Below are 115,343 nucleotides of genomic sequence, written 5' to 3'. Positions count from 1 at the left end.
GACATTGGTGCCGGTCCAAGGTGTTCGACCTCGATGGACTGTGGTTTGGCTTTTACAGCGGCGTACATGGATTATCCCCGTTCGATGTGGGGACAGATTGCCAACTCGCGTGATTTGGAGAAATTGGGTTAGATCACTAAGGGGAACTACTTAGCTGCCACGACCAGGCTGTTGATCACGCCGAGCAGGTCGGCACCGGTGAACGGCTTCGTCAATGTCGCGTAGTCCACACGTCGCTGAAGGGCCGACAGGCCATCAACCAGCAGTATGGCCCGGCCCCCCCGATTGCTAAGGAATTGCGCGGCGGCCTGAGGCTCGGATCTTAGTATGTCATCGTCAACAATCGCGCAGAGCGCTTCCCGGCAAGAGGCTTCAGCCTTTTGCACGGAGTCGTAGGATTCCGTGTAATATCCTTCGACTTCGAGGGCGAATGCCACGGACCGCCGGAGGCCCTGGTCCGCTGCAACGACGATGATGGTTTTCGCATCCAACAATTTCAGTCCCGCGCAATGTGACGTGCATCTCCCCGCAATGAGCCGGTATTAGACCGCTTGCGGCAACGCACTGCATTGCGCGAGATCAAATCAGCAGAAAATCAGAATGGACCGAAACCTGCAGCGAGAGCCATGCGAACGAGATGGGGGAGGCTCTTCGCCTTCATCTTGGCCATTACATTGGCGCGGTGCACCTCGACGGTACGCGGACTGATGTCCAGATCATAGGCGATCGACTTGTTGGGAAGGCCCGCGACGACTGCCGAGAGCACCTGGCGTTCTCTCTCGCTCAGCGTCTGGAGCCTGGCTCGGATATCGTTGGCATCGTCCACATCGGCTTCCGCAGCCACCAGATGTTCAGACGCCCTCTCGATTGCCTCGATGATCACGGTATCCTCGAAAGGCTTCTCTATGAAGTCCACCGCCCCCGCCTTCATCGCCTCCACCGCCATGGGCACGTCGCCGTGCCCGGTAATCACGATCGACGGTATATTGATCTTGCGATCGCCGAGATTGCGCAGAAGCTCTACGCCGGACATGTCCGGCATTCTCAGGTCCGTCACGAGAACCCCGTTTCTGACGTCCGGCGCGAAAGCCAGAAAGGCCTCGGCCGATTGATGCATTTTCACGGCGAAACCGTTCATTGTCAGCATGAATGCCAGCGACTTCCTGACCGGCTCTTCGTCATCAACAATGTGCACCGTATAATCAGTCATTTGCAACGATCCGTTCATCTAGATAGGCGGGAAGCGTGAACCGGAAAGTGGCTCCGCCGGCCTCATTTTTCGAAACAGTCATCTCTCCGCCGTGCGCCTCGACGATCCGCTTAGAAATGGACAGCCCGATGCCCATTCCGCTTGCCTTGGTCGTGACGAACGGCTTGAAGAGCTGACCGGCGACTTCTTCCGGAATGCCTCCGCCGGTGTCTTCAACGACGACTGCTACCTCGCCCGGATCGGCCGGCATCGTGCGGATCGTCAGTTCCCGGCGGTCGACGTGGCGCATCGCCTCGATCGCGTTGCGCATCAGATTGATGAGGACCTGCTGCACCTGGATACGGTCCACCAATACCATTTCGGCACCGGGCAGATACTCGAATACGGTGCGGACGCCCTGCTCGCGCGAACCGACCAGAGCCAAGGCCGCGGCCTCCTCCACCAGCTTGCGTATATCTTCCGGAGCCTTTTCCGTCTCGCCCTTGGTGACGAACTCCCTCAGGTGTTTGATGATCTGGCCGGCCCGCAGCGACTGGCTCGCCACCTCTTCGAGCGCCTCGCGTATTCGCGTAGCGACGGCGTCGTCCATGTCACGCAACAGCCTCGTACAGCCATGCGAATAGTTGGCGATCGCCGACAACGGCTGGTTCAGTTCGTGGGCAAGCGTCGAAGCCATTTCGCCCATCTCATTTAGGCGGGCAAGGCGCGCCAGTTCAGCCTGTATCTGCTCGAGCCTTGCGGCAGACTCCTCCCGCTCCGTCAGGTCTCTTATGAAGCCCGTGAAGAACCTCTCGCCGCCCGACCGCATCTCCCCCACGGCGAGCTTCATCGGAAACGTCGATCCATCCTTCCGCTGCCCCGAGACAACGCGATCGATACCGATGATGCGCTTTTCCCCGGTTGCCATGTAGCGCTGCAGATATCCGTCGTGTTCGTGGCGGTAGGGTTCCGGCATCAATATGCGCAGGTTCTGGCCGATGACCTCCTCCTCCGCGTATCCGAACTGCCGGACGGCCGCGGCGTTGAAGGACACGATTGTGCCGTCGGTAGCGCTGACCACTGTAGCGTCCGGAACAGTATCCAGTATGGATCTCAGATGAGCGTCGCGGGCCCTTACGACGTCCTCGGTCCGGTCGATGGCGCGTCTTGCCGCCTCAAGCACTTCTCCCAGTGCCACGATCAGAAGCACTGCCGACCCGAAGACCAGCAGTTCCACGACACTCGGACCGTCGGCGCTCGTGATCTGCTGATGAGACACCGCTACAACGAGCGACAGCCCGGCTGCAAAGAGGATCGGATTGCGGCCGCCGATCAGCGCCACAACGAGGATGGCCGGGATAAACGAGAAGAGAAGGCCCTCGCCGATTGGTTCGGCCCGTATCATTCTGATCGCAAGAACGCTCGACGTGACGATCGCGGCGACAATATAGGCTGCGACGCCGTCGCCTCTCCACCTGACGACCCGTCGTCCCCACTGAGTCCACTCAATACCGCTTTTTGAAAGCATCCAGTTATCCGCCGAAGGACTGTTTACCGCTGCAATGCCCAACGTCTTGGCTGTACTTGCACCATACGTACTCTTCCATAGCCCATGCTGGCGTAAACAGCCAACCCGCCGCTTGCTGCAAATCGCCCCACGACGAGAGCCCGTCGCGACAGTATTGACCGTGATCAATGTAGCCGCCGCGACGCAGAGTAAGATCGCTTCTGCATTCAAATCGCGTTCGGGAGATCAGGCCAATGACGTACAAGACGATCCTTCTGGTGGTTGGTATCGGCCAACTCGAAGATGACCTGAGGGCAGCGGCAGATCTTTGCGCGTCGGAGGGTGCGCACCTCTCGGTTCTAGTCAGCAAGATAGCCACTCTCCCTGCGATGGGAGACCTCGCAGCCATCTCCGCCGCGTGGATTGACAGCCGCGACGGTGATATGGAGCAACTGCGTCAATCGGTCAGAGAAGCCAGGGAGATCCTCGGAAGTGCCGGGATTTCATACGATGTGGTTGGGCGATACTCAGAGACGATGCGGCTCGGGCAAGACGTCGGAGAGCGTGCGCGGTATGCTGATGTCACCTTGGTCGGCACAAGTCTAAGGGTAGATGACCTCCTCCGGCGGGGAGTCATAGAGGGTGCTCTCTTCTATTCGGCACGGCCGGTCCTGCTCGCTGCGAATCTCCGATCAGTTACCTTGGAGCCGAAGAACGTCCTCCTTGCGTGGAACTCGACCATCGAGTCCGCAAGGGCCGCCCGCGAATCGCTGGACATGATGCAAAACGCCGAGGGGGTACACCTGGTGCTCGTCGATCCAAAGACCAAGAACGGCGAAGAACCCGGCGCTGACATCGCCACTTATCTCGCACGACACGGCGTCAAAGTTGCAGTCGACCAGCTTGCGAGTGCCGGCCGCCGGGTCGAAGAGGTACTCGCCCAGCACGCACGCGACACATCGGCCGACCTGACCGTGATCGGCGCCTATGGGCACTCGCGCATCCGCGAGAGGGTATTCGGCGGCGTAACCAAGTCGATGATCGATGCACCGATGCTGCCCGTCTTGATGGTTAGATAGCCTTTCTTCTCCCCGTGCTGGGAGGCTACAGAAGCGCCGCTAAATGCCTCGGGGCAAGCGGTCCTAATTCGCGAGCGCCGCGCTGTGAGCCTTGTTCATGACGCGCTTTAGATCGTCGATCGCCGAGGCCGAGGGGAGCGTCTCTCCTTCGAGTTCGGGCGGCAGCTTCCAGCCGGGCTCAACCCCCTGCATGTTCGGCAGTTCGTGGGCAATGCCCTTATGGCAATCGATGCAGGTCGCCCTGCCCGGCAGCAGGTAGCGCGTATGGATTTCTGCTGCACGCTGCGTCTGCTTGGAAAGGTCCATCGCCGCTGAGGAGTGACAGTTGCGGCACTCGAGGCTGTCGTTGGCCTTGAGCCGCGCCCATTCGTGCTTGGCGAGTTCCAGGCGGTGGTCGAGGAACTTCTCGCGCGTGTTGATGGTCCCGAAGATCTTGCCCCACACTTCCTTTGAGGCCTGCATCTTGCGGGCGATCTTGTCCGTCCACTCATGCGGCACGTGGCAGTCGGGACAGGACGCCCGGACGCCCGAGCGGTTGGAGAAATGAACCGTGCGCGTAAGCTCCTCATATACGTTGGCCCGCATCTCATGACAGGAGACGCAAAACTCCTCGGTGTTGGTGAGCTCCAAGGCGGTGTTGAAAGCGCCCCAGAAGATCACGCCCCCGACGAAGCCGCCGAGTGTCAAAAAGGCGAGGCTGAGCGTTGCGGCCGGCGTAGTCAGGATCTTCCACACCCAGAGTAGGAGGCGCTTTATCCGAGCCATGGCCTACTCGCTCCCCGCCTGGCTGACGCCCATCTCGCTCATGTCCCGGAAGGTGTTGCCGACGAGCGGTCGCACGTCCGCCTGCGGCACGTGGCAGGCTGTGCAGAAATAGCGCCGCGGCGAAACGTCGGCGAGCATCTGCCCCTCCCGCGTCATGTAATGGGTGACGCTGATCATCGGCGCGCCGGACTCCTGTGTGAGTTCGCGCTTGTGGCAGGAAAGGCATCGGTTGGTGTTGACCGAAAGTTGGTAGCCCTCGATCGAATGCGGGATGACTGGGGGCTGGTCGGGATAGGCGCGCTCCTTGCGGACGATGACCTCGCCCCCTATGACCGCTACCACGAGGAGCGGGGGCTCCGCTGGCCTGTCGTCGACGGCAAGGAGACGCTCTGGCGTTCCCCGGTGCAGTCTGCTTCATGAATGCGGGCGACGCACGCGATCGCGGTATCAACCAGGGGGCCGAGGTCAGGATCGTTTCCCGCCGCGGCGAGATTCGCGCGCGCGTCGAGACGCGCGGCCGCAACCGCATGCCGCCGGGCGTCATCTTCGTACCCTGGTTCGACGCCAGCAGGCTGATCAACAAGGTGACACTCGACGCAACCGATCCCATCTCCAAACAGACGGACTTCAAAAAATGCGCGGTCAAAATCGTCTCTGTCGCATGATGAGAAGCCCTGGATCGATGCTGGGGGCGCCGTTGGCCATCCTGGTCGTCGCAACGGGAGCAATCGCGCAAATGGCTGACAAACGGGTGCCGGAGCTTTCCGGCCCGCCGCAGGAAATGGGCGAAGTAGAGGCGCACCCGATCCCGAAGTGGGTTGTTGACGACGGCCCGTGACCGCGCCCGAAGGAGGCATATTCCTCGAACAGGCCCTTCTGGATGTAGAAGCCGAAGGCCTCGGCCTCGCGGTTGGCGTATTCCCTGCTGATCTCGCTTGCCGGGAAGCGGTCGACGTTGCCGTTCTTGAAGAGCACGTCGTAGAGGGTCTTGCCCCGATAGCCGGGACTGGCGCCTTGTAGAGTTCCGGCACCCGCATCGTCATCGAGCCGGAATGCCAGTGCTCGAGGACGCGGCCCGTCACCAGCCAAACGTTGTATTCGTCGTCGGGAGATTCCGCCGGCGGCTCGTAGGGAACGGCGAGGATCACCGCCTTGCCGTCCGGACGACCATAGAACTTCACGCCCTCCCCCGGCTTCACGTAGGGATCGTAGCCTTCCCGGTAGCGTCGAGGATGTCGGTCGGCCACACCTCGTCGGTGGTGAAGCGCTTGGAAAACTCCACCATCTGCCAGAGATCGGAACGGGCCTCGCCGGGCGCATCGACGAGCTGGTGCCAGACATGGGTGCGCCGCTCCGCATTGCCATAGGCGCCTTCCTTCTCCACCCACATGGCGGCCGGAAGGATCAGGTCCGCGCTCATAGCGGTGATCGTTGGATAGACGTCGGACACGACGATAAAATTGTCCGGATTACGATAGCCCTGATAGGTCTCGTTCTGCGTATTGGGAGCCGCCTGGACGTTGTTGTTGACCTGCACCCAATAGAAATTGAGCTTGCCGTCTTTCAGCATCCGGTCCTGCTCAACCGCATGGTATCCGGGTTTCTCCGGAATGATGCCGTGGGGAATGCGCCAGATCTCCTCGGCATGCTTGCGGTGCTCCGGATTGGTCACGGTCATGTCGGCTGGCAGCCGGTGGGCGAAGGTGCCGACCTCGCGCGCCGTCCCGCAGGCCGAGGGTTGACCGGTCAGCGAGAACGGGCTGTTGCCCGGCTCGGAGATCTTCCCGGTCAGGAGATGCAGGTTGTACACCATCTGGTTGACCCAGACGCCGCGCACATGCTGGTTGAACCCCATGGTCCAGAGCGACATGACCTTGCGCTTGGGATCGGCATAAAGGTCGGCCAGTTGTTCGAGGAATCCGGCCTCGACCCCGGTGAGTTCGACCACCTTGTCGAGCGTGTATTCCGACACGAAAGTCTTGAAGCTCTCGAAGTCGCTCGGCGTCATTTTAGCCGCATCCTTGGCGTTCACGGCCTTGACCTCGAGCGGATTGTCGGGCCTCAGGCCATAGCCAATGTCGGTCGCGCCGAGCATGAACGTCGTATGCTTCCTGACGAAATCCTCATTCACTCTGCCGGTCTGGATGATGTGGTTGGCGATGTAGTTCAGGATCGCCAGATCGGTGCCCGGTTTGAAGACGATCGGGATGTCGGCCAGATCCATGCTGCGGTGGGTCCCGCTTCGAACCCGAACATTTCGCCTGGGAGATGAAAGGATACGACTTGTCGGCGTCCATCTGAAAGGAGGCGGTAGACACGCACGGCTCCGGTCGAAACCTGATAGCACCTGTCGTTCAGATCGCCCTGGGCATAGATCTCGCGACCTTGGCTTGAAAGTGCAGACAAGAGGGACCTGGAAATTGGGGCCGGTCCAAGGTGTTCGGCCTCGATGGACTGTGGTTTGGCTTGTGCAGCGGCGTACATGGATTATCCCCCGTTCGATGTGGGGACAGATTGGCAACTCGCGTGACTTGAAGAAATTCGGTAAGATCACTAAGCGTAACCACCTAGCTGCTTCAGAAACGGGGTTCTCGTCACGGACCTGAGAATGCCTGACATATCCGGCGTAGAGCTTCTGCGCAATCTCGGCGATCACAAGATCAATATACCCCTCGATCGTGGTTACCGGGCACGACGACGTGCCCATGGCGGTAGAGGCCATGAAAGCGGGAGCCGTGGATTTCATCGAGAAACCTTTCGAGGATACCGTGATCATCGAGGCAACGTGAGGGCATCTGAACATCTGGTGGCTGCGGAAGCCGATGCGGACGAAGCCAACGATATCCGAGCAAGGCTCCAGACGCTGAGCGAGAGAGAACGCCAGGTGCTCTCCGCAGTCGTCGCGGGCCTTCCCAATAAGTCGATCGCCTATGATCTGGACATCAGCCCGCGCACTGTCGAGGTGCACCGAGCCAATCTGGCGGCCAAGATGAAGCCGAAGAGCCTTCCCCATCTCGTGCGAATGGCTCTGGCCGCAGGTTTCGGTCCATCCTGATTTCTACTGAGTTGATCTCGCGCAATGCGCAGCACCGCCGCAAGCGCACTACTAGAGGCCTACGGCGGCACACATACGTCAGTTGAGCGGGATTCGAATTGGTGGCTAGAAGTATCATAGTCTTCGTTGCAGCGGACCAGGGCCTCCGGCGGTCCGTGGCATTCGCCCTTGAGGTCGAGGGATATGCCACCGAATCCTACGACAGTGCAAAAGGCTGAAGCCTCTTGCCGGCAAGCGCTCTGCAAGTTCTCCACGATGCCATACTAAGATCCGAGCCTCAGGCCGCCGCGCAATTCCTTAGCAATGGGGCGGCCGGGCCATACTGCTGGTGGATGGCCTGTCGGCCCTTCAGCAACGTGTGGACAACACGACATTGACGAAGCCGTTCACCGGTGCCGACCTGCTTGGCGTGATCAACAGCCTGACCGAAGCAGCTAAGTAGTTACGCTTAGTGATCTAATCGAATTTCTCCAAGTCACGCGAATTGCCAATCTGTCCCCACATCGAACGGGGGATAATCCATGTACGCCGCTGCACCAGCCAAACCACAGTCCATCGAGGCCGAACACCTTGGACCGAAATACGTCCACATCAATGCTTTGTGATGACGTCAGTGGTTGGCACGGTTGATGCTGGAAGAGACAGAAACGCTGGCACACATATGATTGGAGCCTGGAGCGATACCATGCACCTCGTAGTCTGTATCAAGCAGGTGCCGGATTTCTGCGCGAATTCACGTCGCTTCAGTGACGAGCACGATCATGCGCCTTGGGAAGGCGCCGCACGCGCCTTGCCTTCCGATCGCGCAGACAATCCCCGTGCGAGTTGACATGCGCCGCCCTCTCAAAAAATGCCCGCCATTGCAACTGCGGCATTCATCACCTCCGCGTCCTATACGCAAAGAAACCAGTCGAGCGGATGATTGCCGCAGCCATATGACATTGTCCGTCGCCTCTGTCGGCCCCTCGACACAGATTGTTCCTTCAAGCATGCGGCCAATTTCCCGATCTAACTATTTGAAAGAAAGCAATTAGCATTATTTCAGTCACGTCTGCGACCTGGCACGACTTTTGCACGATCATCCCCCTAGGAAGCGGTAAGAAGACACAATATCGCGCAAGACGGTCAGGACCATTCCGGTTGCTGCTTAACGCTTGCCAGCAACGCTGGCACACATGTGATTGGAGCCTGGAGAGACACCATGCACCTTGTAGTCTGCATCAAGCAGGTGCCGGATTCCGCGCAAATACGCGTCCATCCGGTGACCAACACGATCATGCACCAGGGCGTGCCGACCGCTATCAACCCCCACGCCTCGAGGGGCCTTCATCGCGCCCTCGCCGGCAGCTCGCGCATCAGCCGCCGGGCGAGTTGACATGCTCTGCCCTCTCCAAAGTACCCGCTATTGCCACTGCGGCATTCTCCGCTCCATCACTTCAGCGCCCTAAGCGAAGAAGCCCGGCGTCGTGCGGATGACTGCCGCGTCCATGCGACATTGTCCTTAGCCTTGTCGGCTTTACGACACAGATTGTTCCTCCAACCGTGCGGCCACTTTCCGATCTAACTCTCTGAAAAACAGCCATTAGCATTATTTTAGTAACTCCCATCGGCCTGGCACGCCTTTTGCACGATCAGCCCTGGGCGCGCATGCTGTTGCGCATTCATGTGTCCGAACAACCGAAATAGTTTAAACAACAAAGGAAGCAAGATGGCAGCTCCGCGTCAGATCGCGTTCTACGGCAAGGGGGGTACCGGCAAGCCCAAGCGAAAGCCTGAGCCGGTAACCGCATCCAAGGAAGATAGATGCCTCGGCTCCCCGTCAAAAAACGAGGCGCACTTCCACAGCCGCATGAACGTCATGGCTAGAATGCGCGGCGGCCACGGCTTCCGCGTTCCGTCCGCAGCTTCAAGGAAGGCAACGAAACATAAATCGAAAGGTCAACCAAGGCCGAAAGCGCTCGTTCTGCTTGAAGGCACTAGAATGGGTACTGGTCAGCGATACGTCCAAGCGGCCAAGCGTCTTGGAGTGCATCCAATTGTCCTGTCGGCTGATCCGGCCCGTCACAACTATCTGACAACGGAAAACATCGAGGCGATCCGTGTCGACACGGACGATCTCGACGCGCTGATCCGTGAATGCTCCCGGCTTCGGGAGACCTATGACATTGCTGGTATTACCGGCTTTCCATATCCCGGCGAGGCGGTCTATGCGACCGCTGCCAAGCTCTGTCGGCATTTCGGTCTACCGGGCCCAAACCCCGCATCGATTGATCAATGCTGCGACAAATTCAATCAACGTCAGCTGCTCGCCGAGGCTGGGGTTCCCGTGCCTGCTTACCGCATGGCCACGAATGCGGCGGAGGTAGAAAGGGCTGCCGCGGAGATCGGCCTGCCAGTGATCCTGAAACCGGCCGCTGGCGGCGGAAGCACCGGTGTCCGTTTGTGCCGCGATGCCGAGGAACTAGCCGAACATACGGTCTATCTGCTGGGCGGAACGTACCAATGGCAGACTTCGCCGAGGATACTGGTCGAAGAATTCGCACAGGGGCCCTATTTTATTGCTGATATAATGGGAAATAGGGTCATTGAGATAGGCGCCGGTAAGTTCGGACCGCCGCCACATTTCGTCTATCGTGAGTACACCTATCCGGCCCCGCTGACTGATGACCAGCGGGCGCGTATCACCGATGTTTCGCTGAGCTGCCTAGGCGCTCTCGACCTTAACTGGGGACCAACGAACATTGAATTCCGGTGGACAGAGCGTGGCCCGGTTGTCATTGAAGTCAATCCGCGTCTTGCTGGCTCGCCCGATCCTCAGCTGATTCAGCTGGCTTGCGGTGTCGATCTTATTACCGAGCACATCAAGCTTGTCATTGGCGACGAATGCGATTTGCGCAAAAGGCATTCGCAGACTGCGTCCGCACGGTTCCTGGTTCCGGATCGCGCTGGCACCCTCGACCTTATCGATGGCGCCGATCAGGCAGCTGGTGTACCGGGTGTCGCCGAGGTCACATGGTATACTAAGCCCCCGACGCCGATCATCATGAAAGGCGACTGCCGAGACTGTATCGGACATGTCATCGCCGCTTCTCCAACCCCTACTCAAACCTCGGCGATACTTCAGCGTGCAGTCGACTCAATCACCTGGTCGATTACACCGTTTCCGACCATTGACGAATAGGAACGATCCGTTACCTGCACCAACGCCGGTGGACTGGGCTCCGGAATTGGGAAAAGGGGGATAAGTGGGGTTCTGCGCGGCTGCGACCAGAATGGCTGCGAACAGGGGAAACGATGAGCAAGAAACCCAGCCCGAACCACTCCCGGGCTTTCAAGGTAGTTCAATCTCTACAACCGGACGCGTGGCGACGAGGCATACGACATTGTCCGTCACCTTTGTCGGGTTCAGCGACACAGATAGTTCCTTCAATCGTGTGCTCATTGCACATCTCAACAGCTGAACGGCAAATTCAGCTCACTCGAGCGACATGGCACCACTTGTGCGGGATTATCCCTGGGCGCCCATGCTGTTGGGCATTCATGTGTGTGCCTAACACCCGAAATGTTCAAACAAACGAGGGAAACAAGGTGGCAGCTCTGAAGCGGAGAACGTTCGTCGTCGAACGGGGCAGGGGTCGGCAAGTTCAAGCGGGAGCGTAAGCTGGTGGCATCGATCGAAGACGAACGCCCAGGCTTCCCGCCAAATAACGGCGAGCGCAAAGAGAAGGCGCCTTGCCGCTGAAAGCCAAAGTTTCGGAAGAGCGCCCACGTCTCCACATGCCTCGACGCTTGACGACCACCCATACGACATTGTCGCTTTTGTCGGCTTGGCGACGCAAGTTGCGCGTTCAACCGTGCAGTCAACGAGGCCGTTCACCGTCCCGTTCAAATAGCGACCACCTCTGAGACCGTCCTCAACATCAGTCGTGCGAGGTTGTTCCGCAGTCCCGACCGCACGGTGACGCTGCTCGTTGATCGTGAGGCCCAAGGCCGTCTCTGTACGCCCTTCGGGCGCCAGTGCTGACATCCCACTAAAGTTGCGCCTAAGCGGGCGTGCCAAAGCAGCATAAGACTGCAATTTCCAAAGCTGACCAGCGGCACTGTCCGATATCACCCTTGGCAGCATCATTGTGTCACCACACAGGGAACCCGGCCGACACGATTGCTCTCACCAGATTGGTTCAGAACCGCTGTCTCAGCCCTAACGCAGAACCCAAACCCCAAGCCCCAAGCCCTTTCGATCTGCTGAGTGCTTCACAATGCGCAAGGAGCTGCCTTTGCTACACCACCCCCCCGAGGCCGCGTCACGGCCGACCCACCGGACCGTTACGTAGGAGGAGATCACATCATGAACACCCACCACGCCAGGGTCCTGATCATCGGGGCCGGACCGGCGGGCTATACCGCTGCCATCTGCGCTGCCCTTGCCAACCTGAAGCCACTCCTCGTAACCGGCCGGCAGGCCGGCGGCCAGCTCACCACCATGGCTTATGTCGAGAACTTCCCAGGTTTCGCTGAGCCGGTCAAAGGTCCCTTGCTGCTGGAGCAGATGCGGCAGCAGGCAGAAAATGTCGGCACCAAGTTGATGTACGACATCATCACCTCTGTCGATCTCTGGAAGCGGCCATTCCGTCTCCAAGCTCACTCCGGCGACACGTATCTCGCCGACGCACTCATCATCGCGACGGGAGCCCAGCCCCGGTGGCTTGGCCTTCCCTCAGAGAAGATATTTGCTGGATTCGGCGTCTCCGCCTGCGCAACCTCTGATGGCTTTTTCTATCGAAACAAGGAAGTGGTCGTTGTCGGCGGCGGGAACACAGCCGTGGAGGAAGCGCTCTATCTGTCGAACCTTGCCTCCAAGGTCACAGTCGTCCATCGCCGAAATCGTTTTCGAGCGGAGCCGATCTTGCAGGACCGCCTTTTGGCCAGACCGAATGTTAACGTCATTTGGAACCACGTCATCGATGAAGTTATCGGCGAGCGCGAGCCGCGGAAGTCGGTGACGGGCGTTCGAATTCGTGACGTGAATACCGGCGACGCGAAGGAACTGCCCACGCACGGCCTCTTCATAGGTCATGATCCAGCAACCGCCTTGTTTCGCGGTCAGTTGGACATGGACCGGGCCGGCTACATCAAGGTTGGTCCCTGGTCGACGAAGACATCCGTTCCGGGGGTACTCGCGGCCGGTGATGTAATCGACCCGGTCTTCCGTCGGGCGATCAGCGCCGCCGGCATGGGAAGCATGGCGGCCCTGGAAGCCGAGAAATTCCTGGCCGAGCCGGTCGAGACGCCGGCCGAGATGCGTGAAATAGAAATAATCGGCGTATACGGCTGAGATTGGCGGCATTCATCGGCTGAGGTCCGCGCCTCGGAAATCTCAGGAAATCGGGAAGAGTAGCAATCAAACGGCCTTGCACCCCAACAGCAGCGCTTGTCGTTGCGCTTGTTTGGGCAACTCAAGGGACTGGCCTGAACAAGTTCTGGGCGCCGCGCCAGGGTCAGAGCCCCGCATGAACGCGAAACATGCTTCACAGCGTGAACGTTGACGGAAGCCTCGTGGATTACGCTTAGCGTGGACTTGTCGGCGGCACCCGCGCTTCGCTGGCAGAATCCGGCGAAGTCACTGCAATCACGGCTGCCTGCAATCACGTCTCAGGGAGCGCTGGATATCCTGCTGCGTCGCAGCAACGAGGCTCGAAGGCCTGCCTGAAAGTCAGAGAGACATGCAGCACGTCGACCCCCATCAATCCGGTTCAGCAATCCTCGCTCCCCTCAGAAACGGAGTTTTTCGTTCGATCTGGACGGCCTCACAAATTTTCAGTCTCGGGTGGCTCGTGCAAACGGTTGCCATCAGTTGGCTGATGGCAACCATTTCGGCGTCCGATCTGATGGTTGCACTGGTCCAGGCTGCGTCGACGTTGCCGGTATTCTTCCTGTCGATCCTCGCCGGCTGCACAGGTCAAAAAACTCCAACAATGCTTCACGGGATTCCTATACTGGCAACCTGCGCATGATCCGCGGGTGCGCGTAATCCCCGACATAATATTCGAGCTCGCATGAGATCCCTCAGTCGGGTGCGTAGCGGAAAAGAAGGGGCGGGCTGTGCCCATCGAGGTAATGGTTGTTGGGGAAGCAATCCGCGATCCTCGATTCAGCTACTGCGCGGGCGCTTTTAGTTCAGGAGCTTGGTGCACAGATCAGTGCGTTCCCGATCATTACACAGGTGAAAGCAAGTAAAACGATACCGGCGATGATCGGGCCGGCCGCGGGCGCGACGAGCTCCATGGCGCTGCCGGTTACCGACGAGCCAACGGCGCTGCCGCTGGCATAGGCAAGCGTAAAAGCAGCGCTGCCACCAACGAGGGCGCCGCCAGTGAACCGGTCGCCAAGCATCGTCACAGCGCAGGTATAGAGCGCGGAAATTGCCGCTCCCATCAGCGCAAACGCTGAAAGAACTCCAAGTTCCGAAGGGACGAACGGAATCGCGACAAAACTCACGCCGGCGATGAAGGCTGAGCAAATGGCAACGCTGTGGCGCGATGTGCGGTCGAGCAGCCAGCCGATTAGCGGCTGAACAATTGCCGACGGCAAAGAGAGCACTGTGACGCTGAGGGCGGCAAAGGTCGCCGAATGACCCATCCGGACGAAATAGACCGGCAATTCGGAGATCGCGGTTACATCTGCAAAGGCGAAGGCGCTGACCATGGCAATCAGCAGTGGCGCCTTGCGGAAAAATTTGAACAGTTCACCCGGCGCCCCCCGCTCGGGCTGGGTGCGGGCGTGACGGCCGAGAAGAAAGATCAGGAAGGCAGCAAGTGCGACAAAAATCGCCAGCCAGGCAAACGCAAGGCCGGCGTCGGTGCCGAAGAAGAGGATCGCCAGCGGCACAGCAGCGAATCCACCGCAGAGTCCCATGCCGTATACACCGGAGACTCGTCCGCGAAGGCGGTTTGGACAGGCGCTGTTCAGCCACGCTCCGCTCAGAACGGACGTTATGCTGGAGCAGAAGCCAAGCGCAGAGCGTGCAACGAACCAAACCCACGATGAGTCGAAAGCCGCGAAGATTGCGAGGCTGCAGGCACCGCCCATGAGGCCGAGAACGATCAGGTAATCGCCGCGTATCAGATGCGTAAGGCGGCCGACGGCGAGGGTTGCTACGGCAACACCCGCGGCATAGGCGCCGGAATTGAGCCCGGAGATGGTCGGCGAGACCCCACGCTGCTCCAGCACCAGTGAAATCAGCGGAAAGGTAAGCCCTTGGGCGATTGCAAAGGCAGTCACTCCGGCGATCGCCGTGGCAATGGCAGCGACATCGGGCGCGAAATCTGCACATTCAGTCTGATGACTGGCCGCAGCGGCGGTAATATCAGCGGTATCATACGGGCAAGGCGCGAGTTCTTCGAACAGTAGTCGCCGCGGCGCCTGCCACACGAGCGTCTGCCCCGTCACATTGCTTGTATGTTCGGCTATTTCGTCGACGATTCGATACATTCCGGCACCGCTGCCGCTGACCGGCTTTACGACCACCGGCAGGCAGATCTCCACGGCAGCGCTTTGCAGCTCTGTCGGATTCCCTACCAATGGATCGGCAAGCATCGGGAGGCCGGCCGGTGACAGCATCCCACGTTGACGTACTTCATCGCTGCCATCCTGAGTTGACTCGGAATCCGGTACTGTTAGGCCGAAATAGCGGCAGAGTTCAGCAACTGTCCCCTTGCGCCCCGAAAAACAAACGATGCCAGCAATATCATGGGTCGCTCGCAGCCGAGAACATGCGCGCTTCAGCGCATCAAGATCGTTGGTATCGACCTGGATTGCATCGACGCTTTTCGCCGCAAGATAGTCGTACCGAGACGGATCAACAGCCAAGCTAACTGGATAAAGTCCAAGACGCCGTGCTGCTTGAACGTATAGTAGGCCATTACCCGTTGATCCTTCGACCAACACAAGTGCTCGTCGTTTCATTGGTGTTGACCTTTCCTTGAGGTTCACCGCTTAGTCCTGTGGAAATGTCATGGGCGCCCCCGATTGGAAAATTCGGCGATCACCGCCGGCAAATGGATGAGAGTGGGGTCTCCATAACCGGGGAAAGTCAGCACTCAGTTACTGGAGAGCCGCGATGTCGAAGGACGGCAAAGCGTCTTCAGCAATTCGTCTCGCACCGTCCAAACGAGCCAGTCGTCGTCGTTGGTTCACCACGCCGGCAAACGCGGAACTGGGCCATGCCGCTCTCGACGCAGATAGGCGTATAACCCCGATGGCCCACCGGCGGCTGCGCTGCCTCGGAGTTGGGCCCTCCATTGGCCCATCCGGTTTGGATGCACATCAGACCGTTGGACCAGTTCGGCAAGAGTCTTCTTGCGCTTCACGGCGACCAAGGCCACTTCGGCCTTGAAAGCCCGGGAGTGGTTCGGGCCGGGTTTCTTGCTCATCGTTTCCCCTGTTTGCAGCCATTCTGATCGCAGCCGCGCAGAACCCCACTTATCCCCCTTTTCCCAATTCCGGAGCCCAGTCCACCGGCGTTGGTGCAGGTAACGGATCGTTCCTATTCGTCAATGGTCGGAAACGGTGTAATCGACCAGGTGATTGAGTCGACTGCACGCTGAAGTATCGCCGAGGTTTGAGTAGGGGTTGGAGAAGCGGCGATGACATGTCCGATACAGTCTCGGCAGTCGCCTTTCATGATGATCGGCGTCGGGGGCTTAGTATACCATGTGACCTCGGCGACACCCGGTACACCAGCTGCCTGATCGGCGCCATCGATACGGTCGAGGGTGCCAGCGCGATCCGGAACCAGGAACCGTGCGGACGCAGTCTGCGAATGCCTTTTGCGCAAATCGCATTCGTCGCCAATGACAAGCTTGATGTGCTCGGTAATAAGATCGACACCGCAAGCCAGCTGAATCAGCTGAGGATCGGGCGAGCCAGCAAGACGCGGATTGACTTCAATGACAACCGGGCCACGCTCTGTCCACCGGAATTCAATGTTCGTTGGTCCCCAGTTAAGGTCGAGAGCGCCTAGGCAGCTCAGCGAAACATCGGTGATACGCGTCCGCTGGTCATCAGTCAGCGAGGCCGGATAGGTGTACTCACGATAGACGAAATGTGGCGGCGGCCCGAAATTACCGGCGCCTATCTCAATGATAGTATTCCCCATTATATCAGCAAGAAAATAAGGCCCCTGTGCGAATTCTTCGACCAGTATCCTCGGCGAAGTCTGCCATTGGTACGTTCCGCCCAGCAGATAGACCGTATGTTCGGCTAGCTCCTCGGCATCGCGGCATAAACGGACACCGGTGCTTCCGTTGCCAGCGGCCGGTTTCAGGATCACTGGCAGGCCGATCTCCGCGGCAGCCCTTTCTACCTCCGCCGCATTCGTGGCCATGCGGTAAGCAGGTACGGGAACCCCAGCCCCTTCCAGCAGCTGCCGTTGGGTGAATTTGTCGCAGCATTGATCAATCGATGCGGGGTTTGGGCCCGGTAGACCGAAATGCCGACAGAGCTTGGCAGCGGTCGCATAGACCGCCTCGCCGGGGTTTGGAAGACCCGTAATACCAGCAATGTCATAGGTCTCCCGGAGGCGGGAGCATTCACGGATCAGCGCATCGAGATCGTCCGTGTCGACACGGATCGCATCGATGTTTTCCGTTGCAAGATAGTTGTAACGCGCCGGGTCAGCTGACAGGACAATTGGATGCACTCCAAGACGCTTGGCCGCTTGGACGTATAGCTGACCAGTACCCATTTTAGTGCCTTCAAGCAGAACGAGCGCTTTCGGCCTTGGTTGACCTTTCGATTTGTGTTTCGTTGCCTTCCTTGAAGCTGCGGACGGAACGCGGAAGCCGTGGCCGCCGCGCATTCTAGCCATGACGTTCATGCGGCTGTGGAAGTGCGCCTCGTTTTTTGACGGGGAGCCGAGGCATCTATCTTCCTTGGATGCGGTTACCGGCTCAGGCTTTCGCTTGGGCTTGCCGGTACCCCCCTTGCCGTAGAACGCGATCTGACGCGGAGCTGCCATCTTGCTTCCTTTGTTGTCTAAACTATTTCGGTTGTTCGGACACATGAATGCGCAACAGCATGCGCGCCCAGGGCTGATCGTGCAAAAGGCGTGCCAGGCCGATGGGAGTTACTAAAATAATGCTAATGGCTGTTTTTCAGAGAGTTAGATCGGAAAGTGGCCGCACGGTTGAAGGAACAATCTGTGTCGTAAAGCCGACAAAGCGACGGGCAGCGAGGCGGGTTGCTTGTTGGAAAAGACAGAGTTCCCCCGAGCATTCCTTCTGCCCGCGTTAAAGCTCTGGCTGAGGTTCTATCCCTTCCGGCAATTTGCGAATTTGGATACGGGACGTCTCGTTTGACTACAGCATTGCCAACCCCCTGCGATTTTCCGCGACGGGCTCTCGAAAGACTGAAGACGATCCCTCGTTGATGTCCGTGTTCAAACTAACATGCTGTCCGAGCCCATCGAATGGCTCACCGACAACGGCTCCTGCTTTGTTGCCAGGGACACCGCATCCTTGCTCCGCGACATCGGCATGGAACCTTGCACGACACCGGTGCGAAGCCCACAGTCGAACGGCATGGCCGAGGCGTTCGTCAAAACATTCAAGCGCGATTACGTCTCGGTGAACCCAACCCCCGACGCTGAAACCGTCATGGCGCAACTGCCGTTCTGGTTCGAGCATTACAACAATCTTCACCCGCACAGTGCTTTAGGATATCAATCGCCGCGCGAGTTCATCAGCTCGCAATCTCAAACCTGAGCATGTCCGGTCTTTTGGGGGCAACTCCAGCTGTTGCGCATTCATGTGTCCGAACAACCGCAATGTTCCAAACAATGAAGAACCAAGATGGAGTGCCAACCATTATCAATCCACTCCTCGTGGCGCCCTCGCCGCGCCCTCGCCGGCAGATCGCACTGCCAGCCGGCGAGCGCTTGACATGCCCTCCCCTCTCCAAGATGCCCGCCATTGCAGCCGCGGCATTCTCCGCCCGATCATCCCAGAGTCGGATAAGGCGAAGAAACCCGGCCTCGAAAGCGAATGACTGCCGCAGCCATTCGACGTTGTCCGTCGCCTTTGTCGGCTCCTCGACACAGATTGTTCCTTCAACCACGCGGCCAATTTACGACCTAACTATCTGAAAGGTCTTCATCATCTTTATTTTTGTCACTCCTGCGGCTTGGCACGACTTTTGCACGATCATCCCGTGGGAAAGCATCCCGAAGAACCGAAATGGTCCGAACGAGGAAGGAAACAACATGGCAGCTCGAAAAAAGAGAGCGGTCTCCGTCAATCCTAGAAATCGCTGCGCTCCACGGGAGAACTAAAATGGAGAGTCCTACTGTGCATTCACTAATACCTATTCTGTCTGGTCCACGCCGGCCGTTGCGTTTCGGGCACGACAAAATAGCCAGTGTTATCGCCGAGACTTTGGATAAATTTCCGTCGAACACCGCTGTGCGAACGTGCGAGGGCGGTGACGTAAGCTACCGCGAGCTGGGGAGATCCGCTTCCCATCTTATGGGCCGCTTAGAGGCCATCGGCGTCCGCCCTGGTGATGCTGTCATTGTCAAACTTCCCCGATCAATTGACCTGGTCACTATCATACTTGCTACTCAGATGCTGGGCGTTGCCTTCGTGCCGGTTGATCCGTCGGAATCCGATCAGCGTTTGCACCAAATACTCCGCAACACGAGCCCCCATGCCATAGTCAGCCAGGAACCAGATGGTTCTTTACGCTTTGAACGCCTTACAACACGCGCCGGCATCAACTCAGCTTTCCCAGACATCGCGTACATCATGCACACCTCTGGGAGCACCGGAATTCCAAAAGCGGTGCCGGTCTCCCAACCAGCTCTCCTGAATTTTGTCGACTGGTATATCGACGTGATCGATTTCTCGGCGGACGCCAGCATCGCGCAACTGTCGCGGCCATCATTCGATTTCTCGATCCCTGAGTTTTTCGTACCATTTTTGACCGGGGGGAAAATCGTCTTGCCTGGCACGCAATTTCAAACGCAGATTATTCCAACAATTGAGTTCCTGATTCAGAGCAACGCGAACGTCATTCAGCTGGTTCCAACACTGTTACGCCGCTTCCTTGGAACTCTTGAGCGTCTCCCCTCCATTGCAGAGCGATTGACCAACCTCAAGTATGTCGTTTCCAATGGTGAACCGCTGCCGGATGCGATGAGGCGCCGGTTTTACTCGCTTCTACCCCATGCGACACTCATCAACAGCTATGGTCCTACCGAATGCTGTGTTGCCGTTAGTTATCACTATTGCCGTCGGGTTGATGCAAAGCTCCCAATGTACATCGGCAAACCAGCGCGCAACATGGACTTCTTCGTTCTCGATGAGAGCCAATCCAGCGTTGGGCTTGGTGTCGAGGGCGAGCTTTGGGTGGGAGGGGTGCAAACGTCTCAAAGATATGTGGCTAACGAAATTCAATCAAAACTACGCTTTGTACGAAATATGACTGCCACCGGCGAGCAAACGCTCTACCGCACTGGTGATTATGTTGTGGCAACTGAAGAGCAAGGATTGCGGTTTCTCGGAAGGAAGGATGATCAGATCAAATTTCGGGGGCTGCGACTGGAGAAGGGCGAAATTACCAGCGCGATCGACCGAACGCGTCTATGCACGGGCTCAGCAGTAGTCGTGGTAGATAGAGATGACGATACCGGCCAGGAGTTGGTCTGCATGGTGACGCCGGAGAGCGTCGACGTGGATGAAGTTCATCGGCGATTGTCGGGTGCGCTACCAAATGATCGTGCGCCGAGGCTCGTTCTGTCTCTTGAAGAGCTTCCGTCTAATGCGAATGGAAAACTAGACCAGAGCGCCCTTGAGGGGATTGCCAAAGAGGCGCTGAGGGCGAAAGCACAAACTCCCACACATCAGACCATAAAGGCAACGGAGTCCTCTTTGGACTGTTTGCTGAAAACAGTACACGCCGTCACGGGTCGGCAGGTTCTTCCCTACCTTACAGCTCGTGAGTGCGGTATCGATTCACTGAACTTCCTCGAGATACAGCTCAAGTTGGCAGAAACCGGCCTCATGTTCGGCAAGGACGTATTTCAAGAGCAGGACTTGCGAATCGAGGATTGGTCGAGGCGACTTCAACCGGTCGACCACCCCGGATCTCAAGCGGGAACCACGAGTAAGTGCGGACGCGCGGATCAGTTGAGGGACGAGCTCGTGCAAATTGTCGAATATGTTGAAACACGGGATCCCAGCATGATTGTCCTCCATTCATCGCTTGTAGCATTAAGAGATGTACCTGCAGCTGACGTAGCTTCCCTTCTGATTGAAGCGATCCAGCGGATCTCCGCAAGGACTACGGTTCTTCTGCCAGCCTTCACACTGAGTTATTGTTCCACACAGCGTTACCATTGGACGGAGACCAAGTCCGAAACAGGTGTGTTGGCCGATCTGGTGATGCAAAAGCTGCCCTCTGCGCGCACCAAACATCCCGCTTATTCTATGGTCGCGACCGGCCCGAGAAGCCACGAACTGGGCGAGAGGGACTGGTGGAAATGCAGTCCATTTGGTGACGATTCGATTTTTGGTGAGGTAAGCCGCTCAAATGGTTTGATCATCGGCCTTGGCACGTCAAACTTCACTCATGTGCACAGGTGCGAACTGCTAGCGCATGTACCTTACAGAAAGACAATCAACTTCCGCGGGCGGGCCGACTTCGGACGCGGCGCGATTGATGTCTCCACGGCGGTCTATATTCGCGACGTCAAGGGCCAACCCGAGTACTCTTTTCTCGCGCACGACACTTCGCGTGACGTCAGCGAAATGAGGGATGTTCTCCGCGAGTTCGCCATAGCGGGGACTTACGCGAGGTTAGTCGACGCAAGAGACATGGAGTCCAAACTGGTTCCCGTCATGGAATCTGAACCATATGGGTTCTTAGATGAGGACGCCAGAGCCGAGGCGCGGAATGCGTATCCGGTCAAACACTGGGTGGAATGACCACCCTGGCTTTGGAGCTGAAATGCCGGCTTTGGGAGACAATGACATGTCCTGCAACAACGGCCTGAGGATTTGAAATGACATCTGGAAAAGGATTTATCCTACCTCCGCTGTTGGGTGAGGGTAGGCGTGACGCTTGGCAATCGGACCGCGATTTACCGGCAGCGGTGGTCCATGCGTTTGCGGATGCCCGCTTCGCCGGCAACCCGGCAGCAATCGTGCTCTATGATGAATTTCCGGTGTTCACCGATTGCCTTCAATTAGCGCAGCGGCTTCGCCAGCCGGTTACAGTGTTTCTTCGTCCGCTCGAAGAGACGGGTCATTTTGAAATCCGCTGGTTCACGCAAAATGCCGAACTAGATCTCTGTGGACATGGAACATTGGCGGCCGCATATTGGCTCTTTCGTTCTGGTTACTGCCCGTCCAACCGAGTGTCTTTTCGCTCCCCGAAAGGGCTTCTCCACGCTTCGCTGAACGGCGATACTGTGCGCGTCGCTTTGCCGGGCATCAACACGGTGGCGGCTGATCCACTGGAATATGAAGCGGTGCAACGATGCATGGAGGTCCCAGTTAAGGAGGTTCGGAAGGCATATGACGATTACGTTGTCGTCGTCGCCAGCGAACGTGTCGTTCTTGACTATGAGCCAAACTTTCAAAGGATCTCCCAAATTGATTGCCGCGGTGTAGTTCTCACTGCTCTTGTCGACCCCGGCGGGCCCCTCAGGGAGTTCGACATCGTATCGAGATTCTTTGCGCCCAGAATCGCAATTAACGAGGATCAGGTCTGCGTATCTGCGCACTGCAAGCTCTATCCGTACTGGGCGAGGATTCTGGGTCGGACGGACTTGCGCGCTTTACAGGCATCAGAGAGTGGAGGAGTCCTCGAACTCTCGTTCTCAGATGGGCGTGTCATTGTCGGAGGAAGAGCCAAGTTAGGCTCAATCGAGAGCCGGAACGAAGGCACGCGCGATGCGGACCACGGATCGGCGTTCGCATGGAAACAGTCGAGGTGACCCTTTTCTAGTGCAAGATTGGAGACGTGCACTTCCCGCGGCCAACGCCGTCGCTTTGAGGTTTCTACACGGCCTCTTCGATCTGGCTGCCAAGTTGGCACAAGTTTTGAAGTTTCTCAAAGCGAGACGGCATAGCAGCCGACCGGGCACGCATGCGATCGCTGGAACGAGGGAGGAGCAAAGTGTCAAAGGTCAACATTGAGCCGAGAAGCGCTCTTTCGCACCATTCTCGATGTCTACCCCATCGAAGGACGGCAGGTAAACGCGGTGCCGAGATATCCAAGCAGGCATAATCGACTCTCGCTACGCTGACGATACCCTCACACCCTCTTTATAGACGTAAATTCTCACAAGGCCAAAGCTGATGCCGATATACGCTCCATCCCCAATGAAGACGCAAATGTCGAGGTTCCACCCAATGGCAAAACGGGTGCTCATCCTGATTGAAGGGTCAAGGGTCACTGGCCCGCTATACGTCCAAGCGGCCCAGCATCTTGGTCTTCATACAATTACCCTTTCCGCTGACCCAACGCAGTACGACTATATTGAGGAGAGAAACGGCACGGCTATCCGTGTCGATACAGGCAGTCTCGATGCGCTGATCGGCGAGTGTTCTCGGCTGCATGCATTGTATGACATTGCTGGTATTACGGGCGCTTTGGACTCGGTCTATGCGAATGTTGCCAAACTCTGCCAGTATTTCGATCTACCGGGACCCAACCCCGCATCCATTGAACGGTGCTGCGATAAGCTTACTCAACATCAGCTCCTAGCGCGCGCCGGTATTCCCATACCTGCATATCGCGTGGCAGCGAATGCGAAGGAGGTAGAAAGTGCTGTTGCAGAGATCGGGCTTCCTGTAATTCTCAAGCCAGCTGCCGGCAGCGGCAGTAGCGGTGTCCGATTGTGCTGCACCGTGGATGAGGTGAAAGATCATGCAACCTATCTGTTGGGTGGAACGCACAAACGGCAGTCTCCACCGGCAATCCTGGTCGAAGAATTCGCACAAGGTTCCCATTATGTAGCGCATGTAATGGGAACGAAGGTCATTGGGATTGAACTCGCGGACTTTCACCGTCCGCCACATTTCGTCTTTCGCCAGTCAACGTTTCCGGCTCAGCTGACTGAACACGAGCATGAGCGTGTCGCCGACGTTGCGCTAAGATCTTCGCAAGCTCTCGGCCTTGAGTGGGGGCCGACCAACGTAGAAATCCGATGGACAAAGCGCGGTCCAGTTGTCATTGAAGTCAATCCTCGTCTTGCTGGCGCCCCCGATTCTCAACTAGTGCAACTGGCTCATGGTGTCGATCTCATCACCGAGCACATCAAGCTTGTCATCGGAGAACAATGGGATTTGCGCAAAAGGTTTTCGTACACTGCTGCCGCTCGGCTCCTAAATCCCAATAACGATGGCACCCTCGATTGGATCCATGGTGTCGCTCGAGCGGCTGCTATACCAGGTATTGTCGAGGTGAAATTGTACCTTAAAGCCAACACGCCGGCCGTCAGAAGGGGTGACTACCGTGACTCGCTCGGACATGTCATCGCTGCGTCACCTACTCATTCCCAGACCGAAGCTATACTTCAGCGTGCCGTCGACTTGATTCATTGGTCGATCACACCGTTTCAGACCCGCGACGAATAGAAACAAACTGCGGTCTGCACTTCCCGCGTCAGCAAAACTGAAGCCGAACCTCAGGGTGATCCTCATCGGTTTGGTGCACTCAAGAGCCGGAGCGAAACGCGGTCGGACGGGAATGCCTACCTGCGTTTGGATGCAAGATAGCCGGGTTCGAAGCTCCGATAGTCTCAGGTTTCCGGCGGAGGTCTTGACGTTCAGGAGAAGGAGCTCAGAGAGATGTTCATACCCAACTCCAGCAAGAAAGAGTGTAGGTTAATGCTATCTGCTCGCCGTCTAATCGTGAAGATCGGCTCGACACTAATTGCCGATGCAGAGACCGGAGAGATTCACGGCCCTTGGCTTGAGAGGTTGATAGAGGATGTAGTACGATTTCTCAAACGCGGGCAGGAGGTGATCATCATTACGTCCGGCGCTGTCACGCTTGGATCATGTCACTTCACTCGGTCGGATGGACTTCTAGGAATTGGGAAGAAGCAAGCCGCCGCCGCCATTGGTCAGGTTCGCCTTATGCTTGCCTTTGAACAGAGTTTGAAGCGCAATGGGTTTGGCATGGGCCAAGTGTTATTAGCTCGCGAAGATTTTGATGACCAGCATCGTCGCGGAAATCTTCGGTCAACCCTCCAACAGCTTCTAAAAGTTGGAGCTGTGCCCGTTCTAAACGAAAACGATACGACCGCAGCCGTCGAGACCTGCTTTGGGGACAATGATCGGCTCGCGGCACAGGTTGCGCAACTTTTAGGCGCCGACCTCCTCATTCTGCTTTCGGACGTAGATGGTCTCTTTACGGAAGATCCGCACCGCAGTTCTTCAGCCCGTCTGGTGAGAGAGGTGCGACGCATTACTCCCGAGATAGAGGGCATGGCTGCCGATTCCGCGTCTGGCCGTGGTTCGGGCGGCATGGTGACAAAGTTGATGGCCGCGAGGATTGCTATGGACGCCGGCTGCATAATGGTCATTGCGAAGGGAAAGGAACCTTGTCCGCTCACCGCCATCGCGAACGGTGGGACATCCACATGGTTTCTGCCCCAAGTAGGTTCCCCGGCTGATCGGCCCATCGGTCAATGGAAAAGGCCATAGCCACAACACGAAGTTAGGCCCCGATTTACTTATCTCAGTCTCTGGGAACACCCCAGTAGCACTGCGTGGGACCGGCGCTGATCTGCCACGCCAACTTCCTCCAGATTCGATCTAGGGCGCGTCCGATGAAAGCGGAATCGGCGTGAGGATTCCAGAGCGTTCTGTGATTCCCTCATTCCCTCCTGCTGTCTTTGATTTGTCGGAGGGAATATGGCCCGAGCATTGAGTGATGATCTTCGCCACCGGGTTCTGGCTACGTCGGCTGGTGGGGTGTCCGGGCGGTCGGCTGCAGCGCGGTTCGGGATCGGGATTTCGACGGCGATTGCCTGGATCAGGTGAGCGCTGCCAAGCAGGGTCGACCTGGAGGTTCCCGTCTCGACGATCATGAGGCTTTCATCATCGGCATGATCGAGGCGTCGAAGGACATCACGCTGAACGAGATGGTTTTGCGTCTGAAAGAGGACCGATTTGTCCCTATCGGCCGCAGCACCCTCGACGTCTGGCTGCGCAAGCGCGGCTTCACATTCAAAAAAAGACTGCACATGCATTGGAGCAGGAGCGGCCAGACCTCCTGAAGCGGCGTCAGGACTGGTTCGATGCACAGCTTGATCTCGATCCAGCCCGCCTCGTCTTCATAGACGAGACGGGTCTTTCCACGAAGATGTCCCGGCTTCGCGGTCGCTCGCCGCGTGGAGAGCGTTGCCGATCGGGCGTTCCGCACGGTCATTGGAAAACTACGACGTTCACCGGGGCGCTCAGGCTCTCCGGCATGACCGCGCTGATGGTCCTTGACGGGGCGATGAATGGAGTGGCTTTCCGGGCCTATGTCGAGCAGGTTCTCGTGCCGACCCTCACACCCGGCGACATCGTCGTCATGGACAACCTGCCGGCCCACAAGGCAGATGGCATCCGACAGGCCATAGAAACCGCCGGCTGCACGCTGCTCTATCTCCCGCCCGACAGCCCCGACTTCAACCCGATCGAAAACGCCTTCTCAACGCTCAAGGCGCTTCTGCGGGCAAGGGCTGAACGCTCCGTCGACGCCCTGTGGAACACCGTTGGCGACATCGTCAAACTCTTCGAGCCGCAAGAGTGTGCGAACTACTTCGCAGCAGCAGGATATGACCCGGTTTAAAGTGGACGTGCTCTAGAGACTCACAACAATGCCGCGGTTGGCAAAAAAACGATCGAAGGTTGCCAATGGCAGGACGACATCGGCTCGAGTCGATGCATCATGGCCAGACGGATTGTGGAACTGCACGGCGTTACTCGTTGCGGCAGTTATCAATACCAGATGCCCGCCTTTCACGCTTGGGGAAGAATTTGGGAAGCGGATGTCACTATTTACAGAGGCGATCAGAAACTGCCACTCGGACAAGATCGTTGTTATCCTCGCCGCGTCTATACCTGTCATGGCCTCAGCTGCTATTCCAAAGCAGTCCACCACGAAGGAGACGAACGGGGTGTAGATCAAACCTCTGATTGAGGCGTCTTCTTTGTCTACAACGTATCCCCCATACGCGGTGCAGATCCGTGCAAGGCTTATCGTTGGATGGATCTCGCCGCGAACCGAAAGTATCATCTTCAGGCAAGCCATCCCGCATATGTTTACGCCCCAATGCGCATACTCCTCAACTGTGTCGGCACCGGAGTTCTTCCAGAGCGGATCCCGGAGCAGCGCTGAGGATCCCCCCGCATAAACGGACGTTGTCATGCCCGCCGTTTCCCACTGACTGAAGTAAGGCACTTTTGTTTCCTGCAGTTTCCTTACTCCCTCCTTGTTTAAAGACCCTGTGTCAGGTCTATCGTCGAAAATGGATTGCCTTCCAAGGGCCTCTCAGACGGGAGGACGAGCCGGTAGTCGTTCCTGTGAAGCATCGTTCAAAACGGATGTCTTCGAGACTCACCGCTTCTATCCTCACTGTCTAAATTAGGTGGATCTATCGAGCCCGCGCCTTACGTTCAATGTGGCCGTAAGTTCCGACATATGCGAAAGCGACCGCCGGATCTGAGGAGAATAGAGGACTGTGTCCTTTCAAAGGAGATGCGTTTATCTGCCAGCGGTGGACAGCCCTGCTTCAGCCAAGTTCTTGCGGGTGCGAAGAGCGGCCGCCAATGTGCGACACTCCACTAAAAGCAACGACACTCATAGTCAATCTTCCGAGTTTCCGCTGCTGCAAAATTCTGTAGCACGCGGGGGTATTCTGGTACAGGTAGTCCGATCAGGAGAGCGGCAAAGCTTCGACGCCCAACCAACACTTTAGCGTGCATTTCAAGGAACTGTGGCGATGGTCATTTCTATCCTAAATTGTTCATCTGTCTCTCGAAAGGATTCAGGATGATTGCTCGACCTCAAGCCTAAACCGTAAACACCCCCCCTGCCCCGAACCTACGAGAGCACGGGTATTCGAAGATGGGACGAGCACTCGCCACCGTGAAAGACCGTTTGGGTGGCCTTGATCGAAGAACCCGGCGTCCCTCCGCGATTTCGATTGCGCTGAAATTTGGGGAAATCCGCCGACGAGATGTCGAGCCGTAGCCGGTGGCCGGCAGCGAATCGATTGGCGGTCGCCCACAGATCGATCTCGAAGCGATAAACTGCGCGGGGTTCAAGCACCGACGGCTCGGAATCACGGTAGCGGGTTCGTAACACGCCGCTCTGGAGCTGTATGGCTCGACCATCAGGGAAGACGTCGCTGATGCGTCCGAAGAAGTCGGTCTCGAGCGCTGATGTGCTTGCGTAAAGAACCAGCGTGATTGGACCAACCACATCTACGTACTCGCTCAGGACGGGGGTTGTGAACGTGAGTACGTCGGAGCGATCCTGAACCGCGGAGATATCAACGCTGCCGGGCCGGTAGGTATTGGAAAGAATGCTGCCGCCTATGGTTGGCGTCGGATCGTCCGGATCATAAACGTAACTGTCGGACGCACTTTCAGTTGCGGCGATCCAAGCAAGCGCCCCTTCCGACACCAGGTAGAGATTTCGCCACTCAACCTCCCTCGGTGGCCAGACCGAACAGGTGCGCCACTCATTGGCTCCCATCAGATAGTAGGTAACGGGAGGCAACGCAGCAACATTGCGGTCCTTCATGGCGCGGTACCAGAACTGGAGTAACTCAGAATCTTTTCTGTAAATCCGCTGAAGGGCTGGAGACCGTTCCTCGCCTTCATGGTAACCGGGCTTGTTGTGGGCGGTTGGAGTGATCAACAGCCGACTTTCCCTGCGAACGGCCTCAGTTCCATGACTAATGAGCTGTTCCCAGCTAAAGAGTGTATCGCCCAGACACCAATCGTACCAACCAGTGATCATTAAGGCGGGTGCGTGAATAGCTTCGCAGAGCTGCTTCGTATTCTCTCGCGGGAACAAGAGCGCATCCGGGTCGATCTCGTGGCCAAAGAGGAAATTCAGCTTTGTTGTGCTGTCTGACGCGATGCAGTTTTCTCCCAAGGCTATTCGAAGCAGCGCGGCACGCTTGCCCGCCTCAAGTTTGTTATACGCTGTCCAAAGCCACTGCTTGCGCTTGCTGCTCGGAATTTTGGATAGTTCCGGAAAATAGCTCAAAAGGGCTTTTGGCAGTGGCACGTCCATCGGCTCATCAAAATAGCCGCTCGCGAGCGTCTCCTGCTGCATCCTAACTTCCATTTCGGCTTCAGATAACGGGACTTTGTCATTGCCCTTTCCGACTGTGCGAGAATAGGCGTTGACGTACATATGAAATCTTACACCATGGCTTGGCGCTACACCAAGGCCGGCTACCTCTGGCGCAATCGCCGTCATCATCGGATGAGCCGCCATGCAGAACTGGGTGGCGCCGTCGTATGATCCTCCCAACGAGCCAATGAACCCGTTGTACCAGACTTGACGCGTTATCCATTCGACGAAGTCGAAGCTGTCTTCCCACTCGTAGATGTAGAAATCCCATGTATCAGGCTCGCTCTCTCCGGTACCCCGTACATCCTGGCAAGCCACTGCGTAGCCGCGCTGACAAAGTGTCGTCGCGATCGCCGCATATGCACTGCGGCCATAAGGAGTACGCATGGCAATACAAGGTGCGGGTGTGACCGGTGGCATGTGTAGATGGGTTGCTAGCCGTATGCCGTCCCGCATGGTGACCCATTGCGTTTCGATCCTGATTGAATCTTCGGCATGAATTGGCGGGGTACTTGTTTCGCCCGCTAGGACCGCGGCGAAAGCAGGGGCGACATCCGTCAATCCACTCTGCCGAGATTGGCACGCACTGTCCATACCCGTGACTAATCCATGTGTTTCCATAGCAGCAAAAATCCTTTCGTCGAATCCGTGGATGGTGCTCGCTGACACGCGAGACGTGATCTTGCGTCCGCCGCCGGATACCAAACCGAAGGCAGCTTTGCCGGCTGGTCGAGGTTTAAAAGGGCCGACAAGAACTGTTGCGCTTCATTGGATTGCGACACAGCGCATGATCGTCAGGCATTTCTCGATCCGGCTAGAGTCGGGTCCAATATGTCGCGGAGGGCGTCCCCGATGACATTGAGACACAGCAGTGTCAGTCCGATGGCAAGCGCCGGGAAGATAAGCAGATGCGGGTAGGACTGCACTGATTTGATGCCATCACCTATCATCGTTCCCCAACTAGGCGTCGGAGGATCCACACCGATGCCGATGAAGCTTAAACCGGCTTCGAGCAGTATTGCATTTGGTACCACAAAGGTAATCGAAACGAGAATGACGGGAACGGTATTAGGTAGCAGATGTGATCGGATTATGCGCCAACCCGACGCGCCGGAGAGCCGCGCGGCAAGGACGTATTCGGCGTGTTTAAGGGAGAGAACTTGTGAGCGCACAAGACGCGACGTCGTGGGCCAGGAACTCAGGCCCAAGGTCAGCAGAACACCAAGGATGCCGCCCGACAACCTGTACAGCTCGGCTAACGGTCCCCAGAAGCCATGTACATCGCCGCTTAGATATCCCTTTACAAACGCCGCCATAAGAATAGCAAACAACATATCGGGGAAAGAGTACATAGCATCAACAAGTCGCATCATGATGCTGTCGGCCACCCCGCCGAGGTAACCGGAAATCGTCCCGATCATCACACCAATGGCAATCGCAACAATCGTGGAGGCGACTGCCACAAACAATGACACGCGGGCGCCCACCGCAATGCGAGCGAGAACGTCGCGACCAAGTTCGTCTGTTCCAAACCAATGGTGTGCTGATGGCAGCTCGTTGCGGTGAAGTACGTCCAGCCGATATGCGTCATACGGAAGCAGCGGCGCAAGAACGGCCAATCCAGTGACAATGGCAAGAAATGCAAGGCTAACCGCAAGAGCGGGGTTGCGAAACACGAACCGGCAAAATATGCAGCCGCGTCCTCCAAGGGCTCCCGGTTTAATCTTCTGAAGACCAATCGTGTCCATCATGCGCTCTCCAGGCGTACCTGTGGATCCAGCAGAAAATAGATTAGGTCCACCAAGATGTTGATCACGATAACCAACATTGCGTAAATCAGCGTCGTGGCGATGATGACCGGGTAGTCGCGGGCGGCGACTGCGAGCACCAAATACCGTCCAAACCCTGGTATACCGGCGATCGACTCCACGAAGAAGGAGCCCACTAAAATGCTCGATGCATAAGCCCCGACCACTGTGACCGTAGGCACCAGGGCATTGCGACTCATGTGATGGATGATGATGCTCATCGGCTTTAAGCCCTTCGCTCGGGCGGTTTTAATGAAGTCTAGGTTCATGACTTCAAGTAAGCTCGTCCGAAAGGATCTGATTACAGCACCAAGCGGAGCAAGTGCGAGCGACACTATGGGAACTATGGACGAGATTGAGAAGAAGCCTTCCCATCCAAAGGTTGGAACCCATCCAAGGCCCACCCCTAACGAGACAATCAGGATGGACGTAACCACGTAAGTTGGCATTGAAATTCCGACCGTGCTAATCACACGAACGGCGCCATCAACAATAGGCTTCCGGCTCAATGCTGCTAGTGCACCGAGTGGTAGTCCTAGAAGGACTGCTAGCAACATCGCCGCGCCGCCGAGCTTCAGTGAAACAGGTAAGAACTGCGCAACAATGTCAGAAACATTCATAGTCCGGTCTCGAAAGGATGGACCAAAGTCCCCACGGACTGCGCCTGAGAGGTAGCTAACGTATTGGACGTACAGTGGCGCATTTAGATTGTACTTCTCATCGAGCCGGGCCTTGACAGCAGGTTCAATCGGCCGGTTCGAGCTCGCGTCCCAAGGAGAACCAGGTGTCGCATGCGCGATGAAGAACACAAGCGTAAACGAAATCAGCAGGGTAGGAACGCCCGCCAATAAGCGTTTTATGACATAGATTAGCATTTTGGCATTCCTCCCTGATTGCCGGCAATCAGTTACCTCGAAGTTGCTTCCTCAAGGTGATACATGTCGAGCGTTCCCTCGTGTTTCAGACCATCAATGCGCGGTTTGACCATCCACAAAGAGGTTGGGTGATTGATAGCAATCATCGGCTGCTCGTCTTCGAGTTTTTTATTAGCTAACCGAAAGGCCTCCGACCTCTTTGCCGGATTCACCTCAGTGTTAGCTTTCTCCACCAGCGCGGCAAAATCAGCGTTGGAAAAGTGGTTCTGGCGGAAGTCCGATATGATCAAGTCGCCAAACCAGTTCATAGGGTCGGCATAGTCTGACCACCAGCCGCTTATCGCCATCTCATACCCATCCGTTTTGCGACTTTGTACCCATGCGCGATATGCATTCTCCTCAAGAACATCGATTGAGGACTCAATGCCGAGGTTTTCCGACCACATCTGCTGGAGAACCTGCGCGATTAGAGGCCTACCGTTATCGGACGAAGTCGTGATCGTGATCTGTGGGAACCCCTTTCCGTCCGGATACCCCGCCTCCGCCAGAAGTTTTTGAGCATCTTTGACCGATCCCCTTATTGCATCCTCCGAACTCCCTCTTAGAATTGAGTCCGGTACGATGGTCGCCGCTGCCTGCGCACCGCCACCGCTGGAAGCTTCGACGAGCGCTTTGCGGTCGATAGCGAGACTAAGGGCATGCCTAATCCGTTTATTGGCCCAGCGGGGATTGGCCATATCGAAATGCACCCACTCGCTCGCCGGGAGCGAGTATGAGTTAAGCTCGTTGCTAAGGTCGGGATCGGCCTTAATCCGAGCGATATCTTGGGAAGGCAAACATGTTGCAAAATCGATCTCGTCGGCTTCATAGGCTCGCAACTGCGCAGCGCATAGATCACCCGATGCGACAGTCATCTCGACGCGGGAGATGTTGGGCTTCACTCCGCCGTAGTATGGGTTTGCTTCCATCACGATCGACTGATCGTTAACGCGGCTCACCAGTTTATAAGGTCCGTTGCTGACGATATGCTCCGTTGAAATCCACGCATCCCCAAACTTCTCCACCAGCGCCTTCGGCACTGGCGTCAAATAGGGAAGACCGAGCTTGGCCCGGAAGTGCGGAGCGGCCTTTCCTGTCACGACCTGAAGAGTGTACTGGTCGATTGCTTTGATGCCGACCTGGGAAGCATCACTAAGCTCGCCCTTATTGTAGGCCTCGGCTTTCTCGATATCGCTAAGGAAGACGGCAACTTCGCTCGCTGTCTTGGGATCAAGAATACGCTTCCAAGAGTATTCCCAATCAGCAGCAGTAATTGGCTCACCATTGGACCATTTATAGTCTGGGTTCAGCGTAATGAGCCAGGTCCTCCCATCAGAGTCGAGTTCAATGCTCTTTGCCTGCAACATCTGAAGCTGCCCGTCGTCACCCAGCCGCGCCAGTGGCTGAAACAATTGCGCGTTGACATAAATCGAAGTGTCAGACGCAAGGTTTGGATCCATGAATCGCGGTTCCGCCACGATCATCCGAAGCACATCCTGAGAACCGGCAAACGCGCATTGCAATGAACCGGCCGATAGCGCTAAAGCGGAAGCCAAAAGAGCGACGGAAACCCGCGAGGTCCACTTGTGTGGATGCCGGAATTTGCCGGTGCCCTTCCCATGTCTGACTGCGGAAGTCCGGCTGAAGGGACTATTGTTCCCTTCGTTGATAGCGCACAGCATATTTTCGTTCCCCTTTTTGGCTAATGTGCATTTCCACACTTCAGGCTGCGAGGCCTGGTGCATCCTTTTTGTCCCACTCCTCTCCCCAGATCATCACAGCATGGCCTGGCGAGACTTCACGATACTGGCGCACGGGAGGAACATAATCTGCGGGCCTTATTGGATTCCGGATTTCATCATTCGTGAGGGAGCGCTTTTGCAGACGTCGTGAAGGATCCGCGATCGGCACTGCTGCAAGAAGACGCTTCGTATAAGGGTGCTGAGGGTTCTGGAAAATCGCTTGCCGCGGTCCAATTTCGACGATCTCGCCCAGATACATCACTGCTACTCGGTGGCTAATACGTTCCACGACGGCCATATCGTGAGATATGAACAGGTAGCTGAGCCCCATACGCGACTGCAGGTCCAACAGGAGGTTCACGACTTGGGCCTTTACCGACACGTCAAGCGCTGAGACTCCCTCGTCCGCTACAATCAGGCGCGGTTCAACAGCGAGCGCTCGCGCAATGCAGATCCTTTGTCTCTGACCACCTGAGAACTCGTGTGGAAGGCGCTTTGAAACGTCAGGGGAGAGGCCCACCCTCTCCAGAAGGTCCGCCACCTTGGCCCGAGCTTCCGAACGAGTTACAAGGCTTCTGGTGAGTAGAGGCTCGGCGATAGCTGAACCAACATCCATTCGTGGGTTCAACGATGCGAAGGGATCTTGGAAGATCATTTGCATTCGCCTGCGATGTTCGCGCAGTTCATAATGGCTTAGCTGCAAGACGTCCACGCCGTCAAGTAGCACCGAACCCGAGATTGGCTCCGTGAGTCGGACCACGGATCGGCCCGTCGTCGACTTACCGCATCCCGATTCACCCACCAACGCTAATGTCTCGCCGGCTCTGAGGCTGAACGAAACATTCTCGACTGCATGTACACGACCTTTGATCGAGGCGAGGAAGCCGGATCGGATATCGAAACGCGTCGTCAAGCCTGCGACTTCCAGCACCGGGCGCTCGGTTTCCTTAACAGTGTTCGGACCCTCGGCTGGCACGTCTGGCTCACCCGTTGACTTATCTACAACTGGAAAGCGGGTCGGCCTATTACTGGCAATCATAGAGCCGAGCTTCGGAACGGCAGCGAGCAAGGAACGGGTGTAGGGATTCCTGGGGCGATGAAAAATGTCCTCAGTCGCCCCTGCCTCGACCGCACTGCCTCTAAACATTACAACCGTTCGATCGGCTATTTCTGCGACTACACCCATGTCATGGGTGATGAAGAGGACGGACATGTCCCGTTCCTCTTGCACTTCCTTGATCAACTCAAGAATCTGAGCCTGAATAGTCACGTCGAGAGCCGTAGTCGGCTCATCGGCAATCAACAGTTTGGGCTTACCTGCCAGTGCCATTGAGATCATCACGCGCTGACGCATGCCACCGGAAAATTGGTGCGGATATTCATGAAAGCGTGACTTCGCTCCCGGGATCCGTACTTTCTCCAGAAGGCGGATGGATTCCTTTTCAGCCTCAGAGCGGGACAAGCCGCGGTGCCTTATAAGCACTTCGGCGATCTGGTAGCCGATCGTTAGGACCGGATTTAGCGAGGTCATCGGCTCTTGAAAGATCATGGCGATTTCATTGCCGCGAACCCGGCGCATACCAGGCTCAGGCAAGGTGAGCAACTCGTTCCCGTTCAGCTTGATTGAGCCTTCTATCCTGGCGGCGCCAAACGCATTGAGACGCATTATCGAAAGCGCGGTTACACTTTTCCCAGAACCGGATTCGCCAACAATGGCGACGGTCTCCTTACGACCGATGGCGAATGAGACGTCATCGACGACAGGCCTCCAAACTCCCCCCACTCGGAAGGATGTAACTAGGTTTGAGACAGAAAGAACAGGCTGTGTCATAGCTTTCTACACTTCACATCAAGTGCATCGAAGGTTCTTACGAGGGAAGCGTTCACTCGCCCCACACCTCTTGGAACACGCGTAGCCAATTCAAACCTAGGATCTTGCGAACATCACCTTCCTTGTATCCGCAGCGTAGGAGACCCGCGGTTAGTCCTGAGAGCATCGCGGGCGTCTCGATTTCCGGAAGGTTGTAATGGGGTGGCCGAGGATATACTTGAGGGTCCCAATCGCCAGCGCTTACGAAACGCTCCCACTCTTGAATGGCTGTTTCCACGTTGGAAAATGGTAGCGTCCCCCACCAATAGTCCAGGCCGAGAGCCACGTGATCAATACCGATTAACGAAACGAAATGATCAATGTGAGCAATTAAGTGGTCGAGCGAAGGGCGCGCCGCTGCCCCGTTAGCGGGAACTAGGAACTGCGGCACCGCTGTGACGCCTACCAGCCCGCCCGTGGCGGCCACCGCCAGGGCTTGATCGTCCTTGATGTTTCGCCTGCTGGGAAACAATGCAGCCGAATTGGAGTGGGAGAATACTGCGGGCCTCGTTGTCAACGAAAGCGCGTCCATCGTAGTTTTGTACCCGGTGTGCGTGCAATCGACGACCACTCTACATTCGTTAAGCCTTTTAACAAGATTCTTGCCGAACTTGCTCAAGCCCGCGTCGACTTCTTCCTCACAGCCATCGCCAACATAGTCTTTCCTGTTGTAGGTTAGCTGAACCATCCGCACGCCGACGGCCTGAAACGCGTCTACAAGATGGAGATCTGTCCCAAATGGCCCGGTTCCCTGAAAATGGAAGAGGATTCCCATTCGCCCTTGTCGTTTGGCTCTCTCGATGTCCGCGGCGACGGTCACTAACGTGAGATCCTCACGCGAGCGGATCAGGTGCAGCCAACGCGCGATGGTTCCAAGCGCAGTTGCAGAAGTCTCGCCGCCCACAGCCACGGTGGGCGCGACACAGGTGACCCCGCCCGCGATGTAAGTGTCAACATGCTCCAGCTTTTGCAGCAGTGGCGCCACGGCATCAATTAGGATCGCATCGCGGTGAATGGTCTCTGTGTTCATCCAAGCCTCCATCAGCCTTGCTTGCACTCTAGTTGGATCTGTCAAACGTTTTGTAGATTGCTGCAATTGGGACAAAAAATTGCGGTATTTCAGAACCGTTGCCTCTCCGCTCGATATACCCTGTTCGGGAAGGCCTTTTGTTAAGTCTGCTAGCGTTAATGCCGAGGGACTCCGCCTCTGCCCGGGCGTACGGCAGCTCACTCCCCCGGACAGCTGCGACTATGTCCGAGGTGAGTTGAACTACTATTCATGTTTGTTCCCCTCGCATCAGGAGTTATTCCGCGAACGGTATGAACGAAATATATGCGCGTCAAATCGTAAATTAGTGTCGCATTAATGCCTAATCAGTATTAATTCGTCACCTTGACCTTTGACTCTGAATCTGATCCTCAGCATATTTATCACGAAGTCCGACGACGAACTGATCAATGAGCACCATTTTTCATCCGAGACTGTGTTGGCAGCGATCCCGAGCATAATTGCACTCCCAGTTTGGTGGCAGCGGTGGCGTCATTACCCCGGCAGCTTGATCTGTCTGCGTGCGCCCTTCGCGGCACCGCCGGTTGGAGCGTGGCCGCGGCTAATATCAAAGTTGATGCGATTTCCCGAGCGAGGAATCAATGAAGGTGGAAATGCGACACATTAAGGCCTTTCACGCGGTCGCAGAGAGTCTCAGCTTTAAGTTGGGATCGGAGAAGCTCAACACAGCTCAGCCCGCTGTCAGCAGGACGATCAAGGACCTGGAAGAAGCCCTTCGAGTTACACTTTTTCAAAGGACAACTCGATCCACGCTATTGACCGATGCTGGACGGGTCTTTCTCAAATGCACGAAGGGTATCGTTGCTGACCTCGATCGTGCGATCGATCTCACCCGCAAAACGAGTCATGGGGTCATTGGCGAACTGCGCATTGGGTTCAATGATTTCGCCATAAACGGAAGCTTGCCTGGAGTTGTCCGCGCGTTCCGAAACAGTTTCCCGATGATTGAGGTCCATTTGGTCGACTCAACTACTCCTGAATCAGTGGAACAGGTGATCGACAACCGGCTCGATATCGCATTCGTAGCTGGTTTCTATCCTCGCCCCGAACTGGGTCATAAGCTCGTTCGGCGAGAACATCTGATTTGCATCGTTCCGGCCGATCACCGGCTGGCGCAATGTAAGATGGTCCAGATGTCGGAGTTAAAGGCCGAGCCATTTGTAATGGGTCGCTGGGAGACCTGGAAAAGCTATAATCGATCGATCATGTCGTATTGCCTCGAACATGGCTTCACACCGAACGTCATTCAACAAGCTGAGCATATTGATGGATTGGTAGGTTTTGTTGGCGCCTCTATGGGGATCTGCATTCTGCCGACAGGGAACTGGACGAGCGCAATGACTGGGATAGTGGGGTTGGAACTGGTGGACCCGGCTCCAGAGGTCAGGACTGATCTTATTTGGAACATCCAGCGGGCTGGATCGCAGGCTATAGGCAATTTCATCGAGGTTCTCGACTCCCATAATAGAGGCGGGCCTGCGTCGCTGGCCGCAACTTGACTGGCAACGACCGTCAAGCTGCCCGCCCTCACAGCCTCTAATCGGCCTGTCGGGACCCCGCGCAGAGCCTATGAAGCGGACCGGGTTTGCGTTGGTCTAAGTCAAATAGCCATGGTCGGCTCGTCCAGCGTGAGGTGGTTCTGCTCCTGGGCTTAGGCTGGCGCGATGTTCCATGGGCTCGAGGAGCCGTCGATGGTTGGTCGGCCAATTCGCGGCGGCTAATTTAACTGCTTCGAAACTGCGCCGCCGATGGAGACTCGGACTTGTGGAGACGTTGACGGTTTCGGCGAAGGCGTTGTCGTAGCTGTGGTCGACGATTTAGACGGAAGGCATGGTTCTCGCCCCGGTGGATTGGGCTTGGCTGCACTGCACATAGGTCTGATCCCCGAACCTTACCGTGCTCATCAATGAACGAAATCCTCGTTCTAGAGCGCGTCCGATGAAAGCGGAATCGGCGTGAGGATTCCAGAGCGTTCTGTGATTCCCTCATTCCCTCCTGCTGTCTTTGATTTGTCGGAGGGAATATGGCCCGAGCATTGAGTGATGATCTTCGCCACCGGGTTCTGGCTACGTCGGCTGGTGGGGTGTCCGGGCGGTCGGCTGCAGCGCGGTTCGGGATCGGGATTTCGACGGCGATTGCCTGGATCAGGTGAGCGCTGCCAAGCAGGGTCGACCTGGAGGTTCCCGTCTCGACGATCATGAGGCTTTCATCATCGGCATGATCGAGGCGTCGAAGGACATCACGCTGAACGAGATGGTTTTGCGTCTGAAAGAGGACCGATTTGTCCCTATCGGCCGCAGCACCCTCGACGTCTGGCTGCGCAAGCGCGGCTTCACATTCAAAAAAAGACTGCACATGCATTGGAGCAGGAGCGGCCAGACCTCCTGAAGCGGCGTCAGGACTGGTTCGATGCACAGCTTGATCTCGATCCAGCCCGCCTCGTCTTCATAGACGAGACGGGTCTTTCCACGAAGATGTCCCGGCTTCGCGGTCGCTCGCCGCGTGGAGAGCGTTGCCGATCGGGCGTTCCGCACGGTCATTGGAAAACTACGACGTTCACCGGGGCGCTCAGGCTCTCCGGCATGACCGCGCTGATGGTCCTTGACGGGGCGATGAATGGAGTGGCTTTCCGGGCCTATGTCGAGCAGGTTCTCGTGCCGACCCTCACACCCGGCGACATCGTCGTCATGGACAACCTGCCGGCCCACAAGGCAGATGGCATCCGACAGGCCATAGAAACCGCCGGCTGCACGCTGCTCTATCTCCCGCCCGACAGCCCCGACTTCAACCCGATCGAAAACGCCTTCTCAACGCTCAAGGCGCTTCTGCGGGCAAGGGCTGAACGCTCCGTCGACGCCCTGTGGAAGGCATAGTAGGGTTCATTGTCGGTCATGACGCGCCCTCCGGCAATACCGAGGCTGGCATGTAAGCCAGCTCCGCTTCGAGAAAGGCAATGGCGCTTCCACCATGCATGCCCAATCCGGACATAAGAGGAAATCGGCAATCCCATGCATTCGGTCGGCCTGTCCCGTTGGGAATTTGCCCTGACGGGCACGAGAGCCGGGGCGCTCTGCGCCACGGAGCTAGCACTCTTGTGTAAAGAGTGCTAACAACCACCACCGGGTCGTTCAAATATCCGTACTGTCAATGATCGAGGGATTAGACAATGGCAAGCACCAATTTCCGTCCGCTGCACGACCGCGTTGTCGTCCGCCGCGTCGAGTCTGAAGAAAAGACCAAGGGCGGCATCATCATTCCGGACACCGCTAAGGAAAAGCCGCAGGAAGGCGAGATCGTGGCTGTCGGTTCGGGTGCCCGTGACGAAAGCGGCAAGGTCGTTCCGCTCGACGTGAAGGCTGGCGACCGCATCCTGTTCGGCAAGTGGTCCGGCACCGAAGTCAAGATCAACGGCGAAGACCTTCTGATCATGAAGGAAGCCGACATCATGGGTGTCATCGGCTGATCGCCGGCAACCCTTCAAACTTCCGCAATTTGAAACCGGACCAGTTCCGGAATTTCGAAACCAGGAGCTTTCAAAATGGCAGCTAAAGAAGTCAAGTTCGGCCGCAGCGCGCGCGAAAAGATGCTGCGCGGCGTCGACATCCTCGCCGACGCAGTCAAGGTGACGCTCGGCCCGAAGGGCCGCAACGTCGTTATCGACAAGTCGTTCGGCGCGCCGCGCATCACCAAGGACGGCGTTACCGTCGCCAAGGAGATCGAACTCGAAGACAAGTTCGAGAACATGGGCGCCCAGATGGTCCGCGAAGTCGCTTCGAAGACCAACGACATTGCCGGTGACGGCACGACGACTGCAACCGTTCTCGCCCAGGCGATCGTTCGCGAAGGCGCGAAGGCCGTTGCCGCCGGCATGAACCCGATGGACCTGAAGCGCGGTATCGACCTGGCTGTCGCCGAAGTGGTCAAGGACCTGCTCGCCAAGGCCAAGACGATCAACACCTCGGACGAAGTCGCCCAGGTCGGCACGATCTCGGCAAACGGCGAAAAGCAGATCGGCCTCGACATCGCGGAAGCGATGCAGAAGGTCGGCAACGAAGGCGTCATCACGGTTGAAGAAGCCAAGACCGCCGAGACCGAGCTCGAAGTCGTCGACGGCATGCAGTTCGACCGCGGCTACCTGTCGCCCTACTTCGTCACCAACCCGGAAAAGATGGTCGCCGACCTCGAAGACGCTTTCATTCTCCTGCACGAGAAGAAGCTCTCCAACCTCCAGGCGATGCTCCCGGTTCTCGAAGCCGTCGTGCAGACCGGCAAGCCGCTCCTCATCATCGCTGAAGACGTCGAAGGCGAAGCACTCGCAACGCTCGTCGTCAACAAGCTGCGTGGCGGCCTGAAGATCGCTGCCGTCAAGGCCCCGGGCTTCGGCGACCGCCGCAAGGCCATGCTCGAAGACATCGCCATCCTGACGGGCGGCACGGTGATCTCGGAAGACCTCGGCATCAAACTCGAAAGCGTCACGCTCGACATGCTCGGCCGCGCTAAGAAGGTTTCGATCACCAAGGAAAACACGACGATCGTCGACGGCGCCGGCCAGAAGTCCGACATCGAAGGCCGCGTCGCTCAGATCAAGGCCCAGATCGAAGAAACCACCTCCGACTACGACCGTGAGAAGCTGCAGGAGCGCCTTGCCAAGCTCGCCGGCGGCGTCGCTGTCATCCGCGTCGGCGGTGCGACGGAAGTCGAAGTGAAGGAAAAGAAGGACCGCATCGACGACGCCCTCAACGCGACGCGCGCTGCCGTTCAGGAAGGCATCGTACCCGGCGGCGGCGTTGCCCTGCTGCGTTCTTCCGTCAAGATCACCGTCAAGGGTGAGAACGACGATCAGGACGCCGGCGTCAACATCGTTCGCCGCGCTCTGCAGTCTCCGGCCCGTCAGATCGTTGAAAACGCTGGCGACGAAGCCTCCATCGTTGTCGGCAAGATCCTCGAGAAGAACACCGACGACTTCGGCTACAACGCTCAGACCGGCGAGTATGGCGACATGATCGCCATGGGCATCATCGACCCGGTCAAGGTCGTTCGCACCGCGCTTCAGGACGCAGCCTCGGTTGCTTCGCTGCTCATCACCACCGAAGCCATGATCGCCGAACTGCCGAAGAAGGACGCTCCGGCAATGCCTGGCGGCATGGGCGGAATGGGTGGAATGGACATGATGTGATAAGGCGACAGCCTTAGCACGATCCATCCGGATCCGAAGGGCGGCTCTCGGGCCGCCCTTTTTTGTTACGCAACGAAGAGACGCGAGCGATCTCGTTGAGACAGGTCGATCCGACGCTGCATCATGCGGTCTGCTGGCCACCTTCTTGGATGTCGATTCCTGGCAATGATGATCGGCGCCGGGCGGGCCGTCCTCCCGCCCGGCCACCCGCTGTCGGATCGAGGTGAAAGCTTTGATGCCCACTCGGAAGCGGGAGCTGGTGAGGGGCATGTGCCGAGATTGGATGTGAGCGCGACGAACAGCCCACCTTTTCTTTGCTGATTGAGACCGCGAGATAAGCTCCTTCATCTGCAGGAGTGGAACGGGATGGTTGGAGATCGCGCTGGTGCCATGCTTGGAGTCATGGATGAAGCCATGGATGAAGCCAGGCATGATGGAGTCTACCGGCGGATCGAGGTGATCACCGGTCGACGACAGCGGCGGAATTGGACCGACGAAGAGAAGGCGCGGATCCTTGCTGAAAGCGCAGAACCCGACGTGAACATCTCGGCTGTTGCCCGGCGTTGGGGCGTCAACCGTGGTTTGCTGAATGTCTGGCGCCGCCAAGCCGGGCTGACCGCTCGACGATCCGTGCAAGCCTGCGCGCAGCAGGCCATGTTCGTGCCGGTGACCGTCGTTGGAGAACGAGCGCCTCCCCAGAGCGCGTCGTCGGATATCGCTTCCGTTGCTTCCGGCCGAATTGAGATCGAGATTGCCGGAGCACGCATGACCGTGATCGGCTCGGTGGCGCCCGAGTTGGCGCAGGCGATCGTGGCAGCGTTGCGAGCACGCCGGTGATCGGACTTTGGCCGAATGGCGTGAAGATCATGGTGGCGACGCAGCCTGTCGACTTCCGGCGCGGCATGAATGGCCTTGTTGCGCTGGTGGCGTCAGCGCTTTCGGCTGATCCCTACTGTGGTGACGTGTTTGTGTTCCGCGCCAAGCGGTGCGATCGCCTGCGCTGCATTTATTGGGACGGGTCGGGCATGATCCTAGCGACGAAGTGGCTTGAGGCGGGCAAGTTCGTTTGGCCACCGATCCGCGATGGCGCGATGCAGATGAGTAGCCAAGAGTTCTCGCTTTTGCTGGCCGGTATCGACTGGACTCGGGTTAAACGGAACGTCGTAAAGCGGCCGACGAAAGTGGGCTGATCTTATTGGATTTGCTTGAAGATTCAGGATCATGTGCTAGGGTCAGCCATGCCGCTTCGACCCGACCCTTTACCTCAGGATGCCGCCCAATTGAGCCGGATCATTCTCTCGCTCGATGCGGAGAATGCCGACCTCAAGGCGCGCGTTGCCTTCCTGGAGGGTCAGCTCTTTGGGCCGAAATCGGAGAAGATGACGGCGATCGACCCGACGCAGGTGACGCTCGAGCTTGGCGATCTCAGCGACATTCCCGAGGCGGCCAATGACGATGTTGCACCCGTGGCTGAAGGGCCAAGACAGGAGCGGCGATCGCCGTCGCGCAACATCGGCCGTTTGCCCAAGCACCTCCCACGGTATGAAGAGCTCATCGAGCCGGAGAGCAAGATTTGCCCGTGCTGCTCGTTCGAGCTTCATTGCATCGGCACGGACGTCAGTGAGGCGCTCGACATCGTGCCGGCGGTTGTCCGGGTGAAGCGGACGATCCGGCCGCGCTATGCATGCCGGGCCTGCGAAAGCGTCATTGTGCAAGCGCCCGCACCGGCGCGCGTGATGGACGGCGGCATGGTGACTACGGCGTTTGCAGCCCATATCGCCGTTTCGAAGTTTGCCTGGCATCTGCCGCTGCATCGCCAGGCGCAGATGCTTGCCTCCTGCGGCGTGATCATCGATCGCGGCACGCTTGGCGCCTGGGTGACGCGGGTCGCCTGGTGGCTCGAGCTTCTCTACGATGCGCTTACCGCCTTCATCCGCTCCCAGCCAAGGGTGTTTTGTGACGAGACGCCGCTTCCGCGGCTCGATCCGGGACGCAAACGCACCAAGCTTTGTCAACTCTGGGCGCAGGCGGTCGACGACCGGCCGTGGAATGGTCCGGCGCCGCCGGCGGTGGCCTATACTTTTGCTGAAAGCCGCAGCGCTCGCGAGGTCGAGGGGCAACTGTCGTCGTTTGCCGGCGTACTTCAGGTCGATGGATACCAGGCCTATAAAACCTTGGCCAAGCGCCGGGGGAAGAGCAATATCGCCCCCATGCGGCTGGCGTTCTGCCTTGCTCACGCGCGACGCAAGTTCGTCGATGTCGTCAAGCTGACCGGCTTCTTCGGAGGCGCTGTCGATCCTGGCCAGGATCGCCGAGGTCTATCGCATCGAGGCGAAACTGCGCGGCGAAAGTGCCGATACCCGGCTCAGGGTACGGCGTCGCGAGACAGCACCCATCATGCGAGAACTGAAGGTCCAGCTCACCGAACTGAGCGAAGAGGTGTCGTCAAAATCGGCGCTGGGCAAGGCCGTCTCCTACGCGCTCAATCATTGGAACGGGCTGGCAGCCTTCCTGGAGGATGGCCGGATCGAAGCGGACTCCAATGTGGTCGAGCGTTCAATGAAATCGGTGGCTCTGACGAGGAAGAACTCGTTGTTCGTGGGCAACGAACGCGGTGGCAAGTCCTTCGCGGTCCTGGCATCGCTCGTCAACACAGCAAAGCTCAATAGTGTTGACCCCGAGGTCTGGCTTGCCGATGTGCTTGAGCGCATCATCTCGGGCAAGGTGCCCGCGAACCGGATGGATACGCTCTTCCCATGGGCCTGGAAGGCCGAACGCGAGGCCATTGCACGTCAGGAGCGACGGGCGGCATGACACAGAACAGCCAAGGGACGACGGCACGACCGAAGCTCGATGACAAGGCGTTCGAGGCGTTTATCAGGGCACGCCGTCCAGCATCGCCAATCTGGTCAATGAGCGGTCTCGATGGTTATCTTACGGCTCTCATCATCGGACCGAAGTTCATCGACCCACGCAAATGGATCCCGGAACTGACCGGTCCGGATGCCCTGAACCTGCCGATGGAAACGACCGAGCATCGGGCCGTACAGACCATTGTTGCGGAATATAACCGCATCTCGGCTAGCCTTTCCGAAACACCGAAAGACCACCGGCCCCGGTTCACCCGGATCGATGATCAGACCTTTGATATCTTCGATTGGGACCTCTGCTTTTTGTTGGGAACTGGATACGCGCCGAGGCTTTGGCAGCCGGTTCTTCGTGGTCATGCCGTCACTGGGGATATCATCGCACCCATCCGCAAGCTCGGCGAGGCAAAACGGAAAGTGACAAGCCAGGATGCTGCTGACGTCGCCGAAGCACTCGTCAATATCCGAACCTACTTTATGCCGAAGCGGGCAAAGCAGAAGTTCTGACCGAGCGCCAGAAACCTATCCGTCAATCATGAAAGCCGTGGGCCATTCGTTGCGCTCACGATTGGATGATCTCGATCCGCGTAGTTGCGGTCCACTCGACTTTGATCCACCGACCTCTTCTTGCACTTCCGCGCCACAGCTATCGAGGTGATCCGTGACGCAAACGCTGCCACGGGTGTGCCGCCACGTTGGCTACCGAAAACGGTTAATGTCGATCAGGGTACGGAATCTGCGCCCCCGATCGCGACCTTTAGGCCTATGGACACGGGCGTGATCCTGGACTGCCACGGGTAAGTCTACGGACAGTGCCTACATCGAAGCATTCAACAGCCGGTTCAGAGCCGAGCGCCTGAACCAGTACTGGTTCCTGCCCCCTGCGAACGCTCGCGAAAGATGGAGCATTGACACAGAGATCACAATGAGTTTCGGACACATGGTGGATCGGCAACAAAGCGCCGATCGCACCCTCCGGGAAGCGCCGCCAGTCCGCTTCCCTGAGAAGGCCGCCCAGTCCCTTGAGCCGCCCAAACAAGCGCAACGACAAGCGCTGCTGTTGGGGTGCAAGGCCGTTTGATTGCTACTCTTCCCGATTTCCTGAGATTTCCGAGGCGCGGACCTCAGCCGATGAATGCCGCCAATCTCAGCCGTATACGCCGATTATTTCTATTTCACGCATCTCGGCCGGCGTCTCGACCGGCTCGGCCAGGAATTTCTCGGCTTCCAGGGCCGCCATGCTTCCCATGCCGGCGGCGCTGATCGCCCGACGGAAGACCGGGTCGATTACATCACCGGCCGCGAGTACCCCCGGAACGGATGTCTTCGTCGACCAGGGACCAACCTTGATGTAGCCGGCCCGGTCCATGTCCAACTGACCGCGAAACAAGGCGGTTGCTGGATCATGACCTATGAAGAGGCCGTGCGTGGGCAGTTCCTTCGCGTCGCCGGTATTCACGTCACGAATTCGAACGCCCGTCACCGACTTCCGCGGCTCGCGCTCGCCGATAACTTCATCGATGACGTGGTTCCAAATGACGTTAACATTCGGTCTGGCCAAAAGGCGGTCCTGCAAGATCGGCTCCGCTCGAAAACGATTTCGGCGATGGACGACTGTGACCTTGGAGGCAAGGTTCGACAGATAGAGCGCTTCCTCCACGGCTGTGTTCCCGCCGCCGACAACGACCACTTCCTTGTTTCGATAGAAAAAGCCATCAGAGGTTGCGCAGGCGGAGACGCCGAATCCAGCAAATATCTTCTCTGAGGGAAGGCCAAGCCACCGGGGCTGGGCTCCCGTCGCGATGATGAGTGCGTCGGCGAGATACGTGTCGCCGGAGTGAGCTTGGAGACGGAATGGCCGCTTCCAGAGATCGACAGAGGTGATGATGTCGTACATCAACTTGGTGCCGACATTTTCTGCCTGCTGCCGCATCTGCTCCAGCAGCAAGGGACCTTTGACCGGCTCAGCGAAACCTGGGAAGTTCTCGACATAAGCCATGGTGGTGAGCTGGCCGCCGGCCTGCCGGCCGGTTACGAGGAGTGGCTTCAGGTTGGCAAGGGCAGCGCAGATGGCAGCGGTATAGCCCGCCGGTCCGGCCCCGATGATCAGGACCCTGGCGTGGTGGGTGTTCATGATGTGATCTCCTCCTGCCGTAACGGTCCTTTGGGACGGCCGTGACGCAGCCTTGGGGGGAGTTGGTGTAGCAAAGGCAGCTCCTTGCATTGTGAGACACTCAGCAGATCGAAAGGGCTTGGGGTTTGGGTTCTGCGTCAGGGCTGACACCGGTTCTGAACCAATCTGGTGAGAGCAATCGTGTCGGCCGGGTTCCCTGTGTGGTGACACAATGATGCCACCAAGGATGATATCGGACAGTGCCGCTGGTCAGCTTTGGAAATTGCAGTCTTATGCTGCTTTGGCACGCCCGCTTAGGCGCAACTTTAGTGGGATGTCAGCACTGGCGCCCGAAGGGCGTACAGAGACGGCCTTGGGCCTCACGATCAACGAGCAGCGTCACCGTGCGGTCGGGACTGCGGAACAACCTCGCACGACAGATGTTCGGGATGGTCTCAGAGGTGGTCGCTATTTGAACGGGACGGTGAGCGGCCTCGATGACCTCGACATCCAAGATCTCGTGGTCGCTCAAGACAGCGGGAGACCAGGCGAGAGGGCACCCGATGGCCTTGCCTGTGACGGCCATGAGCGAAGATCCGAGCGGTAGCAGCGGCCCCCCGAGCGTACGATTATAGCCGGTGCTGCCGATTGGCGTCGTCAACACGAGACCATCCCCGTTGATGTTCATCGGGTCCCCATTTCCGCGGACGGCAACGCTTAACTTGGCTTGCTGGAATACCTGCCGATCAAGAACGATCTCGTTGATAGCGAAAAGCTCTCGGCTGCGCCCTCCCACCTGCTCCATCTCGGCTTGCAGCACAGGCAGTTGCACCCTCGAAGCCGCGTGCAGTCGGTCGGTCAAATCATGCGTCCGAAATGAATTGCAGAAAGATCCGACAGAACCGTCGGTGCGCATGGCGAATACGGGCTTTGCCGGCATTGCCAGTGTCTCATGAAGCGCCTCCAAGGCCGTATGGTCTCCACCGAGGGTCACGATGAACTCGGCTTCTGCCACAGCAGCTTGGCCATAGCGGTCAGAAAGTTCCTTGAGTGCCGTCTGAGCGCCTGGTTTCGGTGATGCCACGAATGCGATCTTCATGGTTGAACCCTCAAGTCAAAAGCGCTGGCTTCCCATTCAAAGGGGAATTGAGCAAAGCTGGCAGGGCGCCAAAATCTCGCACCAAGCCGTGTTTAGACGCGACCATCCGGTCGCCGTTGCCTGAACCAGTCCGGATGAAGATAGCAGCGTGAACCAACACGCTGTTCTCAGGCCACCCGATCATGCCGTTCCCACCCATGTTCACCTCCCTCTCTGTGGCCGCTGTAGGCGGCCACGCGATCAGCACCGTTTCGGGGCCTCAGCCCATGAGGAAACGCTGCGTGCCTTGTGCTTCAATGGCCTCCGCAAGCCGAGAGAGCGCGTGCACATAGGCGGCGCTGCGCAGGGTAATGCCCTTCTCCTGGGCGAGCGTCCAGACCGCGTCTCCTTCCTGCTCCATCTTTGTCTTCAGCCGCGCATGCACCTGCTCGATGGGCCAGGAATCGCCTTGCCGGTTCTGCACCCATTCGAAATACGAAACGGTGACGCCGCCCGCATTGGCCAAGATGTCAGGGAGAACAACGATGCTCTTGGCGTTGAGGATTTTGTCAGCTTCAGGGGTTATCGGCGCGTTGGCGAGTTCGAGGATGACGTGAGCCTTTACGCGTGCGGCATTTCCTGCGTGAACCATGTCCTCCAGCGCGGCCAAAACGAGCAGCTCGCAATCGACAGAAACAAGCTCGTCGGCAGGAAGCGTGCAGACGCCGTCTGAGCCTGCAAGGCTGGTGACGCTTCCCTGCCGCTTTGCGGAAATGAGCTTATCGACGTCGAGTCCCGAGGAGCACTGGACGCCCCCCTTCGAGTCCGTGACCGCCACGATCTTGAATCCGGCGGCTCCAAGCAGCTGCGCTATGTGCTTGCCCGCATTGCCGAAGCCCTGAATCGCCACCCTCGCGCCAGGCCGCAATCCGAGCTTTTGCGCCTGGTGTAGGAGGAGATAGTAGCCGCCGCGGGCCGTCGCGTCCTCCCGTCCGAGCGAGCCGCCGAGGGCGATGGGCTTGCCGGTGATCACCGCCGGGGTGACCTCGCCAACGATAGCGGCGTATTCGTCGGCCATCCAGGCCATAATCGTCGAATTGGTATATACGTCAGGCGCCGGGATGTCCCGGTTCGGACCGATGACCTTGGCGAAACATTGAACATACCGGCGGGCGAGGCGCTCCTGTTCGGTCGCGGAGAGATTGTGAATATCCACCCGCACGCCGCCCTTGGCACCGCCAAGCGGCAGATTGATGACCGCGCACTTCATGGTCATCAGGAAGGCGAGCGTCTCGACCTCGTCGATAGACACATCCGGGTGGAAGCGAATGCCCCCCTTGGTAGGGCCGAGCGTGTCGTCATAGCGACAGCGCCAAGCGGGGTAGGACTTGCTCGAGCCGTCGTCCATGCGGATGACGAGACGGGCTTGCGTGGTCTCGCGCGGCGATTTGAGTTTCTCGAGAACGTCCGCGGTGATGTCGAGGTGCCCGGCTGCTTCGTAGAGACGTGCCCGGGCTTGGTCTAGCATAGAGTCGAGGTGCATTTTATTCCTTTCCTCGAGTTAGTTGCAGCTATCGCCGGTCTGCGCGACATGAGCGGCGGTTGGCAGCTGCCGCCCGCAAGAGTCGTTTTAAAACTTTCGTCGATTTGGCGGTCGAGCCTTAGAGGCATGTTCTCAGGGACCTGCATGAGAGTATGGCAGACGTAACCATTGTTCCCACTTATCCCCCATGCTGGCTGCGCGATCGTAGTTGTTAGCTCCTCGCGAAGGGCTGGGATCACACGCGCCGATTACGAAACGACCCAGCGAACTATCGGCCGAGCACTGTCCAGTCAGCCTCGACCAAGCCGTTCGGCCACTGCTCCAGGATACATTTGTTCGTGAAGCTGGCGCGCCAGCGAAACGGCGCGCTCATAATCGCCAATCAAGTGGACACGCCGGACTGAAGCATCAAGCACGGTCACTACCATTGTTGATCCGATGGAGATGCCCGTACCCTCGACAAGCCGCATAGCAAAATCAGTATCGCTCATAACGCATAGGCCTGGCCTGTCGTTTTGATCGACATCGATCGTCGTGATGCCGTTTTGATCAAGAAGCGCGCGGCGGTTGTCGCGCTCGGCAACGCTTGCGAACGATATCACCACTGCGTCACGAGCCACTGTCACCGAACTCGCGTTCCCATGTCCTGTTACAGTCGTCCCCGTGACCACGCCATCATTGGTGAGTGATTTGCACATGATGGTGACCGCGTGCCTTTCGGCGTATTCCACCGCGCCATGGTGCAGTACCTTTGCCCCGTATCGCGACATCCTTGCGATCGTCCTATAGCCAATCTCCGGGATCAGTAGCGCCTCTGGGATAATATTAGGATCTGTCGTATATACACCCGGAACATCCGAGTATATTTCGCAAGCGTGCTCTCCCAACATCGATGCAATAACGATTGCCGTCAGATCCGAACTGTTTCTGCCGAGAAACGTCAGCCTGCCGGACTGATCAATTGCTTGCGCGCCCGCGGCGATGACTACGTCATGCTCCTGCAAAGCACTCCGAATTGGCCCAGGGTCCACACTTTCCACTGTGGCCCGACCGAATTCGGAATTCGTTCGTATTCCGAGGCCGTAGCCGTTCAAAGAGGCCACCGAAATTCCGAGCCGGCTGACGGCAGCTTCCAACAGACAGACACTCTTCATTTCTCCGATTGCCAGTGCCGCATCGAGGTTCGAGGGTGAAGCTTCCTTATTGACCGCGAGTATCTGGGCTTTCAGGCTGTCCGTCTCTCCCTTCATGGCGCTGACGACGACAACGATCTTGTTCTCGCCGGCTGCCAACCGCTGCGCGAGATGCCGAGCAACTCGATCATAGCCCTCTGGACCCAAAAAATTTGAGCCACCGAATTTGAGAATGGTCATTGTCATTTTCCACCAACCACCCTGTTAGCAATCGCAAGCTGTGCGATGAGAAGTGCGTTGAGCGCGGCCCCGACCTGGAGGTTGTCTGCGACTACCCAGAGCCAGAGCCCGCGCGGGTTCTCGGGATTGACTCGCACCCGCGCGACGTGGACATCCTCGGGATTTGTGAGGAAGCGCGGTGTCGGATACCCTTCTCGAATTCCGTCCGCATACAGCCGAACACCTTCTTCTTGCGCGAGTAGCTCATGAACCTGTTCGAGGCAAACCGGCTTTTCAAACTCGAGGTATACCGCCTCGGAGTGACCGTTCTCCACAGGAACCCGAACGCAAGTGGAGGTTAACCGGAGGTCAGGCATGGCCAGGATCTTTCGTGCCTCTTGAACCAGCTTGCGCTCCTCAAGCGCAACCCCCTCCAAATCGATCTCGCCAACTTGCGGTATGACATTGAATTGAAGTGGCACAGGGAAACGCGCCGCGGGTGGTCCTGAGCTTCCCTCCAATGCGGCCCTGGTCCCGTTCCGTAGCTCATCAATCCCCATCAGGCCGACTCCCGAGGCGGCCTGATAGGTGGCCAGGATGATCTGATGAACATCCAATGCAGTGACCAGTGGTCTCAGCGCTCGGGCCAGCTGAATTGTAGTGCAGTTTGGATTTGCTACAATTCCAGGCCGTGGGCGATGCGAGAGTACACTCGGGTTAATCTGAGGGACGACGAGTGGTACGTCAGGGTCCATCCGAAAGGCGTTGGAGTTGTCAATCACCAGCGCACCTTGGGCCGCGAACCGGGGCGCCCATTCGAGGCTCACGGCGCTGCCGGCGCAAAGGAATGCGATGTCGGTTTCAAGATCGCCGATTTCGTATAGTGCCTCCACGAAGCAGATCTCATCGCGAAATCTCACCTGGCGACCGGCCGAATTGCGGGACGCGAGCAGCCGCAACCGATTGACGGGAATTTGGCTTGCCTCCAGTAACTCGGTCAGTTCAGCTCCGACGGCCCCGGTGGCTCCAACGATAGAAATGTTCAAGGATCTCATGGGATTCCTCCTTTAGGACGCGTTCAGCAATCGAGGTTGTGTCGGTTTCGACGCCGGCGAGCGCTGGTGCTGCCGATGTGCGTGGAACTCCATCTGAGGCTGTCCTGACGTTTCGTTCCCTCGTTCAATTCAAAGATCGTCGGGCGGCGCTCGATGTTTCCGATTGCTCCTGCCAAGTCAGGCGCGAGCCAAAGACAGACACCAAGGTTTTCTTTTCAGTTACTTGCTTTAGCGCTTCCGCTTGGACTTGCCGCTGCGGCCCGTGCCGACCCCCCCCTTGCTAAAATCCGTCTTGCAGAAATCCGCTTTGCCGAAGCACCCCTTGCCGCCCCTGACCCGCTTGCGAAAGAATGCTTTCTCGCGCTTAGCCATCTTGTTGCCCTCTTACTTCGATGGACGCCGTCACCAGCTTAGGCTTAGGCTTAGGCTTAGGCCTGGGCTTAGGCCTGGGCTTAGGCCTGGGCTTAGGCTTAGGCCTGGGCTTGGGCTTGGACTTGTGTTTCTTGCCGTGGAACGCGATCTGACGCAGAGCTGCCATCGTGCTTCCTTTGTTGTTTAAACTATTGCGGTTGTTCGGACACATGAACACGCAACAGCATGCGCGCCCAGGGCTGATCGTGCAAAAGTCGTGCCAGGCCGCAGGAGTGTCTAAAATAAAGCTGCTGGCTTTCTTTCAGATGGTTAGATCTGGAAATTGACCATATGTTTGAATGAACAACTCGTGTCGCTAAGCCGACAAGGGCTACGGACGGTGTCGTATGGTCGGTTGTCACGCGCCAGAAATCGCTCAACGAGTTTGCCGCCGTGCGTGAAAGCCCTTGTGACCGGACGACGACACGCCGAGTGGCCCACTGGAGAGGCGATGACGCTGTACGGGCTGCTCTGGGTAGCGGCTCCTTTTTGCGCCATCCTCGTGATCGGGAACGACAGAATTTCTGCCGCATATGCTTAGCTGCTGTGAACGCGAGTGCCTTCCCGCCGCGGGGGAACAAAAGAGAGCGGCCCAAAAAACCGGGCGGCTGATGTCGCAATCTCGCTCCAGGAGCCACCGGACCCGCCTGCTCGAGCGTACTTGCGGGTTGCCGGCATCCCTCCGAGTCCGGTGGCCCTCGCCAGTGCACGCTTCTCGCGGCGGCCTTGGACAGAGGATGGATGTTCATCGCTCCGCGATATTTTGCGACCGTGCGCCTGGCGATATCGACACCTGTCTTCTTGAGGACGTCGACGATGTCGTCGTCCGAGAGCACCGCTGAGCTCCAGATGATCTATCTGAAGCAGCTGGATTGCCTGCATCAGCTGCGGCGTCATAGTCAGCGAATGCGACTGCGACTGTCTTAAATGAAGGCTGAGGGAAGAGGCCATGCTAACGCGATGCTCCCGTCAATATTGCCGAAGCCGTGCCCGGTTTTACGGCGAGTGCATTTTGGAGATTGTGGACTTGCGGATATCCCCCTTACCGTCGAACGCGATCTGACGCAGAGCTGCCATCTGCTTCCTTTGTTGTTTAAACTAGTTCGGTTGTTCGGGACAAATGAATGCGCACAGCAGGGGCACCACTGGGTGATCTTGCAAAAGTCGTGCCAGGCCGCAGGAGTGACCAAATAAAGCTTAGAGCCTTTTTTCAGATAGTTAGGTCTGGAAATTGACGATATGGTCGAACGTACAACTTGTGTCGTTAAGCCGACAAAGGTGACGAACATTGTCGTATGCGTGTCGTCACGCGTCCGGTCGGTAAAGGTCCAAACGATCGAAGGGGCCTGCAATAAGGCCAAGCTCGTGCATTCGCACCAACCACACCCGCGGCAAATATAAGACGCCCCATCACCAAAGTCTCTCTCCAAGCGATCAACACCTGCTGCGCCAGAACCGTGCAGCGGGTTGGCTATTCCGATGGTCTTCAGCCAGCGATAATGAGGAGCGACTTGCCCGTCTGGACGACGGCGTTGAGGATCGGGAGGAAGCATCGCCGGCAGGTTGGAGAGCTTCTTCTCGAGCAGGCGCGCATGATGCACGTCCGAACAGACGCAGGGGTGTCCCCCAAACATAGCAGCCGCAGACAAAATGTCCGGTTCCACAGGCCGTGTTGGGAGGTGACAATGGGCCGACACGACAAAGACTAAAACACGCCGGAATCTCCAAGAACGAAATACGTCGATCACATCAATGCTTTGTGATGACGTCAGTGGTTGGCACGGTTGATGCTGGAAGAGACAGAAACGCTGGCACACATATGATTGGAGCCTGGAGCGATACCATGCACCTCGTAGTCTGTATCAAGCAGGTGCCGGATTTCTGCGCGAATTCACGTCGCTTCAGTGACGAGCACGATCATGCGCCTTGGGAAGGCGCCGCACGCGCCTTGCCTTCCGATCGCGCAGACAATCCCCGTGCGAGTTGACATGCGCCGCCCTCTCAAAAAATGCCCGCCATTGCAACTGCGGCATTCATCACCTCCGCGTCCTATACGCAAAGAAACCAGTCGAGCGGATGATTGCCGCAGCCATATGACATTGTCCGTCGCCTCTGTCGGCCCCTCGACACAGATTGTTCCTTCAAGCATGCGGCCAATTTACCAATTTCCCGATCTAACTATTTGAAAGAAAGCAATTAGCATTATTTCAGTCACGTCTGCGACCTGGCACGACTTTTGCACGATCATCCCCCTAGGAAGCGGTAAGAAGACACAATATCGCGCAAGACGGTCAGGACCATTCCGGTTGCTGCTTAACGCTTGCCAGCAACGCTGGCACACATGTGATTGGAGCCTGGAGAGACACCATGCACCTTGTAGTCTGCATCAAGCAGGTGCCGGATTCCGCGCAAATACGCGTCCATCCGGTGACCAACACGATCATGCACCAGGGCGTGCCGACCGCTATCAACCCCCACGCCTCGAGGGGCCTTCATCGCGCCCTCGCCGGCAGCTCGCGCATCAGCCGCCGGGCGAGTTGACATGCTCTGCCCTCTCCAAAGTACCCGCTATTGCCACTGCGGCATTCTCCGCTCCATCACTTCAGCGCCCTAAGCGAAGAAGCCCGGCGTCGTGCGGATGACTGCCGCGTCCATGCGACATTGTCCTTAGCCTTGTCGGCTTTACGACACAGATTGTTCCTCCAACCGTGCGGCCACTTTCCGATCTAACTCTCTGAAAAACAGCCATTAGCATTATTTTAGTAACTCCCATCGGCCTGGCACGCCTTTTGCACGATCAGCCCTGGGCGCGCATGCTGTTGCGCATTCATGTGTCCGAACAACCGAAATAGTTTAAACAACAAAGGAAGCAAGATGGCAGCTCCGCGTCAGATCGCGTTCTACGGCAAGGGGGGTACCGGCAAGCCCAAGCGAAAGCCTGAGCCGGTAACCGCATCCAAGGAAGATAGATGCCTCGGCTCCCCGTCAAAAAACGAGGCGCACTTCCACAGCCGCATGAACGTCATGGCTAGAATGCGCGGCGGCCACGGCTTCCGCGTTCCGTCCGCAGCTTCAAGGAAGGCAACGAAACACAAATGGAAAGGTCAACCACTGCCGAAGAAAGCGCTGATTCTGCTTGAAGGTACTAAAATGGGTACTGGTCAGCCGCCAGTGGCGTCATGATCAGCGACTCCTCCGACCCCCGCTTCGATGCAATGCCGTTTGGCGGTTTCAAATATGACGGCATGGACCGCGAGGGCGTCCGGTTTGCCTCTGAGGACATGACGCAGCCGAAGGTGGTGTGCATCAACCGCATGAAAACACAGAGCCAGGCCTGCTCAAATCCATCCACAATTCAAGGGGCAAAGAATGTTTGAGGGTTCGATTACCGCGCTTGTCACGCCTTTTGCTGATGATCGCATCGATGAGGTTGCATTGCACGACCTCGTCGAGTGGCAGATCGAAGAGGGATCCTTCGGTCTCGTTCCATGCGGGACAACAGGGGAAAGCCCGACGCTCAGCAAATCCGAGCATGAGCAGGTGGTCGAGATCACGATCAAAACCGCAAACGGGCGTGTGCCCGTTATCGCGGGCGCCGGATCAAACAGCACGGCGGAAGCGATCGCCTTCGTTCGCCATGCGCAGAACGCCGGCGCCGACGGAGTACTGATCGTTTCACCCTATTACAACAAGCCCACCCAGGAGGGGATCTACCAGCATTTCAAGGCGATCGATGCTGCGTCTACTATTCCGATCATCGTCTACAATATCCCTGGCCGTAGCGCCATTGAAATTCACGTTGAAACGTTGGCCCGCATTTTTGAAGATTGCCCGAATGTGAAGGGCGTCAAGGATGCAACCGGCAACCTGTTGCGCCCGTCCCTCGAGCGCATGGCCTGCGGGGAAGACTTCAATCTCTTGACCGGTGAAGACGGCACGGCGCTTGGCTATATGGCGCATGGCGGACATGGCTGCATCTCGGTGACGGCGAATGTCGCACCGGCCCTCTGCGCTGACTTCCAGCAGGCCTGCCTGAACGGCGACTTTGCCGCCGCCTTGAAACTGCAGGACCGTCTGATGCCGCTGCACCGGGCGCTTTTTCTTGAAACCAACCCGGCGGGGGCGAAATACGCGCTCCAGCGTCTTGGCCGAATGCGTGGGGATTTGCGCCTACCACTCGTCACGATCAGTCCTTCCGTTCAAGAAGAGATCGATGACGCGATGCGCCACGCGGGGATCCTTTTATGATGGACAACGCAAGATTTGCTGAACGCATCGAGATGGATCTTATCGGTCCGAACAACCAGCGAAGGAAACAAGGTGGCACCTGCATGGGATTGGATTCTGGAGAAGCACCATGCACCTCGTAGTCTGTATCAAGCAGGTGCCGGTTACAGCGCAGACACGCGTCCACCTCGCACGAACACGGTCATGCGGCGGCAGATGCTGCGGACCTCCACCCTTTCGGGTGATACATTCATTCACTTTACACCGGAGACTTGAAGCCGTTGCTGACAGGAAATTGAACACGCCAGAAGGATATGGTGAGGCTACCGGACACATGCGAGCTCATCCAAGCCGCTTGTCGGGACATGGGGGTAATATGCCGCCGCTCGCGGGATGACTGAACTGCCACTGGTCTTACAGAACGGACAGATAATGAAAGTCACAATTCGCATAAACGGCGACGTCTTGTCAGCGTATATCCCTAAGAAGGACCTGGAGGAGCCGATCATCTCGGTGGAGGATGAAGCCTTGTGGGGCGGCTCGATATTGCTGAGGAACGGCTGGCGGCTGGCCCTGCCCCACCTTCCGCAGGAAGCTCGCCTGCCGGTTACCGTCGAGGCAAGAAGAATGTTCGGCCGGCTTGATCGAGGTGCGCATGAAAAACCAGATCGGATGACGAGGATCGGTGAGATCTCAAGCTCCCAAGATGCCGCTGCAATGCTAGCCGAGAACCAAAAGATGCATCCATGGCCGGCTCTAACGAGAACCGCTTACGAGGATGTCGCCGCATGTATCTCTTCCGGAGAATTATCCGGATCGGGACTGGGCATTATCAATGCGTTCGAGCGGCGCATGGAGGAATGGATCGGCGGCGGTTATGTGGTCTCGGCAAGTAGCGGCACAGCCGCCCTGACAGTGGCGCTCATAGCTCTCGGCATCCAGCCGGGGGACGTTGTGCTTCTGCCTTCCTATACCTGGGCTGCCACAGCATTGGCACCGCTACTTATTGGAGCGATCCCCCGTTTCGTCGACATTGATCCGAATTCCTACAACATCTCTCCGACTGCGTTGGCGGCTGCGATCACACCGGACGTCAAGGCAATCATCGTGGTCCACATGCACGGCATTAGCTGCGACATGGATGAGATTATTTGCCATGCGAGAGAGCAGGGCATTGCGGTCATCGAGGACTGCGCTCAGGCTCATGGCGCACTCTACAAGGGGCAACATGTTGGGCTTCTGTCCGACATCGGCTGCTTCAGCCTGCAAAAGAGCAAGCACCTGTCCGCGGGCGATGGCGGATTCATGGTGACAAGGGATCCCACGCTCGCCCAAAAAATGCGCGACATCTGCAATTTCGGTCTCCCCACCCCAAAGGCAAACTACCGATTCGATGAGGTGGTGCGGGACGGTTATGCCGTTTTCCGCGAGTGTGAGCAGATCGGTGGCATGTTCAGGTTACAGCCGATGTCCGCGGCTCTGGTGATGCACCAGCTAGAGCATCTGCGCCAGCGGATCGCCTGGCTTCAAACTGCAATGGAACCTCTGGTCGAGGAGTCTGCCAAAATCCCTTTCTTCAAGATTACGCGATCGCACGTCGACCGGACGCATGTATGGCATAAAATCCGCGTTGGAATTGACTATGCGGCAGTCGATTACTTCGGGAGATCAATGGCGGAAATCAGACGGGGGCTGCGCAACAGCCTTGCCGAGCGCGGCATCTCGAGCACGCTGTGGACGGCGCCTATACTCCCACTCCAGACGGCCTTTAGACCCTATGCCGGCGTCGTCGAGTGGACCAAATCCGCTGGCCATCTTGCGATCGAAAACTCGTTCATCGTCTTCGATGAGAACTACCCGTTGATCGCGCAGGAACCGGCTAAGATGGCGGAGCTTGTTGTCAAGCTACAGCAAGCTTGGGACGAGCACTTTACTTCACTCGCTAGAGGCAAGTGACCTTCCGAAGCCGATCCAAATTGATGACCAGGACAAGCCCCCGTCATCATGCTCCAAGCGAAACCAAGCGGAGAGTCCCGATGGGCGGCGTTCATACTAATCCGGGTAAAAAGCTAACGATCACGGCTGTAGCCTTTCAGTTCTTTATCAACGGTTTGGTGCTTGCCGCCTGGGCGACAAGCATCCCGCATGTTAAAAACGCGTATAGCTTCAACGACGCCGAACTCGGCGTCGTGCTCCTAATCATGGCGGCGGGGGCGTTGCTATTCATGTCGCTAGCGGGTTATTTTTCGCACGTTTTCGGCAGCCGCCGCATGTCGATTCAATCCGCCCTTTTGTTTCCTTCTGCGCTAGTTCTGATTTTCGCTGCGCCAAACTGCATGACATTCCTCTGCAGCATCGTCCTTTTCGGCGCCGCGAATGGTGCGATGGATGTATTGATGAACCACCAGGCCAAGGCGCTCGAAGAGAACGGATTCCCTCGCATTATGGCGTTCCTGCACGGCTGTTCCAGCACTGGAATACTTGCGGGTATCATGACCTTCGGGGTCATTGGCGATGGCCATTATGTCGCCCGTTCCGTTACCTTGCTGACCGGTATTTTGATCGTTGCGCGGTGGCTTTTTCCCCACCTTCTGGATGACGTCAGGTCCGGGGAGCACAGACTCGCGATAGGAGAATTGCGCAATTGCAAGCTCCTTATGTTCGGAATCTTGTCGTTCCTGACAATGGTGACCGACGGTGCAATTGCTGAATGGAGCAAGCTCTATCTCATTCGCGTTGAACAGGTGACAGATCAAGTCGGCTCTTTAGGATATGTAGCCTTCACGCTCCTTATGATTGCCGGCCGGATCTCGGGAGATCGGGTCAAAGACGCCATCGGATGTCGGGCACTGATAGCGATCAGCGGGAGCCTTGCGTCGGCGGGCATGACTACGGCTTTGTTCATGCCAAGCTTTGCCGGGAAGCTTGCTGGTTTCGCCCTCTTGGGACTGGGTATGGCCAATCTGGTGCCGATCATCTTCAGCGAAGCCGCTAGCATGAATACTGTGTCGAAGACGGTCGGGCTCACCTTCGTTTCGGTCTGCGGCTACTCCGGGTTTCTGGTTGGTCCGCCCATCATTGGCCGCATCGCGGAGGCCGTTGGGCTCGGGCGAGCTTTGCTCTTCATCATCGCGGTCGGAGTGATCGTAGCTTGTGCTTCGGTATTCTTCGACCGTCACAGATCAGGCCAGCCAGAGCCTTGATCATCCCATGCGCGAACCCTTGGCGGCCACTTCATGGCCGCTTGCATATCACCACCAATGGGAGCTTAGCAATGAAACGACGAGAGCTACTGTTCCGCGCTGTGGCAGTTGTCACCGCAGTGGTTGCCAACAGGACCACCCATGGCGAGGAGGAGGGCCTTCTGCCAAAGACGACCAGACGCGATGGCGTTCGCAAAGTCCTCACACAAGGCCAGGAGGAGATCCTGAAGGCGGTTTTTGATCGTCTGATTCCTGGAGATGAGTTGGGGCCATCGGCATCGGGAGCGGGCTGTCTTGACTTCCTCGACGACCAACTGGCGGGAGGATATGGCGAGGGTTCGACGATCTATCGAGATGGGCCCGTGCAGCCCCACGAAGAGCAGATGCTGCAGAAGGCTCAGTTCATCTCCACACCGCGCGAGCGGTACTATTTCGGCCTCAAAGCACTTGAAGCCTACTCGCTAAAGACGGACGGTGCGTCCTTTGCCGACCTCCAGTCGGACCGCCAGGACGAAATCTTAAGAGGAATGGAAACCGGCAAGATCGAATTGGGCGAAGACGTCAACACGAAAGGATTTTTCGAGTTGATGCTGACCAATGCCCGAGAGGGCTATTTTGCCGATCCATGTTATGGCGGAAACAAAGATATGGCAGGGTGGAAGATGATCGGCTTCCCGGGTGCTCGCTACGACTACCGAGCTTACACTGAAAGGACGGGCCAGGAACTCAACCTAGTCAACGTAAGCCTCATTCTCAAGGGCTGAGTTGCTCGCGGACAAGCAAGGCGGACCTGAATAATGGCAAGAAATACAAAGGCTGATGTCGTCGTGGTTGGTCTCGGCTGGGCAGGCTCGCTCATCGCCGCGCAACTCTCTCATGGAGGCATGAGAGTCGTCGCGATAGACCGAGGCCCCCGGATCGATCCACAGACAGATACGCCGCTTACTGTTGATCCAGATGAGTTGCGCTGGAGCTCACGCAAGGAGTTGCTGGCAAAACCGCGTGACAACACTCTCACCATGCGCAACACACTTGACCAGATCGCTGTTCCGCAGCGCGAGCTAGGTATCCTTGAGCTTGGGGGCGGCGCTGGAGGTCAGGGCTTCCACTGGGCAGGAATGGCCTGGCGCTTTACGCCGTGGGACTTCCAGGTTCGTACCGAGACGATCAAGCGATATGGTATGCCCCGCGCCGAAGACGGCGAGCTGCAGTTGCAGGACTGGGGTCTCACCTACGATGACCTGGAACCAGACTATGATGGCTGGGAACGCATTGCGGGCATCGCTGGCAAGGCAGGAAATCTTAGGGGGAAGGTGACTAACGAGGGCAATCCATTCGAAGCACCGCGATCGCGGGACTACCCAACGCCGAAGCTGAAAACGCTTCGCATGATGGAAATTTTCAACAAGGCGACATCGGAGCTTGGCCTAAATCCGTTCACCATTCCCGCTGCGAATGTCTCTGAGGCTTACGCCAATCCGCTCGGCGCTCACCTAGCGCCATGCACCTATTGCGGCTTTTGTCAGTACCACGGATGTGGCAATTACTCGAAATCAACCCCGCAAACGTGCGTCTTTCCATACCTACAAAAGGAACCGAACTTCAAAGTCATAAGCAAAGCCTGTGTCACCCGCGTCAACAAGGCTGCTGACGGCAGAACGGCGACTGGCGTTACCTACATCAACGAGAGCGGCAAAGAGATTGAACAGCCGGGCGATATTGTCTGTCTAACCGCCTCCCAGATGGACAACGTTCGGTTGCTGCTCGTGTCAGGTATAGGCAAGCCGTATGACCCGCTCTCAAGCGAGGGCGTAGTCGGCCGCAACTTTAGCTACCAGACAGTGTCCGGTGCAGATCTCTGGTTTGAAGGAGACAAAATTAATCCATTTATCGGCGCGGGCGGCCTCGGTTCGCAAATCGACAACTACAACGGAGACAATTTCGACCACTCGTCGCTCGACTTCATCGGCGGAGCAGGCATCCTTACCCTTTCGCGTGGTGGCGCACCGATTGCCAAGACCAACAATCTTCCCCCGGGCACGCCCCGGTGGGGCTCGGGCTTCAAGAAGGCGTATTCGAAGTACTACCAGAACCATGGCGTGCTGTTCAACCAAGGTACGTCAATGCCGACCAAGCACGGCTATATTGACCTAGATCCAACCTACACGGACCGTTTCGGGATCCCGCTGCCGCGATTGACATACACGTATTCCCGAAACGACCGTGCGATGGCAAAGTTCACCAAAGAGCGGGCGGTAGAAATCGGGCACCAGATGGGCGCGTCGCACGTTGCCCCCTTCGACTTTGCGCAAAAGCCGTTCACCACGGCAATCGGAGCGTCGAACCACACGATCGGCGGCGCTGTCATGGGGGCCGATCGATCCACTTCCGCGGTAAATTCCTACCTGCAAGCCTGGGACTGCCCCAACACCTTCGTCATCGGCGCTTCCGCCTTCCCCAACAACGCTGGCTATAACCCGACAGGCACCGTCGGTGCGCTGGCGCTTCGCGCAGCACGTGCGATCCTCGAAAAATACGTCCGCCACCCCGGTGAATTGATAGAGGACTAGATGAGTATGATATGCAAATACCTCATTGGCGTGGCAGTCATTGCGACCCTCGGCGGCACCGGCTACCGCGCTTCGGATCGCTTCAATTTCCAATCGAGAGTCTCTGATGACAGAGCCGCATTAGCGGAGCTCATGTGGATGGACAGGGCTGCTGTCGCAAGCGGCGAACGTCCTGGGGCAAAACCTCCTACACCGGTCCCGGCGCACTCCCGTGAGTTGTCAGGGTCTGAGCTGTATGAGGTCAGTTGTTCAGCTTGCCATGGCCCTAAGGGTGGAGGCGTCGAGGGGTTGGTGCCACCTCTTGCCGGAAACGCCACGCTTGCGAGCGGTGAGCCCGAATACCTGATACAGACCATATGTAATGGCGTTAGAGCGGAGGAGTCACGAACGGGAGCAGGAATGCCACCCTTCAACCAAAAGCTGAGCAATGGACAGATTGCCGCCCTCTCAACCTACGTCCGTGATATCGCCGGCAATACCGACTCCCCCATCGAAGCGGAGAACGCAGCGTGCGAGCGGAGGGCGTCCACGCCTGGGGAGGAATAGAGACCAACTCGGGACTTACCGCCGCTCCTATTGCTAATTGCGGCGGCACCTTAGGCAATTTCGCTCAAGCGCGACAACGAAATCGCCCGCGTGAGGCGACAATAGCCGACGACCTACGCCATTTTCTTGCTCGACGGCTGCTTGTGGAGCTGAAGTGAGGGCGACAGCATCGCGGGAGTGAGCGCGCCCGGATCAACATCGAGTTTCATCATTTCGCCTTTCAAGCGAGGCCCCAAGCGCTGAGAGGTCTTCCTACGACATTCGTTGGAAAGGCTTTGTTGCGATCGCCACTACTTGGAATCTCCCTCTTCGCGCTTAACGGTGAGCCGCTGGGTCACACGCAGCCATGCTGACTGCAAACCGTTCCGATGCCGACGGTCTTCGAGCAAAGCAAGTCGGGCCTCCGGCATCGACCACAACCGCGGCGATCTGTTTGCCTGCAAAAGTTTGGGCCACCTCCTACCCCATTCGTTCGGAGGCGTAGGAACCCGGGCTCGGCGGGAAGACGACGACGCGGTTGCCGTTGATGAAGCAGCGGTGGTGGATATGGGCGTGCACGGCGCGGGCCAGCACCTGGCTTTCGACGTCGCGGCCGATCGAGACGTAATCCTCGGCCGACTGCGCATGGGTGATGCGGGCGATATCCTGCTCGATGATCGGACCCTCGTCGAGATCGGCGGTGACGTAATGCGCCGTCGCGCCGATCAGCTTCACGCCGCGCTCATAGGCCTGCTTGTAGGGGTTCGCCCCCTTGAACGACGGCAGGAAGGAGTGGTGGATGTTGATGATCTTCCCCGACATCTTCTTGCAGAGCGCATCCGAAAGCACCTGCATGTAGCGGGCCAGCACGATCAGTTCGGCGCCGGTCTGCTCGACGACATCCATCAGCTGGGCTTCGGCCTTGGGCTTGTTCTCCTTCGTCACCTTGATGTGGTGGAAGGGAATGTCGTGATTGACCACGACCTTCTGGTATTCGAAATGGTTGGAAACGACGCCGACGATGTCGATCGGCAGCGCACCGATCTTCCAGCGATAGAGCAGGTCGTTCAGGCAATGGCCGAAGCGCGACACCATCAAGAGCACCTTCATGCGCTCTGCGGTATCGCGGATTTCCGCCGTCATGCCGAAACGCTTCGCCACCGGTTCGAACGCTTCGCGGAGCTCCTCGGCCTTTGCGCCTTGCTCGCTGATGAAGGCCAGCCGCATGAAGAAAAGACCCGTCTCGAGGCCGTCGAACTGCGACGAGTCGACGATGTTGCAGCCCTTTTCGGCGAGATAGCCGGAGATGTCGCCGACTATGCCGCGCGTTGATTTGCTGGTTATCGTCAAAACATACTTGTGCATGGTTTGTCCTTGCTTTGCCGCCTCGAAGCTGTGAGCCACAGTCACCGTGCACGAAAATCAGCTTGTTCCTGTGGCTCAATCCAGCTCAGAAAAGAGTCAAGCTCCTCCGGCGCTATGCCTACGAGGTGCGCCTTTCCCGGATAGGCGCCGGATCGCACATCCTCGGCATACTCACGGAAGGCTGAAATGCGCTCCTGCTGCAGCCGGTCCAACTCGGAGGTGAAGTTGCGATAGACCTTGGCATGGCGCGGATAGTGGCCGCGGTTTTGCCCGAGCACGTCCTCGGCAAAGAGGTATTGGGCGTCGCATCCAGTACCCGCGCCCATGGAGAGCATCAGCAGCGAGGTTCGCTGCGAGATCGCGGCGGCGACTTCTCCTGGCACAACCTCGATCTCGGCCGCGAAGGCGCCTGCCTCTTCGAGTGCCTTCACCTGGCGCCAGATCTCGAGCGCGCTTTCCGCCGTCTTGCCGACGGCGCGGAAGCCGCCGGTCCAGGTGGCTTTCGATGGGATCAGCCCGACATGACCGCAGACCGGAATTCCCTCCTCGCGCAGCCGCCGGACCGTCGAAAGCCCCGCGGCGCAATAGACGGCGTCGCCGCCGGCACGCATCGCCTGGAAGGCTGCGCGAAGATAGTCCTCAGCCGTTACGAAATCGTCGAGCCCCGGAAAGGCAAAGACAGTAGGTGCCGCCTCGCGGAATTCCGACCCGAGCAGCGCCGGCGGAACGGAGACGAGGTCGATGCCCGCCTTTTCGGCCGCTTCCGCTTCCTCGAGCGTGACGACGCGCAGCATGATGAGCTGCCTCTTACCCTTCATAGACAACAGATCGGCGACGGTCGGGCGGCGATGTTTCATGGAAATCTCCGGCACTTGTGAGGGTTAATGGCGAGTCTGGCGGCGTTCAGACCCCCAAGAGTTTCTTGAGCTTGGTCTCGGGCGAGGCGAGTGCTGCCGGGTCTGGCCGACTGCCTGTGGCGATCAGCATTTCGGCCAGCCGGATATCGCGAGCGACGGCGTTGCCCGGGCCGATCGCGCTCGCAGCGATCAGCCGGCCCTCACCGTCGAGGTGGAAGAGAATGAAAGCGTCATCCGAGAGATCGCGCCTGACCGTCACCGCAGCATCGTCGGCCAGGCCGGCGATCTGGAGGGTTAGCTCGTATTGATCCGACCAGAACCACGGTACGCTTGCGACAAGCTTGGCCGCGCCCATCAGGTTGGCCGCGACCAGCGTTCCCTGCTCCTGAGCATTGCGCCAAGCTTCAAGCCGCACCCTCCGGCCGTGATAATGCGAGAGGGGAAAAGAACAGCAGTCGCCCGCGGCAAAGATGTCTGGATCGGATGTGCGGAGCGTCTCGTCGACGGCGATGCCATCTTCGACTGCAAGCCCCGCGGCTTCGGCAAGTTCCGTGTTCGGAGTAGCGCCGATGCCGACGACGAGGAGATCGGCGGCGATGCTGCCGCCATCAGCAAGAAGTATATTCGCGCCATCGCCCTGATGCCGTATCGTCGCAATCCGCGCGCCGCAGAGGATTTTGACGCCCTCGCGCCGGTGCCGTTCGTCGACGATCGCGGCAATCTCCTTCGGCACTCCGCGCGAAAGGATACGCGGCAGGCCCTCGATGACGCCGACCTCGGCGCCGAGCTTGCGGGCGGTCGCTGCGAGCTCGAGGCCGATGAAGCCACCACCGATGACGGCGAGCTTCCGGCCGGGCGCGAGCGCGGCGCGGATCGCCAAGGCGTCGGCATGCGTCCTCAGCATGCGAATGCGTTCGGAGTTTTCAGGTGCGCCGGGAAAGACCCGCGGCCGAGCACCGGTTGCAAGAAGCAGCCGGTCATAGGCAACGGACCGGCCATCGGCGAGCTCCACCGCCTTTTCGTCGCGGTCGATCCTTGCGACCGGTGCGTTGGTCAAGACCGTGATTCGGGCCTCCTGGTACCGCATGGCATCCGCCAGATATTTCGGGGGCGCGGCAGCGGCCAACCCCTCCTTCGAAAGCGGCGGCCGCTCATAGGGAAGGTCCGGCTCGGCGCCGATCAAAGTGATGCCGCCGTCGAAGCCCTTTTCCCTGAGGGCGAAGGCCGCCCGTGCGCCGCATTCGCCCGCGCCAACGATCACAATACGGCTCATGCTCTCCTCCCTCTTCGCTCCCGGCGCTCCAAACAGCGGCTTCAGGAAATCGCCAGGAAGACGCTGCCCGCCTCCACCTTCACGGGATAGGTCCGAAGGTTCACGCAGACGGGTGCACCGTTGGCCTGGCCGGTTTTGTAATTGAAGCGGCCGTTGTGCTTCGGGCATTCGATGATGTCGTCCATAACAAGGCCATCGGCGAGATGGATCTGCTCGTGCGTGCAGAGCCCGTCGGTGGCGAAGTACTCGTCGTCAGGGCTGCGATAGACGGCGAAGGTGCGACCCTCGTGATCGAAGCGAATGACGTCTTCCTCATCGATTTCATCGGCCGCACAAACCTCGACCCAGTTCGAGCTCATCGTGTTTCCTCCATTCGCTAATTTGTTTTGATTGGCGCGCCGGTTCACGCGTCACGCGGCGGCGTGAACGACGCGGTCATTGTGGAACTCTTCGCGATAGGGCTTTGCCGTCGGCGGCAGCTCGCGTTTCAGGAAGTAGTCCTCGTTGCGCAACTGCCTTAGAAAGGCTGGGATCATTTCCCGGTAGCCGCGAAGGATCGAAGGGTTCGCTGCCGGCAGGTCGTGCTTGATCATGGCGTGCAGCCTCGGCAGCGCGTGATAAGGCACCATCGGGAACATGTGGTGCTCGACATGATAGTTCATGTTCCAGTAGATGAAACGGCTGACCGGATTCATGTAGACGGTGCGGCTGTTCAGCCGGTGATCGGTGACGTTGTCGGCAAGGCCGCCATGCTGCAGGAGCCCGGTCATCACGGCATGCCACGCGCCGTATAGCCGCGGCAGGCCAATGAGCATCAAAGGCAGGATCGAGCCGAGATAGAGCGAAAGCCCGATCGTTCCCGCATAGCTCGCCACCCACATCCGCGCCACGCGGATCGCCTTCGACTGCTCCATTTCCGGAATGAAGGTCTTCTCCTCGGCGCTGACGACGCCAACGGCGTTGCGCACCATGTCGATGGCGGCATACCAGACGTCGATGATGCCGAAGAAGTTGAGAACTAGGCGGATGAGATCCGGCGGCCGCATGACGGCGATTTCCGGGTCACGGCCGACGATGACGGTATCGGTATGGTGGCGGGTATGGCTCCAGCGCCAAGTGACCGGATTGCGCATGATCATGAAGCAGGCAATATGGTACACGATGTCGTTCATCCACCTCGTCTTAAAGGCCGTGCCGTGACCGCATTCATGCCAGCGGCTGTCGGAGGCGGAACCGTAAAGGACGCCATAGGCCAGGAAAAAAGGCAGCGCCCACCAACTCCCCCAGAAATAGATGCCGAGGCCGCCGAGAAGAACCATGCTGCCGAGCCAGATCGCGGTGTCGCGGATGGCTGGGCCATCCTTGCGTTTCATCAGCTCCTTAATCTGCTTGCGTGGAATGTCGGTATGATACCACTCGGCCGCGGCAAGCCCGCTCGCGACCGCTGCCTCGGCATCACGACCAAGCAGACTGTAATCTCGTTTCGTCGGAACCATTGGTTCCCCTCCCGTTCATAATCCCAGTGGATGCTAACGCATGATTGGTCCCTTCGTTAGAACCGCTTTCTAGTTTTTGGAGAGAACCGCTTTTTTTCGCCGGGCTGTCCACGTGCTTGCTCGACTGCTCAGCAACCACGTGGAGCAGCCGTGGCACGGTCGAGAGGGAGAGCGCCGCTGCTCTCCAAAGCCAGGAAGGCTGAACGCAAAGAATTAATCCCCTCGCGCATGGTCTTCGGGTCGATGCCAGCGTAACCTAGTATGGCGCCCTGCTGGGGCGGGCTATGGAAGAACTGTCGTGACAGTGGCGAGAAATTCACGCCCTGCCCCTGTGCCGCCCGCCATAGAACCTCATCCTCAAGCGCCCGTGTGAAGCGCGCGACAAGCTGCATGCCCGCGTCGTTTTCGTCTATTGTGAGCCAGTCAGCGAGATGGCGTCGGCACAAAGCTACGAACACCTTCTGCCGCTCAGCATAAAGGCGGCGCATCCGACGAAGATGTGTGGCGAAGTAGCCTTCGCTGATGAAGTCCGCAAGTGCAGCTTGCAGCAGAAGGGAGGGATAGTGGCCGGTGTTGCTAACAACCCGCTTGAACCCGTCGGCGAGCTGCGGCGGCACGACGATGAAGCCGATCCTCAGCGAGGGGAAGAGCGTCTTCGCAAAGGTACCCATGTAGATGACGCGGCCGGACTTGTCCAAGCCCTGCATCGCAGGAACCGGCCTTCCGCGGAAGCGATACTCGCTGTCGTAGTCGTCCTCGACAATCCAGGCGTCATGCCTCTCTCCAATCTGAAGAAGCCGCAGCCTGTCTTCCATGCGCATCAAGCAGCCTAGCGGCCATTGGCAGGATGGCGTGACGAAAATCAGACGTGGCGACGGCCGGGTCTCGTCTTCCAGCGACCAGCCGTCCCGTTCGACGGGCAGTGGCACGAGTTTTGCGCCGGCGCTTAGCAGCGAGTTCTGTGCGCCGATGTAACCGGGCTCCTCCATCCAGCAAATATCGCCTTCGTCGACGAGCATCCGAGCAAGAATATCGAGGGCGGCCTGCGTGCCGTTGACCACAATCACCTGCTCGGGGGCGCACTCCACGCCCCGTGAAGCCCGCAGGTATTCCGCTATCGCCGCCTTCAGCCGCGGGTGCCCCGTAACCCAATGATAGCCGTAGAGGTCCTCATGGGAATATCGCGCATGCCGTTTGAGCAGCCGTGCCCACGTAGAGAAGGGAAACGCTTTGATCTCCGGGTAGCCAGGATGGAAGGCGATGCGGTCAGGGATCGTCCGGTCTCGCGGCTGAGCGGCCATTCTCATACCGCGGGATGAGAGAGACGGCGCACCGGCCCTGCCGACCGAGTTCCGCGCAGTGACGGCGTCCGCGGGCAGCGTTGCCACCCAGGTGCCCGACCCTGAACGTGATTCCAGATAACCTTCCGCGAGAAGTGCGTCGTAAGTGGTGATCACCGTGTTGCGGCTGACGCCGAGATCCTCGGCCATCATACGGGTGGGAGGGAGCCGTGTGTCAGCCTTGAGATGCCCGGCGAGTATTTCTGCACGCAGCTTTTCATAGAGCTGCCGGTGCATGGGCACATCTGCATCTCTATCGAGAACAAGCATATCCGAGGGGAAGCGGGTGCGTCGCTTGACCAAATTGGCTCCTTCAAAATCGTTGAAAGCTGCTCTTTTCAGTGAGCCAGTATTCCTTCAATCGTTGGCCTCTTCAAGTGTTGGATTGCGCCGGCACTGAAGAGTGGAGGAGAAAGAAATGAAAAAATTCATCATAGGCATCGCGGCGGCTGTCCTAGTGTCGACGGCTGCGCATGCGGAGACCATTGGCGCCTCTATGGCGGTGTTCGACGACAAGTTCGGAACCCTGCTACGCAACGGCATGGAGGACTACGCTAAGACGCTCGACGGCGTGGACCTACAGATCGAAGACGCACTCAATGACGTGGCCAAGCAGCAGAGCCAGATCCAGAACTTCATTGCAGCCGGAGTGGACGCCATCATCGTCCAGCCGGTCGACACCGATGCGACGACCGTCATGTCGAAGCTCGCGGCAGATGCCGGCATTCCGCTCGTCTACGTCAACCGCGAGCCGGTGAACATCGACACACTTCCGGAAAAGCAAGCCTTCGTCGCCTCGAATGAGGTCGATTCCGGCACGCTACAGACCCGGGAAATCTGCAAGCTGCTCGACGGCAAGGGAAAGGCGGTTGTCATCATGGGCGAGCTGTCGAACCAGGCGGCCCGCATGCGCACAAAAGATATTCATGATGTTCTCGCAACCGACCAATGCAAAGGCATCGAGATCGTCCAGGAGCAGACCGCCAACTGGCAGCGCACCCAGGGCGCCGACCTGATGACCAACTGGCTCTCCGCGGGCATCGAATTCGATGCCGTCATCGCAAACAACGACGAAATGGCGATCGGCGCCATCCAGGCGTTGAAAGCCGCTGGGCGCTCCATGGATTCGGTTGTCATCGGCGGCATCGATGCCACCGATGACGCGCTTGCTGCGATGGCAGCTGGCGAATTGGACGTCAGCGTATTCCAGGACGCTGTCGGCCAGGGCAAAGGTTCAATTGACGCCGCACTCAAGCTCTCCAAGGGCGAAGCTGTGGAAAGAAAAATCTATATCCCCTTCGAGCTCGTCACGAAGGCGAATCTCGCCGAGTTTCAGGGAAAGAACTGATCTGATCTGGGGCGCGGTGTCGCCGCGCTCCCCTCCGATGCGAGTTCCGACGGACCTGTGAGTGGGCAACGAGATGACACATTCCGCACCGTGTGGGCTCGACCGAAACCGGGCTACCAAAATAAGGACGATCAAACGCTTACACGTCGTCGGCTTTGGCCGTCACCGGTACATACCCTGCCGTGTGTGTGTGGCAGTGTTGGCCTGCGGCAAAGTCAGGCTGCTTTGAACTATCAGCTATAAAACTCTAACCGTTGGATTTACGATGACCAGATTCCGTCTTGGTTTAGTGGGCGCTGGCCGAATGGGCCAGGTTCATGTTCGTGCCGCTGCTGAAAGCTCGCTCGTCGAGATCGCTGCTGTCGCGGATCCGATAGCCGCTAGTCGCCTTAATTTGGCGGGCAATGGGATCAAAACGTATGAAACCGCCGGTGACATGATAGAAGCAGGCGAAGTTGATGGAGTACTTATCGCAACCCCCAGCAATACGCATGTGGATACAGTCGCAGACATAGCGGCACGCGGCTTGCCTATTCTCTGCGAAAAGCCCTGCGGGGTCACTGCCGAAGAAGCTCGCAAAGCAGCCGACGTGGCAGAACGGTATAAAGTGCACTTGCAGATAGGATACTGGCGACGGTTCGTTCCTGAGCTGAAGCAACTGCGAGATGACATCCGCGCTGGACTGCTTGGCAACCTTTACCTCGTTTCCTGCTTCCAATGGGACGAGGCACCGCCAGCGAATTCATTCCGAGCTACTGGGGGCGGTGCGTTCATCGACATGGGCGTTCATGAATTTGATCAGATGCGCTGGCTCACGGGTCAGGAACCGACCAACTTTCGCGTTGCCACCTCGAAAACTACTTTTGCAGGAGCGGTGAAAGGTGATCCCGACGCTGTTCAGCTGCTGTGCGATTTGTCAGACGGTAGCAGCGGCCTCGTTTCGCTAGGACGGAGATTTCCGCCAGGGGATGCGTGCTGGACTCAGGTCTTCGGCACCTCGGGCTTTGCCGAAGCTCGCTTCTTCTGGCCCCCGGATGGAGAAGCAGTCTTCCTGAATGCCCTACAGGCGCAGCTCGAAGATTTTGTTCAGGCTGCCCGGGGAGGAGCGCCGCGAGGCGCGACCGCTTCAGACGCTGTTGCCGCGCTCACCATCGCCGAAGCAGCCACCGAACTACTGTCGCGGGACCTAAATAAGGCGGAAGGTAACAATGTGCGATGATTGCCGCACCCACTTCGTTCGGAGCTCTTCAACATCCCGGTGTGTTGAGTGGTCGTCGAAGCTGAAGAAGATCCGTCAAAATGCACATCCATTAGACGGCCTCCCGGGGCCGCCACAAATACTTGACTGAGGAAACCGGCTACACGGTCGGGGGAGACTATAAGGATGACTAGTGTTGAGAAAAGCGACAGCGGAGAGTGCGGAACCCCGTTCGTTGTGGTCAATATCGACGACGTCGGCATGTGTCACGGGGCTAATAAAGCTTACCTAGAGCTGCGCCGGCTTGGAGCGGTGGATTCAGGATCTGTCATGGTCCCCTGCCCATGGTTTCCGGAAATCGCCGAGGCAGGCGCGCTGAAACCCGATCTCAATGTCGGTATCCATCTCACACTCACATCTGAGAAACGCCACTACAGGTGGCGCCCTCTAACAAAAGCTACACCTGCATCCGGCCTCTTCGATAGCGACGGCTTTATGTGGCGGAGTGTAGCCGAGCTCCGACGCAACGCCCATCCAGATGCGGTCGAAGCCGAGATGCGTGCTCAGATCGAGACCTTCCTCGCGGCAGGCCTGATCCCTTCGCATGTCGATGGCCACATGGGCGGCGTCTTTGCTCCCGAGTTTGTTGACCGATATGTCGCACTTTCGCTTGAGTTCAAACTACCCACGCTGTTCCCAGCAACCATCGAAGCATACGGGCCTAAACACAATCTGGGAGCAGTTGACCAAGACTCTTACGCGAGCGCAGCCGAGCGTCTCCTAAATGCTGGCGAAAAACTTGCAACTAAAGCCCTTGAGACGCCATGGCACAGGAACCAACCTGCACTCGAGCGGTACCAGGATCTGTATCATCAAATCGAACCTGGCCTGAATTTTCTTTGCCTGCACGCAAATGCGGCAGGAGAGATAGAGGCTATTGAACCTGATTCCGCGCAAATTCGTATCGACGAATATGAGCTTTTGAAAGACCCGTCATTTCTGGACTGGGCGGATAGCCTGTCCCTTCGGCGTGGATCATTGCGGGACGCTAGGGCGACAAGTCGGTGATGAGAAATTCTGCCCCTGATGCCAGTGAATGCGAAGTCCGTAGTGATCATCCCGGCTGGACTCTTGGCAATCGCGATTCCTCTCAGCGGCGCGTAGGCTGCCCCAGCGCAAACTAAAACGCTGGACGACGTGAAGATTGTCTTCGTTACAGCCTTCACCGCAAGCGTAATTATCGGGCCGGTTCCCGCACCGTCCGCAACCGCCGCGCCATATTCCTTTCGGCCGCCACGTTCCTCGATCTTCTTTGGTTTTCGCTTCGATCGAGATTACCTGCCCTGCAGGATGATGTAACGGTATGTACAGCACTGCATACAGAGCATTGACGAGCTTGGTGCGTTCATGGAGGAGACATTCACGAGCCAGCACCGGCTCGACTTGCTGCCATTCCGATTTGAGTTCCCAAAAACGCATCTCTGGTTGCTCGGCGGCGACCACGATCGCCCTCGGTGTCGGGCGCGTTCTGCCGCTTAACGAAGCGCCGAACATATGGCAGCGCAATCAGTTCAGCTCCGACCGAGCGTCACTGTCCGCCGCGCCCAACAGAGCGCGCTGCAGCAGGCGCGCCGCCACAGGTAATTGGTCTGCCATGAATTTGAGGAACGGAGACCGGGGTCGGTTCCTGCGGGACCTGACGTGGCAATCATCGACGCTCCGTCGAATTGGTCGGCAGCAGCGGCGTGTTGCGCTGGAGTTCGCAGCAGACCGCCTCGATGCCTGTTTCGGATTTCAGCCTTCGGCCGGCCTGAAGCATTTGCGCCATCCCAAAGAGCCAGCGCAACTCTATCTGCCCGCGTTGGCGATTTGCGGACCCAAACACTAGCCCTTCCGCTAGACGGTTTCCCAGTTGCCGCGTTCAGCCGAACGCTGGATCGCATTGAGCACCTTCATGGTTCCCAGCGACCATTCGAGTTCGATCGGCAACGGGCTACCGGAACGTATCGCGGCGCTGAACCGCTCCGCCTGAAGGCGATATTGATCGGCCGGGGCCACCCGCCTCGTCTCGGCCGCAGCCGCCGCTAGCTTGCTGCCGTTGTCCAAGACGATCCTGCAGTGGTCATCCGGCGTGGGGTTGAACGGATTCTTAAGGCTGATCGACTTCCGGGTGCCAAAGATCTCGACATTGTGACGCAGAGCAAGTTGGGTGGAGACCACAAGCGTAGCCTGACGACCTCCGGGGAAGAGCAGGACGGCGCTCGTCAGCCTGTCGATACCGAAAACCGGGTCGAGGTCACTAACGGCAAAAACGCGTTCCGGCTCGGCAGCGAAGACCATCCGGGCCGCAGCGATTGGGTAAACGCCGAGGTCATAAAGCGCCCCGCCGCCAATCGAGGCATCATTCACGATGCTCTTCGGATCGAGATTGACTTCGGTGAATACGCCTTGTATCGCGCGCACTTCACCGATCTCCCCGGAAGCGACGATGTCGAAAATTTCGTCCCACTGCGGATGCGCCCGGATCATCACCGCCTCCTGGATCCGCCGGCCCGTTCGATCCCGGCAGTCGATAAGGCGGCTCAGTTCCTCGACGTCCAAAGCCAACGGCTTCTCGCACAAAACATGTTTGCCCGCTTCGGCGGCTCGGATCGCCCAGTGCACATGGAGGTGGTTCGGCAGGGGGATATAGACCGCCTCGATTTCCGGGTCTGCCAGAATCTCGTCGTACGATCCGTAACTCCGTCCGATGCCGAAACGGGTCGCCGCAGCCCGCGCCCTGTCCAGATCGCGTGAGGCGATCGCGACTACCTCCAGCCCCTCGGCGCTCAGCATCGACGGTATAACCTTCTCAACGGCGATTGCGGCCGTACCAATAATTCCAAAGCGCACTAAGTCCATGAGGCTTCCTCCTGTGCGAGCAGGTACGGCCCCCGGCAGGCGCGGCCATGCTCAACTTCATCTAGCAAAGTTCCGAGGCGGGCTATGTCGGTAGCGGCGTGGATCGAGCGAGCTCGCGCCAAGGGCTTCAAACAGCCCCGCGCCTGTTGAGGACCTATCTCTCCTCCAGACAGCCCGCTTTTCATTTCCGAAGCCATCGACGCGAAAGCCACAATCACGTCTATCACGGTAAGACGAGTGGGCATACGTCGAGCCCCACGCGTGAGTGATACCGGCGAATCCTACTGCTTCTCCCCACTTAACGTTTCCGTTTCTAAGGGGGCGACACGCTCGTTAACGTGTCGCCCCAACCCGCCGGCCTTGGGAGGGTTAAGCCGCTGCGGGTTAAACGTTTTGCCTGGTGTCAATCCAATCAAACGCATCTGCCGAAGATAATCGGAAGCCGGCCGCCGCAGCCATGCGCGCGAGATTTTCGTGACCCATCTTGGCATAGGTCAGCGGGTGGGCCTGATTTGGATCCTGCTCTGCTTCTACGACGAGCCAGCCGCGATAACCGGTTTTGGCGAGGTTTTCAAGGATTGAGGGAAAATCGACACCCCCGTCGCCGGGAACGGTAAAGATGCCCTCCAGAACGGCGTCCATGAAGCTGAGATCCCCTTCTCGGGCTGCGCGCAGAACATCACCGCGCACATCCTTACAATGCACGTGGACGATGCGTTTGGCATGGCGGACACACAGAGCCACAGGATCCCCGCCGCTGAAGGCACTGTGCCCGCTATCGAACAGGAGACCAACGCGTTCTCCTGTCACGGACATAAGCCGATCAACCTCCTCATCCGTCTCGACGATGGTGCCCATATGGTGGTGGAAGGCCAAGCCGACGCCGAACTCCGCCATGCGTTCTGCAAGGTCGGTGAGCTTGCGGCCATACGCTTCCCATTCCTCACCTCTCAGCCTTGGCCGTTTGGAAATAGGCTGACGAATGCCGTCATGGCGGCCCATTGAGGTGTCGGCGTAGACGACATGCCTAGCACCCAGATCCCTGAGCAGCGTCAAATGCGGCAGGATAGCCTCAAATTCTGCATCCACATCCCGCTCGTATAAGCGCCCGTCCCACCAGCCGGAGGCGAGTTCAAGCCCATAAAGGTCGAGCACCCTCTTCAATGCTGCGCTCTGGCGCGGGTATTTCCCGCCCAACTCGGTCCCGGCGTACCCCGCCTGGCGCATTTCGGAGAGGCACTGTTCAAGCGGCGTATCGCCACCGAGTTCTGGCACGTCGTCATTTGTCCAAGTGATCGGGTTGATTGCAATTTTGATAGACATCAAAGAGTTCCTTCCAAATGGTGGGTCTTCCGCCTTCATCGAGATCCCGTACCCCGAAGCGACTTCCTCCTCGTAGTTGCGGACGCTATGTCCGCTTCGGAGCGGTTATCGGCGTTCCATGACTCCGCGACCCGCAGCGAGGATATGGTCCAAGCTTGACTTCCACCAATGGAGCGGGCGCCGATCAGACCAATTCAGTGTCGGTGGGAATCCGCTTGGCATACACTTTTCCACCTCGCGTTCCTTCCCGATTCAAATGTTGCTGGAACAGCTTTAGGGGAGGATTGGCCCTTTCGTTAGATCCACTTCCGCGATTTCAGGAAGAACCACTTTTCTGCAGACCTAATCTCCTTGACATGCAGGGCCCTCCACTTCATCGGCAGCTTAAAGAGCGAAGGCCACCCATGGATCGCTACCAGCGCGAACAGCTCCGGCGCCAACTCGGGTGCCAAAGAGTTGTTTGCTGCGGAAGGACCGAGGTCGCTTCATCTATGTGCCTTCGGTTGGCCTTTCCTAGCGCGTCCCTTCGAGAGGCTCCGTTTGAGTGACGCCTGTTTCGCTGGTCTAGACTTGGCCGTTCTTACGTTGGAGATTGTTCTGACCGGCCTGGCAGCGTGCAGAAGCGTCGGATGGCGCGCGAAACGCGTACATGTGTGCACAGATATTGGCTTCCTTCAGCACTTATCGCAAACCCGCCTGAATCTTTGCGCCATGGAGCCGGTGCGCCTCCTCTGCTTGCGGCGCGCCGCCCCCATGCCTAAATGCCCGCCTCAGAGATCTCGGCGAAATATCTACCCCCCGCAGATTCCTTCATTCGAATCCATACAAGGCCAAGAGGAGCAGCGCTCAAAGCTCCTTCAGCGAACTCTGTTCGCTAAAGCCGCATGGCGCTCAATCCGCTCACCACAAGGCCTCTGGAGGACGACGACCTCCCGGCCTTTTCACCGCAACGCGACGAGGGGCGATAATGGCAGCCACTTACAGCCCAACCAAAGATATACAGGCGCTGATGCCGTGGTATCGAGAAAGGGACGCGGCAGAACCTGTCGATAAGTTCGCCTTTCGCGTACACTGCCTTCCTTCCGACCGAAATATCTGCAGGTTGCATCCTCGATCTCAATTTGTAACAGCTTGTGGAGAAGATCATTGACGGAATCGCGCTCAAACGAACTAAGGCTTGAGCTCACCAGCCGCATCGTGTCCGCTTATTTGAGCCGCAATGTCATTGCTCCGAGCGAACTCCCCCATCTTATTCAGCAAACCTACGGCTCGCTGGGCAAGACTTCTGAACCCGCGAAAACTCCGGCCACCGTCGAGGAGCAACGCCCCGCCGTACCGATCAAGAAGTCTGTCACAGATGACTTCATCGTCTGCCTTGAGGACGGCAAGAGTTTCAAATCTCTGAAGCGACACTTGATGGCAAAATACGCACTCACGCCGGAGCAGTATCGAGAAAAGTGGAAGCTCCCGCCCGACTACCCGATGGTAGCTCCGAACTATGCCAGAAAGCGATCCGAGCTCGCACGCGCGACCGGCCTGGGAAGAAATCGGCGACAAAGCTCACCGCTTCTGCAAGCGGGAAGATCGGCCTGAAGTTCGGCTGATGCCGTGAGGCGAGAGGTACCGATCGCAACAGGGTATGGCATCAAAGGAGGGAAATCCAATGATCGACTGGCGAGACCTGACCGAAGCAGATGCTATCGGCACGGCGGTGGACGAGCACGGCAAAGACGCCACGACATCAGTCGCCTGTGGTGCTGTTTAAGCATATCGCGGGGACGACACGCCAGAGTACCGCTCCTGGTTTGAACTCTTTCCCAAACTTGCAAAGCGCGAGCACGTCAGCAATTCGTAGGTACGGCCCTGACGAGAAATGCTCCAATTGCTCCTGCGATTTGGTTTGCATCGTAACGGCGGCAACCGAGCTCAGCGTACTCGAATAGCACGCGCGCCAGGCTGCTCGACCCGCAATATGAGAGAACGGCTGACGGTTTAGGCCTCTGGTTCTCGCGGAGATAACCTTGCCCGCAAACTAGTAGGCGGCAGAATTGCTCGCGGGCGGCCATCGGATCAAACAGGTCGGTGGCCGCGCCGCGGCAGGAGCCCTACGCCGACTACGAGCGCAGGAAAACCGCGATGGAGCGATAGAGCTGTGATGATATACGAAGCCGTGACGCTATCCACTGCCGAAATCCTGCCCGTTTGTGCTGCGCGCGCCAGGGTCGGTGACGCAAACTTTCTTGTATTTGCCTGTTTTGCGGCTGTTGTCGTTCGCTTTCAGTAGCCTCGTTGGCGCGACTGGCGAGTGCTTTTCTGTCAATTTTGCTGTTCGTGTACAGCCAAGAAGCCACCAGTTCAGCCCGACACCCCCTCAGGCAAGGAAAAGTTTTTGGAATCGGCTTGTTGGTGGCTTCCGCATAGCTCCGCCGACGACTGGTTCTTCAACAGCCCGCCCCTACGTACATTTCCTCAGGAACGCCCTCGATCATCTGCCGCGTAAGCAGGGCGACGATTGCCTGCAGGAGCTTTGATGGCTCTATGATCGCCGCGACCTCGACGAGGCGAAGGCCGATCTCGCCGCCTGGCTGAGAAAATGGTCGGTCCGCATGCGAGATCGAAGCTATAGCTAGTCGAGAGGATGTGGCTCGACGACTCATGACAATTCCAGGCATTGGAGCCTTGGGAGCAACCGCACTTCTAGCGGCGGTCGGCAGTGGTCGGCAGTTCCAGAAAGTCCGCGACCTAGCTGCTTGGCTGGGCCTGGTGCCTCGCGAGTACTCGACCGGAGGTGCAAATTCCGAGGCAATCCGCCCCCTGGTTCCGAAATGATCTCGCCCCCCCAATTCCGAGAAATAGTCGCCGCCTGATTCCGAGATGATGCCGCCCCCATCGGAAAGCATCTGGCGTGGGTGTTTTGCTGGTGTGAAGTTTCTTCCTTCGACGTGACGAGGAAGGAACGGGATGCCTGCGGAGAGACTGGAGATGCGGCGTGTCCGCGAGATATTGAGATATCGCTTCGAACAAGGACTTGGCCACAAGTCGATCGCGGTTCGGGTTGGAGCTGCGCCATCGACGGTGCGCGAGACGCTTCGGCGTGCGGCCATTGCGGAGCTATCGTGGCCGTTGGGTGACGACATCAGCGATGCAGTCCTGGAAGCGGCGCTTTACAAGGCAGCCGGGACGAAGACGGGTCATCGTCGGAGCCCTGAGCCGGACTGGACGCAGGTCCACCGCGAACTCAAGCGCAAGCATATGACGCTGCAGATCCTGTGGGACGAATACATCAGCCGTTGTCCGGACGGCTATCGCTACAGTCGCTTCTGTGACCTCTACCGCGGCTGGGCGATGAAGTTGCCTGTGACGATGCGGCAGGATCACGCGGCCGGCGACAAGCTGTTCGTCGACTACGCCGGCGACACGGTCACGGTTGTCGTTGATCGGCTGTCCGGCAAGACACGGCAGGCGCACCTGTTCGTGGCGGTTCTGGGAGCATCCAGCCTTTCATATGCGCAGGCACGTTGGAGCGAGACGCTTCCCGACTGGATTGAATGCCATATCCTGGCGCTGGAGTTCTTTGGCGGTGCGCCAGCCTTGCTGGTTCCCGACAATGCCAAGGTAGCGATCATCAAGGCCTGCCACTTCGATCCCCAGGTAAACCGGACGTATTGCGGGATGGCGGCCCATTATGGCAGCGCCGTCTTGCCGACGCGGCCGCGACGCCCGCGGGACAAGGCGAAAGTGGAAGCTGCGGTTCGTATCGTCGAACGTTGGCTGTTGGGCCGGCTGCGCCATCGCATCTTCTATAGTTTGGCCGAGGTCAATGCGGCGATTGGCCAATTGCTCCATGATCTCAATGATAAGCGCGTTCTGCGCCGTGTCGGCGCCACGCGTCGCCAATTGTTCGAGGAGCTTGATCGTCCGGCTTTGCGACCACTGCCTGTCGAACGCTATATTTTTGCCGAGTGGCGTATCCGGCGTGCCGGGCTGGATTATCACGTCGAGATCGAGCGGCACTATTATTCCGTTCCCTATCGCTTTGCCCGCGAGCAGGTCGAGGCTCGTATCACCGCCAATACGATCGAGATCTTCCACAAGGGCGAGCGAATTGCCGCTCACCGGCGCTCCAGCGGCAACGGCAAGCACACGACGATCCCCGATCATATGCCCTCTGCGCATCGCCGCTTTGCCGACTGGACGATTGAACGGATTCAACGCGAAGCCTCTGCGATGGGGCCGGATGTTGCGCTGTTGTGCGAGCGCATTCTTGCCGACAGGCCTCATCCCGAGCAGGGCTTTCGAGCTTGCCTCGGCATCATCCGCCTCAACAAGAGCTTCGGCCGCGACAGGGTCAATGCCGCTTGCGGGCGTGCGTTGGAGATTGGCGCACGAACCTATGGCTCGGTGCGATCCATCCTCGACAATCACCTTGACCGGACGGCTGCCTCAAATGGAGCGGCGCCGCATGAACCGATCCATCACGCCAACATCCGCGGACCTCGCTATTACCACTAAGGAGAACGAAAGATGCTTGCCCATCCAACACTGGATAAATTGAATGCCATGGGCCTGGCCGGCATGGCAAAGGCCTTCAGTGAACTCGTTGCCAACGGCGAAAGCGAACATCTCTCGCACGCCGAATGGCTCGGACTGCTGCTCGAACGGGAGTGGAGCTCCCGTTACGATCGGAAGCTTGCGGCACGCCTCAGGTTTGCCAAGCTTCGCCACCAGGCCAACCCAAAAGATGTCGACTATCGCGCCGACCGCGGCCTCGACCGTGCTCTCTTCATGAGCTGCTCGGTGGCGACTGGATCAACGCCCATGACAATCTGGCCTCGGGTGTCGGAAAGAGTTGGTTGGCTTGCGCTCTCGGCCACAAGGCTTGCCGAGACGATCGCTCAGTTCTCTATCAGCGTGTCCCAAGGCTGTTTGCCCAGCTTGCGCTCGCGCGTGGTGATGGCCGCTACGCTCGCCTGCAACGGACCTTGGGCCATGTTCAGCTCCTGATACTGGATGATTGGGGGCTCGAGCCGCTCAACGAACAGGTCCGTCACGACCTGCTGGAAATCCTCGAAGATCGCTATGGACGCAAATCAACGATCATTACCAGCCAACTTCCCGTGTCCGCATGGCACGGCGTCATTGGCGACCCAACCTACGCCGATGCCATACTCGACAGGTTGGTCCACAATGCCCACCGCATCGAATTGAGCGGCGATAGTCTGCGCCGAAATCTACCGCGCAAAGCTTGACACCTCGCCTGAATGAACTGACAACAATCATCGCCTGCAGACCCCACTAAACAGGGGGCGAGATCATCCCGGAAACCGGGGGCGCAATCATCTCGGAACAAAGGGGCGGCTTCATCGGAATCGGCAACCGGAGGAAAGCAGAAGCTTCTCGGCATCAGCAAGCGAGGAAATCGCTACGTTCGCAAAGTGCTCGTACATGTCGCACGATCCTGCTTCGTCATCTTGACCGAACAAGAAATCGACTGGGGAGCTGGCTGGATGGCCTTCAGGCTCGGATGCACCCCAATAAAGCGGTCGTCGCACATTCCGCTAAAATGGCCCGGATTGGCTGGGTCGTCCTGACCAGGCCCGGAGCACTCTACGAACGCAGAGATCCTGCATTCGCGTGATGCCTTGCAAGGCTCGGGAGTGATGACGAAACAGTGGATCAACATGCCGTAAGCCCTGTGCGAAAAAGCGGACTTCGTGCCCGAACCATCTATTGGGAACGGCGTGTGCGGATCTCATCATGGCCTGGCTGCAACCGCAGCCCACTCGCAAGAGGCCGGAATATTTATGCAACTGGAACCGTCATTTGCGATGTCGCGTACCCTTGCACGGACGAGGCGGACCATACATTCTTTCCAAAGGTCTTTCAAAGCGGCAATTGTCGAGCATTGCGTGTCTGCCAAGAGCCGTTTCCGCTTCGTGTTCTCGTCTTCCAGCGTCTTCAGCCGCTTGCCTTCGGATACGTCCATGCCGCGGAATTTGGCACTCCTTTTATAGATGCTGGCATCGCTGACACCGTGCTTGCGGCAAAGCTCCGAGACCGGCGTGCAGCCTCGTGCTCCCTTAGAATGCCGATGATTTCTTCGTCGGTGAAACGGTTGCGCTTCATTCCCTGGTTCTCTCAATGGGCCAGATATTGGGTGGGATTCACGATACGTCCTCAATCGCAACAACTGGAGGATGATTATCCAATCTTTCTCGCGATTTTGCTATTTCTAAGTTGCGGAAGCGGCGCGCCGCCTTCGGCTGGCCGCGGAAAAGACCGCTTCCGGCTTTACGCTTTCGTCGCTCATTGCGCTGGCGAAATGCTCTTCGTCCGCGAACATCAGAAGCCAAGTTTCAATCGAAATTGCCTTCCATGCGTTTTGAACGGTTCTACGGGTGACCTCGCGCACGAGCTCTTCCCTGACCAGAGCCAGATTTCCATAATCGTAGACGTCCCGCTTTTGTGCCCCGACGGAGTTGAACAAGAGATCAAATGTTGACAACAACCAAGTCCGCATTGCGCTGTCATACATCAGCTGTTGAATTCGTTTCGGTCGCTTCACAATCTCCTCGGGCAAAAAGATCGCCGACGCCTCGCGCAGGATAAGCTTATTTCCTTTGTCGCTGACCTTCTGGGAGTCAGGAATGCGCATTGCGGTTCGGACGACGTCGGTGTCGGCATACGGCATGCGCAGATCGATGCCGAAACGAGCGGCTAGCATTTCCTGGGCGCCCATCCGCTCGTCCCGTCTATCCATTGTGGCGACAAGTTCGGCATGCAAGGACTTATGAGCAGGCGACCGCGTCCTCAGAATTGCTTCCCTGCCGCCTGTTGAGCCCTTGAGGATCGTAAGGTTTCCATTTGGGATCGGTTCCTCGTCAGTTGGCAGCCCGTTAAGGCTCTTCCACAACTGCGTGTGGAAGTTCATGCCTCCAAATAATGTATCCGAGAGATTGCCAGAAAATAGAACATCGACATGCGACCCTGCCATCTCGCTAAGCCCCAACAGGCATGGGTACTCGTCATAGCCCCCGGGGTTCTCCATCGCCCACATCGCTTCTGGAAGCAGCCGTGTAAATTCCGATGGTTCCAGAAGTAGTTCGTGGTGGTCCAGGCCCAGAGCCAGCGCCGTCAACTGGGCGCCTTCAATCTCGGGGTCTCCTCCGTTGTGGCCAACAGTGAACGACTTGACTGTGATTTGCTTCATGGAGCGGGCGACCAGCTCTGCGATTAAAGCTGAGTCCACTCCGCTACTCAGCATTATGCCCACCGCTGGCGGTTGATCGGCGCTGAGCCTTTCCACAGCGCTCAGCAAAGCGTCTGCGACCACCTCCACCGGTACGAAGGCATCCGCTATCGCAGGCGTGATCGATGATGCCGCCTCCGATGGAAAGGAGTTGTCGTCATTTCTGACCGTCGACCATTTCCCGGGCAAAACCGGCTTTACCTGGGAAAAGAATGTTGCTCCGCTCGGCACCCACCCGGTTCGTTCGAATCCCTTGATCGCTTCCCGGTCAATTGAGCGATCAAAGCCAGGCAAAGCCCGAAGGCATTTGTATTCGGTGCAGAAGGCCAGGCCCCTTCCGATTCGCGTGACATAGAGAGTGTTGACCCCGATGTTGTCACGGAGGAAACGAATCTGTTCCTTCGGTAGGTCGATCAGTGCGATGCAATAGTGACCATTTACTCGATCTGGGGGGTCCAGCTTGCCTAGCGCGTAAAGCTCCGCAAGCTCCGCCGCCATCGAGATCTGTTTTCCCTCGACAAAAGGGGTGCCGGTATAGGCCACCATCAACTCTGGATCCTTGAAGATTCTACCAGGCGACCTACTGACCGTGGTCAATGAAATGTCGGCCCCTTTGATCGTGTCGACGTAATTTCCCCGGTGTTTCAGCATCCTGGAAACTGATACCGGGTCGACAAGTGGCATGCCGATCGAGCCAAACATTGCGTCCACGATAATCGTCTCCTGTTTGGTGGCTAAAATGACGTGCAAACTCGAACTGTGCTCTTGGTGTTAACCGACTTGGCCGGACTGGATTAGTCCTGATGCTGAGCATGTGAACGCAGTTCTCTCGTTTGGCGAACAACTGGTCATGCCCTTTCCTGGGTTGCTCCATTGCGCCTCTCCGTGGCTGCCGGTACCAAGGGCATTAGCGTGTGCTTTGTGAGATCACGAACCTGCTTCGAAGACCTGCAGATAGTATCACTCGTTGTCTTTTATCGACATGTAAAAGCCCCCATACAGACTGATCTTGAGACAATTGCTTACTGAAGAGCGAGAAGAGCGCTCATCGCGGCAATGAAGACCGCCGAAAGGGCAATCCAAGTCACATTCATCTTTGGAAATCGGATCGACGAGAGGTGTAACCCGCTCATGATGACCGCAACGGCGCCCATAAGCAGGATCAGGTGATCCGCTACGATTTGGGAGCCGAGGTAGTACGACAGGGCGAATACGAGGATGTTGTGGGGCAGCGGCACCCCTACGAAAGAGCCTCCCGACAGGCCGAACGCTTCGAAGTAGCTCAGCCGCAAAATGCCCGCGGCACAGATCAGTAGCCCCGCGAACGTCGGGAATGGCGCCGCCTCACCCAATGAAGCGAGAAAGATCAAGGGAAAGACACCAGCGGATAGGAAATCTCCCAACGCGTCCATGGCCTTTCCGACATCGCTCATCCCCGATTGGCGATGGTGCATCCTGCGGGCGACGAGACCATCCAACGAATCTGCCAGGTGGCTCCAGAGAACGCATATTAGGGCGAGGTTGTATTCGCCCATCACTGCCATCGCGCATGCGGACATCGCTGAAAGCGCTCCGACGAACGTTATCGCGTTCGGCGGATCCAGGAGAATTCCCATTATGGGTTGACGGCGTTCTTGTTCCATCGACGATCCGTTGGTCATGATTGTTCCTATAGCCTCGTTGGCGATCAAGCGATGCTCCTCTGCCGCTCGCGCAACTAATCCGAGCAAACTTCTTAACTTGCAACCTCTTGCCACAATGATCATCCATCCATTTTCTTCATGCTCTCCTCATCAGCAATCTTAAACGGATGTTTGGCTAGACCTAAAAAATTCGGAGAACAGGTTCAACCGCAGCAACTCGCGTTGGATGTGCTCGACAGATTTATCTTCTTTCTCCAAGCGCGGATCCAAGAACATGCCAACCATCCTCCCGCTGTGAGCAACTTGAAGGCCGAAGGCGCTTGTGGATTGGGACAGTTCCAACAGCGAATGGAAGTGCGGCTGTGGCAGGTACCGCTGATTAATTACAGCGCTTCGCGTGGCGATTTCTCCCAAGTCGTCAAGGCTGCCGTTTTCTAGCGCTCGCCGTAGCAACTTCCGCAGTTCTCCGAACTCCTTGATCTCGTCTCCTGTATATCTGTTCGGCGGGTGGGCTAATGTGTCAACGGGGCGGTTAGGAGCGACGTTCACACTGATCAGCGAGAACTCGGGTATTCTCCTTTCGAAGCGCTCGAGCACAGTGCCCTCTCGCGGGCAGACGAGCCTGGGATTCCCAGTGAACATAGTGCCGTCACTGGCCGCCTCGGCTCGAACAGCAAGGCGAAAGATGGTGCTATCCTTTAGCTGCAGTCCTAAAAGACTAGCCGTTGCGCGGATGGTGGCAACAACGTCGGTGGTTGACGAGCCTAAGCCGAATCCTTCTTGAATATTCGAATTCAGGGTGAGCTTGATTCCCATGCCGGAGTACCCGTTCTCATCTAGAACGAGCCGCGCCGCCTCTCTCGATTTTGTTTTGTGCTTAGGGCTGACGAGGACTTCGATGCCATCAATCGGCTCAGCGACGGCAATCGAGTATCGAGGTGGGAAGGGAAGCGTCACTAAGCCTCGGTGCAGCCGGTTATCTTCGTCCCGGAAAACGCCTTGGAGGATTTCGCCGTGGTGGCCAATTGCAAAGCCGCTACCTCTCATGATGATAGCAGGCAGTTGGTGCCGGCAGCCGCGACCCAAGATTCTGCGGCTTCGAGGTCTTCGAGGGTGTCGATTTCGAACGCGGTGACGTCGAAGCTCTCTGTCTCGATAATCCCTAGCCGGTATTTCGAGCCGAGTGAGCGAGCGAGGATATCCTCATAGTAGAGTGCCGTTTCGCCTCCCGAAATCGCGTCCGTCATTTTTTGATGGAAATCGAGTACAAACTCCTTAGAGCGAAGGAGGTATAGGCTGATCGTCTTGCGATCGCTTGGAAGGGTTTCGTCGCAGTTGCGCGTGACAACCATGTACCACTCCCCATCCATCCCCCGCCGCAAGACGGTCCCCGTTTCTCTAGGTCGAAGAGGACGGGTAGGAACTGTTATGTCAGCGCCGTCCGGCTGCAACCAGTGGTCGGGAAAGTCGGAAAGGAAAACATCGCAATCCGATACGATAAGTGCTCTTCCAGGGACAAGGGCCAAGCCCAAGGACGTAATGTTGTTCTCAGATCGGTATCGAGGGTTCTCGACGATATCAATGTTCATCGCACCCGATGTGCTGCGAACATGCGCGATCACTTCATCGCCGAGAAAGCCGACCACGACCGTTACGTTCGAGACACCGGCCCGCTGCATTTGACTGAGGAGGCGTGACACCAATGGCTCGCCAGCGACTTCGATAAGCGCCTTCGGACGATTGGCGGTTAGATGACCGAGACGTCTTCCCATTCCAGCGGCGAGGATGATTGCTTCGGACATATTATGACCCGTTCGGGACGAGCTTTTCAGCTTAGCTCGGTGACAATCTACCTGCCCATACTCGCCAGGTGTTGTTCCCGATCCATGATTGCTGTCCGCCATTGTCCACCTCCATACTCTGATCTCCTCCACCCCACTTAGGCCTCGAGCTGCCATCTGCGGCGATGAAGAACTTGCTATTCAAGGCCTGCAAACATCATGCCAAAATGGCAAAGTCCTTTTCCAGCGGCGAGGAATGATTGCTTCTAGCGGTTCGGGACGAGCATTCTGCTTAGCTCGGTGGCAACCCACCTGCCCATACTCGGCAGGTGTTGTCGCCGATCCATCATTGTTGTCCGCCATTGTCCACCTCCATACACTGATCTCCTCCACCCCACTTAGGGCTCGAGCTGCCGTCTGTGGCGATGAAGAACTCGCTAGTCTGTTGGGTCTGCAAACATCATGCCAAAGTAGCAACGGCCTTTTAAACCAAGACCGAATAGACCCGGATGTACGTCATTGTCAGCATGCTCGTAACTTAGGGATACCTAGCGACTTGACGCGTAACTTCTCTGAAGTTGAGCACGAATTGTTATCGTCCATGGCCATCGCTTCTGCTCAAGGAGGGGTGGCGGTGAAATGAACGATCACGATTGAGGGTAAGAACGAGTCGGCGACGTTTGCCGCCGGGAGGTCCGTATTGATAAGAGTTGGAAGCGCCTGCTCGCGCAGAGGTGGGCTCGGCAACCGCAGAGCGTATCAGTTTTCCGTACGCTGTGGTCCAGCCCCATGGATTTAACTCCAATATGGTGGGGTCAACATTCCGCGCCGATTGAAACGCCACCATCCTTGAGCCGGAAATCGACAACCGTAGCCACCGCTTGAAATATCGCTGCCCACCTGCGGTTCCCACGGGTTGTGTGCGTCAAGTTCTGCAAAATTGGGCGGTCATGCGTGCTGGTCATGCGGCTTGACGGAGTGCGAGTTTCTTGTGCTCTCGCAGGTCGTCCATGTTGATGTAGCGATTGGCCTCCATCCAGTTTTCGTGGGTTTCGACGGCGAGCGCGCGGACGAGGCGTAGGCAGCTCTCGGTATTGGGAAAGATGCGCACGACGTAGGTTCTGCGGCGGATTTCCTCGTTGAGGCGTTCCAGCATGTTGGTGCTCTTGAGGGGCTTGTGATGCTGGCGCGGCAGACGAAAGAAGGTCAGCGTCTGCTCGATGGTTTCCGCAACCCAGGAGGTCAGGCGCGGATAGCGGACCGACCATTTTCCCAGCCACGCGGCGAGATCGGCCTTCGCCTCATCAAGGTCGCGGCGATCATAGAGCCATCGAAGCTCCTGCAGGCAATCGTCGCCATGTTTGCGCGGCAGGTGATCGAGGGCGTTCCTGAGGAAATGCACGTAACAGCGCTGCCAGGCAGCTTCCGGGATCACCTCGCCAATTGCCGCGACGAGACCGGCATGGTCGTCGGAGACCACCAGTTCGACGCCCTTCAAACCGCGCCCTTTCAGCCTGACGAGGAAGTCCTTCCAGGCGCAACGGCTTTCACGGCCGGCCATCTCGACCGACAGGATCTGCCGCCGTCCGTCCCAGTCGATGCCGACAGCGATCAACACCGCCTGGCTCATCACCACACCGGCCTCGCGCACCTTCTCATAACGGGCATCGAGAATCAGGTAGGCAAACGGCTCTTGAAGCGAGCGCTCGGCAAAGGCCTTCAGGCTCTCGTCCAGCCGCTTGTTGATCGCCGAGATCGATGACGCCGAGAAGGCATGGCCGCACAGCTCCTCGGTGATCGCCTTGACCTTCCGCGTCGACACCCCTTGCACATACATCTCCGCCAAGGTTGCCACCAGCGCCCGCTCGGAGCGCTGATAGCGTTCGAACAATTCGGTGGAGAAGTGCCCCGAGCGATCCTGCGGCACCCGCAGCTCGAGCTTGCCCACCCGCGTGATCAGCGTGCGGCCATAGTGGCCCGAACAGAACCTTCGGCACACTACCTTCATGTGCGGCGGCGTCGGCTGCAACTCTATGCCGTTCACACCAGAAGAATGAGAGGAAGCACCCTACCCTGCCCGTCGCGAAAACCGCGTCATGACGTTCATCATGGCCAGTGCGCCCCAAGTGATGGCAAAGGACAGGATCGTCAGAGCCGCAGGCTCATAAGCTTTGCTCACGCCGACTTTTTGAATGTACGTGCCGAAAGCCGGGCGCGTCAAAAGGCTAGCAATCACGAATTCGCCCATCACGACTGCGAAGGTCAGGAACGCGCCTGCCATGACGGAAGGCAAGATGTTCGGGAAGATCACCAGCCTGATTGTCGCGAATGGCCGCGCGCCGAGAATGTCAGCGGCTTCCGTCAGCGTCTGAACGTCAATGGTCTGCAAGCCGGTATCAATCGTGCGGTACAGGTACGGCAGAGATAATGTGGTACAGCCGCAGATAAGCAGAATACTCGCACCAGTGCTGCTATTGGCCAGCGGCAGCACTGACGAGGACGAAAACAGCCGCAGATAGCCAAAGACAAGCACGATGGGCGGCACGATCATGGGCAGCATCACGAAGATTTCTACCGCAGGACGCAGCCATTGGAGGCGCAACCGGACATAGTAGGCCATCGGAACAACGATGATCGTGCCAAAGATAATCGTCAATACTGCTATTATCAGCGAATAGCCGAAGCTGGCCGCAAATTCCGGGTCTAGAAAAACCGACTCGTAAGCCTCAAGCGAATAGACGCCGCGCCGGATGCTAAATGAAAATTCCGCCGTGCTGAAAAGCGGCATCAGAAAGAACAATGCGGCGATGGCGAATATGGTCCAAGGGGAATAGCGCAGGACAAGTTTCATTTCAGCCACCGCTCGGCATGCACGCGGAGCATCAGATAAAGAGAGATGGCCACGGTCATGACCAGTACCATGAGCAAAGCCAGAACCGCGCCAAGCTGCTCGTTGTGCAGCACGTCGCCGCGAATTTGCGCGTAGAGCAAGATCGGGATGACGTTCACGGCCGTTCCTGTCAGTGCGTAGGCCGTTGCGATGCCCCCGAATGCATTGGCAAACAACAACGCCAGCGACCCGAGAATGGTTGGCCAGAGGATGGGTAGGCCGACAAAGCGCCAATATTGGGTGGTGGTGGCACCCAATATCTCGGCCGCTTCCCGCGTCTGTGTGGAAAGCCGCTCAATGGCGGGCATGATAATCGTCAATGCAATCGGGACTTGAAAGAACAGGTAGGTCAGTGCCAAGCCGGAAAAGCTGGCAAGGTCAAAGCCTGCCGCGTAAATGTCGATGCCGAAGGTGTTGCGCAAAACGATTGTCACCAGTCCAAGCCGCCCGAGAGTGGCGATGAAGGCGAAGGCAAGGGGAATGCCCGAGAAATGCGAGGCCACGCCGCAAAAGGTCATGACGGCCGCCTTCACCTTCTGGCTGGCCATGCCCCGGCCAACAGTCAGGGCCAGTATGAGCCCGAACAACGTTCCAAGCACGGCCGTGGCGCCGGAGATTTTGGCCGAAGCCATAAAGGCGTCGGCAACCTCCGGCGTCGCGATCGCCACGAAGTTCGCCAGCGTGAGAGCTCCCTGCTTATCGACAAAGGCGGTGACCAGCAACGCCACAGTGGGCATCACCATCATGACGATTGCGAAGATGAAGAACGGCGCCGTGGCCAGCAGTGCGGGCCCGTCAATGGAGTTGAGGTATGGGGTGCTTGCCAGCCCGGCGCGAATGCCGCTCATAGGTTGCCGTCGGTGGACTGTGGTTTCAACTTATTTGCTCCCTGCGCCTACGGTCGAAGTCCATTCCTTGGCGATCACTTCGCCCGCTTCGACGAGATGGGCCAGCTCAGGGAATACAAGGTTGTCACCTGTCGCCGGGAGCTTGGTCAGCATATCATCGGTGATTTTGCCGGACTTGCGCATGGCATCAAAGCGGATGGGATGGCAAAGGCCCTTCAGGTAGCCCAGTTGACCCCCGTCGGAATAAAGGTACTCCATCCAGAGCTTGGCGGCATGCGGATGCGGCGCGTACTTGCTGATGGCTTGGGCATAGACGCCGGCCACGGTAACGCTTTCCGGGACAATGGTATCCAGCGGCGGATTGCCTTGGAAATTTTCGGCATAGGTGATTCCGTTGGAATCCCAGCGTGTGGTAATGGGCGTTTCGCCCTTGGCGATGGATGCGGCAGAACCGAAACCGGAAACGAGATTGCCGGAGTCCTTCAAACGGCGGTAGAACTCCAGGCCGGCGCGGGCTGCTGCCGCGCCCGGCTGCGCGCCGGTTGCCAGGCCCGCCGCATAGACGCTCAGAATGGAATTGTTGGCGGTGCGCGGGTCAGCAGGCAAGGAAACGCTCTTGCGATAGGCCGGGTCGAGAAGATCGGCCCAATCGGCTGGAGGCTTCGCGATAACGTCCTTATTCACGACGAAAGAAAGCACGCCGTAATAGTCGCCGTACCAGTGCCCTTCCGGGTCCTTGGCAATGACCGGGATTTCGTCCCACGTCTGCACCTTGTACGGTTGCAGCAAGCCCTCTTTCTTCGCGATAGGGCCGAAAACGAGGCCCACATCGATGACGTCCGGCGCTTGCGGACCGTTGTTGCCTATATTAGCCTTGATCGTTGCCAGTTCTTCACCGGAGCCGCCGGTTGGGCTGAGTTCGTTTACGGTGAGGCCGTATTTGTCTTTAAAACCCTGAATCAATGCGCCATAGCCGCACCAATCATGCCCAAGGGCAATAACCGTCAATTGCCCCTCAGCCTTTGCGGCCGCGACAAGATCATCCATGTTGGCGGCATGCGCGCCGATTGGCACTGCGAGCCAAGCGACACCTTGGATCAGATAAGCACTCATCCGTTTCCATATCATTCCGTTTTCCTTTCGCGGGAATCAACAAGAAATGCAGCCTCTCCCGTAACGGCAACTCTTTACAGGAATGTGACACTAGTTGGCATTATTTGGATTTTCAAAAAAATGCTCTGATGCTGGAGCCAAAAAGAGGGAGAAGGAAGGGCGGGTTTTCAGTACGCGCGATTGAAACGAGTGAGCCGGAGCCATTTGTTGATGCTTGCATTGTCCTAAAACCGTCATGAAAGTTTCGTTGACAGGTACTTCAGAGCTTACTATCCCAAGAAAGACCACATAGGGCTTTGGAGCGCGCCCATCCGGCATCATGGAGAGAGAGAGGAATTTGTGACGAAACTACCGGCAGCAAGCCGCCTGCAGGCCATCGCTGATTTGCTGCGCACTGGCGAAGGAATCGGAATAGCCGCAATGGCAGAGCGCTTCTCCGTGACGATGGAAACTATCCGCCGCGATTTGGTCATTCTCGAAAAGGAAGGCCTGCTGACGCGGGTGCATGGGGGGGCGATCCCAGTTTCCCGCGCCGCGCCGCTGCCGTCGCGGCTGGCCAGCCTGAGCGCAGAAAAGGCCGTAATTGGAGAGCTGGCGGCGCAAACCGCGGCGCGGGACGGCTGGATATTCATCACCCATGGCAGCACAGCTCTAGCCGTCGCCAAGGCGTTAGACGATGGCCCTTCGGTATCGGTCATGACGAATATGCCCGTCATCGCGGAAGTGCTCCAAAGCGGCATCAAGCACCGGGTCACGCTCACCGGGGGCGAATACGACTATGCCAATGGTGCGCTTATGGGCGAACAAGTACTAGAGGCCATTTCCGAGTGCCTTTTCGACACGGCCATCATTGCAGCCTACGGCGTTGATCCGGTGCATGGCTTGGTAGAGTCGAGCAAGTACCTGCAACGCTTCAAGCGGCTGCTGTTCGAGCGCAGCCGCCGCCGCATCTTCGTTGCTGACCATAGCAAATTCGGCGCGTCAGGAGCGTATGTCTCGGTGTCCCTCTCGGACATCGGAACCATTGTCACCGACGAGCCACCGCCCGCCCCCTTTGCGGATAGGTTCAAGGATGCAGGTGTGCGCGTGGTTTATCCACAAAAGAACGAAACGAACAACATGGAAGAAGACACCAATGGCCAATGACGCGCGCCATGTCGTGGTGTTGGGAATTGACGGCCTGCGGCCCGATCTGGTCACTGAAAGCAACATGCCCCATCTTGCGGCGCTGGCCAAGGATGGAACGTGGAACCGCCGTCATACCACAGTGTTTCCGAGCGAGACACGGGGGGCGCTCACGGCCTTGGCCACCGGCGCAACCGCGCAGGTGAATGGCATTGCTGGGAATCAATTCTATGTCCGGGGGACCAGTCCCGATCAAGTGTTCACAGAAACCACGCATGATTGGTGGGCGGCGGATGAACGCTTGGCGGGCAACCTGGTGAAAGCGCCCTCGATCTCGGAAGTTCTACACCAAGCGGGACGGCCGTTTGCGGTCGTCACATCGAGTGGCCCCGGCGCACTGCCCGCGCTGAACTGGAAGGGCCAGCAGCGCGGACAAACCGGGTTCAATGTACGCCATCCCCAGATCGGCTACCCGCATTCGTTTGCCGCCCGCGCCCATCGTTCCCTGAAAATCCCGGCCGGGGGCACCTCCGCCGATGGCCCAATGATGGCATTCCGGGTATTCGAGCGCGAAGTATGGCCCTACGACAAGCCCGCCGCCAGTATTCTTTGGTGCACCGAAGTCGATAGCGTCAGCCATCTGCACGGCCTGCAATCGAGCCAGCTACTAGCAGAGATGCGGGCCTGCGATGATGTGATTGGAGAGCTGCGGGCATGGCGGGACGCCCAGCCGGAGCGCGACAGCATCACGTTGTTTATCGTTTCCGATCATGGCCACGTGACGATCGGCGGCACGGTCAACGTGGCCGACGCTCTTTGTCAGGCCGGGTTCAAGGCGGCGGCATCGTTCAACGATCATGCAACGCAGGTGCTTGTTCGACCGGGCCGCGCCGTGGGCCTGTGGCTCAAACAGGATGACCCTGCCCTAATGCGGGACATACGGGACTTCATAATGGAACAGGTTTGGTTCGGCGGCGCATTCAGCCCTGCCAGTGAACCGGGCAGCATCAGCGGGACGGTGGATGGCAGTCTCGCGCTGGAACTGTTGGGTGCGGGCGGCGAGCGCGCCCCTGGCCTGTTCGTGCACCTCGGGAAAACGCCTGCCGACGATCAGGCCGATCAGGCGGGGCATGTGGATTCGGTCTTTTACGACCCCGGCGGCTACGATCTGCGGATGGGCGGCGGCACGCATGGGGGGCTGCATCGCGGCGAGTTCACGGCCGTTCTCGCGGGCTACGGCGCGGGACTGGCGCAGGGCCAGGTTTCAGATGCTCCGAGTTCCATCACGGACATTGCGCCCACGATCCTGTCACTGCTGGGCATCGATGCGCCGAAGACAATGACAGGCCGCGTGCTGGGCGGCGATGCGTCGGAGAGTGAGGAACTGGCATACGCGGAGATTCTCTCTGCCGGCGCCCACAAGACCACCTTACTGAGGGGCATCGAGCGGCAGGGCCACTTCCATGTCAGCGAAGGTGGAATTCAGTAGGGGCATCCTACAGAAGGGCTTGCGCTATTGTAGTCACACCACAAAAGCGGTGGACATCGACGACGGCCGTGTCGCCATTGATAACAACGCCGCCGACCGGGCCCAAGAAACAATTGGCTCTTCGCTGGCGCTGACACCGGCGCGGAGACCCTGAAGCGTGCCATGACGATCATCGAGACGGCCAAGATGAACGGCATCGATCCGCAGGCCTATCTGGCCGATGTGCTCGACCGCACTCACGATCACAAGATCAATAGGCTCGACGAACTGCTCCCGTGAACTGGGCACCTGTGGTCTGCGCCGAGTCCGCCTGATGGCCACCATCACCCATGTCTTCACCATCAACCGTGTCGCCGAAATGCTCGGCGAAGACCGGGAACTCCTCGAGGCGATCGTCAGCAATTCTGACAATTTCACTATGGAAGTATCATCTGCGTCGTACACGGTGACGATGAGACAATCACCGAACTGACCGACGTGAGCTGAGGCAAATGCTTGGGGATGCGCGCCGTTCGCCTGAAGCCTGGAACGACTTCCTCGACTGCTTCGTCGACGACGAAGAAGTCATCGCTCGCGTCAAGGCGCTCCCATGACCGCCATCAAAGCATCCACATGACCGCATTCTAGCGTCACGCCGTTCGGCAGTGACGCGCTCACCGTGGTTGGAGAGGAGAAAGGCACAGCCCTTTTCGAGGGCCGACCCACGCACCCATTGCAAGTCCCCGCCAATCCACCGCAGCCATGCCGATCTGTCGCAGCAGGGCCCGATCGGAAGTGCTTTTAAACTGAACTGGGATAAACGCCGGTGATGAGGACGGCGCGAGAGGCTGGCTTTGCGCGCGCTTTTCCACTTGCACAGAAGGTTCGCGTTGACCCGATGTTCGAGCGCAAGTCTCGCTACCGATGCGAATGGCTCAAGGCAGGCCGCGACGAGGCGGTTCTTCGATGCGGGGTCATATCGACATCGCCCGTGCCGACGTGGCATGACATATGACCATCCGCCGACCCTCTCATGCATGAAGGAGAGAGGCGACTCTTCAGTCCAGCCATGATTTCGGACCCTGAAGGTTATCCTTCCCGGACGTGGAGCCTGCGCATCGGCGCGCCCCACAATTCCAGCAATCCTCTTCATCCAGGAGGCTGAACGTATGGCATCGGCATCGATCCGGAACCGGTCTTCTCCAGAGATCACTTCAACCGAACGGCTACGAAGTTCATTGGAGCGCGGCTCCTGTGTTCCGGCGGTAACTCGATGTGTCCTGAAGGAGAGCGACAGGATTTGGACATCCATGTCGCAGAATGCCGTATTCCAGCGATCGAACCGCAAGTCGTGTCACGTGTTTCCATTTCAACCGAAATTCATGCCATGTTCCACCAGCGAAATTCACGCGCTACCCGCATGACACAATCGAATACGACGACCCTCTAGAAGCCACCCGACATCACGACGGCCTCACCGGTCATGAAGCTACACGCATCCGAGGCGAGAAAGAGCGCAGCGCCCACCATTTCGTCGGGCCTGCCTGCGCGGCCCATCCAGTTGAGCGTCCGGACGTAGTTCGACCATGCCTCAGGATCGCCGTCGCGGCGGGCGGCGTTTCGGTCCGTGTCGATGAGTCCCGGTGCAAGTGTGTTGAGTAGCACGCCGCGGGAGGCATAATCGCGAGCGAGGCTTTGAATCAGGTTATGCTGGGCTGCCTTGGTCGCCGCATAAATGGAGACGATGGATTTTGGCCGCAACTGGTTGATGCTACCAATGTTGACGACGCGGCCCCAGCCGCGTTCCGCCATGGCGGGCAACGCCACCTGCAGCATCTCGACTGTAGAGCGAAGGTTGACATCGATCTGGGTGGCAAAATCCTCAGGTGTCACATCGTTGAGCGCCCCGTTGATTTGCGCCGATGCGTTGATCACCAAAATATCCAGGGGACCTGCGGCGCCTTCAGCCGCCGCAATCAAGTCGCGGCCGGCACTGGGCGGCGAAAGCTCGCGATCGATCGAGACCGCGTCACCGCCGGCAGCGCGTATTGCCTTTTCGATCTCGGCCGTAGCGCCGGGCCTCTGTCCGTGCAGGACAACACGCGCGCCATACGCTGCATAGGCTTGTGCGATCGAGGCCCCGATGCCGCGGCTCGAGCCGGTCACCAGAGCTGTTCTGCCCTTCAGCGAAAATATGTCCTTATACGTGCTCACAGCTGTCCCTCAGACGCCGAAGAGCGAGGCGGGCAGGCCGCGCTCACCGGGATTGCAGGCGAAAATGCCGCCGGAGAGCGGTGCTTCCGTCAGCGTTGAGGCCGGGAGACGGGTGCGCGCACTGGTGATGAACAAAGTCGCAAGATCGTCCCCGCCGAAGGCAACGCTGGTGGGGCGCGGCACCGGCAGTTCGACAGCTCGATCCAGCCGGCCATCTGGCCTATAGCGGTTCACGCGCCATCCGTCCCAGATCGCACACCAGATCCCGCCATCGGCATCGACAGCAAGGCCGTCCGGGCGGCCTTCCGCCTCGGGCACCCTAACGAAGACACGGCGGTTGGCGATGCTCCCCTCGCGTGCATCGAAGTCGTAGGCATAGATGATGCCCGGCACCGTATCGACGAAGTAAAAGGTCGAACTGTCCGGACTCCAGGCCAGCCCATTGGCGACCGTGAAACCGCTCCCGGCGCGGGTTACTTCGCCGGCACTCGTAAGGCGATAAAGGCTGCCGGTCGGGCGGCTCACGTCGAGCCGCATCGATCCCACCCACAGGCGGCCGCTCGGATCGACTTTGGCGTCATTCAGGCGGTTTTCCGGCAACCCGGGTTCCGGCTCGGCGAAGGGGTTAAAGTCGCCGCGGTCGAAATCGAAGTGCTCGACGCCATCCTGGGAGGCGACGATCAGTCCCTCATTCCGCGTCGGAAGGACAGCACTGACGAGTTTGGCGACGTTACAGCTCTCGTTCTTACCAGTGACGGGGTCGAAGCGGTGCACAGCCGGATGGAGGATGTCCACCCAATAGAGCCGCTTCTCCCTTTCGACCCAAACTGGCGCCTCTCCGAGCTGAGCGCCCCAGGGCAAGACGCATTGCACGTCGCTGAAGCCCCCCGAGCGCGTGCGGGGGCGTGGTCCAGAGCTGATCGCAACCGCCCCGACCGTGCCAGTGATCCGTCGCGCCGCCGCCATCAACTCGCGCCCAGCCGGATGGATGGCGGAACTGTCGAGGCGGGAAGCCGGCCCAAGCACGACGAGTGCGCCGAGTGGCACTCCATCGCGCCCGGCGATCGGAGCAGCGACGGAATTGACCCCGGCCAGATGCTCCTCGTAGGAAACGGCGTAGCCGCGGGCACGTGTCAGAACGAGATCGGCCTCCAGCGCCTGCGAATCCGTGATGGTGTTTGACGTAAATCGATCATATGTGATCTGCCCCGCCAGCGACCGGGCGAAAGACGGCTCCTGAAACGCAAGCAGGACCTTGCCGGCCGCAGTGCAATGAATCGGCACGCGCCGGCCGACCTCGATCAACACGCCCAAGCCACCACTTGACCGCTCTTCCAGATAGACCACGCGCTGACCGTCCAGCCGGCAAAGCGCAACCGTCTCTCCGAGCTCGCTCGCAAGGCGATCGAGTTCGGGGATGGCGGCGCTGACGAGGTCGAATTTGTCCCACACCCGATGTGAGAGCTCGACAAAACGGTGGCCGAGCAGATAGGCCCCCGTGGTCTCGTCCTGGCGGATCAGCCGGAAGACCATCAGCGTCTTGAGCATGCGCGCAAGCGTTGGCTTCGGCACACCGCTCATTTTGTGCAGATCGGCGAAGCGCAGCGGTTTCGGCGCCTCGGCTATGAGGTCGAGGAGAGCAAGCCCCTTGGCGAGCGCTGCCGCCCCCGCCGGCGCACCGCGATCCTCCAGCCCGCCTAAGCCTGCCTTGTCGTCCATTCCGCTACCGCCTCGTCCAGCATTCGCATGATCGGCCAGTCAGGCTCGAAACCGAGTGTCTCGCGAATGCGCTGATTGGATGTGTGATACCAAACACCGGCGCCAGGCAGATCCACCGTCAAAAGCGGCAACCCGGTCTTTTGCGCCATTACGGGCAGGATCTGGGCGAAGTCAACAGGTTCGGTAGCCCCCAGATTGAAGATACCACCGGCTGCCATTTGATGCGTAAGTGCAAGAAGCACGCCTTGGGCCATGTCGCGGGTGTCGGTAATATGCATTCGGAACGGCCGCCCCTCTTCATTGCGGGTCAGCACCAGCGCGGGCCGACCGGGGTCGGCCGCACGCAGAAGGTCGGCCGCAGCCTTATTGCCAAAGTTTTCCTGCTGCTCGATTTTGGGTCGAAGAAAGAAGCGCGGCCCGGAGAAGAAGCTTTCGGGGTCGAGCAGCTCGCTTGCGTTCTGCGTGTGCGAGAAGCGCAGGATTACCGTCTCCATCGACGATACGCGCCCCTGGAACGTCACCAGTTCCTCGCCGAGAAGCTTGGTCAGGCCGTATGGCGACAGCGGCTTCTTCGGATGGTCTTCGGTAATCGGTTGAAACTCCGGTTTGTTTTCCGGGTAGACCTCGCCGGAACTCGCGAAGACGAAGCGCCCGACCTTAGCCGCGGCCGCGGCCTCGAGCACGATGCGCGTCCCCTCGACATTTGCCCGAAAGAGTTTGTCGCGATCGCTTGCCAGCCAGGACATGAAAGCGCCGAGATGAAGCACCGCGTCGGTGCCTTCGCAAGCGCGTATTGCCGCTTCCCGATCGTCGAAGGCCCCGATGACTTCGTCGAAGCCGCCGTCCTCGATACCGGCCGAGCGAAGCTCGAAGCCCCGGACTTGATGGCCGCCGGCAATCAGCCGCCGGACGACAAAGGCGCCGACCCTTCCGGCAGAGCCCGTTACAAGCACTTTCATGTCAGTTTACTGCCTTTTCTGTCTTTGCGTCGAAGAGGTGGACCTCTAAGGCATTGAACGAGAGCACAAGCTCTTCGCCCTCGCGGATGGGGCCTGCGTGTGCGATACGGGCGATTAGACCCTTGCCGCGCTCCTCGTCGCGCGCATCCGCTCTGTAGGCGTGCTCGTCAGGTTCGAAGTAGACGTACTTTTCCGAGCCGAGGCTTTCCACCAAAGTCGGCTTTACGGTGAATGTGACGTCACCTGGACCGAGCGCGAGGTGTTCGGGCCGGATGCCGACGATGATCTCTCCCGCGCCGACGCCGACAGCCGCATTGAAGGTCTGGCCGAAGAGCGTCAGCTTGCCGGCTTCGATCCTGGCGCGCAGGAAGTTCATGCCCGGCGAGCCGATGAACCCGGCGACAAAGAGGTTCTCCGGCTTGGCGAACAAAGTATCAGGGTCGGCGATCTGCTGGATGGCGCCGTCACGCATGATGACGACACGATCGGCCATGGTCATCGCCTCGATCTGATCGTGCGTGACATAGACCGTCGTGACCCCGATGCGCTTGTGAAGCGCGCTGATCTCGGCGCGCGTATGGACGCGCAGCTTGGCGTCGAGGTTGGAAAGCGGCTCGTCCATAAGGAAGGCGCGCGGCTCGCGCACGATAGCGCGGCCGAGTGCGACGCGCTGGCGTTGTCCGCCCGAAAGCGCCTTCGGTCGCCGGTCCAGCAGATGGTCGACTGCGAGGATCTTGGCCGCCGCGCGAACCCGCCTGTCGATCTCTGCCTTGGGCATCCCACGCATCTTGAGCCCGAAGCCCATATTCTGACCCACCGTCAGATGCGGGTAGAGAGCATAGTTCTGGAAAACCATCGCGATGTCGCGGTCGCCCGGGGCAAGGTCCGTCACGTCCCTGTCGCCGATCATGATCTTGCCGCCGCTTGCCGGCTCCAGCCCGGCAAGAATTTTCAACATCGTTGACTTGCCGCAACCCGAAGGACCGACCAGTACGACGAACTCGCCATCCGCGATCTCCAGCGAGAACTCCTTGAGCACGTTGAGCGCTCCGTAGTCCTTGTAGACGTTTTGAATGCTTATTCCGGCCATTTCACTTCTCCGCGCCGGCAGTCAGGCCGCCGACCAAATAGCGTTCGAGGAACAGGTAGATGAGGATGATCGGCAGCGCGATGAACACGGCCGCCGCCGAGATCTCGTTCCAGTCGGTGACGTACTCGCCCTTCATCGTGGTGATGCCGAGATTGGCCGTCCAACTGCCCTGGGCATTGGTCAGGAAGGTGCGAGCATAGGCATAGTCCGCCCACGAGAGGACGAAGGCATAAAGCGCCGTTGCAGCTAGACCAGGCGTCGCTACCGGAAGCACGACCCGGAACAGGGCGCCAAGCGGAGAGCAGCCATCGACCATCGCCGCCTGCTCCAACTCGCGCGGGATCGTGTCGAAGTAGCCCTTCAACATCCAGGTGGTGAAGGGGATGATCAGCGTCGCATGGGCGAGGACAAGCGACCACAGGCTCCCGATCAGCCCCATCGAGCGGAAGATGCCGAAAAGCGGAATGACAAGCAGCGTTGCCGGCAACATCTTCGCCGTGAGAATGAAGAGGCCGAGCGATCGCCCGCCCTTCATGCTGAAGCGCGACAGGCTGTAGCCTGCGAAGACCGAAACAACCATCGACAGGGCTACAGAACCGAGCGCCGCAAGCGTCGAGTTCCACAGCCATAGGAAGATCGGCCGCTCGGTACCCACTTTGGCGAAGGTGCTCCACTGCGGTTCGGCCGGCCAGAAGGACGGCGGCAACTGGCGGATTTCCGCGAGCGTCGACAGCGCCGTGACGAACAGCCAATAGATAGGAAAGAGAAGGACACCGCAGACGACGGCAAGGCCGGCGTAGAGCGAGAGCGTTTGAAGGGTGGTGCGCTGCATCGCTCGACCTCCTAATACATTGCCTGGGACTTGCGGCCGAGCATCAACAGGCTGGCGACGACGCACAGCACGAGGGTTACGATGCCGATTGCGGAGGCGTAACCCATGTTGAAGAAGCCGAAAGCCTGATCGTAGGTCATGATCGAGAGCGTTTGCGTCGCCTTGAGCGGCCCGCCGTCGGTCAGCACTTTGATGATTGAAAAATCCCGGAAGACCCAAAGGACAACGAGCACCGACGTCACGCCGAGAACAGGCATGAGCACGGGAATGGTGATGTACCAGAAGCGCTGGAACGCGTTCGCGCCATCGACCTTGGCGGCGTTGTAGAAATCTTCCGGAATGGACTGCAAACCGGCAAGCGTCATGATGGAGACGAAAGGGTAACCCTTCCAGATCATCGTTATCGCCACCACCCAGAATGCTGCGGTCGGTTCGGAGAACCAGTTGATCATCTGGCTCGTGATGCCGAGCTTGATGAAGAGCCAGTTCATCAGGCCGAAGGAAGAATCGAAGATCCAGGCGAAAATGACGACGGCGATGACTTCGGGAACGGCCCAGGGCAGAGCCACGAAGAGACGCGCTAGCGTCCGCCCCTTGAAACGGTTGTTGACCAGCAAGGCCGTGCCCAGACCGACGGCGAAACAGGCTGCACTGACGACCACGACCAACTTGATCGTCACCCAGCACGAGTTCCAGAAATCCGGCGAGGCGAATAGCTTGTGGTAGTTTTCCAGTGTGAACGGCTTGCGCGGTGCGCTGAGCGTCGCCATGCCGATCTTCTGGAAAGACAAGTCGAGGGACACGAACAGCGGATAGACGATGATCAGGGCGACCAGCGCGACGGCCGGCAGCAACAACAGATAGCCCAGCCAATGCTGCCGGCTCGGCCGTGCCAGATCGAGGAAGCGTAGGCTCATGATTGCCTCTTGTTTCTTGCGGGGACCAGACGCCACATAAGGGGCGCCCGGTTTTCCTTTATGTGCCGAGGGCGGCAAGCGTCTATTGAAGCGCCGCGGCCTTCTCATGCATTGTCTTGGCGACCGCAGCAGGATCGAGATCTTCGATTATCATCCTCTGCGCCTCCTCCTGGATCATTTTCGAGAACTCGTTGAACTGGATCTCGAGGCCGATGGGAATGCGGTCGATCTTGTGGTCTGCCGCTGCCTTCTGCGACTGCGCCATCAGGTCGAAATGCGGAATCTGCGCCTTGGCTTCGGTGAGATCGGCGCGCGGGCTCGGCGGCGTCGAGGCGGCAAGCGTTGCGAAGCTGGTCTGGAATTTGTCGGAAGTCGCAATTGCGATGAAATCCCAGACAAGCTGCTTCTTCTCTTCGGAAATCTCGCTCGGCATTGCGAGAATGTTGGAGGAGCCGCCGAGCGGCGGATCGAAGGGAACGCTGGCGAGCTTCAGCTTATCCTTCGCCGCTCCCTGCTGCATGATGGAATAAATCCAGGGACCGTCGACCTTCAGCGCGATCTTTCCATCGGCAAAGAGCTTGCGGACTTCGCCGGCCGATAGATCGCGCGGTGTCAGGTTTTCCTTGACCACCGTCTTCCAGCGCGTCAGCCCCTCGACCATCTCAGGGGTGTCTATGGTCACCTCGCCTTCGGCATTGGTGAAGCGCGCGCCGGCGTCGAAAAGGTAACTCGCCATCTCGGCTATGTACTGGCCACCGCCACCCTTGGTTTCGTGGCCGGTTCCGAACTGATCGACAATGCCATCACCGTTCAGGTCCTTGGTCGTCGCTCGAGCCGCGGCAAGGAATTCCTCGTAATTCGTAGGTACGTCGACGCCCGCTTGCTTCAACATCTCCTCGTTGTAGCCGAAGATCGTGCCGTAATAGAGCATCATGATGCAGACGGTCGTATCCTGGAAGTTGCAGATGTCCTGCCCGCTCCAGCCGTCGAGCTCGAGCCCCGCCTTCTCGACCCAGGGGCCAAGATCCTCAAGCCAGCCATTATTGGCGAAGGTCTGGAACTCGAACGAGGCCAGGTGGACGACATCCGGCGGCGTGCCGCCAGCAAACAGTGTCGTCACCGTGTCGGAGTAGGCACTGCGCTCGACCTTGGTCCACTCGATCGTATTGCCTGGATGCTTCGCCTCCCACTCCTTGATCACCGAACCCCACCAGTCGCCGATGCCCTTCTCATCCTTCTGCCATGACACGAATTTGAGCACTTCCGCGCTTGCGGGCGCCGCCGAGGCGGCGCAGGCAAGCATTGCGGTCACCGTTGCCGCGACGGCGTATTTTCCGATGGTCTTCATTTTCTCCTCCACTCCTCCGAGAGAATCTTCTTTCAATGCTTCTTGAGCAGCCCTTGAGCCTCCTTGGACGGCTCGACGCCGAGACCCGGGCCGGTCGGCACGACGTACTCGCCGTTCAGGCAATCCATATCGCCGACGAGAAGCCGCCGGTTGGGTTCAAAGATCGAATGCTGGAACTCGTGGCAGTCGACATTCGCCAGCGCCGCACTCGCCTGCAGACTCGCAGCAAGGAAAATGCCGGCCCCGATCGTTGCGTGAGGGATGACTTTGATGTGGTGGACATGGGCATATGCGCCGATGCGCATGAATTGGGTGATCCCCTTATGACCCATTTCAGGCTGCACGATCGCGAGCGCATCGCGAGCCACGCGCGGCACCATATCGTGGACGGTTCGCCATTCCTCACCGACCGCGACGGCCGTCGAGACACTCGCGGCGACCCGGGCCAAGCCGTCGACATCTTCGGTGCGCACCGGCGCCTCGGCGAACCACAGTCCGTGCGGTTCCATCGCCTTGATGAGTGCGATCGCCTCGCTGGCGGTCTGTGCCCAATGCATGTCGCAGGCGATGCGCACGGCCGGACCCAGCCTTTCGCGCAGGGTTTCGATCTCTTTCGCGACGCCGTCGTCGGCGACAGGCGATACGAATTTGAAAGACGAAAATCCCTTTGCCTGCCAGCTCGCGGCGAGTTCTGCGCGTTTGGCGCGCGTATCCTCGGGCAGCCCGGAGATATATGCCGCGATACGATCGCGCCGCTGCCCGCCGAGAAGCTTGCAGACAGGCAGTCCCGCGAGTTTGCCGGCCAGATCCCACAGGGCGATGTCGATCGCAGCGAGCGCATCGACGTAAAAGCCGCCGGTATAGCCGCGCACCCGCATGAGGTCGTACAGATCGTCATGGATCGCCGCCGCATCGAAGGGGTCGCGGCCAATCGTGAAATCCGCAAGGAGATCATCGATGATCTCCATCGTGGCGCGTGGGGCAACCAGCCCGTAGGTCTCACCCCATCCGACGGCACCATTCTCGGTTTCGATGCGCACGAGCACGCTGCGATCGAATGTCGGATAGACGGTCCGGTTGCCCTTGCGCACTAGATAGCCGCGCCCGTTCGGCTCCTCCCCCGGCCGCGGTTTGCCGAGATAAGGCGTTTCGCGCGGCAGCGTCAGAGTGAAGCTTTCGATCTTTTTGACGCGATCGCTCATTTTGTCCGCCTCCATTTGTCCGCCCCGACGGACCCGAGGCCACACTCCTGGAAGCATCGTTCGATGTCCCGCACGGCCAAAGCATCGAGATCCGGTGTCGGCGCGCGTACAATGGGGTTGTCGAGAACCCCACGCAAGCCGAGCACATGTTTTGTCAAGCGCATACGGTAAACGGCCTGCAAGACCAACAGAGGTAGAGACTTGACGTAAAGCGCCCGCGCTTCGCTTCCACGACCGTCACGGTAACTGCGGTCGAGTGCGGCATGCAGATCGGCGATCTCGAGTGCCGGCATCGCCGCACATGCGCCTCGATCGTACTCGTCCAGAATGTAGCGGGCTCCTCCGCCGCCGATGACGCCAAGCATATGCTCCGGTGCGTTCGCCAGGATGGCCGTAATCGCCGGCCCCGCGGGCAGCGTCTCCTCCTTGACGTAGCGAACGGCTGCAACCCGACGGACGACTTCGAGGACTGCCTCGGGAGCGAGATCCGAACCACGCGGCGCCGGGGCGTTTTGAAGGATGATTTCCACCTCGGGCAGTTGCGCGGCCGCGGCCGCGAGAAAAGCCGTCACCGCACCGGCGCCGGCACCGATCGATTTCGGCGGCTGGATCATCAGCCGCGTGATTCCGAGCCCGAGCGCCTGTCGACCATACGCGACGACTTCGTCCACCGTCGGCGCGCTGGCGCCGGCCACGATTGGCACGCGGTCCCCCACCTCGGTCGCGACCACCTTGAGAAGGGCTTGACGCTCCTCCCCCGTTAACGCCTCCACCTCGCTTGCAAAGCCTGGGAAGACCACACCCGCTACGCCGGCATCCAAAGCGAAACGAACGATGCGGCGCATGGCATCAACGTCGACACCCGTTTCGGTGAAAGGGGTCGGGAGAACCGGGAGAATTCCTGTCAGCCGCATGAAGTGATCCATATTGTGAGACTTAGTTTCTATATTGTGGACCATACGCGGACATGATAGGTCGTGTCAATCATCGAACTTCGAAGGAGATCGACCTTGTCCAACTCTGCTTTCAAACCCGTCACGGTCGTGCTCGATTGGGGCACCACAGGCTTTCGGGCTTTCCTGGTGAGATCGGACGGCTCGCTCGTCGATCAAAAGGAAGGCGAACGGGGCATTCAGTCGATCGCGAAAGGGGAGCATGGGCGCGTCGTCAGCGAGGCGCTTGCATCCTGGCGCGCCGAGTATGGGCCCCTCGATATCGTGGCGGCAGGGATGATTGGAAGCCGCAACGGATGGATCGAGATGCCCTATGTGCCGACCCCGGCAAGCGCAGCGGATGTGGCCGCAGCGGCCCGCACCGAGGGCCTCCCGGAAGGGGACAGAATCACTTTCCTGCCTGGCTTGACTGATCCCACCGGATTCCCATTTCCGGACGTCATGCGCGGAGAGGAGGCGCAGCTTGTCGGCTTCGGCCTGGACAGGAACATAATCGTCGTCCTTCCCGGAACCCACGCCAAATGGGCCGAGATCCGCGGCGGCCACATCGAGCGGTTCCGCACCTTCGTCACCGGTGAGATCTACGCGACGCTGGCCGACCATTCCTTCCTGTCGAAAGTCGCCACCGCCGAGCGAGATCACGCCGCTGACGCCTTCGCGGAAGGCGTTGCGCTCGCGCAGGAAGAGAGCACCCGCGCCGGCGGCTTGTTGACCCGGCTCTTTGCCGTCAGGACCGGCTGGCTTGCGGGCGCCATTGCGCCGGATGAAATGAAAAGCCGCCTTTCCGGTCTCATCATCGGGTGGGAATTCGTGGAGGCTCGGACCGGTGGCTGGTTCAAGGAGGGTGACACGATCGCGGTCGTCGGAGACGACGATCTTGTCGAGGTCTATGGGAGGGTGGCAGAAAACTTCGGGGTGAAACTCGCGCCCGCGCCTGCCGACGCGGCGATCCGCGGCGCGCTAACGATCTGGCGGCGGCATCGCCTCGCCGCGAAATAAAAGAGCGATCTCCCGATTGATCAGGCCAATGGGAACCAAGACACCGCGACCAACTCTTCGCCCAGATCGCGTCATACCCGGTGTTTGCCGGCCATTGATCGTCGGGCCCGAGGTTGAATAGTGGCCCCCTTTCCGTTGCCCTCGAAAAGAAAAACGACGATCTCCGAGGTTCAGGCTCGGGAGATTTGCGGGCGACATGGCGCCTCTATGACGCCCGTGGTGGCATCTACCTTTTGGGGCCCGCTCCTGCGGAAGATGGAACGTCTCCTTCGCAATGATGCCTTTCGCCATCGCTTAACTGGCGAGCGGGCCGAGTGCCGAACTGTCAATCGCCTCTGAACCCGTCCGCCGCCGGGGGCCGTGCAGCCCTTGATTGGCAGCACACTGAACAATGATGCAATCACGGGCAGGATGACGATGAGCAGCAGCCACCGGCGTGAGTGCACAGGTGTTCGCCCCTCACGGCCGTGGCCCTGCCTAGTCGTTCCCGCGAAAATGCAGACGCTGGATCACGGCCATCATCAGTGCCGTTGCCCATCCGAAGATGATCCAGCCATTGACGGCCTCGAAAGTTGCAACCTGGCGCCAGTCTCTGCCGAGAACGATGTCGCCATAGCCCACCGTCGTGAATGTGACGGTCGAGAAGTAGAGCGCGTCTTCAAAGTCAGGCAGCGCTTGCGAGAGATAATAGAAAGTGGCCCAGAGCACGACATCAAGTGCGATCGGAACGATCAGGTAGACTACCCAGATGACGGTCGTCACGGTCGGGTAACGAAGCAGAAAATCTCGGCGATCTTCTTCCAGCCTGCGAAAAACACCAAGTCCGGCGGACATGAAGGACGCCTGAACGGCGACGGTTGCCGCAATAAGACCACACGCGATAGCCAGCCGAAATAGCACCCATGCCTCCATACCGGGGCGGGTCGACCAGAACGCGCCATTGTCGCCGCCGACAGTGTAGCGAGCACCGCCTTGCCGGTGGCAATCACGCGCGCCTGCGACCTGCGCGATGACTAGGCGACCACGCGGGCGATCGGAACTCGGCCGGTCACGGCAGCCCCAGCGACACGGCAGGATTGAAATGCCCGCCGGAAATTTGCGATTGAGTCACGCTTTCTGCCGGCGCGTCCAGGAGGCGCTCCAGCAAGATACGTTCTGAGCGGCGAATCAGGAGACGATGCGCCAATCCACAGGCTTCAAGGCCTAACAATTCGTGCTCACCTCCGGAGAACTGTCTCGACAAGAGGTCTGTCGTCCAGGTGTCGTCTAACTCGGGTATGCAGGCTTCATTCCTAAGCGTCATCAGGAGCCCAGTTCAGGAAGAAGCCCACGTCACCTGGCATTCCACCCGGAAAGTTGACAATCATAGCTTTCAGCTTGAAGCCCTGAGGCTTGCCGAATTTTTGATATCGTTCGTAGAATTCCTTCGCCTTGCCCTGGAGGGTCTGCGGCCAATCGCGGTCGGCGCTGTTTATTGCGCGGCCACTATCGGTGCAAAGATTCGAAGGGAAGCTGTAAACCATCGCCTCGAATTTTCCGTCGCGTACGGCGTTCGCCACGAGGCGGCGCACGACGGCGACCTCCTCTGGCGTGACGTGCTCCTCGAGGAATACGTCGGCAAAGTCAGTCAGCTTCTGCTCCTGTACCGCTTTGAACTGTCGCTCCTTCTCCATCTCCTCCACCTGTCGTTGAAGGAGTTGCATACGGAGGTCCTTGGCGCTCGCAGGTGCGGCCTCCAAGTCGATATGTTGTTTTTCAGCCATTTCCTTGCTCCACTTTCAGTCAAACGGATCGGAAGCCGCATCTCGCAGCATAGTTATCAGTGCGGCCTTCGCCACTGCGGAGGCCATTTGGGATTTCTTTGCTCGCAGTTGCACCTTTTCTCGCAAGGGCGCGCTTTTGAATATCGGAGGTTCCAGTGACCTTTATCCGCCACCTCGAAGGCAATCACGATTTCGCACCCGCGGCGGTGCGCAGACAATCTAGACTGGACGGGAGGCCCCACCTGGAATTGGAACCTCAACGTGCCACGTGATGTCAGAAAACGACGAGCTTATGATGGTGCCCCGCTCAGCACGCACCATCGCTGGAATGTCGGCCAATGCACCAATCGCGGCAACGCGCCCGGTTGCATTCACAAAATGACAAGCGGCCTCGACCTTCGGTCCCATAGACCCGGCAGGAAACGAGAACTCGCTTAGCCGCTGGGGATTCGTCTTGAAGATTGCCTTCCGTTCCGGGGTTCCCCATCCGGTAAATACAGCTTCTGCGTCGGTCGCCAATATGAGCAGGTCTGCTTCAATATCCCGGGCAAGAAGGGCCGAGCAGAGATCCTTGTCGATAACCGCTTCCACGCCAATCAGTGTCCGTTCCTTTCCCCGCTCATACATTGTCGGAATTCCGCCACCGCCGGCACAGATGACAACAGCACCTTTGTCGAGAAGCCATTGGATAGGGCGAAGCTCGAAGATACGCCTGGGAATCGGCGACGCTACCACGCGACGCCATTTATTCCCGTCCTGCTTGAATACCCATCCTTTTTGCTGATGAAGCTCTCCGGCCTCGCTTGCGTCGTAAACTGGGCCAACAAACTTGGTGGGATTCTGAAATCCGGGGTCGTTGCCGTCGACCTCAACCATCGTGAGGATTGTTGCCAGCGGCACCTCGAAAGGAAGGACGTTTCCAAGTTCCTGCTCCAGCATGTAGCCGATCATGCCCTCGGTTTCGGCTCCAAGTATATCGAGCGGATAGGCCTCCTCGGGCTTGTATGCCGATCCCTGCAGGGCTAATAACCCGACCTGCGGTCCATTGCCGTGAGTAACCACGATCTGATGCCCGGCGGCGATCGGAGCCATAGCCTCGGCCGCTATCTTGATGTTCTGACGTTGTACTTCGGCGGTCATCGGCTCCCCTCGTTTCAGGAGCGCATTGCCACCTAAGGCGATCACGACGCGCATAGTCAGTCTCCCAGGGTTGCAACCAGCAGTGCCTTGATCGTATGCATGCGATTCTCGGCCTGTTCGAATGCTATGTTCGCTTGCGATTCGAACACTTCGTCAGTGACCTCAAGACCGTCCGACATCCCGTAGTCATCGGAAATCTGCTTTCCGATAGTGGTCTCGGTATCGTGGTAGGCCGGGAGGCAATGCATGAACTTGGTTTGCGGGTTGCCGCTTGCGGCCATCAACTCGGCATTGACCTGATAGGGCGTAAGCAACTGAATGCGTTCTTTCCAGACCTCCTTCGGCTCACCCATCGAAACCCAGACGTCCGTGTGAATGAAGTCAACTCCCTCCACTGCTTCCCTCGGATTGTCCGTGATCATGAGGCGCGCGCCAGACTGAGCCTTAAGTCCTTTCGCGATAGTCTGATATTCGTCTGACGGCCACAGAGATCGGGGACCGCATATGCGCACATCCATCCCCATCAAACAGCCGACAATGAGCAGAGAATGACCCATGTTCGATCGGGTGTCGCCGATATAGGCGTACTTGATTTCGCTGATCGGCTTGTCGCTATGCTCGCGCATAGTCATAACGTCGGCGATCATCTGCGTGGGATGATACTCGTCGGTGAGGCCATTGTAGACCGGCACACCCGCATATTTCGCGAGAGTCTCTACACCGGCTTGTGAGGCGCCGCGGTATTCGATGGCGTCGTACATGCGGCCTAGTACGCGGGCGGTGTCCTTGAAAGACTCCTTGTGCCCGATCTGCGAGCCGGCAGGGTCAAGATAGGTAACATTAGCGCCTTGATCCGAACAGGCAACTTCGAATGCGCATCTTGTACGCGTTGATGTTTTTTCGAAGATCAGGCAAATTTCCTTGCCTTTCAAGTGTTCTTGTTCGGTCCGCGCATATTTCGCGCGCTTCAGATCGCGGGCGAGATCTACGAGGTAACGAAACTCCCGCGGTGTGTAGTCCTGCACGGTCAGAAGCGAGCGATTTCGGAGATTGAAACTCATGTTGCTGCTCCATTTGCTGAAACCCGGTTGCAAAGTCAGTCAGTCGGCTCTCGCCAAATCGGACACGTCATGCAATGACCGCCGCCGCGTCCTCGGCCCAATTCGGAGCCGCGGATTGTGATGACCTCGATGCCTGCCTTGCGGAGCAGGGTGTTGGTATACGTGTTCCGATCGTAGGCAACGACTACTCCCGGCTCGAGCGCGACGACATTGTTTCCGTCGTCCCATTGCTCGCGCTCAGCCTCATAGGTGTTGCCGCCGGTGGCGATAGTGCGAAGCTTGTCGACGCCCAAAGCTTCGGCAACAACTTCGAGCATGGGCCGGTCTTCCTGCAGCACCTCGAAGTTTCCCTGGTCGTCGAGAGGGAAAAGGCTGTAACAACGGATCTGATCTACAACGTCGGCGAAGAGCGTCACCACGTCGCGATCGCAGAATGTGAATACCGTGTCGAGGTGCATCGCCGCCCGGCTCTTCGGCATCAGGCAACCGATGACGCGAGTAGCGGCGCCGGCCTTGAACAACGCCTTGGCAACCTGGCCCACCGCCTGGTAGGTGGTCCGCTCACCCATTCCCACCAGCAGGATACCGTTGCCAATGGGCATGACGTCGCCGCCTTCCATCGTGGCATTGGCAAACTGCTCGTCGGAGTCGCCCCACCAAATGTCGAAGGCCGCGCCCTTGAAGGATGGATGAAACTTGTAGACCGCCCTTTGAATCAGAGTTTCCGCGCGCCGCGCCGGCCAGAACATTGGGTTGCACGTTACTCCGTTATAGATCCAGCAGGACGGATCGCGCTGAAACAATGTGTTGGGGATCGGAGGGACGACGAACTCGGTGGAGTGGAAGGCAGATGCCATGAGAGCCTTGCCCTGTCCTTCCGGAAGGTCTGCAATAGAGATCCCACCGATTAGGAAGGCAGCCAGCCGCCTGGAGTCCATTTCCTCCATCCAAGGACGCATAAGCTCGGCGATCTGGGATCCCATGACGTTCGGGGCGACCCGGCGATCAAGCACGAACTTGCGCGCTTCGGCATCCATCAGAGTGTCGGTTAGAAGGTCGTGCAACTCGAGGACTTCCACACCTCGTTCCTGCATTTTCAGAACGAAATCGTAATGGTCCTTCTGCGCCTCATGCACCCAGACGACATCGTCGAAAAGCAAATCGTGACAATTACCCGGCGTCAGTCGTTGATGAGCCAAGGAAGGTCTGCAGACCATCACCGTTCTAAGCTTACCGACTTCCGAATGGACACCGACAGTACGCATTGGCATCTCCTTCCGCGACACTCAGACTCGCCTGCGTTGGTCGAAATTCGACGAAAGTCGGGCTGGACGGTCATCCCAGTGCTTGCGGAAGAGCATTTTGGCCAGAGCCAAACAGTTCTGCAGCCTGTGGATGCCCGCTCAGTATTTCGCTTGGGATAGAATAGTTCTTTGCGCAAGCGCCGGCATTGATCAGGAACAATTCTCCCGAAAATGTAACTTCGCCGTGCGATCAAGTGCTCGCATGTCCATTCGCGCCAAGGCAGCTCCAACATTGCGCCGGATTTTTTGTCGTTCTTGACCACGATCAACGACTTGTCGTTCGAGACTAACTAAAAATGGTTTTGCGCCAATCGCAGCGAAGGAATCAGAAAATGAGCACGATACCAATCATCCGGGCGATGATGGTGGCCTTCTGTTTATTCCTGGGCGCCGCCGTGCCAGCGGCTGCAGACGAGTATTATGAAGGCATCGACATCAACCAACGCCAAATCGACGGAAAAAGACAGCCCATTAATACTTACCTACTGAAGCGTAGGGCCGCCGCCCAGGAACCGCCTCCATCAACTACGGGCTCCGTGCCAAAGCCGGCCCCAGCAGCGCGCGCACCGAGAACCACCGTTCGCCCGTAACCTGGTGCAGATTGCAGAGCCCCCCACCGCGGATCAGGTCTGACGCTGCAATCGCGGACCGGGCTCGCATAGCCCGTATGCCCATCTGTCAGGGAAGAAAGATGAGGGGTGAGCATTCGGCGCGGCGCACTCGAAGCCGAGATCGCGGCCGTATTGACGCCAGCACGATCTTGATAATCGCGATAAGCCCGGCCCTGGGAGGCGGAAAGATGATGAGAGGGACGACCCTTGCACTTGCGGGCGCAATGACGCTGATGCTGTCGATGCAAGTCAGCGGCTCACTTGCACAAGAACCGACGAAAGCTGCAACCGGTACCGTGGCATCAACCCCGGAGCCGTTGACTGACGACGAACTGGAGGTCCTGGTGGCGCGGATTGCGCTTTACCCGGACGAGCTCGTTGCGCTGATTTCAGCCGTGTCGCTATACCCCTTACAGATCGTTGAGGCGGAGCGTTTTCTTGAGAACCACAAAAAGAAGCCTGACCTCAAGCCGAAGGAAAGCTGGGATGGCAGCGTAATTTCGCTGCTGAACTATCCCGACGTCGTCAAGATGATGAGTGACGACCTTGAATGGACGCAGGCCTTGGGTCAAGCGGTCGCCTATCAGCAGAAGGACGTGCTGATTGCGATCCAGCAGTTGCGCGACGAAGCGGTAGCCAAGGACATTATCAAGTCGGACGACAAGATGACGGTGGTCCAGGAGGGCGACAACATCATCATCCAGTCGGCGAATCCGGAGACTATCTACGTGCCGCAATATCCTCCGGAAATGCTGTACGAGCCCGATTATGCGCCGGTGCCCATCGACTACTATGACACGCCCTATCCCTCCTATTACTACCCGGGCGCAGCCTTTTTTGCCGGGGCGGTCACCGGCGCGGTCTTCGGCGCTATCGTCGACTGGGACGACTGGGGGGTCTGGGGCGGAGACTGGGGCGGCGACATTGATGTGGACTGCGACAATTGCTTCAACAACGTCGGTATAGACGGCAAGGTCAAGTGGAACGACATCGATTGGAAAAATGTCGACCGCAGCAAGCTGAAGTTCGATCGCGACCAGCTCCAGAAGTTGGACAGGACGAACTTAAAAAACAATATCAAGGCGAACGGCGACAACAACATCCGTAACCGCGCCACCGAGATCAATCGCGATCGGTTGAAGTCGGGACCGGGCGGTGGCGCCAGCCAACTAAAGGACGTGCGCAAGAGCACGCTCGAGGGCCTGAAGGCGCAGCCGAGACGGGACGCCGCGGCACGTCCCACCGCAAAGCCCGGCGGCGGACAGGCGGTGGCAAAGGCGAAATCCAGCGGCGCGAAAGCTGGTGTGAACCGCCCCAAGGGCAAGAAGTCCTCGGCCAATCGGCCAGCAGGCAAGAAGAAGATGGCTTCCAAGGCGCAGAACAGGCCGAAAAAACCGTCCGGGCTGGGCAACGTCAACTCCGGCCGGCGGGAGGTGTCTGCCTCACGGCGCGGCGGCCACAGCATGGGCGGCGGGCAACGAGGCGGCGGGCGGCCGCAGATGAGTCGCGGCGGCGGCAGGCCGCCGATGGGAGGGGGCGGCCGCGGCGGTGGTCGCGGTGGCGGCGGCCGTGGCGGCGGCAGGCGGTGAGCGGCTACGGGAGCAGGACTATGATCAAGCTATTACACACACTCCTCGTGGGATCGGCGGCCTCGCTTGCGCCGCTCCTGGGCGCGATCGATGCTGCTCTCGCGCAGGCAGAGGGACCAGCAAGCGTCTACGACTATGCCGCTGCGGAAGAGCCGCCGGTGTTCGACGATCCGGCGAAGGCGGTGGAAGCCTTCAAGTCGGTCCTTGCCGCCAATGATTTCGACGATCTGGCACGACTTCTGGGCCTGAACGCCGCGAAACTGAAGGCGGGCGAAGGATCGATGGAGACCTTCGGTCTCATTCGCGAGGGTGCGGCCCGCAACATTGTCGTGCGCGATCTTGACGGTCGCAAGATCATCGTCATCGGCGACCGGCTCTGGCCACTGCCGTTTCCTATCGTCAAGGACGAGGCCGGCAAATGGGCTTTCGATACCTATGTCGGACTTGAGGAGATCGTCAATCGCCGCGTTGGCGAGAACGAGTTGGAGGCGATCGAGACGGCGCGCGCCTATGTCGAGGCGCAGAGAGACTATGTATCCCAGGACCGCGATGCGGACGGGGTTTTGGAATACGCCCAGAAGCTGATCAGCAGCCCGGGCCAGACGGATGGGCTCTACTGGCCGCCAGACCAGGGGGATGGCGAAAGCCCGGTCGGTGACGCTATCAGCGAGGCCGCGCTGGAAAAGGCAAGGACTGGAGAGGGCTATTTCGGTTACCGGTTCCGAATTCTGACCTCACAAGGCGACAATATCGCCGGCGGCAAATACGATTACACCATCAACGGCAACATGATCGCTGGATTCGCGCTTGTCAGTTGGCCGGTCGCTTATGCGGAAACCGGGGTTAAGACCTTCGTCATCAATCAGCAGGGCATCGTCTATGAACGGGACCTTGGTCCGAGCACCGAGGAAATCGTGCCATTCATAGATCGTTTCGATCCGGATGAAAAATGGAGCGTGGTCACCGATTGAGGATACCGCACATTCAATGAAGCTCGTTGAATCGGCGCCGCGCTCGCGCTGGAAGACGCACATCATATTGCCCCCCGGGCAGACTGCAGGCCAGCACGGGTGTCCGGCTCGGGTAGGTAAAAGATTTCATACCCGCCATCAGAAACAGCCTGGTCGTACCGGCAGGGCTGAAACAAGGAGGAGTAATGTCATGAACGTAACTTCGAAAACGCGCATCGTAGCGGCGACGGCAGTGAGTCTTCTGTGCAGTGGAACGATGGTCCAGGCACAGGACATGAAGAAGTACGGCACCGCAGCAGGCTGGGATATCGTTGTGAGAGGGGACATGGGCCCCGGCTGCCTGATCGCGAAGAAGTTGGGTAACGACATGCAGATTCAGATGGGCATAGACGAGACGACCGGCAGACGCGGCTACATGGCACTCTACACAAAGTTGGCTGCAAACGTTGGCAGTGGCGAGAAACGCGCCGTAATATTCGACGTTGACGGCCAGAAATTCAGCGGGGAGGCAACCGGTCAGCAGCTGGAGGGATTTGATGGAGCTTACGTGTGGGTCAACAATCCAGACTTCATCTACGATCTTGCCAAGATGAAGACGCTGACGATCACGCCGGACGGGCGAAAGCCTTTTGCGCTGAGCCTTGCCGGAACGGACGCTGCAATGCAGGCCATGCGCGCCTGCCAGGAGGCTAACTAAGTAGGTATCGCCCTGCGAGCACACTTGACTGCGATCAATGCGAGAGGATCCATCGAGTGGCATGCTCTGCACACGGTAGAGCATGCATGCGCGCGGTTTGCTCCGTCGCCTGGAGGAGAGCATGGCACCCATACGGGTCAGAAGGCATTGGTCCCGGCCGTGCGCGTCGGTGTCGAGTGCTCGAAGCGACGTTGACGCAGCCTGTTGCCGCATCGAGCATTGTCAATCTCAGATGCGCTGCTGAATTGGTACTTTCTTTCACCTTGATG

Annotated in this window: 82 protein-coding genes and 23 pseudogenes (1 of these 105 cut by a window edge); 49 read left to right on the top strand and 56 right to left on the bottom strand. The window is 58.3% G+C overall.

Annotation, left to right across the window (positions count from 1 at the left end; genetic code table 11):
- From PZL22_RS30305 to fixL, 4 genes are all read right to left on the bottom strand, one after another.
- Positions 1-68, bottom strand: the 5' portion of a protein-coding gene (locus PZL22_RS30305) for a helix-turn-helix domain-containing protein (protein WP_284718743.1). Its footprint begins 568 nt before the window's first position; the window shows 68 of its 636 coding nt (coding positions 1-68); the start codon lies at positions 66-68; the stop codon falls past the left edge of the window.
- 78 nt (positions 69-146) lie between these two features.
- Positions 147-494, bottom strand: coding sequence for a transcriptional regulator FixT (fixT, locus tag PZL22_RS30300; RefSeq protein WP_284718742.1), 348 nt, complete (start codon positions 492-494; stop codon positions 147-149).
- A 101-nt stretch (positions 495-595) separates the two neighbouring features.
- The gene (gene fixJ / locus PZL22_RS30295; protein WP_127662948.1) at positions 596-1,210 is read right to left on the bottom strand and encodes a response regulator FixJ; all 615 of its coding nucleotides are present in this window, start codon (positions 1,208-1,210) and stop codon (positions 596-598) included.
- Positions 1,203-2,717: an oxygen sensor histidine kinase FixL gene (gene fixL / locus PZL22_RS30290; RefSeq protein ID WP_284718741.1), complete on the bottom strand. Its 1,515-nt coding sequence runs from the start codon at positions 2,715-2,717 to the stop codon at positions 1,203-1,205. The genes fixJ and fixL overlap by 8 nt, the downstream gene beginning before the upstream one ends.
- A 233-nt stretch (positions 2,718-2,950) precedes the next feature.
- Between fixL and PZL22_RS30285 the strand changes: the two genes are divergently transcribed.
- Positions 2,951-3,775 (top strand): universal stress protein, encoded by an 825-nt coding sequence (locus tag PZL22_RS30285; RefSeq protein ID WP_088196047.1) that lies wholly within the window; start codon positions 2,951-2,953, stop codon positions 3,773-3,775.
- A 63-nt stretch (positions 3,776-3,838) separates the two neighbouring features.
- Here the strand turns inward: PZL22_RS30285 and PZL22_RS30280 are convergent, their stop codons facing one another.
- Together PZL22_RS30280 and PZL22_RS30275 are read right to left on the bottom strand one after the other, a co-directional pair.
- A complete protein-coding gene (locus PZL22_RS30280; protein ID WP_088196046.1) occupies positions 3,839-4,540 on the bottom strand; it encodes a cytochrome c3 family protein in 702 nt (233 codons plus the stop codon).
- A gap of 3 nt (positions 4,541-4,543) precedes the next feature.
- The gene (locus PZL22_RS30275) at positions 4,544-4,882 is read right to left on the bottom strand and encodes a nitrate reductase cytochrome c-type subunit (RefSeq protein WP_284718818.1); all 339 of its coding nucleotides are present in this window, start codon (positions 4,880-4,882) and stop codon (positions 4,544-4,546) included.
- On the opposite strand from PZL22_RS30275, the pseudogene PZL22_RS30270 reads away from it, so the two are divergent.
- Positions 4,856-5,205: pseudogene (locus PZL22_RS30270) on the top strand (molybdopterin dinucleotide binding domain-containing protein); the annotation flags it as partial. The gene PZL22_RS30275 and the pseudogene PZL22_RS30270 sit on opposite strands and share 27 nt — an antisense overlap.
- Positions 5,175-5,369 (top strand): annotated as a pseudogene (locus tag PZL22_RS30265) (nitrate reductase cytochrome c-type subunit); the annotation flags it as partial. The pseudogenes PZL22_RS30270 and PZL22_RS30265, both read left to right, overlap by 31 nt.
- A 2-nt stretch (positions 5,370-5,371) precedes the next feature.
- Here PZL22_RS30265 and PZL22_RS31750 read toward each other — a convergent pair.
- The 3 pseudogenes from PZL22_RS31750 to PZL22_RS30255 all read right to left on the bottom strand — a co-directional run.
- A pseudogene (locus PZL22_RS31750) lies at positions 5,372-5,551 on the bottom strand (hypothetical protein); the annotation flags it as partial.
- Positions 5,551-6,845 (bottom strand): annotated as a pseudogene (locus PZL22_RS30260) (molybdopterin-dependent oxidoreductase); the annotation flags it as partial. The pseudogenes PZL22_RS30260 and PZL22_RS31750, both read right to left, overlap by 1 nt.
- Positions 6,776-7,024, bottom strand: a pseudogene (locus PZL22_RS30255) (cyclic nucleotide-binding domain-containing protein); the annotation flags it as partial. The pseudogenes PZL22_RS30260 and PZL22_RS30255, both read right to left, overlap by 70 nt.
- Before the next feature lie 94 nt (positions 7,025-7,118).
- Here PZL22_RS30255 and PZL22_RS30250 point away from each other — a divergent pair.
- The 6 genes and pseudogenes from PZL22_RS30250 to PZL22_RS30230 all read left to right on the top strand — a co-directional run.
- Positions 7,119-7,595: pseudogene (locus PZL22_RS30250) on the top strand (LuxR C-terminal-related transcriptional regulator); the annotation flags it as partial.
- A gap of 24 nt (positions 7,596-7,619) precedes the next feature.
- Positions 7,620-8,037: pseudogene (locus PZL22_RS31745) on the top strand (transcriptional regulator).
- A gap of 759 nt (positions 8,038-8,796) precedes the next feature.
- Positions 8,797-8,970, top strand: coding sequence for an adenine nucleotide alpha hydrolase family protein (locus tag PZL22_RS30245; RefSeq protein ID WP_153408333.1), 174 nt, complete (start codon positions 8,797-8,799; stop codon positions 8,968-8,970).
- A gap of 606 nt (positions 8,971-9,576) precedes the next feature.
- Positions 9,577-10,776 carry an ATP-grasp domain-containing protein gene (locus PZL22_RS30240; RefSeq protein ID WP_127701945.1) on the top strand — a complete coding sequence of 400 codons (1,200 nt, stop codon included), beginning with the start codon at positions 9,577-9,579 and terminating at the stop codon, positions 10,774-10,776.
- 1,167 nt (positions 10,777-11,943) lie between these two features.
- Positions 11,944-12,930, top strand: a complete 987-nt coding sequence (gene trxB / locus PZL22_RS30235) for a thioredoxin-disulfide reductase (RefSeq protein ID WP_088196036.1) — start codon at positions 11,944-11,946, stop codon at positions 12,928-12,930.
- Between the two features lie 388 nt (positions 12,931-13,318).
- Positions 13,319-13,546 (top strand): annotated as a pseudogene (locus tag PZL22_RS30230) (MFS transporter); the annotation flags it as partial.
- 226 nt (positions 13,547-13,772) lie between these two features.
- On the opposite strand, the gene PZL22_RS30225 reads toward PZL22_RS30230, so the two are convergent.
- A complete protein-coding gene (locus tag PZL22_RS30225) occupies positions 13,773-15,464 on the bottom strand; it encodes an MFS transporter (RefSeq protein ID WP_284718740.1) in 1,692 nt (563 codons plus the stop codon).
- 676 nt (positions 15,465-16,140) lie between these two features.
- The gene (locus tag PZL22_RS30215) at positions 16,141-17,340 is read right to left on the bottom strand and encodes an ATP-grasp domain-containing protein (protein WP_088196045.1); all 1,200 of its coding nucleotides are present in this window, start codon (positions 17,338-17,340) and stop codon (positions 16,141-16,143) included.
- A gap of 700 nt (positions 17,341-18,040) precedes the next feature.
- Between PZL22_RS30215 and PZL22_RS30210 the strand changes: the two are divergent.
- From PZL22_RS30210 to PZL22_RS30185, 6 genes and pseudogenes are all read left to right on the top strand, one after another.
- Positions 18,041-18,358: pseudogene (locus PZL22_RS30210) on the top strand (integrase core domain-containing protein); the annotation flags it as partial.
- Between the two features lie 567 nt (positions 18,359-18,925).
- Positions 18,926-21,577, top strand: a complete 2,652-nt coding sequence (locus tag PZL22_RS30205; protein WP_153418835.1) for an AMP-binding protein — start codon at positions 18,926-18,928, stop codon at positions 21,575-21,577.
- A gap of 77 nt (positions 21,578-21,654) precedes the next feature.
- A complete protein-coding gene (locus tag PZL22_RS30200; protein ID WP_127584960.1) occupies positions 21,655-22,590 on the top strand; it encodes a PhzF family protein in 936 nt (311 codons plus the stop codon).
- A 418-nt stretch (positions 22,591-23,008) separates the two neighbouring features.
- On the top strand, positions 23,009-24,235 hold the full coding sequence (locus PZL22_RS30195; protein ID WP_127701837.1) for an ATP-grasp domain-containing protein: 1,227 nt from the start codon (positions 23,009-23,011) through the stop codon (positions 24,233-24,235).
- Between the two features lie 213 nt (positions 24,236-24,448).
- Positions 24,449-25,309, top strand: a complete 861-nt coding sequence (proB, locus tag PZL22_RS30190; protein ID WP_192925930.1) for a glutamate 5-kinase — start codon at positions 24,449-24,451, stop codon at positions 25,307-25,309.
- A gap of 210 nt (positions 25,310-25,519) precedes the next feature.
- Positions 25,520-26,444, top strand: a pseudogene (locus PZL22_RS30185) (IS630 family transposase).
- 12 nt (positions 26,445-26,456) lie between these two features.
- Here PZL22_RS30185 and PZL22_RS30180 read toward each other — a convergent pair.
- From PZL22_RS30180 to PZL22_RS30150, 7 genes are all read right to left on the bottom strand, one after another.
- Entirely contained in the window at positions 26,457-27,071 is a 615-nt protein-coding gene (locus PZL22_RS30180) for a C39 family peptidase (RefSeq protein WP_088196393.1), read from the bottom strand.
- A 627-nt stretch (positions 27,072-27,698) separates the two neighbouring features.
- Positions 27,699-29,525: a CocE/NonD family hydrolase gene (locus tag PZL22_RS30175; RefSeq protein ID WP_164831290.1), complete on the bottom strand. Its 1,827-nt coding sequence runs from the start codon at positions 29,523-29,525 to the stop codon at positions 27,699-27,701.
- 233 nt (positions 29,526-29,758) lie between these two features.
- Positions 29,759-30,715 carry an ABC transporter permease gene (locus PZL22_RS30170; protein ID WP_234836941.1) on the bottom strand — a complete coding sequence of 319 codons (957 nt, stop codon included), beginning with the start codon at positions 30,713-30,715 and terminating at the stop codon, positions 29,759-29,761.
- On the bottom strand, positions 30,712-31,647 hold the full coding sequence (locus PZL22_RS30165; protein ID WP_088196039.1) for an ABC transporter permease: 936 nt from the start codon (positions 31,645-31,647) through the stop codon (positions 30,712-30,714). Before PZL22_RS30165 ends, PZL22_RS30170 begins: the two co-directional genes overlap by 4 nt.
- A 32-nt stretch (positions 31,648-31,679) precedes the next feature.
- Complete coding sequence (locus PZL22_RS30160; RefSeq protein WP_234827290.1) at positions 31,680-33,431, bottom strand: peptide ABC transporter substrate-binding protein; 1,752 nt, start codon at positions 33,429-33,431, stop codon at positions 31,680-31,682.
- Entirely contained in the window at positions 33,409-35,259 is a 1,851-nt protein-coding gene (locus tag PZL22_RS30155; protein WP_127701710.1) for an ABC transporter ATP-binding protein, read from the bottom strand. Before PZL22_RS30155 ends, PZL22_RS30160 begins: the two co-directional genes overlap by 23 nt.
- Before the next feature lie 52 nt (positions 35,260-35,311).
- Positions 35,312-36,328: a dipeptidase gene (locus tag PZL22_RS30150; protein WP_088196390.1), complete on the bottom strand. Its 1,017-nt coding sequence runs from the start codon at positions 36,326-36,328 to the stop codon at positions 35,312-35,314.
- 620 nt (positions 36,329-36,948) lie between these two features.
- Here PZL22_RS30150 and PZL22_RS30145 point away from each other — a divergent pair.
- From PZL22_RS30145 to PZL22_RS30110, 8 genes and pseudogenes are all read left to right on the top strand, one after another.
- Positions 36,949-37,866 carry a LysR family transcriptional regulator gene (locus tag PZL22_RS30145; RefSeq protein WP_088196037.1) on the top strand — a complete coding sequence of 306 codons (918 nt, stop codon included), beginning with the start codon at positions 36,949-36,951 and terminating at the stop codon, positions 37,864-37,866.
- Between the two features lie 524 nt (positions 37,867-38,390).
- A pseudogene (locus tag PZL22_RS30140) lies at positions 38,391-39,237 on the top strand (IS630 family transposase); the annotation flags it as partial.
- A gap of 296 nt (positions 39,238-39,533) precedes the next feature.
- A complete protein-coding gene (gene groES / locus PZL22_RS30135) occupies positions 39,534-39,830 on the top strand; it encodes a co-chaperone GroES (protein ID WP_010968824.1) in 297 nt (98 codons plus the stop codon).
- A gap of 75 nt (positions 39,831-39,905) precedes the next feature.
- The gene (groL, locus tag PZL22_RS30130; protein WP_013845242.1) at positions 39,906-41,543 is read left to right on the top strand and encodes a chaperonin GroEL; all 1,638 of its coding nucleotides are present in this window, start codon (positions 39,906-39,908) and stop codon (positions 41,541-41,543) included.
- Positions 41,544-41,909: 366 nt separating this feature from the next.
- Positions 41,910-42,380 carry an IS66-like element accessory protein TnpA gene (tnpA, locus tag PZL22_RS30125; RefSeq protein WP_012477208.1) on the top strand — a complete coding sequence of 157 codons (471 nt, stop codon included), beginning with the start codon at positions 41,910-41,912 and terminating at the stop codon, positions 42,378-42,380.
- Complete coding sequence (gene tnpB, locus PZL22_RS30120) at positions 42,377-42,733, top strand: IS66 family insertion sequence element accessory protein TnpB (protein ID WP_284718731.1); 357 nt, start codon at positions 42,377-42,379, stop codon at positions 42,731-42,733. The genes tnpA (PZL22_RS30125) and tnpB overlap by 4 nt, the downstream gene beginning before the upstream one ends.
- Positions 42,734-42,781: 48 nt before the next feature.
- A pseudogene (gene tnpC, locus PZL22_RS30115) lies at positions 42,782-44,357 on the top strand (IS66 family transposase).
- A complete protein-coding gene (locus PZL22_RS30110; protein ID WP_012477211.1) occupies positions 44,354-44,917 on the top strand; it encodes a UPF0149 family protein in 564 nt (187 codons plus the stop codon). Before tnpC ends, PZL22_RS30110 begins: the two are co-directional and overlap by 4 nt.
- Before the next feature lie 640 nt (positions 44,918-45,557).
- Here the strand turns inward: PZL22_RS30110 and trxB (PZL22_RS30105) are convergent.
- From trxB (PZL22_RS30105) to PZL22_RS30080, 6 genes and pseudogenes are all read right to left on the bottom strand, one after another.
- The gene (gene trxB, locus PZL22_RS30105; RefSeq protein WP_088196036.1) at positions 45,558-46,544 is read right to left on the bottom strand and encodes a thioredoxin-disulfide reductase; all 987 of its coding nucleotides are present in this window, start codon (positions 46,542-46,544) and stop codon (positions 45,558-45,560) included.
- 316 nt (positions 46,545-46,860) lie between these two features.
- Positions 46,861-47,622 carry a diacylglycerol kinase catalytic domain-containing protein gene (locus PZL22_RS30100; RefSeq protein ID WP_127701925.1) on the bottom strand — a complete coding sequence of 254 codons (762 nt, stop codon included), beginning with the start codon at positions 47,620-47,622 and terminating at the stop codon, positions 46,861-46,863.
- A 259-nt stretch (positions 47,623-47,881) separates the two neighbouring features.
- A complete protein-coding gene (locus PZL22_RS30095) occupies positions 47,882-49,129 on the bottom strand; it encodes a Glu/Leu/Phe/Val family dehydrogenase (protein WP_088196034.1) in 1,248 nt (415 codons plus the stop codon).
- Positions 49,130-49,434: 305 nt separating this feature from the next.
- Complete coding sequence (locus PZL22_RS30090; protein WP_088196033.1) at positions 49,435-50,517, bottom strand: amino acid kinase family protein; 1,083 nt, start codon at positions 50,515-50,517, stop codon at positions 49,435-49,437.
- Positions 50,518-50,519: 2 nt separating this feature from the next.
- Entirely contained in the window at positions 50,520-51,551 is a 1,032-nt protein-coding gene (locus PZL22_RS30085; RefSeq protein ID WP_046067342.1) for an aspartate-semialdehyde dehydrogenase, read from the bottom strand.
- Positions 51,552-52,649: 1,098 nt separating this feature from the next.
- Positions 52,650-52,807, bottom strand: a pseudogene (locus PZL22_RS30080) (RNA polymerase factor sigma-54); the annotation flags it as partial.
- Between the two features lie 1,522 nt (positions 52,808-54,329).
- On the opposite strand from PZL22_RS30080, the gene PZL22_RS30075 reads away from it, so the two are divergent.
- The 9 genes and pseudogenes from PZL22_RS30075 (at position 54,330) to PZL22_RS30035 (ending at position 62,508) form a co-directional block, all read left to right on the top strand.
- Positions 54,330-54,503, top strand: coding sequence for an adenine nucleotide alpha hydrolase family protein (locus PZL22_RS30075; protein WP_153408333.1), 174 nt, complete (start codon positions 54,330-54,332; stop codon positions 54,501-54,503).
- A gap of 333 nt (positions 54,504-54,836) precedes the next feature.
- Positions 54,837-55,145 (top strand): hypothetical protein, encoded by a 309-nt coding sequence (locus PZL22_RS30070; protein WP_088196031.1) that lies wholly within the window; start codon positions 54,837-54,839, stop codon positions 55,143-55,145.
- A pseudogene (locus PZL22_RS30065) lies at positions 55,130-55,339 on the top strand (hypothetical protein); the annotation flags it as partial. The gene PZL22_RS30070 and the pseudogene PZL22_RS30065, both read left to right, overlap by 16 nt.
- Positions 55,332-56,210: a 4-hydroxy-tetrahydrodipicolinate synthase gene (gene dapA / locus PZL22_RS30060; RefSeq protein ID WP_088196030.1), complete on the top strand. Its 879-nt coding sequence runs from the start codon at positions 55,332-55,334 to the stop codon at positions 56,208-56,210. The pseudogene PZL22_RS30065 and the gene dapA, both read left to right, overlap by 8 nt.
- Before the next feature lie 411 nt (positions 56,211-56,621).
- On the top strand, positions 56,622-58,145 hold the full coding sequence (nifT, locus tag PZL22_RS30055) for a putative nitrogen fixation protein NifT (RefSeq protein WP_234843048.1): 1,524 nt from the start codon (positions 56,622-56,624) through the stop codon (positions 58,143-58,145).
- An 80-nt stretch (positions 58,146-58,225) separates the two neighbouring features.
- Positions 58,226-59,392, top strand: a complete 1,167-nt coding sequence (locus tag PZL22_RS30050) for an MFS transporter (protein ID WP_234706381.1) — start codon at positions 58,226-58,228, stop codon at positions 59,390-59,392.
- A 71-nt stretch (positions 59,393-59,463) separates the two neighbouring features.
- A complete protein-coding gene (locus PZL22_RS30045) occupies positions 59,464-60,156 on the top strand; it encodes a gluconate 2-dehydrogenase subunit 3 family protein (RefSeq protein WP_014528478.1) in 693 nt (230 codons plus the stop codon).
- 33 nt (positions 60,157-60,189) lie between these two features.
- Positions 60,190-61,962, top strand: a complete 1,773-nt coding sequence (locus tag PZL22_RS30040) for a GMC family oxidoreductase (protein ID WP_284718739.1) — start codon at positions 60,190-60,192, stop codon at positions 61,960-61,962.
- Positions 61,963-62,508: a c-type cytochrome gene (locus PZL22_RS30035; protein WP_014528476.1), complete on the top strand. Its 546-nt coding sequence runs from the start codon at positions 61,963-61,965 to the stop codon at positions 62,506-62,508.
- Between the two features lie 459 nt (positions 62,509-62,967).
- On the opposite strand, the gene purU is transcribed toward PZL22_RS30035, so the two are convergent.
- The 6 genes from purU to mocR form a co-directional block, all read right to left on the bottom strand.
- The gene (purU, locus tag PZL22_RS30030) at positions 62,968-63,852 is read right to left on the bottom strand and encodes a formyltetrahydrofolate deformylase (protein WP_127624141.1); all 885 of its coding nucleotides are present in this window, start codon (positions 63,850-63,852) and stop codon (positions 62,968-62,970) included.
- Between the two features lie 41 nt (positions 63,853-63,893).
- Entirely contained in the window at positions 63,894-64,709 is an 816-nt protein-coding gene (locus PZL22_RS30025; protein ID WP_088196027.1) for a 3-methyl-2-oxobutanoate hydroxymethyltransferase, read from the bottom strand.
- A 46-nt stretch (positions 64,710-64,755) separates the two neighbouring features.
- Entirely contained in the window at positions 64,756-65,982 is a 1,227-nt protein-coding gene (locus PZL22_RS30020; protein ID WP_284718738.1) for an NAD(P)/FAD-dependent oxidoreductase, read from the bottom strand.
- Positions 65,983-66,023: 41 nt separating this feature from the next.
- Positions 66,024-66,341, bottom strand: coding sequence for a MocE family 2Fe-2S type ferredoxin (locus tag PZL22_RS30015; RefSeq protein WP_014528473.1), 318 nt, complete (start codon positions 66,339-66,341; stop codon positions 66,024-66,026).
- 51 nt (positions 66,342-66,392) lie between these two features.
- Entirely contained in the window at positions 66,393-67,478 is a 1,086-nt protein-coding gene (locus tag PZL22_RS30010; protein ID WP_127701653.1) for a fatty acid desaturase family protein, read from the bottom strand.
- 128 nt (positions 67,479-67,606) lie between these two features.
- On the bottom strand, positions 67,607-69,121 hold the full coding sequence (mocR, locus tag PZL22_RS30005; protein WP_014528471.1) for a rhizopine catabolism transcriptional regulator MocR: 1,515 nt from the start codon (positions 69,119-69,121) through the stop codon (positions 67,607-67,609).
- Positions 69,122-69,236: 115 nt separating this feature from the next.
- Here mocR and PZL22_RS30000 point away from each other — a divergent pair, with 115 nt between their 5' ends.
- The 3 genes from PZL22_RS30000 to PZL22_RS29990 all read left to right on the top strand — a co-directional run bounded on the left by PZL22_RS30000 (position 69,237) and on the right by PZL22_RS29990 (position 72,432).
- Positions 69,237-70,166: a sugar ABC transporter substrate-binding protein gene (locus PZL22_RS30000; RefSeq protein WP_046066541.1), complete on the top strand. Its 930-nt coding sequence runs from the start codon at positions 69,237-69,239 to the stop codon at positions 70,164-70,166.
- A 265-nt stretch (positions 70,167-70,431) separates the two neighbouring features.
- Positions 70,432-71,385: a Gfo/Idh/MocA family protein gene (locus tag PZL22_RS29995; RefSeq protein WP_014528469.1), complete on the top strand. Its 954-nt coding sequence runs from the start codon at positions 70,432-70,434 to the stop codon at positions 71,383-71,385.
- 165 nt (positions 71,386-71,550) lie between these two features.
- A complete protein-coding gene (locus PZL22_RS29990) occupies positions 71,551-72,432 on the top strand; it encodes a polysaccharide deacetylase family protein (RefSeq protein ID WP_127701652.1) in 882 nt (293 codons plus the stop codon).
- An 828-nt stretch (positions 72,433-73,260) separates the two neighbouring features.
- Here the strand turns inward: PZL22_RS29990 and PZL22_RS29985 are convergent.
- Both PZL22_RS29985 and iolE read right to left on the bottom strand, forming a co-directional pair.
- Positions 73,261-74,265 carry a Gfo/Idh/MocA family protein gene (locus PZL22_RS29985; protein WP_046066542.1) on the bottom strand — a complete coding sequence of 335 codons (1,005 nt, stop codon included), beginning with the start codon at positions 74,263-74,265 and terminating at the stop codon, positions 73,261-73,263.
- A gap of 384 nt (positions 74,266-74,649) precedes the next feature.
- Positions 74,650-75,588: a myo-inosose-2 dehydratase gene (iolE, locus tag PZL22_RS29980; protein ID WP_014528466.1), complete on the bottom strand. Its 939-nt coding sequence runs from the start codon at positions 75,586-75,588 to the stop codon at positions 74,650-74,652.
- A 1,146-nt stretch (positions 75,589-76,734) separates the two neighbouring features.
- Between iolE and PZL22_RS29975 the strand changes: the two genes are divergently transcribed.
- The 6 genes and pseudogenes from PZL22_RS29975 to PZL22_RS31510 all read left to right on the top strand — a co-directional run.
- Positions 76,735-77,181 carry a Ros/MucR family transcriptional regulator gene (locus PZL22_RS29975; RefSeq protein ID WP_014528465.1) on the top strand — a complete coding sequence of 149 codons (447 nt, stop codon included), beginning with the start codon at positions 76,735-76,737 and terminating at the stop codon, positions 77,179-77,181.
- 857 nt (positions 77,182-78,038) lie between these two features.
- Positions 78,039-78,194 (top strand): annotated as a pseudogene (locus PZL22_RS29970) (transposase); the annotation flags it as partial.
- Positions 78,195-78,228: 34 nt separating this feature from the next.
- Positions 78,229-78,378: pseudogene (locus PZL22_RS29965) on the top strand (transposase); the annotation flags it as partial.
- A 192-nt stretch (positions 78,379-78,570) separates the two neighbouring features.
- Entirely contained in the window at positions 78,571-80,100 is a 1,530-nt protein-coding gene (gene istA / locus PZL22_RS29960) for an IS21 family transposase (RefSeq protein ID WP_284718817.1), read from the top strand.
- A 12-nt stretch (positions 80,101-80,112) separates the two neighbouring features.
- Positions 80,113-80,837: pseudogene (gene istB / locus PZL22_RS29955) on the top strand (IS21-like element helper ATPase IstB).
- 117 nt (positions 80,838-80,954) lie between these two features.
- Positions 80,955-81,226, top strand: a pseudogene (locus PZL22_RS31510) (transposase); the annotation flags it as partial.
- 237 nt (positions 81,227-81,463) lie between these two features.
- Here the strand turns inward: PZL22_RS31510 and PZL22_RS29950 are convergent.
- From PZL22_RS29950 to PZL22_RS29910, 9 genes and pseudogenes are all read right to left on the bottom strand, one after another.
- Positions 81,464-81,714 (bottom strand): annotated as a pseudogene (locus PZL22_RS29950) (transposase); the annotation flags it as partial.
- Between the two features lie 106 nt (positions 81,715-81,820).
- A complete protein-coding gene (locus PZL22_RS29945; protein WP_284718816.1) occupies positions 81,821-83,539 on the bottom strand; it encodes an asparagine synthetase B family protein in 1,719 nt (572 codons plus the stop codon).
- A gap of 320 nt (positions 83,540-83,859) precedes the next feature.
- Complete coding sequence (locus PZL22_RS29940) at positions 83,860-84,528, bottom strand: CDP-alcohol phosphatidyltransferase family protein (RefSeq protein WP_127624305.1); 669 nt, start codon at positions 84,526-84,528, stop codon at positions 83,860-83,862.
- Positions 84,529-84,639: 111 nt separating this feature from the next.
- Positions 84,640-85,527, bottom strand: a complete 888-nt coding sequence (locus tag PZL22_RS29935) for a GHMP family kinase ATP-binding protein (protein WP_088196021.1) — start codon at positions 85,525-85,527, stop codon at positions 84,640-84,642.
- On the bottom strand, positions 85,524-86,384 hold the full coding sequence (locus PZL22_RS29930; RefSeq protein WP_234827287.1) for a phosphocholine cytidylyltransferase family protein: 861 nt from the start codon (positions 86,382-86,384) through the stop codon (positions 85,524-85,526). Before PZL22_RS29930 ends, PZL22_RS29935 begins: the two co-directional genes overlap by 4 nt.
- Before the next feature lie 838 nt (positions 86,385-87,222).
- A pseudogene (locus PZL22_RS29925) lies at positions 87,223-88,242 on the bottom strand (IS256-like element ISRm5 family transposase); the annotation flags it as partial.
- An 87-nt stretch (positions 88,243-88,329) separates the two neighbouring features.
- Positions 88,330-89,112: an ABC transporter permease gene (locus tag PZL22_RS29920; protein ID WP_028010605.1), complete on the bottom strand. Its 783-nt coding sequence runs from the start codon at positions 89,110-89,112 to the stop codon at positions 88,330-88,332.
- Positions 89,109-89,999: an ABC transporter permease gene (locus PZL22_RS29915; protein WP_014528456.1), complete on the bottom strand. Its 891-nt coding sequence runs from the start codon at positions 89,997-89,999 to the stop codon at positions 89,109-89,111. The genes PZL22_RS29920 and PZL22_RS29915 overlap by 4 nt, the downstream gene beginning before the upstream one ends.
- Before the next feature lie 30 nt (positions 90,000-90,029).
- Complete coding sequence (locus tag PZL22_RS29910; protein WP_127584191.1) at positions 90,030-91,127, bottom strand: ABC transporter substrate-binding protein; 1,098 nt, start codon at positions 91,125-91,127, stop codon at positions 90,030-90,032.
- 324 nt (positions 91,128-91,451) lie between these two features.
- Here PZL22_RS29910 and PZL22_RS29905 point away from each other — a divergent pair, with 324 nt between their 5' ends.
- The 4 genes and pseudogenes from PZL22_RS29905 (at position 91,452) to PZL22_RS29890 (ending at position 94,319) form a co-directional block, all read left to right on the top strand.
- On the top strand, positions 91,452-92,258 hold the full coding sequence (locus tag PZL22_RS29905; protein ID WP_014528454.1) for a DeoR/GlpR family DNA-binding transcription regulator: 807 nt from the start codon (positions 91,452-91,454) through the stop codon (positions 92,256-92,258).
- A complete protein-coding gene (locus PZL22_RS29900) occupies positions 92,248-93,726 on the top strand; it encodes an alkaline phosphatase family protein (protein ID WP_127584192.1) in 1,479 nt (492 codons plus the stop codon). Before PZL22_RS29905 ends, PZL22_RS29900 begins: the two co-directional genes overlap by 11 nt.
- Positions 93,725-94,040: pseudogene (locus PZL22_RS29895) on the top strand (transposase domain-containing protein); the annotation flags it as partial. The gene PZL22_RS29900 and the pseudogene PZL22_RS29895, both read left to right, overlap by 2 nt.
- Positions 94,040-94,319: pseudogene (locus PZL22_RS29890) on the top strand (hypothetical protein). The pseudogenes PZL22_RS29895 and PZL22_RS29890, both read left to right, overlap by 1 nt.
- Here the strand turns inward: PZL22_RS29890 and tnpA (PZL22_RS31740) are convergent.
- From tnpA (PZL22_RS31740) to PZL22_RS29840, 10 genes and pseudogenes are all read right to left on the bottom strand, one after another.
- A pseudogene (gene tnpA / locus PZL22_RS31740) lies at positions 94,303-94,744 on the bottom strand (IS66-like element accessory protein TnpA). The pseudogenes PZL22_RS29890 and tnpA (PZL22_RS31740) sit on opposite strands and share 17 nt — an antisense overlap.
- A gap of 407 nt (positions 94,745-95,151) precedes the next feature.
- Positions 95,152-95,919, bottom strand: a complete 768-nt coding sequence (locus tag PZL22_RS29880) for an SDR family NAD(P)-dependent oxidoreductase (protein WP_014989923.1) — start codon at positions 95,917-95,919, stop codon at positions 95,152-95,154.
- A 9-nt stretch (positions 95,920-95,928) separates the two neighbouring features.
- Positions 95,929-97,638 carry an SMP-30/gluconolactonase/LRE family protein gene (locus PZL22_RS29875; protein WP_014989922.1) on the bottom strand — a complete coding sequence of 570 codons (1,710 nt, stop codon included), beginning with the start codon at positions 97,636-97,638 and terminating at the stop codon, positions 95,929-95,931.
- On the bottom strand, positions 97,617-98,597 hold the full coding sequence (locus PZL22_RS29870) for an NAD-dependent epimerase/dehydratase family protein (protein WP_014989921.1): 981 nt from the start codon (positions 98,595-98,597) through the stop codon (positions 97,617-97,619). Before PZL22_RS29870 ends, PZL22_RS29875 begins: the two co-directional genes overlap by 22 nt.
- 1 nt (position 98,598) lies before the next feature.
- Entirely contained in the window at positions 98,599-99,687 is a 1,089-nt protein-coding gene (locus PZL22_RS29865; RefSeq protein WP_164843145.1) for an ABC transporter ATP-binding protein, read from the bottom strand.
- A gap of 1 nt (position 99,688) precedes the next feature.
- Positions 99,689-100,519, bottom strand: coding sequence for a carbohydrate ABC transporter permease (locus PZL22_RS29860; RefSeq protein WP_127701673.1), 831 nt, complete (start codon positions 100,517-100,519; stop codon positions 99,689-99,691).
- An 11-nt stretch (positions 100,520-100,530) separates the two neighbouring features.
- The gene (locus PZL22_RS29855; RefSeq protein ID WP_014989919.1) at positions 100,531-101,436 is read right to left on the bottom strand and encodes a carbohydrate ABC transporter permease; all 906 of its coding nucleotides are present in this window, start codon (positions 101,434-101,436) and stop codon (positions 100,531-100,533) included.
- 82 nt (positions 101,437-101,518) lie between these two features.
- Positions 101,519-102,784, bottom strand: coding sequence for an ABC transporter substrate-binding protein (locus PZL22_RS29850; protein ID WP_014989918.1), 1,266 nt, complete (start codon positions 102,782-102,784; stop codon positions 101,519-101,521).
- Positions 102,785-102,816: 32 nt separating this feature from the next.
- Positions 102,817-103,986 (bottom strand): mandelate racemase/muconate lactonizing enzyme family protein, encoded by a 1,170-nt coding sequence (locus PZL22_RS29845; RefSeq protein ID WP_284718737.1) that lies wholly within the window; start codon positions 103,984-103,986, stop codon positions 102,817-102,819.
- Positions 103,983-104,912, bottom strand: coding sequence for a dihydrodipicolinate synthase family protein (locus PZL22_RS29840; RefSeq protein ID WP_041169469.1), 930 nt, complete (start codon positions 104,910-104,912; stop codon positions 103,983-103,985). The genes PZL22_RS29845 and PZL22_RS29840 overlap by 4 nt, the downstream gene beginning before the upstream one ends.
- 84 nt (positions 104,913-104,996) lie before the next feature.
- Between PZL22_RS29840 and PZL22_RS29835 the strand changes: the two genes are divergently transcribed.
- Complete coding sequence (locus PZL22_RS29835; protein WP_014989915.1) at positions 104,997-105,938, top strand: 2-dehydro-3-deoxygalactonokinase; 942 nt, start codon at positions 104,997-104,999, stop codon at positions 105,936-105,938.
- A 477-nt stretch (positions 105,939-106,415) separates the two neighbouring features.
- Here the strand turns inward: PZL22_RS29835 and PZL22_RS29830 are convergent, their stop codons facing one another.
- The 5 genes from PZL22_RS29830 to arcA all read right to left on the bottom strand — a co-directional run bounded on the left by PZL22_RS29830 (position 106,416) and on the right by arcA (position 111,167).
- On the bottom strand, positions 106,416-106,850 hold the full coding sequence (locus PZL22_RS29830; protein ID WP_080567618.1) for a potassium channel family protein: 435 nt from the start codon (positions 106,848-106,850) through the stop codon (positions 106,416-106,418).
- 380 nt (positions 106,851-107,230) lie between these two features.
- Positions 107,231-107,701 (bottom strand): histidine kinase, encoded by a 471-nt coding sequence (locus PZL22_RS29825; RefSeq protein WP_127621545.1) that lies wholly within the window; start codon positions 107,699-107,701, stop codon positions 107,231-107,233.
- A gap of 219 nt (positions 107,702-107,920) precedes the next feature.
- Positions 107,921-108,895, bottom strand: a complete 975-nt coding sequence (gene arcC / locus PZL22_RS29820) for a carbamate kinase (protein ID WP_127701307.1) — start codon at positions 108,893-108,895, stop codon at positions 107,921-107,923.
- Between the two features lie 2 nt (positions 108,896-108,897).
- Positions 108,898-109,902 (bottom strand): ornithine carbamoyltransferase, encoded by a 1,005-nt coding sequence (locus PZL22_RS29815; RefSeq protein ID WP_284718736.1) that lies wholly within the window; start codon positions 109,900-109,902, stop codon positions 108,898-108,900.
- Between the two features lie 35 nt (positions 109,903-109,937).
- A complete protein-coding gene (gene arcA / locus PZL22_RS29810) occupies positions 109,938-111,167 on the bottom strand; it encodes an arginine deiminase (RefSeq protein ID WP_284718735.1) in 1,230 nt (409 codons plus the stop codon).
- An 838-nt stretch (positions 111,168-112,005) separates the two neighbouring features.
- Here arcA and PZL22_RS29805 point away from each other — a divergent pair.
- From PZL22_RS29805 to PZL22_RS29795, 3 genes are all read left to right on the top strand, one after another.
- On the top strand, positions 112,006-113,406 hold the full coding sequence (locus tag PZL22_RS29805; RefSeq protein WP_127701309.1) for a DUF3300 domain-containing protein: 1,401 nt from the start codon (positions 112,006-112,008) through the stop codon (positions 113,404-113,406).
- Between the two features lie 20 nt (positions 113,407-113,426).
- The gene (locus PZL22_RS29800) at positions 113,427-114,377 is read left to right on the top strand and encodes a DUF2950 domain-containing protein (protein WP_107608729.1); all 951 of its coding nucleotides are present in this window, start codon (positions 113,427-113,429) and stop codon (positions 114,375-114,377) included.
- Positions 114,378-114,567: 190 nt separating this feature from the next.
- Positions 114,568-115,074, top strand: coding sequence for a hypothetical protein (locus tag PZL22_RS29795; RefSeq protein ID WP_010967356.1), 507 nt, complete (start codon positions 114,568-114,570; stop codon positions 115,072-115,074).
- Positions 115,075-115,343: the final 269 nt, after the last annotated feature.

Source organism: Ensifer meliloti, assembly GCF_030064585.1.
Taxonomy (GTDB): domain Bacteria; phylum Pseudomonadota; class Alphaproteobacteria; order Rhizobiales; family Rhizobiaceae; genus Sinorhizobium; species Sinorhizobium meliloti.
The sequence above is the reverse complement of the archived record's forward strand: the minus strand, read 5'-3'. Positions and strand labels throughout refer to the sequence as shown.

Coding starts and splice junctions, on each gene's coding strand:
- fixJ (WP_127662948.1), bottom strand. CDS start 1,210: ATGACTGATTATACGGTGCACATTGTTGATGACGAAGAGCCGGTCAGG.
- fixL (WP_284718741.1), bottom strand. CDS start 2,717: ATGCTTTCAAAAAGCGGTATTGAGTGGACTCAGTGGGGACGACGGGTC.
- PZL22_RS30285 (WP_088196047.1), top strand. CDS start 2,951: ATGACGTACAAGACGATCCTTCTGGTGGTTGGTATCGGCCAACTCGAA.
- PZL22_RS30280 (WP_088196046.1), bottom strand. CDS start 4,540: ATGGCTCGGATAAAGCGCCTCCTACTCTGGGTGTGGAAGATCCTGACT.
- PZL22_RS30245 (WP_153408333.1), top strand. CDS start 8,797: ATGCACCTTGTAGTCTGCATCAAGCAGGTGCCGGATTCCGCGCAAATA.
- PZL22_RS30240 (WP_127701945.1), top strand. CDS start 9,577: ATGGGTACTGGTCAGCGATACGTCCAAGCGGCCAAGCGTCTTGGAGTG.
- trxB (WP_088196036.1), top strand. CDS start 11,944: ATGAACACCCACCACGCCAGGGTCCTGATCATCGGGGCCGGACCGGCG.
- PZL22_RS30215 (WP_088196045.1), bottom strand. CDS start 17,340: ATGGGTACTGGTCAGCTATACGTCCAAGCGGCCAAGCGTCTTGGAGTG.
- PZL22_RS30205 (WP_153418835.1), top strand. CDS start 18,926: ATGGAGAGTCCTACTGTGCATTCACTAATACCTATTCTGTCTGGTCCA.
- PZL22_RS30200 (WP_127584960.1), top strand. CDS start 21,655: ATGACATCTGGAAAAGGATTTATCCTACCTCCGCTGTTGGGTGAGGGT.
- PZL22_RS30195 (WP_127701837.1), top strand. CDS start 23,009: ATGGCAAAACGGGTGCTCATCCTGATTGAAGGGTCAAGGGTCACTGGC.
- proB (WP_192925930.1), top strand. CDS start 24,449: ATGTTCATACCCAACTCCAGCAAGAAAGAGTGTAGGTTAATGCTATCT.
- PZL22_RS30170 (WP_234836941.1), bottom strand. CDS start 30,715: ATGATGGACACGATTGGTCTTCAGAAGATTAAACCGGGAGCCCTTGGA.
- PZL22_RS30165 (WP_088196039.1), bottom strand. CDS start 31,647: ATGCTAATCTATGTCATAAAACGCTTATTGGCGGGCGTTCCTACCCTG.
- PZL22_RS30160 (WP_234827290.1), bottom strand. CDS start 33,431: ATGCACCAGGCCTCGCAGCCTGAAGTGTGGAAATGCACATTAGCCAAA.
- PZL22_RS30155 (WP_127701710.1), bottom strand. CDS start 35,259: ATGACACAGCCTGTTCTTTCTGTCTCAAACCTAGTTACATCCTTCCGA.
- PZL22_RS30150 (WP_088196390.1), bottom strand. CDS start 36,328: ATGAACACAGAGACCATTCACCGCGATGCGATCCTAATTGATGCCGTG.
- PZL22_RS30145 (WP_088196037.1), top strand. CDS start 36,949: ATGAAGGTGGAAATGCGACACATTAAGGCCTTTCACGCGGTCGCAGAG.
- groES (WP_010968824.1), top strand. CDS start 39,534: ATGGCAAGCACCAATTTCCGTCCGCTGCACGACCGCGTTGTCGTCCGC.
- groL (WP_013845242.1), top strand. CDS start 39,906: ATGGCAGCTAAAGAAGTCAAGTTCGGCCGCAGCGCGCGCGAAAAGATG.
- tnpA (WP_012477208.1), top strand. CDS start 41,910: ATGGTTGGAGATCGCGCTGGTGCCATGCTTGGAGTCATGGATGAAGCC.
- PZL22_RS30110 (WP_012477211.1), top strand. CDS start 44,354: ATGACACAGAACAGCCAAGGGACGACGGCACGACCGAAGCTCGATGAC.
- trxB (WP_088196036.1), bottom strand. CDS start 46,544: ATGAACACCCACCACGCCAGGGTCCTGATCATCGGGGCCGGACCGGCG.
- PZL22_RS30100 (WP_127701925.1), bottom strand. CDS start 47,622: ATGAAGATCGCATTCGTGGCATCACCGAAACCAGGCGCTCAGACGGCA.
- PZL22_RS30095 (WP_088196034.1), bottom strand. CDS start 49,129: ATGCTAGACCAAGCCCGGGCACGTCTCTACGAAGCAGCCGGGCACCTC.
- PZL22_RS30090 (WP_088196033.1), bottom strand. CDS start 50,517: ATGACCATTCTCAAATTCGGTGGCTCAAATTTTTTGGGTCCAGAGGGC.
- PZL22_RS30085 (WP_046067342.1), bottom strand. CDS start 51,551: ATGAGATCCTTGAACATTTCTATCGTTGGAGCCACCGGGGCCGTCGGA.
- PZL22_RS30075 (WP_153408333.1), top strand. CDS start 54,330: ATGCACCTTGTAGTCTGCATCAAGCAGGTGCCGGATTCCGCGCAAATA.
- PZL22_RS30070 (WP_088196031.1), top strand. CDS start 54,837: ATGGCAGCTCCGCGTCAGATCGCGTTCTACGGCAAGGGGGGTACCGGC.
- dapA (WP_088196030.1), top strand. CDS start 55,332: ATGTTTGAGGGTTCGATTACCGCGCTTGTCACGCCTTTTGCTGATGAT.
- nifT (WP_234843048.1), top strand. CDS start 56,622: ATGAAAGTCACAATTCGCATAAACGGCGACGTCTTGTCAGCGTATATC.
- PZL22_RS30050 (WP_234706381.1), top strand. CDS start 58,226: ATGGGCGGCGTTCATACTAATCCGGGTAAAAAGCTAACGATCACGGCT.
- PZL22_RS30045 (WP_014528478.1), top strand. CDS start 59,464: ATGAAACGACGAGAGCTACTGTTCCGCGCTGTGGCAGTTGTCACCGCA.
- PZL22_RS30040 (WP_284718739.1), top strand. CDS start 60,190: ATGGCAAGAAATACAAAGGCTGATGTCGTCGTGGTTGGTCTCGGCTGG.
- PZL22_RS30035 (WP_014528476.1), top strand. CDS start 61,963: ATGAGTATGATATGCAAATACCTCATTGGCGTGGCAGTCATTGCGACC.
- purU (WP_127624141.1), bottom strand. CDS start 63,852: ATGCACAAGTATGTTTTGACGATAACCAGCAAATCAACGCGCGGCATA.
- PZL22_RS30025 (WP_088196027.1), bottom strand. CDS start 64,709: ATGAAACATCGCCGCCCGACCGTCGCCGATCTGTTGTCTATGAAGGGT.
- PZL22_RS30020 (WP_284718738.1), bottom strand. CDS start 65,982: ATGAGCCGTATTGTGATCGTTGGCGCGGGCGAATGCGGCGCACGGGCG.
- PZL22_RS30015 (WP_014528473.1), bottom strand. CDS start 66,341: ATGAGCTCGAACTGGGTCGAGGTTTGTGCGGCCGATGAAATCGATGAG.
- PZL22_RS30010 (WP_127701653.1), bottom strand. CDS start 67,478: ATGGTTCCGACGAAACGAGATTACAGTCTGCTTGGTCGTGATGCCGAG.
- PZL22_RS30000 (WP_046066541.1), top strand. CDS start 69,237: ATGAAAAAATTCATCATAGGCATCGCGGCGGCTGTCCTAGTGTCGACG.
- PZL22_RS29995 (WP_014528469.1), top strand. CDS start 70,432: ATGACCAGATTCCGTCTTGGTTTAGTGGGCGCTGGCCGAATGGGCCAG.
- PZL22_RS29990 (WP_127701652.1), top strand. CDS start 71,551: ATGACTAGTGTTGAGAAAAGCGACAGCGGAGAGTGCGGAACCCCGTTC.
- PZL22_RS29985 (WP_046066542.1), bottom strand. CDS start 74,265: ATGGACTTAGTGCGCTTTGGAATTATTGGTACGGCCGCAATCGCCGTT.
- iolE (WP_014528466.1), bottom strand. CDS start 75,588: ATGTCTATCAAAATTGCAATCAACCCGATCACTTGGACAAATGACGAC.
- istA (WP_284718817.1), top strand. CDS start 78,571: ATGCGGCGTGTCCGCGAGATATTGAGATATCGCTTCGAACAAGGACTT.
- PZL22_RS29945 (WP_284718816.1), bottom strand. CDS start 83,539: ATGTTTGGCTCGATCGGCATGCCACTTGTCGACCCGGTATCAGTTTCC.
- PZL22_RS29935 (WP_088196021.1), bottom strand. CDS start 85,527: ATGAGAGGTAGCGGCTTTGCAATTGGCCACCACGGCGAAATCCTCCAA.
- PZL22_RS29930 (WP_234827287.1), bottom strand. CDS start 86,384: ATGGCGGACAGCAATCATGGATCGGGAACAACACCTGGCGAGTATGGG.
- PZL22_RS29920 (WP_028010605.1), bottom strand. CDS start 89,112: ATGAAACTTGTCCTGCGCTATTCCCCTTGGACCATATTCGCCATCGCC.
- PZL22_RS29915 (WP_014528456.1), bottom strand. CDS start 89,999: ATGAGCGGCATTCGCGCCGGGCTGGCAAGCACCCCATACCTCAACTCC.
- PZL22_RS29910 (WP_127584191.1), bottom strand. CDS start 91,127: ATGATATGGAAACGGATGAGTGCTTATCTGATCCAAGGTGTCGCTTGG.
- PZL22_RS29900 (WP_127584192.1), top strand. CDS start 92,248: ATGGCCAATGACGCGCGCCATGTCGTGGTGTTGGGAATTGACGGCCTG.
- PZL22_RS29875 (WP_014989922.1), bottom strand. CDS start 97,638: ATGGACGACAAGGCAGGCTTAGGCGGGCTGGAGGATCGCGGTGCGCCG.
- PZL22_RS29870 (WP_014989921.1), bottom strand. CDS start 98,597: ATGAAAGTGCTTGTAACGGGCTCTGCCGGAAGGGTCGGCGCCTTTGTC.
- PZL22_RS29865 (WP_164843145.1), bottom strand. CDS start 99,687: ATGGCCGGAATAAGCATTCAAAACGTCTACAAGGACTACGGAGCGCTC.
- PZL22_RS29860 (WP_127701673.1), bottom strand. CDS start 100,519: ATGCAGCGCACCACCCTTCAAACGCTCTCGCTCTACGCCGGCCTTGCC.
- PZL22_RS29855 (WP_014989919.1), bottom strand. CDS start 101,436: ATGAGCCTACGCTTCCTCGATCTGGCACGGCCGAGCCGGCAGCATTGG.
- PZL22_RS29850 (WP_014989918.1), bottom strand. CDS start 102,784: ATGAAGACCATCGGAAAATACGCCGTCGCGGCAACGGTGACCGCAATG.
- PZL22_RS29845 (WP_284718737.1), bottom strand. CDS start 103,986: ATGAGCGATCGCGTCAAAAAGATCGAAAGCTTCACTCTGACGCTGCCG.
- PZL22_RS29840 (WP_041169469.1), bottom strand. CDS start 104,912: ATGGATCACTTCATGCGGCTGACAGGAATTCTCCCGGTTCTCCCGACC.
- PZL22_RS29830 (WP_080567618.1), bottom strand. CDS start 106,850: ATGGAGGCATGGGTGCTATTTCGGCTGGCTATCGCGTGTGGTCTTATT.
- PZL22_RS29825 (WP_127621545.1), bottom strand. CDS start 107,701: ATGGCTGAAAAACAACATATCGACTTGGAGGCCGCACCTGCGAGCGCC.
- arcC (WP_127701307.1), bottom strand. CDS start 108,895: ATGCGCGTCGTGATCGCCTTAGGTGGCAATGCGCTCCTGAAACGAGGG.
- PZL22_RS29815 (WP_284718736.1), bottom strand. CDS start 109,902: ATGAGTTTCAATCTCCGAAATCGCTCGCTTCTGACCGTGCAGGACTAC.
- arcA (WP_284718735.1), bottom strand. CDS start 111,167: ATGCGTACTGTCGGTGTCCATTCGGAAGTCGGTAAGCTTAGAACGGTG.
- PZL22_RS29805 (WP_127701309.1), top strand. CDS start 112,006: ATGATGAGAGGGACGACCCTTGCACTTGCGGGCGCAATGACGCTGATG.
- PZL22_RS29800 (WP_107608729.1), top strand. CDS start 113,427: ATGATCAAGCTATTACACACACTCCTCGTGGGATCGGCGGCCTCGCTT.
- PZL22_RS29795 (WP_010967356.1), top strand. CDS start 114,568: ATGAACGTAACTTCGAAAACGCGCATCGTAGCGGCGACGGCAGTGAGT.